The 115,343-nt window shown below is 56.0% G+C and carries 96 protein-coding genes and 2 pseudogenes (1 of these 98 running past the window's edge); 53 read left to right on the forward strand and 45 right to left on the reverse strand.

All coding sequences use genetic code 11. The features are described 5' to 3' along the window. Positions 1 to 136: 136 nt before the first annotated feature. A complete protein-coding gene (locus PMI28_RS13370; protein ID WP_007987427.1) occupies positions 137 to 355 on the forward strand; it encodes a DUF2970 domain-containing protein in 219 nt (72 codons plus the stop codon). Positions 356 to 361: 6 nt separating this feature from the next. Here PMI28_RS13370 and PMI28_RS13365 read toward each other — a convergent pair whose 3' ends face one another. After that, complete coding sequence (locus PMI28_RS13365) at positions 362 to 1,447, reverse strand: ABC transporter substrate-binding protein (RefSeq protein ID WP_007987428.1); 1,086 nt, start codon at positions 1,445 to 1,447, stop codon at positions 362 to 364. A 525-nt stretch (positions 1,448 to 1,972) separates the two neighbouring features. Between PMI28_RS13365 and PMI28_RS13360 the strand changes: the two genes are divergently transcribed. Together PMI28_RS13360 and PMI28_RS13355 are read left to right on the forward strand one after the other, a co-directional pair. After that, positions 1,973 to 3,631 carry a nitrite/sulfite reductase gene (locus PMI28_RS13360; protein ID WP_007987430.1) on the forward strand — a complete coding sequence of 553 codons (1,659 nt, stop codon included), beginning with the start codon at positions 1,973 to 1,975 and terminating at the stop codon, positions 3,629 to 3,631. Further along, complete coding sequence (locus PMI28_RS13355) at positions 3,615 to 4,109, forward strand: DUF934 domain-containing protein (RefSeq protein ID WP_007987432.1); 495 nt, start codon at positions 3,615 to 3,617, stop codon at positions 4,107 to 4,109. Before PMI28_RS13360 ends, PMI28_RS13355 begins: the two co-directional genes overlap by 17 nt. 52 nt (positions 4,110 to 4,161) lie before the next feature. Here the strand turns inward: PMI28_RS13355 and PMI28_RS13350 are convergent, their stop codons facing one another. Further along, positions 4,162 to 8,061 (reverse strand): dermonecrotic toxin domain-containing protein, encoded by a 3,900-nt coding sequence (locus PMI28_RS13350; RefSeq protein ID WP_007987434.1) that lies wholly within the window; start codon positions 8,059 to 8,061, stop codon positions 4,162 to 4,164. A gap of 326 nt (positions 8,062 to 8,387) precedes the next feature. Continuing rightward, a complete protein-coding gene (sohB, locus tag PMI28_RS13345; RefSeq protein ID WP_007987436.1) occupies positions 8,388 to 9,410 on the reverse strand; it encodes a protease SohB in 1,023 nt (340 codons plus the stop codon). A gap of 201 nt (positions 9,411 to 9,611) precedes the next feature. Here sohB and PMI28_RS13340 point away from each other — a divergent pair, with 201 nt between their 5' ends. The 5 genes from PMI28_RS13340 (at position 9,612) to PMI28_RS13320 (ending at position 14,159) form a co-directional block, all read left to right on the forward strand. Further along, positions 9,612 to 10,322: a histidine phosphatase family protein gene (locus tag PMI28_RS13340; protein ID WP_007987438.1), complete on the forward strand. Its 711-nt coding sequence runs from the start codon at positions 9,612 to 9,614 to the stop codon at positions 10,320 to 10,322. A gap of 64 nt (positions 10,323 to 10,386) precedes the next feature. Further along, the gene (locus tag PMI28_RS13335; protein WP_007987439.1) at positions 10,387 to 10,701 is read left to right on the forward strand and encodes an SCP2 sterol-binding domain-containing protein; all 315 of its coding nucleotides are present in this window, start codon (positions 10,387 to 10,389) and stop codon (positions 10,699 to 10,701) included. Positions 10,702 to 10,967: 266 nt separating this feature from the next. Continuing rightward, the gene (locus tag PMI28_RS13330; protein ID WP_007987440.1) at positions 10,968 to 11,831 is read left to right on the forward strand and encodes a LysR family transcriptional regulator; all 864 of its coding nucleotides are present in this window, start codon (positions 10,968 to 10,970) and stop codon (positions 11,829 to 11,831) included. Between the two features lie 106 nt (positions 11,832 to 11,937). Next, complete coding sequence (locus PMI28_RS13325) at positions 11,938 to 13,083, forward strand: sterol desaturase/SRPBCC family protein (protein WP_007987441.1); 1,146 nt, start codon at positions 11,938 to 11,940, stop codon at positions 13,081 to 13,083. After that, complete coding sequence (locus tag PMI28_RS13320) at positions 13,080 to 14,159, forward strand: SMP-30/gluconolactonase/LRE family protein (protein WP_007987442.1); 1,080 nt, start codon at positions 13,080 to 13,082, stop codon at positions 14,157 to 14,159. Before PMI28_RS13325 ends, PMI28_RS13320 begins: the two co-directional genes overlap by 4 nt. 220 nt (positions 14,160 to 14,379) lie before the next feature. Here the strand turns inward: PMI28_RS13320 and PMI28_RS13315 are convergent, their stop codons facing one another. The 3 genes from PMI28_RS13315 to PMI28_RS13305 form a co-directional block, all read right to left on the reverse strand. Further along, the gene (locus PMI28_RS13315; RefSeq protein ID WP_007987443.1) at positions 14,380 to 14,613 is read right to left on the reverse strand and encodes a DUF465 domain-containing protein; all 234 of its coding nucleotides are present in this window, start codon (positions 14,611 to 14,613) and stop codon (positions 14,380 to 14,382) included. Between the two features lie 173 nt (positions 14,614 to 14,786). Beyond that, positions 14,787 to 16,898 (reverse strand): hybrid sensor histidine kinase/response regulator, encoded by a 2,112-nt coding sequence (locus PMI28_RS13310; RefSeq protein WP_007987444.1) that lies wholly within the window; start codon positions 16,896 to 16,898, stop codon positions 14,787 to 14,789. Between the two features lie 250 nt (positions 16,899 to 17,148). After that, the gene (locus PMI28_RS13305; protein ID WP_007987445.1) at positions 17,149 to 17,838 is read right to left on the reverse strand and encodes a GntR family transcriptional regulator; all 690 of its coding nucleotides are present in this window, start codon (positions 17,836 to 17,838) and stop codon (positions 17,149 to 17,151) included. A gap of 140 nt (positions 17,839 to 17,978) precedes the next feature. On the opposite strand from PMI28_RS13305, the gene PMI28_RS13300 reads away from it, so the two are divergent. The 7 genes from PMI28_RS13300 (at position 17,979) to PMI28_RS13270 (ending at position 25,330) form a co-directional block, all read left to right on the forward strand. Next, positions 17,979 to 19,064 carry an ABC transporter ATP-binding protein gene (locus PMI28_RS13300; protein ID WP_007987446.1) on the forward strand — a complete coding sequence of 362 codons (1,086 nt, stop codon included), beginning with the start codon at positions 17,979 to 17,981 and terminating at the stop codon, positions 19,062 to 19,064. A 1-nt stretch (position 19,065) separates the two neighbouring features. Next, positions 19,066 to 19,983, forward strand: coding sequence for an ABC transporter permease (locus tag PMI28_RS13295; protein WP_007987447.1), 918 nt, complete (start codon positions 19,066 to 19,068; stop codon positions 19,981 to 19,983). Beyond that, positions 19,980 to 20,768, forward strand: a complete 789-nt coding sequence (locus PMI28_RS13290; RefSeq protein WP_007987448.1) for an ABC transporter permease — start codon at positions 19,980 to 19,982, stop codon at positions 20,766 to 20,768. The genes PMI28_RS13295 and PMI28_RS13290 overlap by 4 nt, the downstream gene beginning before the upstream one ends. A gap of 16 nt (positions 20,769 to 20,784) precedes the next feature. Then, a complete protein-coding gene (locus PMI28_RS13285; RefSeq protein ID WP_007987450.1) occupies positions 20,785 to 21,837 on the forward strand; it encodes an extracellular solute-binding protein in 1,053 nt (350 codons plus the stop codon). A 137-nt stretch (positions 21,838 to 21,974) separates the two neighbouring features. Beyond that, a complete protein-coding gene (locus tag PMI28_RS13280) occupies positions 21,975 to 23,171 on the forward strand; it encodes an amidohydrolase family protein (protein ID WP_007987452.1) in 1,197 nt (398 codons plus the stop codon). After that, positions 23,168 to 24,655: an amidohydrolase family protein gene (locus PMI28_RS13275; protein WP_007987453.1), complete on the forward strand. Its 1,488-nt coding sequence runs from the start codon at positions 23,168 to 23,170 to the stop codon at positions 24,653 to 24,655. Before PMI28_RS13280 ends, PMI28_RS13275 begins: the two co-directional genes overlap by 4 nt. A 12-nt stretch (positions 24,656 to 24,667) precedes the next feature. Next, positions 24,668 to 25,330 carry a flavin reductase family protein gene (locus tag PMI28_RS13270; RefSeq protein WP_007987455.1) on the forward strand — a complete coding sequence of 221 codons (663 nt, stop codon included), beginning with the start codon at positions 24,668 to 24,670 and terminating at the stop codon, positions 25,328 to 25,330. Between the two features lie 172 nt (positions 25,331 to 25,502). Here the strand turns inward: PMI28_RS13270 and PMI28_RS13265 are convergent, their stop codons facing one another. From PMI28_RS13265 to PMI28_RS13195, 15 genes are all read right to left on the reverse strand, one after another. After that, the gene (locus PMI28_RS13265; RefSeq protein WP_202949526.1) at positions 25,503 to 28,601 is read right to left on the reverse strand and encodes an error-prone DNA polymerase; all 3,099 of its coding nucleotides are present in this window, start codon (positions 28,599 to 28,601) and stop codon (positions 25,503 to 25,505) included. Next, a complete protein-coding gene (locus PMI28_RS13260; RefSeq protein WP_007987458.1) occupies positions 28,577 to 29,992 on the reverse strand; it encodes a Y-family DNA polymerase in 1,416 nt (471 codons plus the stop codon). The genes PMI28_RS13265 and PMI28_RS13260 overlap by 25 nt, the downstream gene beginning before the upstream one ends. 7 nt (positions 29,993 to 29,999) lie before the next feature. After that, positions 30,000 to 30,617: a translesion DNA synthesis-associated protein ImuA gene (gene imuA, locus PMI28_RS13255; RefSeq protein WP_007987461.1), complete on the reverse strand. Its 618-nt coding sequence runs from the start codon at positions 30,615 to 30,617 to the stop codon at positions 30,000 to 30,002. Then, positions 30,617 to 31,234 carry a transcriptional repressor LexA gene (gene lexA, locus PMI28_RS13250; RefSeq protein ID WP_007987463.1) on the reverse strand — a complete coding sequence of 206 codons (618 nt, stop codon included), beginning with the start codon at positions 31,232 to 31,234 and terminating at the stop codon, positions 30,617 to 30,619. The genes imuA and lexA overlap by 1 nt, the downstream gene beginning before the upstream one ends. Positions 31,235 to 31,393: 159 nt before the next feature. Next, positions 31,394 to 31,672: a DUF971 domain-containing protein gene (locus PMI28_RS13245; RefSeq protein WP_007987464.1), complete on the reverse strand. Its 279-nt coding sequence runs from the start codon at positions 31,670 to 31,672 to the stop codon at positions 31,394 to 31,396. Further along, positions 31,669 to 32,631: a HEAT repeat domain-containing protein gene (locus PMI28_RS13240; protein ID WP_007987465.1), complete on the reverse strand. Its 963-nt coding sequence runs from the start codon at positions 32,629 to 32,631 to the stop codon at positions 31,669 to 31,671. The genes PMI28_RS13245 and PMI28_RS13240 overlap by 4 nt, the downstream gene beginning before the upstream one ends. Next, positions 32,628 to 33,476: an ABC transporter ATP-binding protein gene (locus tag PMI28_RS13235; protein WP_007987466.1), complete on the reverse strand. Its 849-nt coding sequence runs from the start codon at positions 33,474 to 33,476 to the stop codon at positions 32,628 to 32,630. Before PMI28_RS13235 ends, PMI28_RS13240 begins: the two co-directional genes overlap by 4 nt. After that, a complete protein-coding gene (locus PMI28_RS13230) occupies positions 33,476 to 34,258 on the reverse strand; it encodes an ABC transporter permease (protein WP_007987467.1) in 783 nt (260 codons plus the stop codon). The genes PMI28_RS13235 and PMI28_RS13230 overlap by 1 nt, the downstream gene beginning before the upstream one ends. A gap of 138 nt (positions 34,259 to 34,396) precedes the next feature. Beyond that, entirely contained in the window at positions 34,397 to 35,803 is a 1,407-nt protein-coding gene (locus tag PMI28_RS13225) for an ABC transporter substrate-binding protein (RefSeq protein ID WP_007987468.1), read from the reverse strand. A gap of 225 nt (positions 35,804 to 36,028) precedes the next feature. Further along, positions 36,029 to 36,274, reverse strand: a complete 246-nt coding sequence (locus tag PMI28_RS13220; protein WP_003180418.1) for a 4Fe-4S dicluster domain-containing protein — start codon at positions 36,272 to 36,274, stop codon at positions 36,029 to 36,031. 26 nt (positions 36,275 to 36,300) lie between these two features. Continuing rightward, entirely contained in the window at positions 36,301 to 38,031 is a 1,731-nt protein-coding gene (locus PMI28_RS13215) for a fumarate reductase/succinate dehydrogenase flavoprotein subunit (protein WP_007973338.1), read from the reverse strand. After that, positions 38,028 to 38,780, reverse strand: coding sequence for a GntR family transcriptional regulator (locus tag PMI28_RS13210; RefSeq protein WP_007987469.1), 753 nt, complete (start codon positions 38,778 to 38,780; stop codon positions 38,028 to 38,030). The genes PMI28_RS13215 and PMI28_RS13210 overlap by 4 nt, the downstream gene beginning before the upstream one ends. 220 nt (positions 38,781 to 39,000) lie before the next feature. Beyond that, positions 39,001 to 39,969 carry a Gfo/Idh/MocA family protein gene (locus PMI28_RS13205; RefSeq protein ID WP_007987470.1) on the reverse strand — a complete coding sequence of 323 codons (969 nt, stop codon included), beginning with the start codon at positions 39,967 to 39,969 and terminating at the stop codon, positions 39,001 to 39,003. 16 nt (positions 39,970 to 39,985) lie between these two features. Then, on the reverse strand, positions 39,986 to 40,873 hold the full coding sequence (locus PMI28_RS13200; protein WP_007987471.1) for a Dyp-type peroxidase: 888 nt from the start codon (positions 40,871 to 40,873) through the stop codon (positions 39,986 to 39,988). 251 nt (positions 40,874 to 41,124) lie between these two features. Then, the gene (locus tag PMI28_RS13195; RefSeq protein WP_007987472.1) at positions 41,125 to 42,165 is read right to left on the reverse strand and encodes an AraC family transcriptional regulator; all 1,041 of its coding nucleotides are present in this window, start codon (positions 42,163 to 42,165) and stop codon (positions 41,125 to 41,127) included. A gap of 238 nt (positions 42,166 to 42,403) precedes the next feature. Here PMI28_RS13195 and PMI28_RS13190 point away from each other — a divergent pair, with 238 nt between their 5' ends. After that, on the forward strand, positions 42,404 to 43,318 hold the full coding sequence (locus PMI28_RS13190; RefSeq protein ID WP_443200725.1) for a SphA family protein: 915 nt from the start codon (positions 42,404 to 42,406) through the stop codon (positions 43,316 to 43,318). A 105-nt stretch (positions 43,319 to 43,423) separates the two neighbouring features. Here PMI28_RS13190 and PMI28_RS13185 read toward each other — a convergent pair whose 3' ends face one another. The 3 genes from PMI28_RS13185 to PMI28_RS13175 all read right to left on the reverse strand — a co-directional run bounded on the left by PMI28_RS13185 (position 43,424) and on the right by PMI28_RS13175 (position 46,510). Next, positions 43,424 to 44,632 carry a DSD1 family PLP-dependent enzyme gene (locus PMI28_RS13185; protein WP_162130413.1) on the reverse strand — a complete coding sequence of 403 codons (1,209 nt, stop codon included), beginning with the start codon at positions 44,630 to 44,632 and terminating at the stop codon, positions 43,424 to 43,426. 74 nt (positions 44,633 to 44,706) lie between these two features. Then, positions 44,707 to 46,101, reverse strand: coding sequence for a D-arabinono-1,4-lactone oxidase (locus PMI28_RS13180; protein ID WP_007987475.1), 1,395 nt, complete (start codon positions 46,099 to 46,101; stop codon positions 44,707 to 44,709). Positions 46,102 to 46,120: 19 nt separating this feature from the next. Beyond that, positions 46,121 to 46,510 (reverse strand): c-type cytochrome, encoded by a 390-nt coding sequence (locus PMI28_RS13175; protein WP_007987476.1) that lies wholly within the window; start codon positions 46,508 to 46,510, stop codon positions 46,121 to 46,123. Positions 46,511 to 46,776: 266 nt separating this feature from the next. On the opposite strand from PMI28_RS13175, the gene PMI28_RS13170 reads away from it, so the two are divergent. Then, positions 46,777 to 48,402: an NADP-dependent glyceraldehyde-3-phosphate dehydrogenase gene (locus PMI28_RS13170; RefSeq protein ID WP_007987477.1), complete on the forward strand. Its 1,626-nt coding sequence runs from the start codon at positions 46,777 to 46,779 to the stop codon at positions 48,400 to 48,402. A gap of 44 nt (positions 48,403 to 48,446) precedes the next feature. Then, positions 48,447 to 49,487 (forward strand): FUSC family protein, encoded by a 1,041-nt coding sequence (locus PMI28_RS13165; RefSeq protein ID WP_007987478.1) that lies wholly within the window; start codon positions 48,447 to 48,449, stop codon positions 49,485 to 49,487. 15 nt (positions 49,488 to 49,502) lie between these two features. On the opposite strand, the gene PMI28_RS13160 is transcribed toward PMI28_RS13165, so the two are convergent. Next, positions 49,503 to 50,396, reverse strand: a complete 894-nt coding sequence (locus PMI28_RS13160) for a DMT family transporter (RefSeq protein ID WP_007987479.1) — start codon at positions 50,394 to 50,396, stop codon at positions 49,503 to 49,505. Positions 50,397 to 50,532: 136 nt separating this feature from the next. Between PMI28_RS13160 and PMI28_RS13155 the strand changes: the two genes are divergently transcribed. The 12 genes from PMI28_RS13155 to PMI28_RS13105 all read left to right on the forward strand — a co-directional run bounded on the left by PMI28_RS13155 (position 50,533) and on the right by PMI28_RS13105 (position 67,932). Further along, positions 50,533 to 50,970, forward strand: coding sequence for an Lrp/AsnC family transcriptional regulator (locus PMI28_RS13155; protein ID WP_007987480.1), 438 nt, complete (start codon positions 50,533 to 50,535; stop codon positions 50,968 to 50,970). A gap of 56 nt (positions 50,971 to 51,026) precedes the next feature. Further along, positions 51,027 to 51,356 (forward strand): YceK/YidQ family lipoprotein, encoded by a 330-nt coding sequence (locus tag PMI28_RS13150; RefSeq protein WP_007987481.1) that lies wholly within the window; start codon positions 51,027 to 51,029, stop codon positions 51,354 to 51,356. Between the two features lie 497 nt (positions 51,357 to 51,853). After that, the gene (locus PMI28_RS13145) at positions 51,854 to 53,971 is read left to right on the forward strand and encodes a hypothetical protein (protein WP_157395763.1); all 2,118 of its coding nucleotides are present in this window, start codon (positions 51,854 to 51,856) and stop codon (positions 53,969 to 53,971) included. Between the two features lies 1 nt (position 53,972). Next, positions 53,973 to 56,024, forward strand: coding sequence for a tyrosine-type recombinase/integrase (locus tag PMI28_RS13140; protein WP_007987483.1), 2,052 nt, complete (start codon positions 53,973 to 53,975; stop codon positions 56,022 to 56,024). Further along, complete coding sequence (locus PMI28_RS13135) at positions 56,024 to 57,049, forward strand: hypothetical protein (protein WP_007987484.1); 1,026 nt, start codon at positions 56,024 to 56,026, stop codon at positions 57,047 to 57,049. Before PMI28_RS13140 ends, PMI28_RS13135 begins: the two co-directional genes overlap by 1 nt. A gap of 2 nt (positions 57,050 to 57,051) precedes the next feature. After that, on the forward strand, positions 57,052 to 58,335 hold the full coding sequence (locus PMI28_RS13130) for a site-specific integrase (RefSeq protein ID WP_007987486.1): 1,284 nt from the start codon (positions 57,052 to 57,054) through the stop codon (positions 58,333 to 58,335). A 634-nt stretch (positions 58,336 to 58,969) separates the two neighbouring features. Further along, positions 58,970 to 59,329 carry an IS66 family insertion sequence element accessory protein TnpB gene (gene tnpB, locus PMI28_RS13125; RefSeq protein ID WP_007247730.1) on the forward strand — a complete coding sequence of 120 codons (360 nt, stop codon included), beginning with the start codon at positions 58,970 to 58,972 and terminating at the stop codon, positions 59,327 to 59,329. An 18-nt stretch (positions 59,330 to 59,347) separates the two neighbouring features. Next, the gene (tnpC, locus tag PMI28_RS13120) at positions 59,348 to 60,880 is read left to right on the forward strand and encodes an IS66 family transposase (RefSeq protein WP_033063369.1); all 1,533 of its coding nucleotides are present in this window, start codon (positions 59,348 to 59,350) and stop codon (positions 60,878 to 60,880) included. A gap of 32 nt (positions 60,881 to 60,912) precedes the next feature. Further along, positions 60,913 to 61,932 (forward strand): restriction endonuclease-related protein, encoded by a 1,020-nt coding sequence (locus PMI28_RS13115; protein ID WP_007987494.1) that lies wholly within the window; start codon positions 60,913 to 60,915, stop codon positions 61,930 to 61,932. Continuing rightward, positions 61,925 to 65,035: a hypothetical protein gene (locus tag PMI28_RS13110; protein ID WP_007987495.1), complete on the forward strand. Its 3,111-nt coding sequence runs from the start codon at positions 61,925 to 61,927 to the stop codon at positions 65,033 to 65,035. The genes PMI28_RS13115 and PMI28_RS13110 overlap by 8 nt, the downstream gene beginning before the upstream one ends. Continuing rightward, on the forward strand, positions 65,035 to 67,368 hold the full coding sequence (locus PMI28_RS30670; protein WP_007987497.1) for an RNaseH domain-containing protein: 2,334 nt from the start codon (positions 65,035 to 65,037) through the stop codon (positions 67,366 to 67,368). The genes PMI28_RS13110 and PMI28_RS30670 overlap by 1 nt, the downstream gene beginning before the upstream one ends. 234 nt (positions 67,369 to 67,602) lie before the next feature. Continuing rightward, positions 67,603 to 67,932, forward strand: a complete 330-nt coding sequence (locus tag PMI28_RS13105; protein WP_007987499.1) for a 3'-5' exonuclease — start codon at positions 67,603 to 67,605, stop codon at positions 67,930 to 67,932. 67 nt (positions 67,933 to 67,999) lie between these two features. Here PMI28_RS13105 and PMI28_RS0128585 read toward each other — a convergent pair whose 3' ends face one another. Next, a complete protein-coding gene (locus PMI28_RS0128585; RefSeq protein ID WP_238540692.1) occupies positions 68,000 to 68,512 on the reverse strand; it encodes an antitoxin Xre-like helix-turn-helix domain-containing protein in 513 nt (170 codons plus the stop codon). On the opposite strand from PMI28_RS0128585, the gene PMI28_RS13100 reads away from it, so the two are divergent. The 4 genes from PMI28_RS13100 to PMI28_RS13085 all read left to right on the forward strand — a co-directional run bounded on the left by PMI28_RS13100 (position 68,513) and on the right by PMI28_RS13085 (position 75,018). Continuing rightward, a complete protein-coding gene (locus PMI28_RS13100; RefSeq protein ID WP_007987501.1) occupies positions 68,513 to 69,436 on the forward strand; it encodes a hypothetical protein in 924 nt (307 codons plus the stop codon). It abuts the gene before it with no gap. A 168-nt stretch (positions 69,437 to 69,604) separates the two neighbouring features. Then, a complete protein-coding gene (locus tag PMI28_RS13095) occupies positions 69,605 to 70,222 on the forward strand; it encodes a 3'-5' exonuclease (RefSeq protein WP_007987502.1) in 618 nt (205 codons plus the stop codon). A gap of 627 nt (positions 70,223 to 70,849) precedes the next feature. Then, positions 70,850 to 73,147 carry an AAA family ATPase gene (locus PMI28_RS13090; protein WP_007987505.1) on the forward strand — a complete coding sequence of 766 codons (2,298 nt, stop codon included), beginning with the start codon at positions 70,850 to 70,852 and terminating at the stop codon, positions 73,145 to 73,147. Continuing rightward, positions 73,144 to 75,018, forward strand: coding sequence for a UvrD-helicase domain-containing protein (locus PMI28_RS13085; RefSeq protein ID WP_007987506.1), 1,875 nt, complete (start codon positions 73,144 to 73,146; stop codon positions 75,016 to 75,018). Before PMI28_RS13090 ends, PMI28_RS13085 begins: the two co-directional genes overlap by 4 nt. Positions 75,019 to 75,376: 358 nt before the next feature. On the opposite strand, the gene PMI28_RS13080 is transcribed toward PMI28_RS13085, so the two are convergent. From PMI28_RS13080 to PMI28_RS13060, 5 genes are all read right to left on the reverse strand, one after another. Beyond that, a complete protein-coding gene (locus tag PMI28_RS13080) occupies positions 75,377 to 76,312 on the reverse strand; it encodes a hypothetical protein (protein ID WP_007987508.1) in 936 nt (311 codons plus the stop codon). A gap of 532 nt (positions 76,313 to 76,844) precedes the next feature. After that, the gene (locus PMI28_RS13075) at positions 76,845 to 78,740 is read right to left on the reverse strand and encodes a caspase family protein (RefSeq protein ID WP_007987510.1); all 1,896 of its coding nucleotides are present in this window, start codon (positions 78,738 to 78,740) and stop codon (positions 76,845 to 76,847) included. Further along, on the reverse strand, positions 78,740 to 79,360 hold the full coding sequence (locus PMI28_RS13070; RefSeq protein ID WP_007987511.1) for a hypothetical protein: 621 nt from the start codon (positions 79,358 to 79,360) through the stop codon (positions 78,740 to 78,742). The genes PMI28_RS13075 and PMI28_RS13070 overlap by 1 nt, the downstream gene beginning before the upstream one ends. 287 nt (positions 79,361 to 79,647) lie before the next feature. Beyond that, complete coding sequence (locus tag PMI28_RS13065) at positions 79,648 to 80,751, reverse strand: HNH endonuclease (protein WP_007987513.1); 1,104 nt, start codon at positions 80,749 to 80,751, stop codon at positions 79,648 to 79,650. Between the two features lie 176 nt (positions 80,752 to 80,927). Further along, positions 80,928 to 82,085 carry a PDDEXK-like family protein gene (locus tag PMI28_RS13060; RefSeq protein ID WP_007987515.1) on the reverse strand — a complete coding sequence of 386 codons (1,158 nt, stop codon included), beginning with the start codon at positions 82,083 to 82,085 and terminating at the stop codon, positions 80,928 to 80,930. Between the two features lie 169 nt (positions 82,086 to 82,254). Here PMI28_RS13060 and PMI28_RS13055 point away from each other — a divergent pair, with 169 nt between their 5' ends. Next, positions 82,255 to 82,476, forward strand: coding sequence for a hypothetical protein (locus PMI28_RS13055; RefSeq protein ID WP_007987517.1), 222 nt, complete (start codon positions 82,255 to 82,257; stop codon positions 82,474 to 82,476). A gap of 2 nt (positions 82,477 to 82,478) precedes the next feature. Continuing rightward, on the forward strand, positions 82,479 to 82,883 hold the full coding sequence (locus tag PMI28_RS0128590) for a hypothetical protein (RefSeq protein WP_033063370.1): 405 nt from the start codon (positions 82,479 to 82,481) through the stop codon (positions 82,881 to 82,883). A gap of 18 nt (positions 82,884 to 82,901) precedes the next feature. On the opposite strand, the gene PMI28_RS0128595 is transcribed toward PMI28_RS0128590, so the two are convergent. Both PMI28_RS0128595 and PMI28_RS13050 read right to left on the reverse strand, forming a co-directional pair. Beyond that, positions 82,902 to 83,351 (reverse strand): antitoxin Xre-like helix-turn-helix domain-containing protein, encoded by a 450-nt coding sequence (locus PMI28_RS0128595; protein ID WP_238540693.1) that lies wholly within the window; start codon positions 83,349 to 83,351, stop codon positions 82,902 to 82,904. 1,001 nt (positions 83,352 to 84,352) lie between these two features. Further along, on the reverse strand, positions 84,353 to 85,366 hold the full coding sequence (locus PMI28_RS13050; protein ID WP_007987519.1) for a DUF4760 domain-containing protein: 1,014 nt from the start codon (positions 85,364 to 85,366) through the stop codon (positions 84,353 to 84,355). A 1,065-nt stretch (positions 85,367 to 86,431) separates the two neighbouring features. On the opposite strand from PMI28_RS13050, the gene PMI28_RS13045 reads away from it, so the two are divergent. Then, on the forward strand, positions 86,432 to 87,328 hold the full coding sequence (locus tag PMI28_RS13045) for a hypothetical protein (protein WP_007987521.1): 897 nt from the start codon (positions 86,432 to 86,434) through the stop codon (positions 87,326 to 87,328). Between the two features lie 345 nt (positions 87,329 to 87,673). Here the strand turns inward: PMI28_RS13045 and PMI28_RS13040 are convergent, their stop codons facing one another. From PMI28_RS13040 to PMI28_RS13010, 8 genes and pseudogenes are all read right to left on the reverse strand, one after another. Beyond that, positions 87,674 to 88,171 (reverse strand): 3'-5' exoribonuclease, encoded by a 498-nt coding sequence (locus tag PMI28_RS13040; protein WP_007987523.1) that lies wholly within the window; start codon positions 88,169 to 88,171, stop codon positions 87,674 to 87,676. 164 nt (positions 88,172 to 88,335) lie between these two features. Next, positions 88,336 to 89,244, reverse strand: a complete 909-nt coding sequence (locus PMI28_RS13035; protein WP_007987524.1) for a DUF5677 domain-containing protein — start codon at positions 89,242 to 89,244, stop codon at positions 88,336 to 88,338. Between the two features lie 150 nt (positions 89,245 to 89,394). Then, positions 89,395 to 89,610, reverse strand: a pseudogene (locus PMI28_RS31580) (pentapeptide repeat-containing protein); the annotation flags it as partial. Between the two features lie 71 nt (positions 89,611 to 89,681). Beyond that, complete coding sequence (locus PMI28_RS13030; RefSeq protein WP_033063374.1) at positions 89,682 to 90,848, reverse strand: restriction endonuclease; 1,167 nt, start codon at positions 90,846 to 90,848, stop codon at positions 89,682 to 89,684. 144 nt (positions 90,849 to 90,992) lie between these two features. Then, the gene (locus tag PMI28_RS13025; RefSeq protein ID WP_007987528.1) at positions 90,993 to 91,547 is read right to left on the reverse strand and encodes a 3'-5' exonuclease; all 555 of its coding nucleotides are present in this window, start codon (positions 91,545 to 91,547) and stop codon (positions 90,993 to 90,995) included. A gap of 144 nt (positions 91,548 to 91,691) precedes the next feature. Beyond that, positions 91,692 to 92,588 (reverse strand): AAA family ATPase, encoded by an 897-nt coding sequence (locus tag PMI28_RS13020; protein ID WP_007987530.1) that lies wholly within the window; start codon positions 92,586 to 92,588, stop codon positions 91,692 to 91,694. Next, positions 92,585 to 93,076, reverse strand: coding sequence for an HORMA-1 domain-containing protein (locus PMI28_RS13015; protein ID WP_007987532.1), 492 nt, complete (start codon positions 93,074 to 93,076; stop codon positions 92,585 to 92,587). The genes PMI28_RS13020 and PMI28_RS13015 overlap by 4 nt, the downstream gene beginning before the upstream one ends. After that, positions 93,073 to 94,017 carry a CBASS oligonucleotide cyclase gene (locus tag PMI28_RS13010; protein ID WP_007987534.1) on the reverse strand — a complete coding sequence of 315 codons (945 nt, stop codon included), beginning with the start codon at positions 94,015 to 94,017 and terminating at the stop codon, positions 93,073 to 93,075. Before PMI28_RS13010 ends, PMI28_RS13015 begins: the two co-directional genes overlap by 4 nt. Positions 94,018 to 94,356: 339 nt before the next feature. Between PMI28_RS13010 and PMI28_RS13005 the strand changes: the two genes are divergently transcribed. The 3 genes from PMI28_RS13005 to PMI28_RS12995 all read left to right on the forward strand — a co-directional run bounded on the left by PMI28_RS13005 (position 94,357) and on the right by PMI28_RS12995 (position 97,358). Further along, positions 94,357 to 95,175 carry a helix-turn-helix transcriptional regulator gene (locus PMI28_RS13005; protein WP_157395764.1) on the forward strand — a complete coding sequence of 273 codons (819 nt, stop codon included), beginning with the start codon at positions 94,357 to 94,359 and terminating at the stop codon, positions 95,173 to 95,175. 51 nt (positions 95,176 to 95,226) lie between these two features. Beyond that, on the forward strand, positions 95,227 to 96,753 hold the full coding sequence (locus PMI28_RS13000; RefSeq protein ID WP_007987538.1) for a phosphorylase family protein: 1,527 nt from the start codon (positions 95,227 to 95,229) through the stop codon (positions 96,751 to 96,753). 143 nt (positions 96,754 to 96,896) lie between these two features. Further along, positions 96,897 to 97,358: a hypothetical protein gene (locus PMI28_RS12995; RefSeq protein WP_007987540.1), complete on the forward strand. Its 462-nt coding sequence runs from the start codon at positions 96,897 to 96,899 to the stop codon at positions 97,356 to 97,358. Between the two features lie 135 nt (positions 97,359 to 97,493). Here the strand turns inward: PMI28_RS12995 and PMI28_RS12990 are convergent, their stop codons facing one another. The 3 genes from PMI28_RS12990 to PMI28_RS30780 form a co-directional block, all read right to left on the reverse strand. Further along, positions 97,494 to 97,781 (reverse strand): hypothetical protein, encoded by a 288-nt coding sequence (locus PMI28_RS12990; RefSeq protein ID WP_007987542.1) that lies wholly within the window; start codon positions 97,779 to 97,781, stop codon positions 97,494 to 97,496. Positions 97,782 to 97,812: 31 nt separating this feature from the next. Next, positions 97,813 to 98,787 carry a DUF2971 domain-containing protein gene (locus PMI28_RS12985; RefSeq protein ID WP_007987544.1) on the reverse strand — a complete coding sequence of 325 codons (975 nt, stop codon included), beginning with the start codon at positions 98,785 to 98,787 and terminating at the stop codon, positions 97,813 to 97,815. A 61-nt stretch (positions 98,788 to 98,848) separates the two neighbouring features. Then, complete coding sequence (locus PMI28_RS30780; protein WP_007987545.1) at positions 98,849 to 99,049, reverse strand: hypothetical protein; 201 nt, start codon at positions 99,047 to 99,049, stop codon at positions 98,849 to 98,851. 238 nt (positions 99,050 to 99,287) lie between these two features. On the opposite strand from PMI28_RS30780, the gene PMI28_RS12975 reads away from it, so the two are divergent. From PMI28_RS12975 to PMI28_RS12925, 13 genes and pseudogenes are all read left to right on the forward strand, one after another. After that, positions 99,288 to 100,001, forward strand: a complete 714-nt coding sequence (locus tag PMI28_RS12975; RefSeq protein ID WP_007987547.1) for an NYN domain-containing protein — start codon at positions 99,288 to 99,290, stop codon at positions 99,999 to 100,001. A gap of 303 nt (positions 100,002 to 100,304) precedes the next feature. Further along, on the forward strand, positions 100,305 to 100,760 hold the full coding sequence (locus PMI28_RS12970; RefSeq protein WP_007987549.1) for a VOC family protein: 456 nt from the start codon (positions 100,305 to 100,307) through the stop codon (positions 100,758 to 100,760). Between the two features lie 67 nt (positions 100,761 to 100,827). Beyond that, positions 100,828 to 101,796: an endonuclease gene (locus PMI28_RS12965; RefSeq protein ID WP_033063376.1), complete on the forward strand. Its 969-nt coding sequence runs from the start codon at positions 100,828 to 100,830 to the stop codon at positions 101,794 to 101,796. A 191-nt stretch (positions 101,797 to 101,987) separates the two neighbouring features. Then, positions 101,988 to 102,269: a hypothetical protein gene (locus PMI28_RS12960; RefSeq protein WP_007987554.1), complete on the forward strand. Its 282-nt coding sequence runs from the start codon at positions 101,988 to 101,990 to the stop codon at positions 102,267 to 102,269. Between the two features lie 64 nt (positions 102,270 to 102,333). After that, positions 102,334 to 102,576 (forward strand): AbrB/MazE/SpoVT family DNA-binding domain-containing protein, encoded by a 243-nt coding sequence (locus PMI28_RS12955; protein ID WP_007987556.1) that lies wholly within the window; start codon positions 102,334 to 102,336, stop codon positions 102,574 to 102,576. A gap of 579 nt (positions 102,577 to 103,155) precedes the next feature. Then, positions 103,156 to 105,573: a tellurite resistance TerB family protein gene (locus PMI28_RS12950; protein WP_007987558.1), complete on the forward strand. Its 2,418-nt coding sequence runs from the start codon at positions 103,156 to 103,158 to the stop codon at positions 105,571 to 105,573. Continuing rightward, positions 105,570 to 106,865, forward strand: coding sequence for an ATP-binding protein (locus tag PMI28_RS12945; protein WP_007987560.1), 1,296 nt, complete (start codon positions 105,570 to 105,572; stop codon positions 106,863 to 106,865). Before PMI28_RS12950 ends, PMI28_RS12945 begins: the two co-directional genes overlap by 4 nt. Before the next feature lie 43 nt (positions 106,866 to 106,908). Further along, entirely contained in the window at positions 106,909 to 109,083 is a 2,175-nt protein-coding gene (locus PMI28_RS12940; RefSeq protein ID WP_033063388.1) for a DEAD/DEAH box helicase, read from the forward strand. A gap of 169 nt (positions 109,084 to 109,252) precedes the next feature. Then, positions 109,253 to 110,284, forward strand: a complete 1,032-nt coding sequence (locus tag PMI28_RS12935) for a DUF2971 domain-containing protein (protein WP_202949527.1) — start codon at positions 109,253 to 109,255, stop codon at positions 110,282 to 110,284. A 137-nt stretch (positions 110,285 to 110,421) separates the two neighbouring features. Then, positions 110,422 to 110,621 (forward strand): annotated as a pseudogene (locus tag PMI28_RS31115) (hypothetical protein). A 98-nt stretch (positions 110,622 to 110,719) separates the two neighbouring features. Next, positions 110,720 to 110,977, forward strand: coding sequence for a DUF7693 family protein (locus tag PMI28_RS0128605; RefSeq protein ID WP_007987568.1), 258 nt, complete (start codon positions 110,720 to 110,722; stop codon positions 110,975 to 110,977). Between the two features lie 271 nt (positions 110,978 to 111,248). Next, entirely contained in the window at positions 111,249 to 113,894 is a 2,646-nt protein-coding gene (locus PMI28_RS12930; protein ID WP_007987570.1) for an AAA family ATPase, read from the forward strand. A gap of 84 nt (positions 113,895 to 113,978) precedes the next feature. Continuing rightward, entirely contained in the window at positions 113,979 to 114,188 is a 210-nt protein-coding gene (locus PMI28_RS12925) for a hypothetical protein (protein WP_007987571.1), read from the forward strand. Positions 114,189 to 114,253: 65 nt separating this feature from the next. On the opposite strand, the gene PMI28_RS29105 is transcribed toward PMI28_RS12925, so the two are convergent. Continuing rightward, positions 114,254 to 115,343, reverse strand: partial view of a GGDEF domain-containing protein gene (locus PMI28_RS29105; RefSeq protein WP_050548693.1) — the 3' portion only. The gene runs 479 nt beyond the window's last position; the window shows 1,090 of its 1,569 coding nt (coding positions 480–1,569); the start codon falls outside the window, past its right edge — the gene reads right to left on this strand; it ends in the stop codon at positions 114,254 to 114,256.

The following is a 115,343-nucleotide window of genomic DNA, read 5'->3' on the forward strand; positions in this document are numbered from 1 at the left end:
CTCGCGAAGGCGGCGTGTCAGCAACAGACACTTTGACTGAACGGCCGCCTTCGCGAGCAAGCTCGCTCCCACATTTGTTTTGTGCATGCAGTGAATTGTCTATGCTTGCCTCACACACATTCCTGGCGAGGGATTTATGGACGATCCGGCCGACAACAAGCCGCCGACCTTCTGGCAAATGCTGCACAGCGTCGTGGCGGCGGCGTTCGGGGTGCAGAGCGGAAAGAACCGGGCCCGTGATTTCACGCACGGCAAGCCCAGTCATTTCGTGATTCTGGGGATCCTGTTCACAGCGGTGTTCGCCTTGACACTGTTCGGCATCGTCAAACTGGTGCTGTTTCTGGCCGGGGTTTGATGCGACTCAGTGCATCAGGGTTTGCAGGGTGAACGGGTAGCGCCAGGACGCAGGACGGCCCTTGGCCGAGAATTTGTGAAAGTCCACGCCGAAATCCTGCGCAGCGCCCATCTCCAGCAGTCGCCTGGCCTGTTCCCGATTGATCAGTTGCAACAACGGAACCTGTCGGTCACGGCCGCCGTACTGGCTGATGTCCACGCCTTCATCGTAGTCATGCAATTGCACCAGCGCCCAGCCCCCCAGAGTGAAGTGCCCGCCCAGCAAGACACTCAGGCGACGGTCCAGCAGTGCCTGTAACGCCGCGGGTGAATTGTTGATCGCGCCGAACAGCACGCCTTTGCCTGGCACACCTCCGGCTTCGACATAAGCCTGCATCACACCGAACGCCATCTCGTCATTGGCGGCCCAGACCAGCGACGTCTGCGGGTAGCGCTTGAGCAACAACCGGGCTTGCTCGTAGGCGCGTTGCCGGTTCCAGCCGCCGTACACCAACTGGCGCAAACGCACTTCGGGGTGCTCGGCCAAGGCACGTCGCAGGCCCTTCTCGCGATATTGCGCGGACGGGGTGATCTTCAAACCGGAAAAGGCCAGCAGTTCGATCGTCTGGCCGGGGGCCACCGGGCCGTGCTGTCGAATCAGCTCCTTGAGCATCAGGTAGCCGCCCTCCTCGTCATTGGGCACCAGGCTACCGAGCAAATCGGGATACTTGTCAGGCCGCGCGCCAATCAGTTTCATCTGATCCGCAGTCAGGGCGTTGTTGACCATGAACAGCTTCACACCGCTGCCTTTGGCCAGCCGCAGGATTTCCGGTGCGATGTATTGCTCGTTGACGAAGATCAGGTAGTCGGGGCGATGGGAGCCCTGAAGAGCTTCACGGGCCTGCTGGATGGTGTTTTCGGAGACGCGGTCGGAATACTGGATGCGCAGGTCCATCCCCAGGTCGGTCGCCGCGGCCTGCATAAACTGCGAGTAACTCACCCAAAAAGCTTCCGTGGGGGTTCCCGGGTTCAGGAACAGCACTGACGCCGCCTGGGCACAAGATCCCACGACCATGCCCAGCGTCAGCAATACGCCACACAAAAACTTCAACATTGGTCGTCCGAGCCCCCGGAAATTCCGCCGCGCATTATAGCCAGCGAACGTCCGTAAAACGGCGATTTTTCCGGCTTTTGTCAGACAATCGTCGGAACCGGGCCCGGACGGGGTCGTTTACTGATGGCTGACCCAGAAAACCGCCGTCCCCACGACCAGAATGATCAGGAACAAAATTGCCCATGCATCAACGGTGCTATCGCTTTTCCGTGCTTTGGTTGGGTTGCTCATTGCATCGCCTCTTGTCGGTTTTATCGGTGATTGCATAAAGACTCGAGCAGAGTAAAGACGACGATTGCCCGCACCACAAACAAGGGCTTTGCAACAACAACTCTCATTAGGCGATTTGGTTCTTTACATATACTCAAACATCACTTTTGCGCATAACCGCAAACTGGTATCTTGCCCCGGCTCCGTAGGGAGTGCGCGGCCGTGCGCGCAGAATTGCCGAGGTTTTATCGGACGCCAGCAAGCCAAAAAAACGCCGCTGTTTCCGACCGGCCCAAGCCTGAGAACAGGACTTTTATGTACGTATACGACGAATACGATCAGCGGATCATCGAGGACCGCGTCAAGCAGTTCCGTGATCAGACCCGACGCTATCTGGCAGGCGAGCTGAGCGAAGAAGAATTCCGCCCCCTGCGCCTGCAAAATGGTCTTTATATCCAGCGTTTTGCACCGATGTTGCGAGTCGCCGTGCCTTACGGCCAACTGACTTCGCGTCAGATACGAATGATGGCCAAAATTGCCCGCGACTACGACAAGGGCTACGCCCACATCAGTACCCGGCAGAACGTGCAGTTCAACTGGCCGGCCGTGGAAGACATTCCAGACATCCTGGCTGAACTGGCCACCGTGCAGATGCACGCGATCCAGACCAGCGGCAACTGCCTGCGCAACGTCACCACCGACCAGTTCGCCGGTGTCGCCTTCGATGAGCTGATCGACCCGCGCCCATGGTGCGAGATCGTCCGTCAGTGGACTACATTCCACCCGGAATTCGCCTACCTGCCGCGCAAGTTCAAGATCGCCGTCAACGGTTCGACCTCCGACCGCGCCGCCATCGAAGTCCACGACATCGGCCTTGAGCCGGTGCACAACGCCGCTGGCGAACTGGGCTTCCGTGTCCTGGTGGGTGGTGGCCTGGGCCGTACACCGGTGGTGGGGGCATTCATCAATGAATTCCTGCCGTGGCAAGACCTTTTGAGCTACCTCGACGCCATCCTGCGGGTCTACAACCGCTATGGCCGTCGCGACAACAAGTACAAGGCACGGATCAAGATCCTGGTGAAGGCGCTGACGCCTGAAGTCTTCGCGCAAAAAGTCGATGCGGAAATGGAGCACCTGCGCGGTGGCCAGACCACATTGACCGAAGCCGAAGTGCAGCGCGTCGCCAAGCATTTCGTCGACCCGGACTACAAGGCGCTGGAAAACCAGACCGCCGCCCTGGCCGAGCTCGACCAGCAGCACCCGGGCTTCGCCCGCTGGCGCGTGCGCAACACCCTGGCCCACAAGAAGCCGGGCTATGTGGCCGTGACCCTGTCCCTGAAGCCGACCGGCGTTGCACCGGGCGACATCACCGACAAGCAGCTCGACGCCGTGGCCGACCTGGCCGACCGCTACAGCTTCGGTCAACTGCGCACCTCCCACGAACAGAACATCATCCTGGCCGACGTCGAGCAGGACAAGCTGTTCGCCATGTGGGGCGAGCTGCGCGAGCAAGGCTTCGCCACGCCGAACATCGGCCTGCTGACCGACATCATCTGCTGCCCGGGTGGCGACTTCTGCTCCCTGGCCAACGCCAAGTCGATTCCGATCGCCGAATCGATCCAGCGTCGTTTCGACGACCTGGACTACCTGTTCGACATCGGTGAACTGGACCTGAACATCTCCGGTTGCATGAACGCCTGTGGTCACCACCACGTCGGCCACATCGGCATCCTCGGGGTGGACAAGAAGGGCGAAGAGTTCTATCAGGTTTCCCTCGGCGGCAGCGCCAGCCGTGACGCCAGCCTGGGCAAGATCCTCGGCCCGTCCTTTGCCCAGGAAGCCATGCCTGACGTGATCGAAAAGCTGATCGACGTGTACATCGAACAACGTACCGAAGACGAACGCTTCATCGACACCTATCAGCGTATTGGCATCGAACTCTTCAAGGAGCGTGTCTATGCAGCGAATAATTAAGAACAACGAGGTCGTCGACGAGACCTGGCACCTGCTGCCCAAGGATTTCAACATCGACGGGATCAGCAACTGCGACGACCTCATCGTCCCGCTGCAGCTGTGGCGCGAACACAGCCGTATGCTCCTGGCCCGCGACGGCGGCCTGGGCATCTGGCTGGACGCCGATGAAGAAGCCGAGGAAATCGGTGAAGACGTGGCGCAGTTCCAGGTCATCGCCCTGAACTTCCCGGCATTCACCGATGGCCGCAACTACTCCAACGCCCGCCTGCTGCGCGACCGTTACGGTTTCAAAGGCGAATTGCGGGCCATTGGCGACGTGCTGCGTGACCAGCTGTTCTACATGCATCGCTGCGGTTTCGATGCCTTTGCTGTACGCCCCGACAAAGACCCGTACGAAGCCCTTGAAGGCCTCAAGGACTTCTCGGTGACCTATCAGGCCGCTACCGACGAACCGCTGCCGCTGTTCCGTCGCCGCTGACCGTCACGCCTTGAACCCCGGCCCGGGGTTCAAGGCGTTTTTACCCTTGCCGCTAAAACAGTGGATGATCCGCCAGCGGAATCAGCCGCCCCGTGGCGACCCAGTCGCGGTACAGCCGGATTCGATCTTCCAGCACCACGAACAACCTGAACGGGTTGTCCGCATCGGCCATCCGCGTTTCGACACACTGCCGCAACCAGCCCCACAACTCCTCTGAAGCATCCGCTTCGTGCAGCAAGCGCCACACTCGCGCCTGTAGCGATAGATAGTCGACCCGGAAATCTGCCGTCAGGCTCAAACCATCCATGACCCTCAGCAACGTACTGCCCGATGGCTTGACGGCCAATCGTTGCCAGATCCGTTGCCGCGCCTCGCGCACGCTATTGTCGCCCTCCTCCAGCCAGGGCGTCGCACTGCCATAATCGGCACCCGGCTCACTCAGCCACAGATTGATACCGGTGCGTTCACGATGATCGACCAGGCGCGACAACGTCTCTTCATCCGTCAACGGATTACCCCACAGTTTCACCCGGTCCCGGGAGACCGCCTGATTCAGTATCGCGTGGGGAACCCGGGCGATCCGGTTGCCGCGCAAGTCGAGCGAGGTGAGGTACGGCTGATCGGCGATACCAATCGGGCAATGGCGAATTCCGGTGTTTCTCAGGTTCAACACGCGCAACTCATTCAAGCCCAATACAACGGGCGGGACGGTCAAAGGGTTGTCACTCAGGTCCAGCGTTTGCAAGCTCACCAGGTCACCAAACTGTGCAGCCGTGCTCTCCTGAAGCTGCAGATAGGTGGAACCCAGCTTGAGCGTCGTGAGCCGGCTCATTTGACGGACCGGCGCCGGCAATACACCCACCAGCACATCGTCTGTGTTGAGCCGACGCAGGTCGACACGTTCCAGGTTCAGGGTGCGCAGATTCGGAAAGCTTTCCAGAAAGGCATCCAGGCTCTCGCGCTCGACCAAATGCATACCCTGCATCGATAGCTCGACAACTTCATTGAAGCGCACGTTCATCGTCGGCAACCGATGGAAGTCCTCGAAACCCAGATCAAGCCTGTAGCCGGAAAACCCCTCACCGGACAGCACTCTATTGATCTGGGGCGAGCATTTTTGCCAAATGCTCATCAGTTCGTCGCCCAGTTCCAATCGTGTTTCACGCTCGTAATCGATCACGCTTTGCAGCAGTTCGACATTGTGCGCCGCCACCTGCTGAGGACTCATACCCACGGCGGCTTCATCGCCTACCGCCAGAAAGTCCACGTCCATGTCATCGGCATCCAGCACGGCCTGGTCGACCCAGCGGCGCAAGTCGGCATGCAGTTGCCGCATCTGGAGAGTCAGGCGATCCACCAGCGCTTGAGCCCCGGCACCCGCCATCTGGAGTAACTCGTCCGCCTGAGCATCGGTGAAGTCCGGGTACACATCCTTGACCTGCAAACGCATGATTTCGTGGGTCAGCACAGCGGCCTGTGGCGTATTCGGAAAGCCGCCGCCGCGCAATCCCGAGGCCTCGAAGGGTAACCCCGAATCCATTCGACCCAAGCCGAGCATCAGCTCGGAGCGGGACAAGGCGTGCCTGCCAATGCGCAAGTGCAATTCACTGGCCACGTCCGGCATGCGCAGCGACATCGCCGTGCGCTCCTCCACGGACAACAGGTCGACCAGCGCGGTAAACAGATCCGAACCCTCGCCGTCGGTAGCGGCCACTGCAGAATACCGATAACGATCACCCACTTTGATCAAACGCCGACAATCCGCTGAATCGAGCGGACCGCAACGGTCCAGGACCCGGCCACTGATTGATCCGTCGAGTACTTCGATACGCAAGCCTTTCGGCCAATCGGGCAGGCGTTGCAGGGAATGAAACGCCAGGGCATCGGTTTCAGGATGGACAACCGAGCGCAAGTACAGGCCTTCATAAGCCCGGTTGAGTCGTACGTGTTGTTGATACTCCCGCGCCTTGCTGTCCAGGCGCTTGAACAGTTGCAGGGCCTCGTCAGCATCGAAGGGCCGATCGAGGTCGACTCCCGAACGGTCGAGGATTTGCTCCACGGCACTTTTCGGCAAACCGGGGTATTCACCCTGAAACAGGCGAATCCATTCCCGGTCCGAGTGCTGGAGCGCCTGATAGCGGGCGTTGAACAATCCGGCCCGCGCTTGCGAATCGGTGACGGCGTCGAGCTCCTGATCGAGCTTGAAACGGGTGATGGTGTCGGCGAGCAACGGTGTCGGCGGGCGTCCGGCCTGCATCAGGCGCAGCATATCGTCGTCGACCGTACTGACCTGCGCGATTTGCGCCAGCACCTCATCACTGAAGGAAGCAAGTGGCGCGCAAACGCCACGCATCAGCGCCACACGTGTCGACACGGGCGCCGGAGCCGATCCGGGTGTGGGCTCGGCCGGCGTTTCGCGAGGCGGTTCGCTCCCGGGTTCCCGGGGCTCGCGCAGCGTTCCGGCGATTTTTTCTTCCCCCTTGAGTGCCGCCACCGCCCCGGCCAGCGCAAGCGCATTGAGCAAGCCGAACACTGTGCGCGTCACGCCTTCGGAGCGCTGTTCGGGAGTTTTGCCGGTTATGGCCTGATCGAGGCCATAACCGGCGTCGATCAGGCCGGCCAGTACCAGCACACCTTCGCCTCCTGGAATGAACAACGCCAATGGACCCAACCGATTGATCCACTGCACAAGCGGTTCCACCACTGCGCTCAGGTTGTCGCGATTGACTTGGGCATCGTCGCGGATGGTTTTGACACTGGCCATGGAGGCTTGCTTCATCGTCAGCACCAGTTGCGCGAACGGGTCGGTGTCGGTCGGCGGACGCGCAAGGTCGATGTAGTCCTGCGGGTCCCAGAAACCGTCGTTGTTGAAGAGCCCGGCGTTCTTTTTCAACCAGTGTTCCTTCGGGTAAACCGCCATGCCCTCCAACGCCGTCAACACGCCCGCATGGAAAGTGCCGTCTTCACGATCATCCTCGGCAAAGTGCGCAACCAGCGCTTGCCGCGTGGCGTCCACCGCCCCTTGTGCCACGATCCATTGGCGCAGGTGCTGGAAGTCGGCGAATTCATGCAAGGGTGAGGAATTGCCCGGGATATTCAGCAAGACCCTGCCACTGTGACGGTGGCGGTAACACCAGATATCGTTTGAGGTGTAGCGATAGATCGTCAGCCGACCGACTTCGATCGGTGCGCTGACGCGGGTTGGCGCCTGCACCTGGCCGATGGTCAACGCATTCCAGGCCTGCTCCGCCGGCAACCCGGCGCCCTGCATTGCCAGGGCCAGGCCCTCCTGACTCAAACTGCCCTCTTGATGCTGCAGGCAGGCGCTCATGATAAAGGCGGCCTTGGTCGAGGTTCTCAGGTCGTAAGGCGCTGCATGGACGATTCGCTTATCGGAAGGCCAGGCGTGGTCAAGGTAAGCCTGATAGCGGTTTTGCAGATCCAGCTCCCATACCCACTGTTTGAAATCGGCCGGCCGGAGGGCGATTTGCGTGGAGGGGCCGTAGGTCTGCGGTGTTGTGCACCGGTAGATCCCCTCATAGTCCCGGTAATAATCCACGGCTTTGGCAGAAGGCTCATCGACGGGATCAACGATGCGTATCTCGGGACCGATGTCCGAAGGCGTGTACAAGCCGAACGCCGTCTCACCGAAACGGCCATCACCCACCGTCTGATAATTCGACAGCAATGCCTGCACCAGGGTGCGTGAATTGTTCACCTTTCCCTGGTGGATCGCGTCATGCGCGGCGCTTGCGTCAGTGTCGTAGTCCAGCGTCACCAACAGAGCCGTTTGCGGATCGATGGCCTGTCCCCATTTTTCCGTTATCAGTGCTGCGCCGAATTGCTCGGGGGATTGCGGCAACGCTGTCGCTACCGCCGTTTTCAGTTCATCACGCATGGGCGTGACGGGTGGATGTGGCGGTGCGTCGTGGCCGTGCGAATAGTCGCTCATGTGCATTCCGTTGCAGATATTGGAGGAATTGCAACATAGCGGGCGGTGGCTGGGCCGGCAGCAGGAAGGACTCGTCAGCGCGTCTGGGAAATTTCGCTGATGCGTGAAGGATGTAGCAGCTGCCGAGCCTGCGAGGCTGCGTTCGAGGACAAAGTCCTCGCAGGCTGGTGTACGCGGTTTGTCTGATACACCGAGCTGCACGGTTTTGCGACTGCTTCGCAGCCGAACGCAGCCTCGTAAACTCGACAACTGCTACAAAAGACCGTTTCAACTGCAAAAACCGCAGCTGGCGCTGCGGTTTTATTTTTTCGAAGGCAACAAAAGCGTTACCAGAAGCGTTGCTGGGTCAAGCGACTCCACCAGCTCAGCAGCACGCGATCGACCGAACCGCTGGCGGCCATGCCGATGCGCTCCGGCAGGCTTTTGCGTTCGGAGTAATGCAAGTGATAGAGATCGGACTGCCTGGCACGTTCGGCGAGGTATTCATCGCTGGTCTTGAGCTCGTCGACCAGTCGTTTGTCCAGCGCCGCGACGCCGAGCCAGATTTCGCCGGTGGCTACTTCATCGATGGCCAGTTGCGGGCGATAGCGCGACACGAAGTTCTTGAACAGTTGATGGGTGATGTCCAGGTCTTGCTGGAACTTCTCCCGGCCCTTCTCGGTGTTCTCGCCGAACACGGTCAGGGTGCGTTTGTATTCCCCGGCGGTCAGCACTTCGAAGTCGATGTCGTGCTTTTTCAGCAGGCGATTGACGTTGGGCAACTGCGCCACCACGCCAATCGAGCCAAGGATCGCGAACGGTGCACTGATGATCTTCTGGCCGATGCACGCCATCATGTAGCCGCCGCTGGCCGCGACCTTGTCGATGCACACGGTCAACGGCACGCCGGCCTCACGGATACGCGCCAGTTGCGAGGAAGCCAGACCGTAGCTGTGAACCATGCCACCGCCGCTTTCCAGGCGCAGGACCACTTCGTCCTTCGGTGTGGCGAGGCTCAGCAAGGCGGTGATTTCGTGGCGCAGGCTTTCGGTGGCCGAAGCCTTGATATCGCCGTTGAAATCCAGCACGAACACCCGGGGTTTGGCCTCGGGTTTTTTCTTCTGTTTCTTGTCGGTTTTAGCCTGGGTCTTGCGCAAGGCCTTGAGCTGGTCCTTATCGAGCAAGGTTTGCTCCAGGCGCTCGCGCAGCCCTTTGTAGAAATCATTGAGCTTGCTGACCTGCAACTGGCCGGCCGACTTGCGCCGCCCCTTGCTGCGCAAGGCCGCAAAACTGGCCAGGACCACCAGAATGGCGATCACCAGGGTCACGGTCTTGGCCAGAAAAATGGCGTACTCGGAAAAAAACTCCACAGGGACTCCTCAAACGATGCGCGGCTTGAACGCGCGCGGGATACCTCCAGCATACCCATGCGCCGACCTTGCGACCAGCCGTGAAACCTCTGGCAACAGGCCTGTAACGGGCATTTCAAACAAGCGTATGTTTTTTCATTGACAGCACACCGCCATCCTCATAACCTCGCCAAACCTTCAACGTACCGGGATGACGCGGACGTGGGCAGCATCTACTTGATTCGACATGGCCAGGCCTCCTTCGGTGCGGACGACTACGACGTTCTGTCGCCGACCGGTATTCGTCAGGCTGAAATCCTCGGCCGGCACCTGGCCGAACTGGGGATCAGCTTCGACCGCTGCCTGGCGGGCGACCTGCGCCGCCAGCAGCACACGGCCAACAGCGCGCTGGAACAATTCGCCGCGGTGGGCCTGCCGGTGCCGCTCCTGGAAACCGACTCCGCCTTCAACGAATTCGACGCCGATGCGGTCATCCGCGCACTGTTGCCGGCCATGTTGCCGGATGAACCCGAAGCCTTGAACATCTTACGCAACGCCGCGCAAAACCGTGGTGAGTTCCAGCGTATCTTCGCCCTGATCATCGAACGCTGGCTCGCCGGCACCTATGACACACCGGGCCTGGAAAGCTGGCTGGGGTTTGTCGAGCGGGTGCGGGCCGGTTTGCATCGCATCCTCGACCAGGCCGACAACACACAAAAAATCGCCGTGTTCACCTCCGGCGGCACCATCACCGCCCTGCTCCACCTGATTACGCAAATGCCTGCCAGGCAGGCCTTTGAATTGAACTGGCAAATCGTCAACACCTCGCTCAACCAGCTTAAGTTTCGTGGTCGCGAGGTGTCCCTGGCTTCCTTCAACGGTCATGCACACCTGCAACTGTTGAAGACCCCGGAGCTCATCACGTTTCGTTGAGTCCGGAATATTGTGACCCTGGCTGTAATCACCCAGCTCTTATTACCCAAGAAAGGATCGAACCATGACCTCCGTAGCTGATGCCGTACAAGCAATGAAAGCCAAGTTCAACCCAGCCGCTGCTGCCGGTCTGGACCTGGTCTTCGGTTTCCGCATCGACGACACCAAGAACTTCTCGCTGATCGTCAAGGACCAGACCTGCGAGCTGCAGGAAGGCGAAAACCCGGACGCCCAGGTGACCCTGGTGATGGACGGCGAAACCCTGGAAGGCATCGTCAGCGGCGAAACCGACGGCATGCAAGCGTTCATGGGCGGCAAACTGCGCGCTGAAGGCGACATGATGCTGGCCATGAAACTGTCCGAGCTGTTCCCGTCGTAAGCACCTGGCTCCCGGCCTTCGGGAGTGTGCCTGCCGCAAACGAATCCCGCCCTTAGTGGCGGGATTCGTCGTTTCAGGGCCCTGTGGCGAGGGGGCTTGTCGGATCGCCGCATCGCCCCGTTCGGCTGCGAAGCAGTCGCCCATTCGGAGTTTCTATTGGCTGGGCGAACGTCAAGGAGCGCTTCGCGCCCCAACGGGGGCAAGCCCCCTCGCCACAAGTTCGGTGGTGATCTTACAATGTCCGCACTTTCGACACCGGCCGCCCCATGGACATCGACCTCGCCCGCACCTTCCTCGAAATCGTCCGCCATGGCAGCCTGGCCGCGGCTGCCGAGAAGCTCCATGTCACCCAGACCGCCATCACCGCGCGGGTGCAAAAACTCGAGAGCCAGCTGGGCAGCACCCTGTTCGTGCGCAATCGTGCCGGCGCCCGCCTGACGCCCAACGGTGAAGCGTTCGTGGTGTACGCCAATCAGCTGGTGCAAACCTGGGAAGCCGCGCGACGGGATTTACCATTGCCCGAGGGCTATCGCGATGTGCTGCACATCGGTGGCGAAGTGAGCCTGTGCAACCCGCTGATGCTCGGCTGGGCCGGCGAAATCCGCAAGAACATCCCCAGCCACGCCTTGCGCATGGAAATCCGAGACGGCGAAAACCTGCTGCGCCAACTGGAATTGGGCGTTCTGGATGCGGCGCTGGTGTATCAACCCGAGTATTGGCCGCGTTTGCAGGTCGAGCAGATTCTCGAAGAAAAGCTGATTCTCGTGCGTCTGGCCGGCAAGCCCGATCCTTATGTGTACATTGATTGGGGCAGCGAATTCCGACGCCAGCACGACGCCGCCCTGCCGGAAAAGGCCAAGGCTGCGCTGAGTTTCAATCTCGGCCCACTGGGTTTGCAGTACCTTCTTGAAAATGGCGGCAGTGGCTACTTCCGCACCCGCGTCGTGCAGAGTTATCTGGAAAGCGGCGCCCTGGAACGGGTGCCCAAGGCGCCGGAATTCAGCTACCCGACCTATCTGGTCTACTCCCGCGATCGTGACTCGCCGACGCTGCAACGCGCCTTCGACCTGCTGCGCGAGGTTATCGACTCCGACGAAGACTGGTCGCAACGCTGGGATCCGCTGACCTGAGACCGGTTTGCACCGGATCATGGCTATTGTGTCCTCAAGGTTCGGCCCGTCATATCACCGGGATCGGCTAATCTGAAAGAAATAACAATAATGACAGGTGATTGCAGTGAGGCAGACCACCGAAGGATTCCGCCGCCGTTACCGCGCCGACATTCATCCGCTCTACAACCCTTGGCTGCACGGCGCTTTTGTCCTGTTGTTCGGGGTACTGGCGATCAGCGTTTTCTGGAGCAACGTGCATCAGGTGCGGCCAGCGCAATGGCTGGCGGTGCCCGTTACACTGTTGTTGTTCAACCTCGGCGTGTACATGGTGCACCGCCACCTGGGTCATCATAGAAAGAGCTTCGCCCGGCTGTTTTATGCCCGTCACGCGGGCGACCACCACAGCTTTTTCACTCCCGGCCACATGACCTACGACAGTGCTCGCGACTGGCGGGTGATTCTGTTTCCGGCATGGCTGATCGTGCTGCACACCCTCGCTGTCGCACTACCCCTCTGGTGGCTGCTCAAGCACATCGATACCAATGTCGCCGGATTGGTGGGTGGTGTTCTTGTCCTCGGTTACCTGGCCTATGAAGTGTTTCATGCCTGCGAACACCTGCCGCCGCACTACCCGATCACGCGATTGCCGTGGATCCGCCAGATGCGCCGGCTACACGAACTGCACCACCGCCGCGAACTGATGCAGGAGCGTAATTTCAACATCGTTTTCCCGCTGATGGACTACCTGTTCGGTACCCTTTATTGGGAGCCGGAACCTGTGCCGCTCAACCCGACGAGAATGCCCATGACCCGCATGCAGCATCAGATTGTCATTGCCGGACACCCGGTGGACGTACTGGCCTACGCCAGCACCGTGACCCTTTGGCCGCAATGGCATCCGTCGTCGCTGCGCATCGACGGGCCAAAAGGTCCGTTGCATGCCGGCGCACGTTTCGAGGAAGACATCCGCGCCGGCGGACGCGACGGACACTTGAGCTGGGAGGTGGCCGAATATCTGCCCGGAAGGCGCTGGAGCGCCCGGGCCCAGGGTGATCATGGCCTGTCGCTGGTGGTGACCTATGAATGCGATGCAATAGGCGAGGACACACGTTTCGTCCGCACCCTGGAGTATCAATTCAGCGGTCTGGCGATGCGGATCGCCAACCAGGTGTTGCTCAAGCGTCGCATCGATCACGAATCGGCGGCGTCGATGCAGGCGTTGCGCGACATGGCGCAAAAACACTTGGCGGCATCAGGAGTCAAAGCGTGAGCAGAATCTTCAAATTTCTGTTGCTGATCATCGTTGTCATCGGCGCCTTCCTGCTACTGATGCCGACCAAGGTGCGACCGGTGGCCTGGACGCCACAACCGGCGCCGTCGCTCACCAGCGGAATCTATGCCGACAATCAGCGGCTCAAAGACGTGGAGCGCGTCGGTGCCGCCGACATCGACGGGCCGGAAGCCTTGTTGCTGGAAAACGACATGCTCATCACCGGCCTGCACGACGGTCGCCTGATCCGCACGAGTCTGGACGGCAAGACCACCAAAGTCCTGGTCGATACCGGTGGCCGACCACTGGGTATGGCCCGGCATCCCAATGGTCTGCTGGTGATCGCCGATGCCGTCAAAGGCTTGCTGTCACTCGACGCCCAGGGGCGTCTGGTGGCCCTGACCACAGAGGCCGGCGGCGTTCCCTTCGGTTTTACCGACGATGTGGCCATCGACAAACCCGGTCACTACGCCTATTTCAGCGATGCTTCGAGCCGGTTCGGCTATGGTCACGACGGTGAGGCCGTGCTCGAACACGGCGGGGACGGTCGACTGCTGCGTTACGACTTCCAGACCGGCAAGACCTCGGTTGTGCTGGATAAGCTGGAGTTTGCCAACGGCGTAACCCTGGGACCGGACGATGCCTATGTACTGGTCAATGAAACCGGTGCCTACCGCATCAGCCGGTATTGGCTCAGCGGCCCGAAGGCCGGCACCCATGACCTGTTCATCGACAACCTGCCGGGGCTGCCGGACAACCTGTCGTTCAATGGTCACGACCGGTTCTGGGTGGCACTGTATGCCCCCCGGAGCGCCTTGCTCGACGGCACGGCGGCGCATCCGTTCGTGCGCAAGATGATCGTGCGGGCCATGACCGTCTTGCCCAAGCCCGTGGAAAAGCGCGGGTTTGCCCTGGGCCTGGACCTTGAGGGCAAAGTGATTGCCAACCTGCAGGATGGCAGCAGCGACAATTACTCACCCATCACCACGGTGCGCGAGTATGGGGACTGGTTGTACTTCGGTTCGCTGAAAGCGCAGAACATGGTGCGTTTGCCATTGAGCAAGGCGTTGCAATGAGCAGTGCACCTCTCTGAACTCACCGTAGCCCCCATGTGGGAGCGGGCTTGCTCGCGAAGAGGCCGGCACATTCAACAGAGATGTTGGCTGACCTGACGCCTTCGCGAGCAAGCCCGCTCCCACAGGGACAGCGTTCACTCGGAGCTCGAGTCGCCTCCCTCATCATCCGGCCAGTCATCAGCGGGATTGACCGTGGTGTGTTCGGGATGATGGGGCTGGGTCAGGATGACGAGCCAAGTTGCTTGACGATCTTGTCCTTGACCTCCAGGCGCTTCGCCTTGAGCTTCGTTACCGTGTCATCGCTGGATTTGGCCTCCTCCGCCTTCACCACTTCGGCATCCGCCTGGGAATACTTGTTAAGCAGTGAATCCAGTAACGGATCCTTGGTGCGTTTCTGCTGGATTTCTTCCTTTGAGCGTTTCAGATCCTGATAAAGGTCATGGGGCACCGGCATGGAACACCTCCGTTTGTTGATCGGCAGCGAAACGCGATCAATTGCGTTCACCAACTATCAGAATGGCCTCGGTTAGCCTGTTCTGTCGACCACCCGTCAGACCAGCGGTGTCCGTTCGTCGTCCTGCCGCAAATGCGCTAAATCCTTTGCCTGCGCCCGTGCCGCCAGCGGTTTCAGCCGTTAAGCACCATGCGCACCATCTGCTTGAGTGCTTCGGGATTGTAGGGTTTGCTCAGCAGGTGGGTGTCGGGGCTCAACTGGTGATTACGCGAGATGATGTCGCGGGTATGCCCCGAGGTGAACAGCACGGCCACCGGGGGCTCCTGCACTTTCGCCCAGGCCGCCAGGTCCGAACTCTTGATCAGGCCGGGCATGACCACGTCGGTGAATATCAGGTCCACCGCCACGCCTTGCAGCAACATTTGCATGGCGACGTCACCGTTGGTTGCCGTGAGGATCCGATAGCCTTCTTCGCGCAACAACTCCACCGCCGATACCCGCACGGCCTCATTGTCTTCGACCACCAGGATGCGCTCGTGCCCGCCCCGTTGCGGCACGTCAAGGTTCGGTGTTTCGCTGGGTGCCGAACGCGAGGTGCGCGGGAAATACAGCTGCACCCGGGTGCCCTGCCCAACGTCGCTGGCAATTTCGATATGACCGCCACTCTGTTTGACGAAACCAAACACCATGCTCAAGCCCAATCCGGTGCCCTGACCGTCGGCCTTGGTGGTGAAGAATGGCTCGAACGCCTGGGCCAGCACCTGTGGCGGCATGCCGACGCCGGTGTCCGCCACGGACACCCGCACATAGTCCCCGGCAGCAATGCCCTTGCCGGCGCAAAACTTGCGGTCGAGAACGATGTTGTCCGCGCAAAGATCAATGGTCCCCTCCCCCAGCATGGCGTCCCGGGCGTTGATCGCCAGATTGAGAATGGCATTTTCCAGTTGATTGCGATCGACAAACACATTCCACGAATCTTCAGGTGCTGCCATGTGCACTTGAAGGGTTTCACCCAAGGCACGCTGCAACAGTTCCGCCAGGCCATCGAAAATCTGCCGCAATGTGAAGACCCCAGGCGACAACGGTTGGCGACGTGCGAATGCCAGCAACTGCGAGGACAGCTTGGCACCGCGTTCGACGGCGGCAATCGACGCCGAGACCCGGCGCTGCACATTGGCGTTTCCCGGCTCATGACGCGCCAGCAGGTGCAGGTTGCCGGCAATCACTTGCAACAGGTTGTTGAAGTCATGGGCCACACCGCCGGTGAGGCCGCCGATGGCTTCAAGTTTCTGTGACTGACGCAGTTGCTCTTCCGCCGCCAACCGCGCCTCGACTTCATCGGCCACCCGCTGTTCCAGGTTGCGGGTGAACTTGAGCAGGGACTCTTCAGCGGTCTTGCGTTCGTGAATATCGATCAGCACGCCGGGGAAACGAAACGCCTCCCCTTGCTCATCGAATTCGCAGCAACCGCTGGCGAGCACCCAGAGATAACTGCCGTCGGGGCGCAGGATCCGGTATTCGACGTTGTAGGGCTCGCCAGTCTCGACCGACAGTGTGGCCCGTTCCTGGACCCAGTCGCGGTCGTCCGGATGGATCCTGCTGTCGGTGATTTCCCGTGACAGGTTGCCCAGGTCCTGCCCGGGTGGATAAGAGAACGTGCGAGCGAATCGCTCATCACCCGACAGCACGTTGGCTTTGATGTCCCAGACAAAAGAGCCAAGCAAGGCACCGGCATTCAGCGCCAGGCGCACCCGTTCGTTGTCGGCGCGGTAGGCGTCTTCGGCCGCCCGTCGCCGACGCTCGGAAATCACCCATTCGGTGGTTTCCACCACCATGGCCATGACCCCGGCCGGGCACCCGTCATCGTCGGCCACCGGACTGTAATAGAGGTCGAGCCAGACATCCTCGGGAACGCCGTCGCGCAGCAATACCAGGACTTTATTACGATAGGACAAGGTGCCGCCCGCCAGGCAGGTATCCACCACGTGGCGATTGAATTCGGCGATTTCCGGCCAACCCAGCTCCACGGTCGAGCCAAGCAGATACGGATGACGCCCACCGGCAAACTTTGAGTAGGCATCGTTATAGATCATGTACCCGGATTGGCCCCAGAGCATGACCATCGGCAGCGGGGACGCGAGCATCAACTGCACCGCGCTGCTCAGGCTCTTCGACCATGAGTCGAGTGGCCCAAGTTCGGTCAGGCTCCAGTCGAACGCACGAATGCGCCCGGCCATTTCGCCGTTCCACCCGGAACACCCGTGGCTATCCTCTAGAAACTGCATGGCTTGGCTCTATCCCGGTCATTTGCATCCGTTTGTTTCGAGCATCCTGCACACTATTCGGTTCATAGAGGTATAGCTGATTCTGAGGCTTCCTTGTCGAGCCTGGAATCTGTGGCCAATAGAGATCCCTGTGGGAGCGGGCTTGCTCGCGAAAGCGGTGTGTCATTCAACATATTCGCCTGCTGATACACCGCTTTCGCGAGCAAGCCCGCTCCCACAATTTGGTCCCCGGTAACCGAAAGACCGTGAACTACACCTCAATCAAGTGCTTGAGCGGGTTGTAGCTGCTTTTCAGGGTGGCCGCGACATCCAGAATCGCCTTCTCGATGCCATTCAAGTGCATGCAGGTCAGCTCGATGGCCGCGCTTTGGTTGCCCGCTTCGATGTACTCGATCAACCGCAGGTGTTCGTCGTCGCGGCAGGCTTCATGGCTGTCGTCATCCAGTGCAGCGGCATACAGCGACGCCCGGGAAATCAGCTTCTGGAACCAGTCGAGCAGCACCGGGTTGTTCAGGCTGCGGGCCAGTTTGATGTGGAACTCGCCGAGCAGGTGAATCAACCGTTCGTGATCACCGCTCTGATGCGCTTCATCTTCCAGCAGCAAATGATCGCGCAGGTCCTGGGTCACCGCTGTATCGCGCCGACGGCACAGTTCGCTGACGATACCGATCTCGATCAGGCGCCGGGTTTCGAACAACGAACGAATCTCTTCGTCGCTCGGTAACGACACCGAGGCGCCTTTATTGGGCTCGGTGGTGACCAGTCCGTCGGCCTCCAATTGCTTGAGCGCGGCCCGAACGGACGTGCGGCTGACATTGAAAAGCTCGGCCAAAGAGGCTTCGCCGAGCTTCATCCCGGGCCGCAACGAGCGTTTGCTGATCGCCTCGTAAACCCCTTGGTAGACGCGGTCGACCGTGGTTTCCAGTTTCTTTTCCGTCATTCATCAACTCCTTGCGCCCCGTGCAAACAACCCTGGCGAATGAACAGCCATTGAAAAAGGGGCTTGCACGGGCAGATTAATCCGGGTATTTCTAAATTGCATCCAGATTTTGCATACAATAATTAGAGGAATGCACCATTATGGGTCATCCAGTTGCAATTGAAGTGCGAAACGTCTCCAAACGATATTCCGACGATCCAGGCTTGGCTCCGGCTCTGGACAACGTCTCGGTAGATATCGCCGATAACGAGTTCTTCACCCTGCTCGGCCCCTCCGGCTGCGGCAAAACTACTTTGCTGCGCACCATCGCCGGCTTCGAGCATGTCAGTGACGGCGAGATCCGACTGGCAGGCGAGCCGGTCAACGATTTGCCGCCGTTCAAGCGTCGGGTCAACACGGTATTCCAGAGTTACGCGCTGTTTCCGCACATGAGTGTTGCGCAGAATATCGCCTTCGGCCTCGAGATGCAGGGTCTTGATCGCAAACTGATTCCGCAGCGCGTCGAGGAAATGCTCGCGCTGGTGCAAATGCAGCACCTGGCCCGGCGCAAACCGGCAGAGCTGTCCGGCGGCCAACAGCAACGCGTGGCTCTGGCCCGGGCCCTGGCGCCGAAACCCAAAGTGCTGTTACTGGACGAGCCGCTGTCGGCCCTGGACCTCAAGCTGCGGAAGGAAATGCAGGTCGAACTCAAGCGCGTGCAGAAAGAAGCCGGGATCACCTTCATTTTCGTCACCCACGATCAGGAAGAAGCGCTGACCCTGTCCGATCGCATTGCCGTGATGTCTGCCGGCAAGATCCTGCAAATCGGCACGCCCAATGAAATCTACGAACGGCCGCAACACCAGTTCGTCGCGCAATTCATCGGCGACATCAACTTCCTCCCCGGCCATCTCAAGCGCGGTCAGCAGAACGAAAACCTCTTCGTGCCCAACGGCATGCCGGTGGAAATCCCCTGCCAGGCCCAGGGCTTTGACGGCAGCAAGGTGCAACTGGCGTTCCGCCCCGAGCGTTCGCAACTGGTCGAGCCGACGCAGCCGCATCACCTGCGTGGCGTGATCGAAGCCGTGCTGTATGTCGGCACGGCCACGCTCTATCAATGCCGCTTGAACAACGACATCCAGGTCATGCTGCGCGAGAACAACGTAGGCCTGAACCACGGCCGGGTGGTGGGTGATCGGGTCGCGGTCAACCTGCCGCCCCACGCCTGCCTGTTGATGGAGGCCTGAGATGAGCGTCAGCAGCACTTCCCCAGCCCTCAACCGTGCGCTGCTGCTCAGCCCGGTGGTTCTGACCCTGCTGGCCCTGATCGCCATTCCGCTGGGCATCATGGGCTACATCAGCCTGTTGCCACGCAACGTCTACGGTGGCGTCGACTGGCAGGCCAACTGGCAATTGCAAAGTTACGTGCAACTGTTTTTCCAGGAAGGTTTCGACGGTGAACTGGAACTGAACTGGGTCTATGCCCAAGCGTTGTTGCGCTCAGTGTTCCAGGCCGGTGGCACCACGGTGTTGTGTTTCCTGTTCGGCTTTCCGGTGGCGTTGTGGATGTCGAGCCTGACACCCCGTCGGCGCAACCTGATGGTATTGCTGATCACCATTCCGTTCTGGACCAACCTGCTGATCCGCAACTATGCGTGGCTGATCATCCTGCGCGAACACGGCTGGGTCGCCCAGAGCCTCAACGCGCTGTTCCCGCAAGCCGGTGGCATCACCCTGCTCTACAACGACTTCGCGGTCAGCGTCGGCCTGGTCTACAGCTTCCTGCCATTCATGATCCTGCCGATCTACTCGACCCTGGAAAAACTCGACTGGCGCCTGGTGGAAGCCGCCTATGACCTGGGCGCCAACCGCTGGCACGCATTGCGCCGGATCATCCTGCCGCTGTCGATGCCGGGGGTGATTGCAGGTGCCTTGCTGGTGTTCGTGCCAAGCCTGGGTGCGTTCATTACTCCGGCGATCCTCGGCGGTGGCAAGACGTTGATGATCGGCAACCTGATCCAGCAGCAATTCGGCACCGCGCGCAATTGGCCGCTGGGCAGTTCGCTGTCGTTCCTGTTGCTGGGGATCATGTTGCTGTCCCTGGTGCTCTACGCCCTCTATAGCCGCAATGCCGCCAAGACCCTGCGTCGGGGAGCCCAAGTATGATTGCCCTGCACCTGAAAAAACTGCCCCTGACCCGTGAAGTCAGCCTGCTGATGCTGGCCTATCTGTATCTGCCGATTTTCGTGTTGATCGCCTACAGCTTCAACGCCAACCGCTCGGCGACGGTGTGGACCGAATTCTCGTTCGACTGGTACGGACGAATCCTCGCCAACCCGTCGATCCAGACCGCCGCGCTGAACTCGATCATCGTCGCCGGCATCGCCACGGTCTGCGCCACGGCGATTGCGTTGCTCGCAGCGCTGGCGACTTACCGGCCGTTCTACGGACAGAAAATGGTCGAGGGCGGGATCAACCTGCCGCTGATCCTGCCGGAGATCGTCACCGCCGTGGCCACCCTGCTGCTGTTCATGGCGCTGGGGATCAAGCTCGGTTTGCTGACGGTGATCGTTGCGCACATCGGCTTTTGCATTCCCTTTGCCTACCTGCCGATTCGTGCGCGGCTCAATGACCTGGACAAGAGCCTGCTGGAAGCGGCGAACGATCTGTACGCCAACCCGTGGCAGGTGTTTCGCCGGGTGACCTTGCCGTTGCTGTGGCCGGCGGTGCTGTCCGGTTCGGTGTTGGCGTTCGTGGTCAGCCTCGACGATTTCATCATGACCTTCTTTGTCGCCGGGCCGGGTTCAACGACCTTGCCGGTGTACATCTTCTCGGCAATCAAGGCCGGCGTGACGCCGGAGATCAACGCGATCTCGACCCTGATGCTGGTGATATCCATCGTGCTGGTGGTGCTGGCCTTCTGGCTGGGACAGCGCGGCAAAAACCAATGAACCTGGAGCGCGCTCTATGAAAAATAAAAACATGCGTTACGGCATTGCCGGTCTGGCCCTCAGTTGCTTCACCGTTTTTACCGCGCAGGCCGCCGAGCCCAAGGAACTGTTCTTCTACAACTGGACCGATTACTACCCGGTCGACCTGTTGGCCAAGTTCGAAAAGGAGACCGGCATCAAGGTCACCATGGATGGCTATGACAGCAATGAAACCCTGCTGGCCAAGTTGCAGGCCGGCGGCGCCGCATATGACGTGATCGTGCCGTCGCAATCGATCATGCGCACCCTGATCAACCAGAACCTGCTGCTGGAAATCGACGCCTCGACCCTGCCCAACTTCCAGTACGTCAAACCGGCGTTCCGCGACCCGAGCTTCGACCCCGGCCGCAAGTTCTCGGCACCGTACCTGTGGGGCACCACCGGGTTCTCCTATGACAGTGCCCGGGTGCCCGGCGGCAAACTGGACGACTCGTGGAAAGAGTTCTTCGAGCCGCGCAAGGAACTGCAAGGCCAACTCGCCGCCCTCGACACCTCCAGCAGCGTAATCAACGCCGCCAGCCACTACCTGAATGTCGACGAATGCAGCGAAAACCCGCAGGACGCCAAGCGCATTCTGGAGCTGCTGCAAAAGCAGAAACCGTTCCTGAAGATGTACAGCTCGGACAACACCGTCGACCGCATGGCCTCCGGTGAAGTGATCATGATGCAGAACTGGAACGGGTCTACAGCGCGGGCCACGTTGCAGAAAAGCACCATCAAATACGTGTATCCGAAGGAAGGCCTGGCGATGTTCCAGGACAACTTCGCCGTACCGAAAAGCGCGCCACACCCCGGCAACGCAAAAATCTTCATCGACTGGATGATGAAACCGGAAAACGCCGCCGCCGTGTCCAATGCCATCGCCTACGACAACGGCATCCAGAGCGACAAGCTGATCGACGCCAAATGGCGAGTGATGGACGCCATCAACATGCCCGACGAATTCGCCTCGCGCCTGCGTCCGGAAAAGGAATGCAGCAACAAGGCGCGTGAGCTGCAGGACCGGATCTGGGCCAAGCTCAAGGGCTGATCCAAAACCGAGTCGCGGCCTTCGCGAGCAAGTCGAATCGTCGCACCGCCGCTCCCACAATTGAAATGCATTCCCCTGTGGGAGCGGGCTTGCTCGCGAAGAGGCCGGCCCTGACAACATACAACTTGAGGTTTGCAATGAATCAACCCCGCTGGCTGCGCAACGTGCGCCCCTACGGCTCAATCGCCGAAGACCTGCTGATCGAAAACGGCCGGTTCAGCCAACGTCGTCCGGCCTCGAGCACCGAGCTGCTGACCACCGACATCGACGGCCAGAACCAACTGCTCACCCCCGCACTGGTGGAAAGCCACGTCCACCTGGACAAAACCCTCTGGGGTCAACCGTGGCGCCCCAACTGCGCCGGTCCGACCCTCAAAGACTACATCGCCAACGAACGGCGCATCCTGCGTGAAGTCACCACACCGATTGCGCAACGGGCCGGCGCCCTGCTGGAAAACTGCATCGCCCGTGGCTCGCTGACCATGCGTTGCCACGTCGACATCGACCCGGAGTTCGGCCTGCGTCATGTCGAGGCCATGCAACAACTGCGTGAAAACTACCGCGACCTGATTGACCTGCAACTGGTGGTGTTCCCGCAAACCGGCCTCATCAGCCGCCCCGGCACCGCCGAACTGATGCGCGAAGCCATGGCCCTGGGTGTGGAGAACGTCGGTGGCCTGGACCCGTGCGGTATCGACAATGACCCTATCGCACAACTCGACTTCGTCTTCAAACTGGCCAGCGAGTTCGACCGTGGTATCGACATTCACCTGCACGACAAGGGTGAGCTGGGTCTGTGGCAGATCGCCCTGATCGCCGACTACACCGAGCGCTTCGGCCGCGAAGGCCGGGTGATGATCAGCCACGCGTATTGCCTGGGGATGTTGCCGTGGAACCAGGTCTTACCTGTGGCCGAGCGCCTGGCGATGCTGGGTATTTCGCTGATGAGCTCGGCCCCGGCCGATTGCGCGGTGCCACCGTTCCTGGCCCTGCGCGAAACCGGTGTGAATCTGTGCCTGGGCTCGGACGGCATTCGTGATGCCTGGTCGCCCATGGGCAACGGCGACATGCTGGAACGAGCGATGCTGCTGGCGTTCCGATTCGATTTGAACAAGGACGAAGAACTGGCGGCGGCGTTCGAAGCGGCGACCGTCAATGGCGCCCAAGCGCTGGGTTGCGAAGCCAATCGCCTGGAGATCGGCCAAGCGGCAGACTTCTTGCTGATGCCGGTGCAAACACTGGGTGAAGCCGTGGTTTCGCGGCCGTTGCGTCAGGTCTATCGCGGCGGGCAGTTGATTGCTGCGGGCGGTCGCTTGCTGGACAGTCGTTTGTGAAGCGCATCGGCTTGCGAGCCAGTTGCGTGGTCGGCTTCGACGGCACCCGGCATGTGTTGTGGCGCGACGGCGAAGTGGTGTTCGAAGGCTCACGCATTGAGTTTGTCGGGCGCGGTTATCCAGGGCCGGTGGATCAATGGATTGATTACGGCAACGCGCTGATCGGTCCCGGCTTCATCGATCTGGATGCCCTTGGCGATCTCGATTCCACGGTACTGACCCTGGACAACGGCGACGAGCGCGACATGGGCCGGATGTGGTCGGCGGAATATCTGGCGCGCGGCTCTCAGGAAAGTTACAGCCCCGAAGAAGAAGTCTTCAAATACCGCTACGCCTTCAGCCAATTGATCCGCAATGGCATCACCACGGCCATGCCAATCACCTCGATGTACTACCGCGAGTGGGCCGAGACCTACGACGAATTTGCGGCGGTGGCCGGTGTGGCTGCCGAGTTGGGGCTGCGCACCTACCTCGGCCCCTGCTACATGAGCGGTATGAGTTACTGGCGCGCCGATGGAACCCTGGCGCACCACTGGGACGAAGCCAGGGGCATGGCCGGGCTCGATGCCGCTGAAAGGTTCTTTGAGGATTTCGACGGTTCTCACAATGGCCTGATTCGCGGCGCGCTGCTGCCCGATCGCATCCAGACCTGCACCCCGGCGCTGTTGCAACGCACCGCCGCGCTGAGCCGGGAACTGAACGCGCCGATGCGTTTGCACTGTTGTCAGGGCCTCGGTGAAGTGGCGATGGTCGAGCAACTGCGCGGCACCTCGCCGTTGGGCTGGTTGCAGCAGCTTGGGCTTTTGGTCCCGCGCAGCCTGCTGCCCCACGGCATTTACACCCACGGCGATGACGACCTGCAACGTGTGGTGGATGGCGGCGCGAGCCTCGTGCATTGCCCGGTGGTATTTGCCCGGGACGGCGAAGCGCTGAATTCGTTTGGGCGTTATCGGGCCAAAGGCATCAACTTCGCCCTGGGCACCGACACCTGGCCGGCGGACCTGCTGGACAACATGCGCCAGGGTTTGAACATCGCGCGACTGATGGAGGGTGGCAACGACCTGACCAGCACCCTGGACCTGTACAACGCTGCGACCCTCGGCGGCGCCAAGGCACTGGGCCGTGATGATCTCGGCCGCCTCGCACCGGGCTGCAAGGCCGATATCACCGTGTTCAACTTGCGCGGGATGCACCTGGGGCCGTTGTTCGATCCGCTGAAAAATCTTGTTCTGGCCGGTCGCGGTGATGACTGCATCGCCAGCTACATCGATGGTCGCTGCGTGATGCAGGACGGCCAGGTCCAAGGCGTCGACTACCCCGCCCTGCAACGCCAGGCCCAACGCCAATTCGAAAAACTGATGCGCAGCCACAGCGACCGGGCCTTTGGCCAACCGGACTGGAAAAGTCTGTTCCAGCCGGCCATCCCGTTCGCCGACGACTACAGCGCCCACGCGCCGCTGAGCGCGATTGATCCACTTCTTTAGAGAATTCTGCCCATGCAAAGCTTCGACTTCAGCACATTGAGCCCACGGGACAAATACAAGATTCTGATCGGCAGCGTGGTGCCACGGCCGATTGCCCTGGTCACTACCGTCGACGGCGAAGGCCGGGTCAACGCGGCGCCGTTCAGCTTTTTCAATGCGCTGTCGGCCGATCCGCCCATCCTCGCCCTGGGCGTGGAAAACTACGGCGACCAAAGCCCCAAGGACACCACCCGCAATATCCAGCTCAATCAGGAATTCACCGTGAACATCGTCAGCGATGCGCTGGTGGAGGCCATGAACGTCTGTGCCGTGCCCTTCGCCCCCGGCTTCGATGAGCTGACCGCCGCCGGCCTCACCGCCATCCCCGGCACCACGGTCAAATGCCCGCGCATCGGCGAAGCCCCGGTGGCGCTGGAGTGCCGGCGGATGATGGCGCTGTCCATCGGCCAATCCCGGGAGATTATCTTTGGTGAAGTGCTGATGGCCCATGTGCGTGACGAACTGATCGATCCGAAAACCCTGTACATCGATCAGTTGGGACTGGATGCGATCGGCCGCATGGGCGGTCATGGCTATGCACGGACGCGGGATTACTTCGATTTGCCGACGCGTTCGTTGCAGGCGTGGACGGATGCGCCGGGGGGTGGCGAGCGGTTTTGGCCTATTGCCAAGTAAAAGGAGCACCCCACACATCCTGTGGCGAGGGAGCTTGCTCCCGCTCGACTGCGCAGCAGTCGCAAAACCATTCATCGTAGTGTATCTGATCCATCGCGATGATCGCTTTGAGGGCTGCTCCGCAGCCCAGCGGGAGCAAGCTCCCTCGCCACAAAAGCTCTCTCGCCTTGGATCAATGGAAATCCCGGCTGCGCACAGTAATGCCATCGAGCAACGAACTCAGATCACTCAAGCGCCCGGCAATCAGATGCCGCACCTCGCCCTCCTTCTCCCAACGGCCATCGACCTTGAGCAACTGCGAGCCGACCAACACCTGGCGCTGCCGGTCGGCCAGGTCACGCCACACCACCACGTTGACGTTGCCGAACTCGTCCTCAAGGGTGACGAACGTCACGCCGCTGGCAGTGGCCGGGCGTTGCCGGCCGGTGACCAACCCGGCGATGCTGACCGGCCGACCGTGCTCGACGTCCAGCAACTCCTTCGAACTGCGGCAGCGCCGCGCCTTCAACTCATCGCGCAACAGGGCCAGCGGATGCGGCCCGAGGGTAGTGCCGACACTGGCGTAATCGGCTTGCAGGTCCTCGCCCACGGTGGGCTTGGGCAACGACACCGCGTCCTCCACCTGACTCGGCAGACCGGCAAACAACCCCAGCTGTTTTTGTACCCCGGCCACCTCCCAGCGTGCCCGATGCCGGTCACCCGCCAGGCCACGCAACGCGCCGGCATCGGCCAGTTGCTCCTGCGCGCGGGCATCGAGCCGTGCCCGTTCGCCGAGGTCGGCAATGTCGGCAAACGCCCCTTGCGAACGAGCCGCTTCGATGCGTCGGGCATCGTCCTCGCGAAAGCCCTTGATCATGCGTAGCCCCAAGCGAATCGCCGGTTGCGCAGCGCTGATCGGCTCCAGGCTGCAATCCCAATCACTGGCGCGTACGTCCACCGGGCGAACCTGCAAATGATGGCGCCGGACGTCCTGCAGGATCTGATCTGGGCTGTAGAAACCCATGGGCCAACTGTTGATCAGCGCACAGGCGAAGGCCGCCGGCTCGTGGCATTTCAACCAGCAACTGACGTACGTCAACAAGGCAAAACTGGCCGCGTGGGACTCGGGAAAGCCGTAGCTGCCAAAACCCTTGATCTGCTCGAAAATCTGCGCGGCGAACTCGGCGGTGTAGCCGTTTTTCTTCATCCCGGCGGCCAGCCGCTCCTTGTGCGGTTCGAGTCCGCCGTGGCGTTTCCACGCGGCCATGGAGCGGCGTAGCTGATCGGCCTCGCCGGGGCTGTAGTCGGCGGCGACGATGGCGATTTGCATGACCTGTTCCTGAAACAGCGGCACGCCGAGGGTGCGCTTGAGCACCACTTCCAGTTCCGGCGACGGATACGCCTCCGGTTCTTCCTTGTTCCGTCGCCGCAGGTACGGGTGCACCATGCCGCCCTGGATCGGCCCCGGCCGAACGATGGCGACCTCGATCACCAGATCGTAAAAGGTCTTGGGCCTGAGCCTCGGCAACATCGACATCTGCGCCCGGGACTCGATCTGGAACACGCCGATGGTGTCGGCCCGGCCGATCATTTCGTAGGTGGCCGCATCCTCGGGCGGGATGGTCGCCAGACTCAGGTCCAGGCTCCGGTGCCGGCGCAGCAGATCGAAACATCGGCGAATCGCGCTGAGCATGCCCAGTGCCAGGATATCGACCTTGAGCAGGCCCACTGCGTCGAGGTCATCCTTGTCCCACTGGATGATGGTGCGCTCAGCCATGGCGGCGTTTTCCACCGGTACCAGACTGTCCAGCGGCTGCTCGGAAATCACGAAACCGCCGGGGTGCTGGGACAAATGCCGGGGGAAGCCGATCAACTGCCCCGTCAGGCTCAGCACCCGGTGCAGCACCGGACTCTCGGGGTCGAAACCGCCCTCGCGCAGGCGTTCAACGGGCGGCGTTTCATCGCTCCAGTGACCGCAGCAATCGGCCAGGGCGTTGATCTGGTCCGGCGGCAAGCCCAAGGCCTTGGCCACATCCCGTACCGCACCGGCGGCGTGGTAAGTGCTGACCACCGCCGTCAGCGCGGCGCGGGCCCGGCCATAGCGCTGGAACACGTACTGCAAGACTTCTTCGCGGCGTTCGTGTTCGAAATCGACGTCGATGTCCGGCGGCTCGTTGCGCTCTTTGGACAGAAAGCGCTCGAACAGCAACGTGGTGCGATCCGGATCGATTTCGGTGATCCCCAGAGCAAAACACACGGCCGAGTTGGCGGCAGAACCACGACCCTGACAAAGAATCTGTTGCTGGCGGGCAAAGCGGACGATGTCGTGGACCGTCAGGAAATAACTTTCATAGCCCAGTTCCGCGATCAGTTGCAGCTCCTTGTCGATCTGCACCAGCACTTCGCGTTTCGGCCCTTTTGGCCAGCGCCACTCGATGCCTTCCTCGGTCAAATGACGCAGCCACGAGGTGGCCGAGTGCCCTTGCGGCACCAGTTCGCGGGGGTATTGGTAACGCAACTGACCGAGATCAAAGGTGCAACGCCGGGCGATGTTCAGCGTTTCGGCCAGCAACTCTGGTGGATAAAGCTCCCGCAACACGTCCAGGCTGCGCAGATGGCGTTCGCCGTTGGGATGCAGGCGCAACCCGGCATCGGCCACCGGCAGGTGATGACGGATCGCGGTCATGGTGTCCTGCAAGGCGCGCCGGCCGCGAGCGTGCATGTGCACATCGCCACTGGCCACGGCCGCAATGCGCAATTCCCTGGCCAGTGTCAGCAGATCGTTCAGGCGCCGGGCGTCGTCCTGACCACGATGCAACTGCACGGCCAGCCACAGGCGTTCGGCGAAGACCTGCTTGAGCCAGTGGCCCTGTGCAAAGGCATCGACAGCGTCCGGCACCCACAACGCCAACAACCCCGGCAACGGTTCGTCGAAATCTTCGCGCAGCAGCTGATACTGGCCTTTCTGCGTGCGGCGCCGGGCGCGGGTGATCAATCGGCACAGCGCCTGATAGCCCTCGAGGCTCTCCACCAGCAGCACCAGTTTCGGACCGTTCTCGATGCGTATTTCACTGCCGATAATCAGCGGCAACTCCACGGACTTTGCCGCTTGCCAGGCGCGAACGATGCCTGCCAGGGTGCATTCGTCAGTGATCGCCAGGGCTTGATAACCCTGTTTTTTCGCGCGCTGGAACAGCTCGATGGCACTGGAGGCACCGCGCTGGAAGCTGAAGTTCGACAGGCAGTGCAATTCGGCATATTCGCTGCTCATGCGAACCAGCCCTGCAACCACAACGGGCCGTCCTCGCCGACCGCCCGGTAGGCCCAGCCCTGTTGGCCGGCACGGGTTTCGATCAGGTAATAGTCACGGCGTACGTCGTCGCCGTCCCACCAGCCGGACTCGATACGCTCCGGCCCCATGAGGATGCGCGCCGAGCCCTGATGCACGGCCAACGGCTCGGTCAGCAGCCAGCCCGGCCGTTTCACCACGGCCGGCACCGCGCTAGATTGGCTGTCGGCACGGGCCTGCCACGCGCACTCGGGGCGGTGATCGGCCTGAAAGCGCAAGCCATGCACCGCGTCATCCCCCAGCCGTGCACGCAGGCGTTCGCGCAGTTGCTCCCAGGGCAAGGACTGCTGCGGGCGGTCGTCGAACAGTGCCTGATGCTGGGGCACGAAGGTCGGCAAATCTTCGGCGCGCAGGCGAAAGCCACGTACCGGTGCCTCGACCTGGACCTGCTCCAGCCGCCCCCGGGCCAGCTCGAAGAGCATCGCCGGATCGCGCTCGGCGCTGAGCAGGCCGACCTTGATGACCGTATCCGGCAACCCGGCGTGCTCCAGATGCAGGTCGAAACGCTGTACGCCGCTGTCGCGACCGCACAGGAACGCCGACAGGTCGCCCGTCAACCGGCGCAACGGAAACAGCAAGGCTTGATGGGACTGCACATCGAAATTGAGCTCGATGCGCACATCGAAGCGGTCCGGCGGCAGGTAGAACGCCAGCGCCAGCCGCCGCAAACCCGACAGGGCATCCAGGTGCCTGAGCACCTGGGCCTCGAAACGCCGGGCCAGGCTATGCCGGGGCAACGCCTGCACCTGGCTCAAGGTGCGCAGGCCCATGCGCGACAAGGTTGTGGCGACCGATGCTTGCAGGCCGATCCGGTCGACGGGCATTTGCCCCAGATGATGCTGCAAGGCTTGATCGTCCGGCACTACCAGACCGTCGTAGGCGTTGGCCAGCACCCGCGCCGCCACCGGGTTGGGCGCGGCCACGATACGGTGCCGAAAACCCAACTCGCCGAGTTCACGGCGCAGAAGCGCTTCGAATTGCGGCCAGGTGCCGAACAACCCGAGGCTGGATTCGATCTCGAAGACCACGGCCCGGGGGTAATGCACGCTGACCTGGGAACTGAAGCGATAGGCCCAGGCGGCGAGAAACTGCTGCCAGTGTTCGATTTCGGTGGCGTCGTATTCCGCCGTGACAAAGCCTTTGCTCAAGGCCTGCGCCGCACTCATGGACTGACCGGGACGCAAACCCAGCGCCCGCGCCGCACCGTTGACCGCCTGCAGCACCCGGCGCTGGGCCGGGCCGGTCAGCAACGCCAGGGGCTCATCGGGATCGGCGCGCTGACGCAGTACCGCGTCCAGCGCCAATTGCGGGAACAGAATGCAGACCCAGCGCATGGCAACCTCAATGCCCCACGGCGAAGGCAATCGGCGCCGAACGGGCCAGGCCGCCGCGGCACTTGAGCACGCGCAGTTGTGCCGGCCGGGCATCGATGGCGATGCGCAGGGCCGCCGGCGAAGGATTGATCGCTTCACCGATGGGGCGATAGGCGAAGGCCAGGGTCTGGCCGGTTTCCGCCGCCACCTGCAAGCGGCGCAAGGCGCGGTCGTCGGCCTTGTGCGGCCAGCACAGCACCGCGCCGCAACTGCCCGAACGCAGGCATTGCTCCGCGGCCCACAGCGCATCGCGCTCACTGGCCTGGATGATCGACAGCTGACGCAGATCCACCCCGGCGCTCTGCCACGCCTGGGGATACGGTACGTAAGGCGGCGCCACCAGCACGATGCGCTCGCCCGCCGACGACAGCCGTGCCAGCGTCGGCCACACCAGTTGCAACTCGCCCACGCCCTGCCCGGCCAACAGGATTTCCGTCAGCGCCGCCTCTGGCCAGCCACCGCTGGGCAATGCCGCGTCCAGTGCGGCATGCCCGGTGGGCTGCGGGCTGGCAGCCGGTGGCGCAGGCCGGCCCTTCCAGACCTGGCCGCCATTGAACAGCGTATCCAGCGCAACGACGGCACCCATCAGCCTTGCCTCACCAGGCCACAGAACACGCCTTCGATGGCCAGGTCCCGGTCGGCTTCGACGATGATTGGCTGGTAGGCCGGGTTGCGCGGCAGCAGGCGAACAACATCGCCAACCCGCTCGAAGCGCTTGATGGTGACTTCGCCGTCGAGCCGTGCCACGACGATCTGGCCGTTAAGCGCCTCGGGGTTGCGGTGCACGCCCACCAGATCACCGTCGAGAATGCCGTCCTCGATCATCGAATCGCCCCGGACCCGCAACATGTAGTCCGGTACCCGCGAGAAGATCGACGGATCGAGCAGCAAACGGCTGTGCACCTCGGCATCGGCACCGATCGGCGCACCGGCCGCCACCCGGCCAAGTACCGGGATGTCCAGCAACTCGGGACGCGGCGGCTGCCCGAGCAGGCGTATGCCCCGGGCCTGATGCGGGTTGACCTCGATAAACCCGGCTTCGGTCAGCGCCAGCACATGCTTGCGCGCCACGCTGCGGGAGGCGAAGCCAAACGCCTCGCTGATTTCAGCGAGGCTTGGAGGCTGACCGTGTTCGGCGATGCGATCGCGGATAAAGGTCAGGATGGCGGTACGGCGGGGAGTCAGAGTCGTCATGGAGTACATTTGTACTCTTTCGGCTTTTTCCTGGCAAGGACCGTCAGTCATCTGGTCGATAACCTGTGGGAGCGGGCTTGCTCGCGAAGGCGGTGGATCAGCCAATGAAGTATCGACAGACACACCGCTTTCGCGAGCAAGCCCGCTCCCACACTGGATTTCAGTGGCTCAAGGGGTGAGTTGCGCCAGATACGCCCACGGATAAATCCCCCGCTCATGGCCATCGCTGAAGACCAGTTGCAGGCCATAGCCCTGCGAGTGCAATTCGATCACACGAACCCGTGCATCAACCATCGGGGTCAACCCGCGCAAACGAAACGCCCGGCACTGCGAACACGGGCACTGGCGACGCAGTTCGGCGTGATCCAATACCTGTTCGCGGCCATCGGGCCAGTTCAGTCGCAACTGCTGTTTGCTGCGGGAATTGCCAATCGCCAGCGGGTTCATTGCAGTTGACTCAAGGCAATGCGCACGGCCTTGCGCACTTCCGGGTCGCCGTCGTCTTGCGCGGCCTGCAATGGCGCGACGGCGCTTCGATCGTTCAGCTCCCCCAAGGCCAAAGCGGCTTCCTTGCGCAGGTTGCTGATGCGGTGGCCGAGGGTGTCGATCAGCGCATCGAGCGCCGGTCCATAACGCAAGCGGCCGAGGCTGCGGGTAGCGCGCAGACGCACCTGCCAGTAATCGTCACCCAAGGCGTCGATCAGGGCCGGGCCGGCGTCGAGGTGGCCGACCTTGCCCAGGGTGGTGGCGGCTTCTTCGCGGACTTGCCAGGCATCGTCCCGCAATGCCTGTCGCAGGGCCGGCAGCACCTGCGCGTCAGACGCCAGGCCCAGCGCCCCGGTGGCGGCACGCCGCACGTCGGTGTCCGGGTCGGCGCTGGCCAACCGCGCCAGGGCCGGCAAGGCATCGAGTTGCTTGAGCCAGCCGAGCACGCCCACCGCCTCGCGACGCACGCTGGCGCTTTCATCGTCCAGCGCCCGGGCAGCCGCGTCGGCGGCATCGGGGCAACGCAGCTCGCGCAACGCCCTGAACGCGGCAATGCGTACGCCAATGTCGGCGTGCCCGGTCCACGGCAGAATGACCCGGCCCGCCGCTTCGCTCTTGAGCAGGCTGAGGCTTTGCGCAGCGGCCGCCTGCACCGCCGGGGATGGATCCGTCAGGGCCTGGCACAACGCTTCGACCACGGGCTCGTCCTCCCAGGCTTCCAGCAACCGCGCAGCTTCGGCGCGAACGTCTGCCATCGGGTCTTCGGCCAGTCGATTGATCAACCACTGCAGGCCGTCCGGTTCCTCAAGGTCAGCCAGCTCGATCAGTGCGATCCGGCGCACGCCGGGGTCGTCATCGGTCAGGCGCGGTTGCAAGGCAAGAATGTCGTCGTTATCGGTTACATCGAATAGTGAGGTCATAGGGCAAATCGCGGCAGTTTGTTTTCAGGGGGAAGTCCGAGCGGGTTCAGACGCGGCAGTTGCCGGCCGTCTTCGTGCCGCAGGAGTTCGAGGCAATGGCGCTTCAGATGCGAAAATTCAGGGCGGGTCACCAGCTCCGTGCTGCGCGGCCGGGGGAAGTCCAGGCGCAGGTCTTCGATGATTCGCCCGGGGCGCGAGCTCATGACCAGCAAGCGGTCGGCGAGGAACAGCGCTTCGTCGATGTCATGGGTGACAAACACCACGGTGGTGCGAATGCGCGTCCAGATATCCAGCAGCAGTTCCTGCATGTTCAAGCGAGTCAGGGCATCGAGGGCACCGAAGGGTTCGTCCATCAGCAACAGGCGCGGACGGTTGACCAGCACCCGGGCAATTTCCACCCGTTGCTGCATGCCGCCGGAGAGCTGATCGGGCCAACGCCCGGCAAAGCCTTCAAGGCCCACCAGCGCGAGGATTTCATCCGCCGCCTTGTGCCGTTCGACCTTGCCAACACCGCGCATTTTCAAGCCGAACGCCACGTTGTCGCGCACCGTGCGCCACGGAAACAGGGTGTGCTGCTGGAACACCATGCCGCGTTGTGGCGATGGCCCCGACACTGGCGCGCCATCCACGTTCAAGGTGCCGGTGCGCGGTTGCAGGTGGCCGGCCAGCGCGCCGAGCAAGGTGGACTTACCGCAACCGGACGGCCCGAGAATGCACACGAACTGCCCCGGTTCGATCTGGCAATCGAGGCCCTGCACCGCTTCGAAAGCCGCGTGGCCCTCGCCCAGGCTGATCGACAGCCCGCGAATATCGATACGCCCTTCCAGGTGTTGAAAAACGCTCATCAGGCTTTTCCTCGCGGTCGGTGCCAAGGCGTGAAGAGCCCGCCCAGGCGCTTGATCAACAGGCTGCTGCCCATGCCGAGCACGCCGATCAGCAACATGCCGACCACGATGTCGGCGTAGTTCTGGATGGTGTAGGACTCCCAGGTGTAATAGCCGATGCCGAATTGACCGGAGATCATTTCCGCCGTCACCAGGCAGAACCACGAGGTGCCCATGCCGATGGCCAGGCCGGTGATGATGCTCGGCGCCGCGCCCGGAAGAACGACCTCCAGCAGGATTGCCCGGCGCCCTGCCCCGAGGCTTTTCGCCGAGGCGATCAGCCGAGGGTCGACGCCTTCGACGCCGTGCACGGTGTTGAGCAGAATCGGGAACAGTGCGCCGGTGAAGGTGATGAACACCATCGACAATTCCGACGAGGGAAACATCAGAATCGCCAGGGGAATCCACGCCACCGCCGGGATCGGGCGCAGCACTTCCAGGGGTGGCAGCAATAGATCTTCGGCCCATTTCGAGCGGCCGATGGCCAGGCCCAGGGCCACGCCAATGATCAACGCCGCAAGGTAACCGGCGAACACCCGGCCGAGGCTGCTGCCCAGGTGCTGGGCAAGTTTGCCCGAGTCGCCAAGGCCTAGGGCGGCTTCAATGACCGCCATGGGTGTCGGGACGTTGGCGAAGGTCACCAGGCCAAGGTTCCAGTGGTGGCTGGCGGCGAGTTGCCAGAACAGCAGGCAGAGCAGCAGTGAAGCGGCTCTGGGAATCCAGCGCGCAAATGGTCGGTACACAATTCTTCCTCTCAACCCTGGACCCTTGTGGGAGCGGGCTTGCTCGCGAAAGCGGTCGGACATTCAACATTGATGTCGACTGACCCACCGCTTTCGCGAGCAAGCCCGCTCCCACATTTGATCGAGTCGTTCCAGGTGTTAGCGGGCGGCCACGGCCTGTGTGGTGGCATCGGCGAAGTCGAACACTTTGCCGCCCTGCGCCGTGGCGAACTGTTGGGCCTGGCCTTTGAGCAAGAACGCATTGAATTGCCCCTTGGCATCAGTGGCAAACCACGCCTGATCCGCCAGCAACTTGATCCCGCTGTCGCTGGCCTGGGCGTACACCGCGCGGATGCTCTTGCCTTCCTGTTTCAACGCTGTGAGCGCGGTAAATGCCGCTTGCGCCGAGGCGTATTGACGAACCTTCGGCTCGCCACGCACCCAGATTTCCGCCACGTGGCTGAAGTCGGTGATGGCTTTGCCGCTGGCGGCATCGACGGCCTTGAGCGGCGTCTGCTGGTAATTCCCAAGCTGCACGCTGTAGTCCAGGTTCGAGGCCTTGAAGGCGGCGCGGATGTACTGGTCGTCGATGAAGGTGTTGAGATCGAGACCGCGATCGGCCTTCTTCAACAACTTGAGGGTATCGATGGCGGTGCCCACGGCCTGACGGTATTCCGGTTTCCAGCTCAGGTCGCGGGTCTGCACGCCGAGGGGGCCGTGGAACAGGTAATTGACCTCGGCATCGACCCCGGTGACCTTGGCGATCAGCTCGCTGTATTTCTCCGGTTCAGCCGCCAGCAGTTGGTTGGCTTCGATACTCGCCCGCAGGTAAGCGACGACGATTTCCGGATATTTTTTCGCATAGGCCTGATCGACCAGCGCTCCGTGGAAGGTCGGCGCGTTGGCCTGGGAGCCGTCATAAATCTTGCGGGCGAAACCACGGCTCGGGAACAGTTCGGCGAAGGGTACGAAGTCAGCGTGAGCATCGATCTTGCCAGCCTGCAACGCGGAACCGGCGACTTCCGGCGGCTGGGCGATGATGTTCACGTCCTTGAGCGGGTCCCAGCCCTGGGCCGCGACGGCGCGCAGCAACAGGCCATGGGCAGTGGAGGCGAACGGTACGGAAATGGTCTTGCCTTTCAGCTCTGCCAGCGACTGCACGCCCGATGCGCTCGGCACCACGATGCCGTTGCCGCTGCCCTTGATGCTGCCCGACAGTACGCTGATGAACAGGCTGTGCTTGCCCGCCGTTTCGAATGCCACTCCGTTGAATGCACCGGGGAAATCGGCCATGGCGCCGAAGTCGAGTTTACCGGCCACCATCTCGTTGGTCAGCGGTGCGCCGCTGGTGAAGTTTTTCCACTGCACCTCGTATTGGGCGTCTTTGTAGGGGCCGTCGTGGGGCAGGTATTTGTCCAGCAGGCCGAGTTCGCGAATCAACAACCCGCCAGCAGCGCAGTTGATGGTGGTGTCCTGGGTGCCGATGGCAATGCGGATGGTTTCGGCCGAGGCCGACAGGGTGAATGAAGCCAGTACCAGACCGGCCAAAGCTGCACGCAACATCATGAGTGTTTCCCCTCGAATCATTTATAGGATGTTCGTCTCCGCCACGATCAGGGCGCGGTGGGAAACGAGGGGTGTTTTGAATCAGGCGTCCGGTGGTGGCCGGATGGCTTTAAATATTTCCCCTGTGCGAGCGGGCTTGCTCGCGAAGGCGGTCTGACATTCAACATTGATGTCGACTGACCCAACGCTTTCGCGAGCAAGCCCGCTCCCACATTTGATAGTGTTTCAGCGCAGCAAATACGGGATCTCGACTTTCACGGCGCCGGTCGGGCAGTCCTTTTCACAGGGCATGCAGTACCAGCATTCGTCGAACGCCATGTAGGCCTTTTGCGTGGCCGGGTTGATCGCCAGCAGGTCCATCGGGCAAACGTCGACGCACACCGTGCAGCCTTTGTGGGCGATGCATTTGTCTTCATCGACCGTGACCGGTGCGTTGGAGCGGAAGAAGATTTCCTGGGGTTGGTAAGCCATGTTCGGTCTCTCTTTTGTGGTCGGCATCAAGCCGCATCGGCACCGACCCGCAACCGGTCGTAGGCCTGCATCTCGTCGGCATCCAGCGGGATGATGTAAGGCTCGACGGCTTTCCTGAAACTGCTCATCAAACCGTTCTCGTCCTTCTTCAGGTGGCAATGGCAGAACCAGTCGCGGTCGTTGCGCTGCGGGTGATCGACGCGATGGTGGTACAGCCCCCAACGGCTTTCGGCGCGGAACAATGAAGCGCGGGCGGCCATTTCGGCGCAGTCGCGGATCATGCTGACTTCCATGGCGCGCATCAGTTCGTGGGCGTTGTGGGCCTTGATCTGGTCGAGATCGCGCTGGATGTCACTGAAGCGTTGCAGGCCAATCTGCATCTTCTTCGTTACTTTCGGCGGTTGCAGGTAGTCGTTGACGAAGCGCCGCAGCTTGTATTCGACCTGGGCCGGTGGCAGGCCGTGTTCGCGGTCCAGCGGTGCATAGACCCGCTGTTTTTCGCTTTCGATCTGCGCGGCATCCAGCGCGGAAAACTCGCGCCCGGCGACAAAATCCGCCGCGTTGTTGCCGGCGAACCAGCCGTAGGTGAACGCACCAAGCATGTAGTTGTGCGGCACCGCCGCCATGTCCCCCGCCGAATACAAGCCCTTGACCGAAGTTTCGGCCTTCTCGTTGACCCACACACCCGAGGCCGAATGCCCGCTGCAAAAGCCGATCTCGGAGATGTGCATCTCGACCATCTGCGTGCGGTAGTCGGTGCCACGATTGGCATGGAACTGGCCGCGACTCGGACGCTCGTTGCTGTGCAGGATCTCTTCGATGTTCTGGATGGTTTCCTCGGCCAGGTGATCGAGCTTGAGGAACACCGGACCATTGCCGCTTTCCAGCTCCTGGTGGAATTCCCACATCATCTGCCCGCTCCAGTAGTCGCACTCGATGAAGCGCTCGCCCTTGTTGTTGGCGGTGTAGCCGCCCAAGGGACCGGTGACGTAGGCGCAGGCCGGGCCGTTGTAATCCTTGATCAGCGGGTTGATCTGGAAGCATTCCAGGTTCGCCAGCTCGGCTCCGGCGTGGTAGGCCATCGAGTAGCCGTCGCCGGCATTGGTCGGGTTTTCGTAGGTGCCCATCAGGTAACCGGAGGACGGCAACCCCAGGCGCCCGGCGGCACCGCAGGCGAGGATCACCGCCTTGGCCTTGATCACATGGAAGTCCGCCGTGCGGCAATCGAAGCCCATCACGCCGTTGACCGCGCCCTCTTCATCCGTCAGCAAACGGGTGCACACCAGGCGATTGGTGATGCTCACCCGCGCGCGCTTCAGTTGCCGGTAGAGGACTTTCTTGATGTCGTGCCCTTCCGGCATCGGCAACACATAAGCGCCCATGTGGTGAACCTTTTTCACCGCGTAGTCACCGGTTTCGTCCTTCTCGAACTTCACGCCCCAACGATCCAGTTGCTCGATGGTTTCGAAGCTGTGGGTGGCATAGGCGTACACCGCGGCCTGGTTGACGATGCCGTCGTTGGCGATGGTGATTTCCTTGGTGTATTGCTCAGGTGTCGAGTGACCGGGAATGATCGCGTTGTTCAGGCCGTCCATGCCCATGCTGATCGCGCCACTGCGCTTGACGTTGGCCTTGTCGATCAACAACACCCGCAGGTCGCGGTTGCGTTCCTTGGCCTTGATCGCCGCCATGGGGCCGGCGGTGCCGCCGCCGATCACGACGATGTCGTATTCCTGCTCCAACGTGCTGCGCGTCATGCCTGATCCCCTTTGTGCCGGTCGATCCGCAGGCGGTACTGGAAAGCATCGCCACGGTAGTAAAGGTGCTCGAAGTCCAGCGGGCGACCGTCGACATCGTGGGTCAGGCGCTCGATACGCATGATCGGCGAACCGGGCTCGACGTTCAGCGCATGGGTCAGGTCGCTGTCGGCCAGTACCGCATCGATGGCCAGATCGGCGTGTCCCAGGGCCAGGCCGCAGTCGTTTTCCAGGATCAGGAAAATGTCGCGGGTGACCAGGTCGGCTTTTTCCAGGCGCTCACCAACGGCTTTGGGCAGGTAGGTGATTTCAAGGGAAATCGGCTCGCGATTGATCAGGCGCACCCGTTTGATCTGCGCCACGGTCTCGCCTACGGCGACCTGCAAACGCTCGGCCACCCGCTTGTCGGCGGCTATGAATTTGAAGCTGCGCAGACGGTTGATCACCTCGTAGCCGCGACCGGTCATGGACTCGGCCAAGCCTTGCAGGGTGCCGACGTTCTGGAAGGTTTTCGGCTTGGCGACGAAGGTGCCCTTGCCGTGGATCCTGAAAATCAGCCCTTCCTTTTGCAGGTCACCCAGGGCCTGGCGCACGGTGATGCGGCTGACTTTGAACAACGCGCCGAGTTCGCTCTCGGAGGGCATCTGGCTATCTTGCGGGTATTCACCGTCGAGGATGCGAGCACGCAGTACGTCTCGCAGTTGTGTGTGCAACGGGACGCTGCTCAGGGATAGAACGTTATCGGTCATGGCAGATCACTTGTTATAACGAGTTATGACGTGATCTTAGAGAGGTTATGACAAGCTTGAGAAATATCGAATGAGCATAAGGTTAGATGCGCGACGCAAGAACAAATGTGGGAGCGGGCTTGCTCGCGAAGGCGGTGTGTCAAACAACATTGGCGTCGACTGACACTCCCTCTTCGCGAGCAAGCCCGCTCCCACAAGGGGATATGTGTGGTCTGAAGGATCAGTGGCGCTTGAGGATCTGGTCCATCACCCAATCGGTCTTCAGCGCCTGTTCGGCCATGGCGGGATGCTGCGCCCCACCACGAATATGCGCATTCATGCCCATTACGTGGTGCCACTGAATGTGCGCGTGATGCTCGATGTTCAGGCTGAGGTGTTCATCGGCATGCAACTCGACCGGGTGTTCATCGAACACTGAAAAAGTGATCCGGCCTTTGCTGCCAATCACTTCGACACGGTCTTCGCGGCGGTCTGCAACGAAGTTCCAGCAACCCATCCCCAGTGCCCCGCTGGCAAACCGCCAAGTGGCGCTGACGGCATCTTCTGCCGCGTACAAACCGGCCTGCCGTGCGGTAAACCCGGCGACTTCGACGATATCGCCGAACAGATACTGAAACAGGTCCAGGCCATGGCTGGCCAGATCCGCAAAGTAACCACCGCCGGCAATCGCCGGGTCGGTGCGCCAGTTATCAGTGCCGTTCCGATCCGCTGCCGACGGAGCTTTGGTGAGCGTCCAGGTCAAGTGCCGGACCTCGCCGATCCGCCCCTCCTCCAGCCATTGCCGCACTTGCCGGAAGCGTGGCAGCGAACGTCGGTAATAGGACACGAACAGATGCAGCCCGGCATCGGCAAACACCTGCTGCATTTCACGGCTTTGCCCGGCATTCAGCGCCATCGGTTTTTCCACGCAGCAATGCTTGCCGGCGGCGGCCACCTGCAAGGCGTAAGCGTGATGACTGTCGGGCGGCGTGGCGATGTACACCGCGTCGACCTCGGGATCGTTGATCAGCGCTTGCGCATCGGTGTAGACCCGCGCGATGCCGTGGCGCGCGGCATAGTCGGTGACAGCGTCCAGGCGCCGCCCCATCACCGCCACCAACGCCGATCCAGGCGCCTTGTAGAAGGCCGGCCCGCTTTTGCGTTCAGCGACACTGCCACAACCGATCATGCCCCAGCGCACCACGTTCATAGGCTCTCCCTGATGCTCAGCCGATGCGCAATGCGCGCAGGTCCAGTCGACCGTCCTTGAGTGGCGGACACCAGTAGTAGCCACCGGTGACCGGACGGCTGATGCGGTACAAACCGTCGGTGATGCCGTCTTCCAGGCCACTCATGCGGCGCAGTTGGGCTTCGAAGGCGTCGAGGGAAAAACCAAAGGCCAGGAACATCAGGCCGGCACGGTCGCCTTCGATCCACGGCATCGAACGGCGCACCACGAACGCTTCAGGCGCAAAGCTTTCCTGGGCAGTACGTTTGACGTGGGCGGAAACCGGCGCATCGTCGATCTCTTCGTTGTCACTCAAGCGGCGGCCCATGATGTTGTCTTTTTCATCCGCCGACAGCCCATGGAAACCTTTCAAGTCATGCTGCCACTGCTGGATCGCGGCAAAGCTGCCACCCACCGTACCGTCGGCGCCCTCACCCACCAGGGCGGCGGTCACGGCGGCTGCGTCGTGGGGGTTCTCGGTGCCATCTTCGAAGCCGGTCAGGTCATGCCCGGTCTTATGGCGGAAGGTTTCGTTCATCTGCACCAGGCGCAACGCCGGGGCCAGTGCCGCTTCGATGGCGTTGCTGCGGTTGAGCAACTCACCACGGTCTTCACCGTGCAGCCAGCACCAGAGCGCGTGTTGGGTCGACGGATTGTCGACACCGACGCCAGTCAATGCCGGAAAAGTTCGCAGGCCATCGATCTGCCCATCCAGCGCCTTGACCAGGGGTTCGCCGAAGCCGACGACAGCCGATTTGCCGTCCACAAGTTGCATCAAGTTGTCGAGTGCGACCGGCAATGCTTCGACGGATTCGAGGGCGAAGAACATATGGCGGGCTTGAGGCGGAACGGGGGTGGCGAGAATGCCCGGCTGGTAATGGCTCATATGAACTCCTTGAAAAAGAGCATGGAGTTTAACCGGAGTACGAGGATTTGTGTGCCGTCGGAGGACAGGAACCTGTGGCAAAGGGGGGCTTCTGTGGCGAGGGGGCTTGCCCCCGTTGGGTTGCGAAGCAGCCCCAAAACCTGCCGACGCGGTATGACTGAAAATGTAGGGGAGCGCTGCGCGCTCCAACGGGGGCAAGCCCCCTCGCCACAGAAGCCCACTCACTACAGAAGCCGCTCACCACAGAAGGATCAGACTACGCCGGGGCTTTCGTTGCGGAACGCACTCGGGCTCATGCCGGTCCAGCGCTTGAATGCCCGGCGAAAGCTGCGCACGTCGCTGTAACCGACTACTTCGGTAATGCGTTCGATGGACATGTCCGGGTTGGCCAGCAGGCTCATGGTGCGAGCCTGGCGCACTTGTTCCAGCAGCGCTTCGAACGTCAGCGCGTGTTCGGTGAGGCGACGGCGCAAGGTGCGGCTGCTCATGTTCAGGTCACTGGCGATTTTCTCGATGTGACTGCCCTCGGTCAGGTCCCGGGCAATCGCCCGTTCCACCGCCTGGATCAAATCCATTTTCTGGTGCACCTGCGCCGCTTCCAGCTCGAGCAGTTTCACTGCCTGACGCAGGGCCAGGGAATGGTGATTGGGCAAGTGCACGTCCAGCCAATACGCATCGATCACCATGCGGTTTTGCAGGCCTCCAAAACGCACGTCCGGCCCCAGCAGACGCGAGTATTCGCCGAGATAGTCCGGCGCGGCATGCATGAACTCCACGGCCACCGGTTTGAAATCCGCCCCGACCAGCGCCCGGCCGTACACCAGCAGGCTGGCGAAAAACTCCTCGACCGCGAACAACTGCACGTCGGTGAACGGCAAGCGGCATTCAACGTCGACAAACACCCGATCACCCGCCTCCTCCACACTCGACACGACAATACCGCCGGAGGTGTGTTGATGGCGAATGCCCAGTTCAAAGGCATCGCGCAGGGTCTTGCACAGCGACAACACATGCCCCAGCAACCCCAGCGTACCGAGCACATTCTGCGCGCCGACCCACAGGCCCAGCCCCTGATTGGGCAAGACTTTGAGTGCGCGCTGAATCATGGCCACGGCCTGGCGATAAGAAATACGCTGCGCCGGGTCCTGGAGGTCTTCAACGCTAAAACCCAACCCTCGACACAGGCTTTCGGGGTTGATGCCTTTTTGCTCGACGACTTCGGCCAGGGTTTGCAGGAGAAACGGCGACACCAGCGCCAGTTCAAAGGTGGGATCGATCACTTTCATTTGCATGGGGCCATACATTCCGGGTCGAGCTGCATTCTTATTTTTGTTACCGGTTATGTCGAAAGAAGTTAGCACAGGGTTCAAACACTGTCCGCAGAAGTCCCCCTAAATGGCCGCCAATACCCTGCCTTGCAGGGCGCGGGCAGCTTATTTCTATGTGGCGGCCCGCGTATGGACGCCGGAAAGCCCGCTAACAATAATAATGAGTGCACCCATGATCCCGACCCGCACGACATTTCCCCTGATGGTCATCTGCCTCGCCAGCGTCTGCGCCCTGCAACCGGCATTGGCCACCGAGGCTGGCGTGGACAATATCGGCCCTGGCACCGACGGCTTTTTCATGTTGCCGCTGGAGCCCGACAGCCTTCCGGACAACATGGTTGCGTTCAACCTCTACTACAACCACTACAAATCCACGAAGCTGAACATCAGTTCGCTCGGCGGCAAGGTGCCGAACGTCGACATCGAATCCACGGCGGTCATTCCGCGCCTGGATTACCTCAGCCCGGTGCGCGTGTTTGGTGGACGGCTGGCGGGCTACATCGCGCAGCCCTGGCTCAAGCAGGAAGTCGCGGTGTTCGGCTTGCAGGACACCCGCGAAGGCATGGGCGACACCACTATTGCGCCGATCATTCTTTGGGACATGGGTAAAAACCTGACCCTCGGCGCCGCCATTGAAGTCACCGTGCCGACCGGCGAATACAGCGTTGATCGCCTGGCCAATACCAGCAACAACTTCTACACCTACAAACCGCTGTTCTCCTTCACCTGGCTGCCGACGGACAGAACCGAGGTGTCGATGAAGACCACGTACAGTTTCAACGGGAAAAACAAAGACACCGATTACAAGTCGGGGCAGATTTTCCACTTCGACTATTCGGCCAGTTTCAAAATCACTGACGACCTGATGCTCGGATTGAACGGCTACTACCTGAAGCAAACCACCGACGACAAACAATTCGGCCACACCGTGCAGTTCAATGGCCAGGACGTGAACGACGGGGTGCGCGGGCAGGTGTTTGCGATTGGCCCGGCGCTGCACTGGACCTTTCTCAAATACGCCAGCGCGGAGATTCGTTGGGCCAAGGAATTCGACGTGGAAAACCGGCCCGAAGGGGAAATGCTTTGGGCGAAGGTCAGCATTCCCTATGCGTTTTGACTGAGCTGACGCTTTCGCGAGCAAGCCCGCTCCCACAGGGTGCAGCGTTGTCCTTGTGGGAGCGGGCTTGCTCGCGAAGGCGATGTACCAAACACCCAACAAATATCAGGAATACACCGGCCAGGTATCAACAATCCTTCCCCCCCGAACCGCCAGCAAATCCCCAAACTGCAACAACACCGACTCTGTCTGGGCCGGGCGCAAGAACACCTGATCCTCAACCGTCAGCCCCACCGCCGCCGAACCATTGACCATTTCCTGGTTCGAGCTGCGGCCATACACCCCATTACTCTGCAACCCCGGTGGCGATTCGAACTCCGCCATCCAGTTACCGCCATAGATAAAAAACGTCTCGCGCTGATTGGTGTCCCACCAGGAAAACAGCCTGGACCGGTCATCCAGCGCCGGAATATTCACCACCCCGGTGCTTTTCAACACCGGCGTGGCGATATAAGCGGCTGGCACATGCTCCACCAGTGACGGCAAATCATAGTGAGTGGGCTTGAGCATCGCTGTCCCCACCGAAACTTCGCTGCTGAGCTGTTCGTGCTCATGCATGCGATAACTCGGGCTGCCGGCCGTATTGAGGGTCAGCCCTTCGTGCCACAAACCGGGGTATTGCTGACGCGTGAAATCGACGCAGCGGATGTAAATCACCATCACATTGGCGAACAGCTCTTCTGGCGAGCCCAGAACCCCCGGCACGCCCATGCCCACGAACGGGTCGTAGCCCATGAACCCGGCGAACTCCAGGTGCTGCGGGTGCTGGCTGATCAGCGCCAGCATCTGCCCGAGTACGCCAAGGTCGCTGACGCCACCGCGATGCAGCCCGACATCCAGTTCGATGTTCACCCGCACTCGCGTGCCCAGCCCCTGAGCCAGGGCGAGGTATTGCTGCAAACGTTCCGGCGTATCGAGCAACCATTGCAATTGCTTCGTCGGGTCAAAAGGCCCCCTGTGCGACTGATAAAACAACTCGGCCGAACGCACCGGCAGCGGCTTGCCCAACAGAATGTCGGCCTCGGGAAACTGTACGGCGTCATGATTGAGAAACGGCTGGTGAAACGACATCAAGCGTTGCGTGCCGGCGCGCTTTGCGATGTAGGCCAACAGCCCCGGTGCCGGCAATGATTTTTCCACCAGACGCAGGTATTTGCCGCTGCGCTTGACCGATTGCCGCACCACATCGATGTTGTGATCCAGCCGATCAAGATCGATCAGTACTACCGGTCGCATCGGACCGTGATCCTTGAGTTCGCGGTTCAGCGCGCGGAAATAATCGCTGTACGGCGCACCTCGGTCACCCGGCCGCAGCCACGCCCCGACACCCACCAACAAGGCGCCGATGCCGGCGGCTCCGAGCAAAAAATTGCGGCGATTGACGGCCATCAGCTCACCCCCAGAATGGATGACAAATGCGCATTGAGGAATTTTCCGTCGGGGTCGAGTGCCTGCCGCACCTGGATGAACTCCTGCCAGCGCGGGTACAGCGGCTGCAGGTTTTTCGCGTTCAGCGTGTGCAACTTGCCCCAGTGCGGCCGGCCGTTGTACTTCCAGAAAATCGGCTCGATGGCGGCGAAGAAATTGTGATGATCCATCTGGTAATGCTGGTGGACCGAGATCGAACAGCTGTCGCGGCCTTCGAACATGCTCAGTGGAATGTCGTCGGCCTTGACGTAACGGTATTCAATTGGAAACCAGGTGCGCAGGTCTTTGTCCTGGATCAGCTTGAGGATCTCGCGCAAACAGGCCGGGCCGTATTCGGCGGGCACGGAATATTCCATCTCGTTGAAGCGCACCGTGCGCACATTGGCGTAGATGTCGAACGAGTCGCCCACCCGGTCATCGAAACTGGCCAGGTGGCGCAGGTTATTGAGCATGGTGCGGCGCAGGTCCGGGAAGTCACTGGCGTACTTGTCGATCTTCTCGATCATCGAGACAAACTCATTGCCGCCCTCCTCATCCGCCGGGACCGGCGGTGTGGCCGGGTCGGTGGTTTCGTTCAGGGCAATCGAGAGGGCGTAGTCGGAGTGGGTCACCACGAGCATTTCCCAGTGCTGGTTTTCCCGGGTGTTTTTGTCCAGGTCCTCCAGCAACTCTTCAGTTTTGGCAATCCACTGGCGCTCCCTCAGGCGATACGCCGGACGGTTTTGCAGACGAATTTTCGTGGCTACCCCGAGTGCGCCTAGCGACACCCGCGCCGCGTTGAACACCTGCGGATGACGCGTACTGTCACAGTCCAATACCTCGCCAGTGGCGGTCACCCACTGCAAGCCGCAGACATGCGCCGAATAAGATTGAAAATTCTTGCCGGTACCGTGGGTCGAGGTCGAGATCGCGCCGGCAAGGGTCTGGTAATCGATATCGGCCATGTTTTGCAGGGCCTGGCCGATGTCTTTGAGCGGCGTGCCCATGCGTGACATCGGCGTGCCGGCGGCGAACTCCGCTTGCAGGGTTTCCGGATCGTGATCGAGCAAACCCGTGAAATAGCTCAGCGACAGCAAGGTGCCGTCGGTGGGCACCAGTGCGCTGAAGGAATGCGCCGAGCCCACCGGACGAACCTTGCCAGGGGCCTGGCGCAGCACTTGAGTCAACTCATCCAGGTTCTTTGGCGCCAGCCGTGCCGCCGGCAGGCAACTCTGGCCGCCCGACCAGTTGCGCCAGGGAATCAGCCGTGGCGCGCGCAGCAGCCCGGCCAGTGCCGGCGTTGAGCCGAGCGCGGTAAAGGCGCCAATGACACTCGCCCGTTGCAGCAACTGACGCCGTGTTAAATCCATCGTCATGAATCGCACCCTGCCGTTCTTATTGTTGGATTTTCTGGCCAGACATAAAGGCAATCAGCGCCAGGAACTGTTCCTGCGAACACTGCATGCACATGCCCATCGGCGGCATACCGTTGTAACCGTTGATCGCGTGATCGAGCAGCATGTCGGTCCCCTGCAACACCCGTGGTTCCCAGGCCTTCAGGTCGCCGGTCAGCGGCGCCCCGGCCGCCGGGTTGGCATGGCAAAGCTTGCAGCTGTTGTCGTAGACCTGCGCCAGCTCGGCGTCGGCGGGCCTCGCGGCGCCTGCTTCGCTGCGGGTCGGCGGGTTTTTCGACTCTTCGCCGCACCCCGCCAGCAACGCCACAAAGAGGCACCCCACCCCGGCCAAACAAAGGCTAGGCTTTTCAGTTAATCGGCTTGCCCGCATGGCTGTCCTCTCATTGGCTGCCCGGTCAGCCGGGTGCAGCTTTTTTGTTGTGATCAAGGAGAGGTCAACACTAAGGCACCCCGCGTGGACAGGTTGAGGGCATTGGGGGCCATCAAGGGGAGCTTCTGAGGCCATGACTGAAGGTGTCGATGAATCCGCTAACCATCACGCTGTGCGATAAAACGCTGAGATGAGTCATGACAAGGGTTGCTGAGGTCTGCTAAAACGATTCATCAGTGCATCACCCAATCCAGAGGGGTAGCGACATGACCACAGCCAATATTCTCGAAAATCTGTTCCCGAGCCACGCCGACATCCCGGAAAAGTACCGCCTTGATGGCCAGACCGAGCAGCGTGAGTACCTGGTCGATGGCGAACTGAGAACCTGGAACGGGCCACTGGCCCAGGTCCGCAGCCCGGTGTACCTGACTGGCCCGAATGGCGACGAGCAAGTGATCCTCGGCAGCACGCCGCTGCTGGATGCCGACACCGCACTGACCGCCCTCGACGCGGCTGTCCGCGCCTACGACCGCGGTCAGGGATTGTGGCCGACCATGCGCGTGGCCGAGCGGATCCAGCATGTCGAAACCTTCCTCGGGCGCATGCGCGAGCAGCGCGACGCCGTGGTCAAGTTGCTGATGTGGGAAATCGGCAAGAACCTCAAGGACTCGGAAAAGGAGTTCGACCGCACCTGCGACTACATCGTCGACACCATCAACGCGCTGAAAGAACTCGACCGCCGTTCCAGCCGTTTCGAGCTTGAACAGGACACCCTCGGCCAGATCCGTCGTGTGCCGATGGGCGTCGCCCTGTGCATGGGGCCTTACAACTATCCGTTGAACGAAACCTTCACCACTCTGATCCCGGCGCTGATCATGGGTAACACGGTGGTATTCAAGCCGGCCAAACTGGGCGTGCTGCTAATTCGCCCGCTGCTGGAAGCCTTCCGCGACAGTTTCCCGATCGGGGTGATCAACGTTATCTACGGCAGCGGCCGCGAGACGGTCAGTGCGCTGATGGCCAGCGGCAAGATCGACATCTTTGCCTTCATCGGCACCAACAAAGCCGCCAGTGACCTGAAAAAACTCCATCCAAAACCACACCGTTTGCGCGCGGCGCTGGGCCTGGATGCGAAAAACCCGGGCATCGTCCTGCCGGAAGTGGATCTGGACAACGCCGTCAGCGAAGCGGTCACCGGTTCGCTGTCTTTCAATGGCCAGCGCTGCACAGCGTTGAAAATCCTTTTTGTCCACGAAGACGTGGTCGAATCCTTCATCGAGAAATTCAATGCCAGACTGGCTACGCTCAAACCCGGCATGCCTTGGGACAGTGGCGTATCCCTGACGCCACTGCCGGAGTCGAGCAAGGTCGACTATCTGCACTCACTGGTGACGGACGCCGAGAGCAAAGGTGCCAAGGTGGTCAACCCCAACGGCGGTGAAGCCCGAGCGTCGTTTTTCTACCCGGCGGTGCTTTACCCGGTCACCCCGCAGATGCGCGTTTATCAGGAAGAACAATTCGGCCCCGTCGTCCCCATCGTGCCGTACCGTCATCTGGATACCGTGATCGACTACGTGCTGGAATCGGACTTCGGCCAGCAGTTGAGCATTTTCGGCACCAACCCGGTCGCCGTCGGCCGACTGGTGGACACGTTTGCCAATCAGGTCGGACGCATCAATCTCAATGCGCAATGCCAGCGTGGCCCCGACACTTATCCATTCAATGGTCGCAAGAACTCGGCCGAGGGCACCTTGTCGGTACATGATGCACTGCGTGTGTTTTCGATCCGCACCCTGGTCGCCACCAAATTCCAGGAGACCAACAAGGACCTGATCAGCGAAATCATCAGCGGCCGCAGTTCGAGCTTCCTGACCACTGACTACATCTTCTGAGGAGAGCCAGCCTGAGTACATCCAGAGCCCATCGGCTGCCACCGTTGCTGCGCCGACTGCTGCGTCCGTTGCTGGACCCGTATCGGCGCTATCGCCACGCCCGGGTGATTCACGCCGTACGCGTGTCGCTGGGATTACTGGCAACAATCCTGCTGACCACCGGCATCCATCTGCCCCACGGCGAGTGGGCGTCGGTGACCATGCTGGTGGTAATCGGCGGCTTGCAGCACCATGGCAACATCGGCAAGAAAGCTGCCGAACGCGCCATCGGCACCTTGATCGGGGCCGGTGTCGGCCTGGCGTTGGTGGCACAACAGGCCTGGCTCGGGATGCCCTGGCTGACCTATTTCGCGATGTCGGTGGTCTGCGGGTTTTTCTCGTATCACGCCATCGGCAAGGGCGGCTACACCGCACTGCTATCGGCAATTACCGTGTTCATCGTTGCCGGGCACGGCGACAACCCGGTCACCGATGGCTTGTGGCGAGGGGTGGACATCCTGATCGGCATTGCCCTGGCCCTGGCGTTTTCCTTCGCCCTGCCGCTGTACGCGGTTTACTCCTGGCGCTACAACCTGGCCGATGCGCTGCGTGATTGCGCGAAAATTTACGGGCGCATCATTGACGGCCAGCCCATCACGGCCGACGAACACCTCAAACTCATGACCCGCCTGAACGCGGTAATGGTGCAGCTGCGCTCACTGATGCCTTCGGTGTCCAAGGAAGTGAAAATTTCCATGACTGACCTGGATGCCATCCAGCGTAACCTGCGCATGTGCGTCAGCACCCTGGAAATCCTCGGCAATACCCGACCGGATGCCAATGACCCCGAGGCGATGACGCTCTTGCAAACGGCATTGAACGCTGAACACCGGCAGATTCGCGTGCAATTGATCGGCATGGCCCGGGCGTTGAAATCCGGCGCCTGCCAGCGGCTCAATCGCCCCATCAGTTTGCCGGCTGTCAGCCTCGACGCGCCGGTCTACAACACGCTGGACGGGTATCGTTTGTTGACTCAACAACTGGCCGCCAACATCGGCGAGATGCGCCAGCGGCTGGCCGGCAGCGCGCCACGCTGGAACATCTGATGCCTGCGTAGCGGCTTACGGCGTCACCGTACGCCGAAATTTCAGCGACCACCCTTGCTGCATGCCGGCAGCGGCCAGCAGGATTGCCGCGACCCCGATCCATTGCAGCGCCTCCAGGCGATGGCCGAAGGCAACCCAGTCGACGAAAATCGCCGCAATCGGGTAAATGAAGGACAGCGCGCCTGTCAGCGCAGTCGGCAGTTTTTGAATCGCGCCATACAGCAACACGTACATCACACCGGTGTGCACCATGCCCAGCGTCACCAGGCTGGCCCACGCACTCGGTGCCTGCGGCAGTGCCGAAAAATGCGCAAATGGCGCGAGCAACAACACGCCGGTGCTGACCTGGATCAACGCGATCAAATGCGGCGGGGTTCCAGTCAGGCGCTTGATGATCAGCGCCGCAATCGCATAGAGAAACGCCGCGCCCAACGCCAAGGCAATGCCCATCAGGTAATCGCTGCCGCTCTCGCCCTGGCTGCCATGGGCGCTGACAATGGCCAGCATCCCGAGAAACGAAACGCCCAGCCAGGCTAGCTTCTGGGTGGTGATTTTTTCGTTGAGGAACAGCGCCGCCAGCCCAACCAGCATGAACGGCTGGACGTTATAAACGGCGGTGCCGATGGCAATCGACGCCCGGGAATAAGACGCGAACAACAGCACCCAGTTGCCGACAATCGCCACACCACTCAGCACGGCGAGCAAGAACGTGGTCCGGGTCAAAATGCCGGGGCGCAGAAAGCCGAAAGCTGCGCAAATCAACAGCAAGGTGCCGGCACCGAACAGGCAGCGCCAGAACACCACATCCAGCACCGGTTGCCCGGACACCAGTACGAACCAGCCGATGGTGCCGGAGATCAGCATGGCGGCCGTCATTTCGAACGAACCGCGGCGTAGGGTTTTGTCCATCATCAGACTCCTGTATTTGTGGCCAAAGTATGCCAAGGCACCAAGGCGCCATTCCAGAGCAAAAAGCAGGCTAAACTCTAGATCTGCCTTTTTTATCAAGGCTGTTTTGAAAAAATGCCTAACAGAGGTTTTCGCCATGACCGATGACATCGACCAGGTGCTGATCACCGCCCTGATGGAAGACTCGCGACGTTCGCTCAAGGCCCTGGCGCAAATCAGTGGCCTGTCCTCCCCCAGCGTTGCCGAGCGTCTGCGCCGCCTGGAAGAGCGTGGCGTGCTCAAGGGCTACACCGTTGAAATCGACCCGAAATGCTTTGGCTATCAACTTCAGGCGATCGTGCGTATTCGCCCGTTGCCGGGGCAATTGCAGGAAGTGGAACGGCAAATCATGGCCATTCCCGAATTCACCGAGTGTGACAAGGTGACCGGCGACGACTGTTTCATTGCGCGCCTACATGTGCGCTCGATGGAACAACTGGACACCCTGCTCGACCGCCTCAACACCCACGCCGAAACCAATACGGCGATCGTCAAGAAGACCCCGGTCAAGCGCCGGTTGCCGCCCATGGCGTGAGTGATATTTGTTTCAGACTGAAGTAGATTGATGGTTTCCGGCGAAGGATTGACGGTATGAAAACTCAGGCAATGCTACTCGTGGCGATGCTGCTTGCGGGTTGTGGCACGATTCAAACGGTTGTGCGCAGCGACGAAGTGGCCGCAAAGGACCTGAAGGACCAAAAGAGTTATTGCGGCGCGGTACCGCGAATCTACAGCGGCGTGACCTACGATTTTTGCTACCTGAATGCGCCCCTCGAAGAGGGTCGGGATGCTCAGGTACATGGTCCCGCCCCCGCTTTAGTGCTGCTCGACGCGGTCGTGTCCGGGGCGATGGATACATTGCTGCTGCCCTACACCATCTACCGGCAACAAGCCGACGGCAGCATTGTCATTACAGAGTGATCCTGAACTCCAGATAATAAAAAACCCGCCTGAGCGGGTTTTTTACTCAATGCCGACGATTAATCATCGCGGCCCATGATGCCGAACAGCTGCAACAGGCTGACGAACAGGTTGTAGATTTAGTTCTCGTTGACAAATATGTCAACCTCTGTATCGTTAGATCTCAAACAGACTAAATGTAAACATCCAGTCCTTCATCGAGAAATCTAAGATCCTCATGTTCTCTGCGCCGAACCGAATAAAAAATCTAGTGATGCTCCTGGTAATTTTCCTTTTCGGCGCTAGCAATTTATTGGAAAGTATGCTGTTCGCATCTTCAGCAGTGGTCGCGTATTTTAAACCTAGAGATTGCAACAAACCGCTTAAGCAGACACCTCAAGTAATGATCAATTTCAATTCTATTACCTGAGGCATAACTTGTGACTGATTTAATATCGCCAATATTTAATACCACTAGCGTGCCTTCCATTAAAGGAATTATGGTCAAGTGCAACTACATGAATCATGAGCACTTCCAATACGACGGTGGTTATTCAGAGGATTTACACAGGATTTTTATCAGCTATTGCAGAGAAGTCTCATATTCTACTGCAAGCGGTCTAAGAAAATCCATGGAGGAGTTTCTCTCGTTCGTCGGACAATATAATGAACTAAACAAATCAGAACTAGCCTTCCAGGGAATGGAAGATTACGACATTGAAATCCACAACCAATTTCAAAACTATTTATACGCCAATTGCAAAAACGCAAACATTGCAACGACGCGCATGGTTTTGTTTAAAAGCGCCATCACTACATATAGCAAAAAATACAACCTACTTTCCAACTTAAGATTTACCACGCTTTCAAATTCCGAGTACGATAGTGCCAAACCTCTTTCGATGGAATGCGAAAGGAGTCTTGCAAACTGTTTAAATCAGCATATTGAAAAAATTTACAAAAAAATTGAATTAAGAATGCAAGTAGAGGCTTCAGAGCCTTATACCTATTCATCGATGCTAACTGAAACAAACCCACACACACGTGAAAATATATTTAAGTGGATAAACTTCAATTTATCAAAAAACGGTCGAATTCTTAATAAGGCCAATTTGGCGAAATTTTTAGCAAACTCTGCAGATAAAGATCTTAACAAACTCGCTACCCAGCCAGACTATTACAACAAGATAATGGACTTATATCACCAACAGTATACTCCTGCTGACCATATTGAACTTAGTCCTTTCGATGTAAAAAGTAAAATTGGGGGACTCACGAATTGGAAACCTGAACCAATCAGGGTGCTGAAAACATTCCTTACTCATGGCTTCCCTTTTGACATACCTCTGGAAACCATTGCAAAAAAATATACATCGGATTCATTAATCAGTATTGATGATTGCAATTGCGATATTATCAAAACCATTATTTTGAGAGTTACAAGATACAACGGTCGCTCGCCGATATTCTCCCAAGACGAATTACTAGAAATGTACTATCCCTCAGAATTGGATATGACTGTAATCGTTTTGAAAATCATGCTTGAGACTGGATGGAACAAGGAAACAGTTTTATCAATTACTCCTGACGCTGTAACCCATTTCCTATCGGGTGTATTTAATACAGACTCAAAAGTAATCCAAGGAGAGAAAAATAAATCTCAAGGAAAAGGTCTACCTTACAGCGCACCCCAAGCAATTTTTAGCCTAAGCGATAAAACCGATAGATATTCCGCGTACAATTTAATATTTTTGGCTGAGGCCCTTGTAAAGCCGCTACAAGATAAGCCCGTGGACAAGATTGGCGTTTTTTTTAACGAAGACGCAACCAAGTTATTTTTATGCATAAAAACCTCCAAAACATGGGCTATGCATGGCCGCCATACATCACTGTATAACGCCTACTACTTCCAAGAAGGTGTAAAACAGTTCCTAGCGGAATATGAAATACTTGAAAATGGAGAACGCTTTAAGTCAGCTGAAAATTTCACTGCTCGTTTAAGACCTACTTGGGCTGAGAAAGAATACGCTAAGAGTCCTTTAAGCTTCGTTGCTACGCAGATGGGTCACAAACAAGAAGACACCACGGATATATTTTATTGTAGCTCCGGGCCAGCAGTAAAAGACAGGGAGCAACGGCTGCGTGGAGCTCTAGAACAGACGATGAAAACACTGAGATCCTTGAAGTTCCGCGGACAGCTCCTTCCGCCAAAACCAGGACAAACAGATAAAAACTCTAAACACATAACCTTGTTCAGCATACCAGGTATGGAGCCACCATTATGGGGGTGTTCCGATCAGAAGGCTCCAGACTGGACTGGATTTGATACATACATAAAAAAAGGGAAAAAATGCGCCCACATTTCAAAATGTCTATTTTGTAGCAGAGTTATGATTTTCGAAGACTCTCTACCTTACTTAATGGATAGGGCTCATTACTTGCAGCAATACTTAGACGACAACTTATCAGCTAGTGGGATCTTCCAGCTCAGAAGCGAGCTTAAAATTATTGAATATATTATTGACAACTGGAATGACTCAAACGCAGTGGGTAAGGCAGTTGCTTTTTTTAACGCGAACAAAGGGCTATTGCCAAAGAGCCTTGAAATATTAAACACCCTGTTCCAGGATGACTAAGATGACAAGTCTCAACGACGCCCGCCAATCTGCGAACGATATCAATGATAACGATCTGATATCGGAATTTGATTACGATCTTGAAGAGTATGCAGATGAAATACTTGACGAACTGCTCAACAGTTCAGGATCAATACACAATCCAAAATCAAAGAAAAAAACCGAAGGACTAAAAGGCAAACTAAAACTTTTCCCAAATCTTGACTTCCCAGTTAGCAAACATTCAAATTACGGTGATGACCAGTGGGTTCTGGGCCAACCTAATAACTTTAAGAAACTAACTATTACGTTTAACAGATTGCTACCGGGAGAGAATGATCTTAAGCGTATGCTAGGCTATCATTTAATTCCAGACTTCTCTCCATACGGGGGATGTAGAAGCTACATTACAGCCGAGCACAGAGCTTCAACATTCAAGCTGTTGGACGATTACTGCTTTACACCTAATCACCTAGATGCAACCCCAAGCAGTATAAGTTTGATCACAGTACCGATGCTGAACATGGCGCTTGATGCGGCCAGAGACTCAGGCAAAATCTCGCATTACAGCAATCTTTATTATTTAATCCGTTTTTGGCTAAACCTGGGGAGAGATGGTTTCATTCCAGAGCCTTTCTGTATAGACATCCCTGCTAATAAAGTTGACACAAAGGAACGAGAGCGCGACGTATTCGATCATTTGAAGAGCTCCCTTGGAAGCTGGGAGTCTTATGATGAAGATGAGCTAGAGCGCCTCATTGAATACGCAATGTTTTGGATTGAAAAGGCATTACCAGAACTCACAAAACTTAAAGACTTTATAAAACAAAATAAAATCGAAAAACTATATGGATTTAAAGCTCAAGTTACCGACCGTGACATAGACATGGAGAAATCCACTACGATCACTGTTGACAACATTGAAATATTCAAACCTAAAATGCGTCAATACACAAATAAAGAAACTAACGCCAACCGATATATTTATTATTTTGCTTGGCCGTATATTAAAACGATCGACAAGGTCAGAAGCGCAATGTTTATTTTGATAGCGCTTTGCACTGGAGCGCGATCAAGGGAGTTATGCGGACTGTGTTTTTCAGACTTTTACTTTGCACGCGGAGAGTGGTGGGTTTCTTTAACGAGATTTAAAGTTACAAACGATCCTAATTACAAAGGCCAAAAACAGGAAATTCCTTTACCATCTTTTATTGGTGAAAATTTAATTTTACTAAAAGATTTGAAAAATCTTTACAAGCCAGATTCGGATTTATTATTTCGATCCATGCGTTCTTCTCGAGCCGACTCAAACCACCGAGTGCTTCTGCCTATCTTGACTCATCTTAAAAATGAAACAGGTATAGACAGTATACACGTGCACCGCTTTCGAAAGACAATCGCAGATATCATTATCAATCGCGGCGAAGCCAACATCGATATTCTTAGACATCTTTTTGGTCACAAAAGCTACACAATGACTCTCCGCTATATCGCGAGAAACCCTTATATTGTCCAAAGTGTGGCTTTAGCAATAGAGCAAAATTATAGTGATGATTTTGTTGATGTGCTGGACGCTGTCAAGAACGGACAACATTCGGGAGAACCCGCCACCAGGATCGCCAATGCTATAAACGCTAAACCTGAACACTTCAACGGAAGACAATTCAAAGTTACAGTGTTTCATTACATCAAGCATTTGCTTGAATCTGGTGAACCCATATTTATTAAACGTACTGCATTAGGTGTATTTTGCCTATCTGATGAAAAATATACTCCAACCTATCTTCCGCCATGCTTAGAAGGCAAAGTTCTTCACCCGGATGAGTCCCCTCTTCCAGACCCTCAGAACTGTAAAACATACTGTAAGCATGCCGTTGTTACAGAAAAAGCCCGCGAATCACTACATGAGGATGTAAAATTCTACACTTCACTGCTCGACAATATGACAGGACAAGAGAATAAGGTTTCGTTTCAAAAACTAAGCGCGCAGTTAAGAGCATGTCTAACTCACCTGGATAATTTAGGGCGTGCAAATATAACAATTACATCTGATTCAGAATTGGCAAAATTATAATGCACACTGAAACTACACGTGAAGCTTTGATTAGAATCATAACAGAACAACAAATCGATACAGGAAATGCTAAACTCAGAATTGGTGTCATTGCGAAGATGGCTGGCATCACTAGGCAGGCATTCCATCGATACTATGGTGATCTCAAACCGTACGTGCTAGGTGAAAAACCTATTTCCACGTTTTTTGATGATTCATCAGAAGGTATAAACTCTACTCATTTGTTGAATGCCCAGAAAAAAATTGGCGAACTTCAAAGTTCACTTTCTAAAGTAGAAGCCACGCACAAAAAGGAGTTGCAAGAATTCAAAGATAGCTGCGTAACCTCTCTCATGAAAAGTGACTTGGCTTTGCACGATGCTGACAATGTACGAAAACGACACGCACAACAAATCAGCCATAACGAAAAGCTTCGACAAGATCTTAGCACGCTAAAACTGGCGTTACTCCATGAACAATCGCGTGCGGCAACGGCTGAAGCCGAGTTAAACAACATTCAACTAAACGCCTCTAGAGCCCAACCGACAATTAGAAACTTAATTGTTATCGACGAGTTCGATTTATTTAACAAGAAAAACATCATCGAAGATGAATCTACATTTATTCAATTAAAGAATAAATGCGCCGAAAAGACAATCAACAAAATCAATACAATAGTCGATCAAAACACATCGATAGTTACATTATATATCGACAGATTCATATCACGATTCGAAAAATTTGCGGATCAATACAACCAGAACGATACCAGCGCTGCTATATTAGTTAGATTTCCGATTTTTGACCAATATTTGATTAAAAGCTATCTAGTCCAATTAGATATTCGCGCACGCGTCCAGATCATCCTTCCCGTCTGCGATGTAGAGAGTATTATTAAAACACAACGAGCTTTTTTTGTAAGAAACGTACCTCATTTTGAACTAAAAAATGCAGATGACTTCGGCCTTCAAGACATATCTCTAAAAAGATGTAGAACGATGGGTATAACCGCCGTCTTGTTTAATCAAATTTCGCAGGGAGATTAATCATGATAGACATAAACAGGCAGCCCATCTCCTACCTTGATGATGAGACGGGGATGAAGGTGTCGCACTACATTTTGACCGCTTACACTGATAAAAAAACAACTATACTAAGCCACCCTAATCTTTATCTGTACAGTAACACAAGGTCATCACTGAGAACGTCTGATCGGTACTCCCAGATAATTTCATCATTTTATAGATACTTGTCGACACAGATAAGATTTAGCGCATTTAATGTCGCCGAATACCATGCGCATGTTTCAAACAAGGATATTATTCGATGGCAAGTTTCAAGATTGGAGAAGCGCCTCCGAGATCAAAACTCGAGCCCATCTACAAAAACTATTATTGAAGATGCTCGCATTTTACTGCAGCTATTCAGCTGGCTCGAAGAACACGGCTATCCATCTGACGTAAAAATAAATGCAATCCAATCAATTATCAACTTTAAAAAGGAAAGACTTCTAAATTACATTGAAAGAAAGGCTAAAAAAACCCTTTCAAACAAAGGGATTAGAGTTTTAGACAAAGAAAGTCGACAGAAGAATATTGTCACGCTGATTTCCAAAGAAGAAATTCACGCACTGGTTAATAATTATCATGACCCTGTATATTCAGCAATATTGAAATTTGCACTTGGCACAGCTATGCGCCCAATGGAAATCTGTAAGTTCCCTCTCTACGGAGCGGGAGCAAATCAGCATATTGCGCCATTTACTGATATGAAAAAAGTATCGGGAACTGTTGACTACACTCTAATCGGAAAAGGAAATAAAACTCGCAAAATTAAGATTAACGTCAAAGACCTCCGTGATCTCCAAAACTCTTACACTGAGAAACTATACAAAGAAAGGACAAAAAAATATGCTGAACTCTATGGACACCCTTGCCCGTTATCAATCTTGTTTCTCAATGAAAAAGGTGTACCCATTACAGAAAAAATGATTTCTCAACGGACAAACTACGCAAAGAAAAAAGCCAAGTTGACCTTTCCTGGCTTTCGTGACTCTTCGGTATTTTACTCTACGCGAAAATGGTGGCCGACAAAATTCCTTATCAACTATCACAAAGGAGATATTTTAACTAAGTCTGCGGACTTTTTATATGCTGCGTGTGCGCAAGCGATAATGGATCAAATGGGACATGACGACATAAGCACAACCTATAAGCACTATATCGACATGGCTCGAGTGATGGTTCATTATCAAGGATGGGCTTATCAGGAGTTTGTCGAACCTGTACAGACGGTCGCGGAATTTATAGATTCATATCCAGGACATATATGATTGGACGGCCATTATGATTGCGGAGCTCGAAATGCATTATTCTATCGACTAATATTGCAAGTAATTTTATGAATTCATTTTTAATATTATTGCCGCAGATATACAAGAGCGCCTTAGAAGATAATAGAGACTCACGCTGTGAGTACGGTATTATTTTTAATTCAAATTTCCGATATGTAAACACTGGAATCTCGACTTTTCTCTCACAACCCTCGCTCAGGACTTTAAGTCTGGTAGGCGAAGGGATCACAGGATGCGGAAGCATCATCGGAGAGCTCGCACAGTTTGATATCGTTGGATCTTTAGTGTCCTTCATCGAGAACAAGACGTTTATCTCCATCTGAGGAATCTAAAACTTAGCCGGGCCGGTTGGCCGCCCCAGCGAATCCTCCTATACCCGCCAGGCAGATCTATCCGATACGCGTTAAGCGTCAGGCTATGCTGATATGACGCCTCGCTTGTAAACATTCACCGGGGCCAGTTTCACCACACCAATTGCCACCACGTCGGGGTAGATGGATGGAGAGAGAAGCCTACCGCAAAAGCTTAGTAACCGCTCCATGAACTACACATTCAAAGCTGCCAAGTGATCCCGGATGCTGTGCTCCCGATTTCGTTCAGGAGCCCGTCCGCCATGATGCGACCCGATGCAAAAGTCGAAAAAGTGTATCTGTACCCCAAACCTGTCGACTTCCGAAAATCCATCGACGGCCTGGCTGCGCTGGTCGAGTTGGACATTAAGGTCGCAGTTTTTGACCCCGTGCTTTTCGTCTTCCTCAACAAGCCCCGCAATCGAGTGAAGATTTTATATTGGGAGCGCAATGGCTTCTGCCTATGGCTCAAACGGCTGGAGTCCGAGCGATTCAAAACATCGCCCGATGTCACCGACGAGGCAATTGTCTTGACCGTCCAGGAACTCAACTGGATGCTCGACGGTTTTGACCTCTGGCGTAACCGTCCCCATCAGGTTTTGACGCCACGATTCGTGGCCTGATTCGGTATAATCCAGGGCATGATATCGATGCCCAAAGACCTTCCTGACGACCCCGCGCTGCTCAAGCAATTGCTAGAGCAGATGCTGATTGAGCGCGAGTCTAACAAGGGCCGCATCGTTCATCTTGAAGAAGAAAACGCGCTGCTGCGCCAGCGCCTGTTCGGACGTAAGTCCGAGCAGACAGCCGATCTGGCAACGCCTCAGCTAGCCCTTTTCAACGAGGCGGAAAGCATCGCCGAGCCTGTCGACGAAGACGTTGAAGAAGAGGTTGTCGCTCCGGCCAAGCCTCGCGGCAAACGCAAGCCGCTGCCTGCCGACCTGCCACGTATCGAAGTCATCCACGAACTTCCCGAGCATGAACTGACGTGTGCCTGCGGCTGCCGCAAACACGCCATTGGCGAGGAAGTCAGCGAGCAGCTTGAAATCGTGCCGATGCAGATCCGTGTGATCAAGCACGTTCGTAAAGTTTACGGTTGCCGCGACTGCGAGACGGCACCGGTCACTGCGGACAAGCCGGCTCAACTGATTGAAAAAAGCATGGCCAGCCCAAGTGTTCTGGCGATGCTGCTGACCACCAAGTACGTGGACGGTTTGCCGCTTCACCGCTTTGAAAAAGTACTAAGCCGCCATGGCATCGATATTCCACGTCAGACCCTGGCTCGCTGGGTTATCCAGTGCGGTGAGCACTTTCAGCCGCTGCTGAATTTAATGCGCGACAGCCTCTTGGCCAGTCGGGTCATCCACTGCGATGAAACACGCGTGCAGGTGTTGAAAGAGCCTGATCGGGAGCCAAGCAGTCAGTCCTGGATGTGGGTGCAAACCGGCGGCGCGCCAGACAAACCAGTGATCCTTTTTGACTACTCCACCAGCCGCTCGCAGGAGGTACCGACGCGCCTGCTCGATGGCTACTGCGGCTATCTCATGACCGATGATTACGCCGGTTACAACGCGCTCGGCGCGCAGGACGGAGTCGAGCGTTTAGGGTGCTGGGCCCATGCACGCCGTAAGTTTGTTGAAGCGCAAAAAGTGCAACCTAAAGGAAAGACAGGTCGTGCGGATATCGCGTTGAAGCTGATCAGCAAGCTATACGGCATCGAGATCGCCTACAAAGAGAGTAGCGATGAGGGTCGGAAAAAAGGACGTCAGGATTTAAGTCTCAAGGTGATAAGTGAGCTGAAGGCCTGGGTGGAGAAAACGCTCCCATACATGACCACGCAGAATGCACTTGGCAAGGCTGTTACCTACCTGGCAAACAACTGGAGCAAACTGGAACGGTACGTCGAGCAAGGCTACCTGCCCATCGACAACAACACCGCCGAGCGTGCGATCCGGCCCTTCGTCATCGGAAGGAAGAACTGGTTGTTCAGCGATACGCCCAAAGGCGCGACGGCGAGTGCTCAACTCTACAGCCTGGTCGAGACCGCCAAAGCCAACGGCCAAGAGCCTTATGCGTGGCTGCGCCACGCACTGGAGCGCCTGCCACAGGCATCCTCGGTCGAAGATTACGAAGCCCTGTTGCCGTGGAACTGCAAGCCTCGACCCCACAGCTAAACGCGCCGCCCACTTTTGACTAGGTGGGGTTTATGGAGCGCTTACAAAGCTTACTCTGGTTGCTGGCAAACATTGCCATGACTGGTTCGCGTGACCGTGCGCAGACGCTTGATCTCCTCTGCCAAGCATGCGCGGGTATTCACCGACTAGAGCCCACGCTCCCCGTCCTGACTGCTGATCGGCTCGAAGCAAGCCTTCAGGTACCCGTAGAAGAGTGGCTGCCCGATACCATTCGTGGTGAGTTAACGGGCGCCCTCCTTGTCTCGTCCGTAGTGCCCAGCCGCATCTGCAGGGAGATGCACCTGGAGTACGAGGCACGTGAGCAGATGGATCGCACTCAAGCTCTTATCCTTAGGATCAGAGATTTCTGCAAAGTGCTGCCGGATGGTCAGACGCTGTATAGAACTTTCCGACGTTTCCTGATCCAAAGCCCAACGACCCAGCGACGCCCTGCGAGACTTATCTTCCAGCCGCTGGATGTGTCTCTGGACGACATGTATAGAGCACCCAAAAGACATGAACTCCTAGGGACATACCTGTACTTGTGCCCCTGCTGCGGCTGGGCAATGAATGTCACCCAGCCCGAAGTAGCTTGCACATCGCAGTGGTGCGAGCAAGCTGGCAGTTTATTTGATCGTCAGCATGATCAAGTGGTGCGACGCAGTAACGGCGCCGTGCTTGCGGGCGTTGCTGCTGAAGACATCCTAGTGCTTCAGGATACATTCTGGAAATTCACCCTGCTGCCTGGGTTGCTGGAGCTCCAACTCGCGGAGGGCCTCCAGAATCTAGGCTTCACCCCCGTCCTATGGCCTGACTTTGATGAGTCAGACGTCAGGATCGAGCTCGACGGGGAGTATCTAGACTTGGATGCCAAGGTTTGGCGGTACCCCGACGTGCTCGCATCCCACCTGAGTGCGCTGCCTCGATCAAAGTTGCGATGGATTGTCATCCCGGATTATCAGGCTACCTCCTTGCCCTTCCTACGGGAGAAGACAGGACTGCAGATTCACACCTATTCCAGTTGCCTGAAGGAGCTGAAAAAACGTGCATGAGACTGCGGAGATAAGTTGCGTGCTCTTCCTGGCGCTCGCCGCAAAGTATGTGAGCGCGAGCCCTGTCATCGCTGATGCAGCTGCATTGGCGGCCGGCCAAGTGATCCACTGGGCCGGCTTGAAAGCACTGACTCGCAAGGAACTCACGACACTGGGGGTAGCCCTACGCTACATTCATCCGCAATTGACCGAGCCGCGAGAGTTTCTAAGTGCTGCCCAAAGCCTGCTGCTGCGGGACGGCGCCCTGTTTGAACTGACGACGGATGAACCGCTGATCCAGTTGAGCTATCGACATCAGTATCGACTCGTGAGCGTCGTAGAAATAGACGACCTCATTCAGGAATACCTGGCTCGCCTATGCGCTTTTACACAACCAGAGCGTAAGCGCATTCCTGCCAAAGGTGCGTTCACGTTGGGGGCAAAGGTCGAAGGCAACTACAAGCTGTTTGAGATCCTTGAGGAGGATCGAGCAGCGCTCCCGCCACAGGGGCAGACCATGCCTATCCCAAATGTGCCACCCCTTGCTCGCGCGAGCTGGAACATTCAGGCCCTGCACACGCTAGCTGAACAGCTGGATGCAGCGTCGTCGGTGCACAACAGTCACCTAAAAAGCTTACGCAACATCATCTGCAAAGAAGTCGACGTGCAAGCCGATGCTGGGAATTTCTATCGCGTCAACGCCCCTACAGGCTCGGGCAAAACAGTTTTAATGGTCATGATGGCCGTGGACGCTGCACGCCGAGGTGAGCAAGTGGCAATCGGCGTACCGGGCCTGCTTGAAGTTGAGGCAATGACCGCTGAGATCCGACGAAGTCTGGACATCGTGGCACCCACGCTCACCGTTGCCCCACTGCACGCTGAGAGTCGCATGGCGGAAATGGCAACAAGGCAATTTGGCGAGAACAATTTGGCGGATCCTTACCGATACGTCTGCTTGTTGAGCGCCTACGCATCTGACGGACAGCCTGTAGCTCGCGGTAGCGAGCCCTGCTTTCGTACGCGGCTGGTAGAAAACCAGGGGGCCGGCGCCGAGCGCTCCTCCAAAATAGATCACTGCCCATTTCTTTTTAAGTGCGGGAAAACGGCGATGCTGGCTGGCGCGCTGCAGGCCACCATTGTGGTGGTCAACCACGACGCTTTGCTGAGTGCATCGACGAACATCCCGTTGGAAGACGGCAATCGAATCCGAGGGCGTCGTAGCTACCAGGAGTTACTGCTGCGCACCCGATCAATTTTCCTGGTCGACGAGATCGATGGGCTACTGAGTCGTGCCATCCAAAGCTGCACTACTGAGCTGGAACTCGGATCAAAACTGCAGAGCACTGCCCTGGCCCGTCTGCATTCCGACGTCCGTCAGCGCTCCGAGGTTGCAGGCATCAAGAGCACAAAATTGAATAACATCAAGTGGGCGCTCACGTTCACAGCCCAGACACCTGATGAGATTCTGGATCTTCACGCGGAGAAACATTTTCAGTGGCCTCGTCATGGCATGAGGTGGCCGCAGTCTGAAGATTCCAGTCTTCAGGCCGCGCTTAAGGTGGACGGTGGCGAGTTGCGATCCCTTTACCAACTCAATGATCGGTCACTTCCACAACATCTCCATGCCTTGCAGGACAATTTGAGTCACTGGAGCATCAAGACCGGGCTGCAATCGCCAGAAGATGTGCTCCGACAACTCACCAATATACTGCACGCGTTGCTTACCGCTGACCGACTGAAAACGGGCACCATAATCACGGCGGAACTCAAGGGCGCGCTGGTTCTGCGTGGCGCCTTGACGCTCATACAGAGCCAAGTTCGTTTGCTTCACCGACACATTCAGGAGCTGATCTGGGCCGACATCCCATACGCTCGCGAGGTACAGAATGCGCTTGAAGGGCATCCACCCATTTCTCTCAATCGAAACGGCCCGTTGCAACAGCCTGTCTGCGGCTTTAAACATAAGATAGGGGAGCGTGGCGGATCGACACTCCATATCGAAACACTGAAGGGAGACCCGCATGCAACATTGCAGCTTCTTCCCAGCCTCACCTCTCTAGCATTCGCGGGCCATGAGCGGATCTTCATTGGGTTGTCCGCCACTGCGCATTTCTCTGGAGCCAGTCGCTACGACCTACCGGCCATAGATCTGATCGATGTTCCAGATGCTTCGGGCCAGATTACCTTCAGGGATTTGCCAACCACAACACGGGTTTCGGGAACCCAAATTCAGGCACGAAAGCAGCAAGTGCGCCAGCTCGCTAAAGAGCTCGCGCTGTGCCTACCTGGCATGCTCGCCGCGCTCCATGACAATGATCCGACTCGCGCGCGGATCATCCTCGTTACCAACAGTGACGCGGATGCCGAAGTATTGGCTATCGCGCTTCGAAACGCCCTTAATAACGACCCGCTAGTCAACGTGACCGGCATTATCCAGAACACCACTAGCGGACACGGAAATCTCGGCAAAGGCGTGCTTTGGCTTCGAGGAAAAGAGGCAGCAAACCGCCTCTCGGATTTTCCAGTCGCTCAGGCAATGCTCCATCATGATCTTCCGATGCTGCTCACCGGAGAGCATCGCGACGCATGCATACTAGTGAGCGCCCTGTCCCCAATCGCTCGGGGGCACAACATAGTGCATGAAAACGGGCGTTCGGCAGTCGGGAGCATCATTGTATGTGTGCGCCCTTTACCACCCTCTGATCACCCCGCCGACACCCATGCCCATATTTGCTACGAAAACTGCAAGAAACTGCAGTCGTATGCAACGCCTGGTGAGGCAATGGAGGCTTCGCGGGCGTTGGCCTACCATAACCTGAACGCAATTCGTAACGCCCTGCCAAGCTTCTCTCATCAGCCAGAGAATGTTCGGCACTACACCATAATGAACATCCTTGTGGACATTGCACAGTTGGCAGGTCGGGGGCGGCGCGGTGAAACTTCAATCACGTGCTTTTTTGCGGATGCAGCTTTTTTTGAAGGCACGAGCACTTGGGCCACCCTCCTCGACGCCAGTGTGTGCTTGATGAGGAAAGATGGTGAATGGGACGACTTTCGCAGGGAGCATGCCGGCATCGCTACAGCCATGGAAAATTACATCTTGTTATCACGCAAGGAGAGCTAATGAATACAGTACTACGCACCAATCTGTTTCGTTTCGATCCTGCCCAACTGGGACACGCCTATCAGGCAGTGCTCGATCGCTCCTTTTACGATGCCTGGTATGCACTCAAGGCGATCCTTCCAAATGCTGATAAAAACCTTCCAACGCGTGGGCTTGAGGAACTGCTTGCAGCGTTGTCCCATGGGCCGGTGAAAGTTCAAGCGCGCCCGAGCGCCGAGGGCCGAGTACCGGCGATTCTGCTTCTTAACCGGATCTCGACTGAAAGGTTGAATGAGGCTTTCGAGGTATGGGCATCGGAAGTGCTCAAGGAGCATCAGGTGCGTCTCCCGGATTTGGCGAAGCGTCTGGTTGTCCAGGATGTGATCGATCTCGATGCTGCCGCCCTTTTTACTGAAGATACGACATTGCCGAGCGCCTATATCGTCGTACCTTGGCTAGCAGGCCAACTGCTGGCCGCAAAGCCACTGCAGGCACAGGCGGATGTTCCGGTGAAACTGACGCCGGCGGCGGACTATCGCCATGATCGGGGTGGTATGACGTTGCTGACCTGGGAGAACCCGATTGTCGCGCCGAATCAATCCGCTATTGCCCACCATGTGCTAGATCTGAAGCTATCTTTGCTCCATGGACGACACAAGCCTTATCTAGACCTGCGAGTACACGTCAACCGGGTCATGCCAAGTTGGGTGGGACAGAAGAAGCACGCTTGGGTGAATACCGGCAGCAGCGTTGTTTGCTGCAAGGTCAGGACACTGCCCCCTGTGGACGGCAAGTTCGTGACGGAGTATGTGCATCCTACCAGTCGACTTTTAGGTTATCTCGGGGCGGAGCCCCTTCCTGCGATCATTGAGGGTGACATTCCAATAAGCAGCAAGATCAGGCCTATTCACGCCTCTACTCCTTCCTTTGCCGAAATTGGCGCCGGCGCCGGCCCTATCTTTTTTGACCAAGCAAGCTTTCACGTGGCTGAATGCATACCGGGTGCTGAGCCGATGCTCGCCGAGCAAACAATCAGGAGCTTCATTCGCCAGAAGACAGCGCCGGTCGAGCCGCTTTCCATCAAGGTGATGGTGCTTGCTGCCTCCTCTAATCTTTTGATGCGCCTTCACAATGCCGCAAAGGCGGTGGGCAAGGTCAGTGGTTTTTTCAAGAAGGCGCCAGCGCCGACGTTTGTGCTAGGAAGGCTATCGGTCGCAGATGCGAGTCATTGGCTCCTGAACCCTTGCAAAGATAATCAGGGGCTTGCGCAGTGGTTTGCAGAGCAGGTATTACCTGAAGTGCTGCGCAGTGGGGTCAAGGTTGTGATCGTGGAAACGACGCCTGATGTGGCTAAGAAGTCTGATTTTGATCCCAAACACAAGCTGCGCAGTCTGTTCGCCCTGCATGGCATCAGAACGCAGTTTATCTTCCACCCTCGCGCTGTTCCCAAACGTCGTTCAACGGGCAAACCTGACCAAGACCATCCCGCCACGAATGCGTTGATCGACACGATTCGGCTACACGGTCTAATTCCCTTGCCGTTGCCGCAGTGCAAGGCGGTGCCGCCGGACAGCGTCATTCTGTCTATATATCTGGAGCGCGTCTCCATCAAAGGGCCGGCAAATCTTCCGCTCATCACTCGGCTGCAGACAGGTTCACAACGCCCCGAGGTATTTTGGTTTAGCGATAGAACGAAAACGATCGGCCGGTGGTACCCCTACGAAGAAGCGATTGCGCACATTCACAGTACTCCGGAGCTCCTCAGCGACTCCGAGGTGACAAAGCTGGTCAGTCAGACATTCCTCTCGCCGACGCCGCTTCCCGGTCAACCGCTGATTGTCTGCCTCGACAAGAACCTGTCCTCGATTTACAGAGGGCTGCAGGACACCCTGGGCGGTGGGCTGCCGCCGGTACCAGAAGATGCTGCGATAGTCCGGGTGCGCTCAGATACGAACAGCGCGCTGATGACGGGCAACCATTCAGCTTCACCTCACCGCCCAGTTCATATTGGAAATCACGTCGGGCTCTACCGAGCGCAGGACGACGCCCGCGTCCATTACTTTGTGGCACCTTCCAAGGTATTCAACAAGGAGCGTTCACACCGTGATGCGAACCGCTACACAACTGAGTATGGGATGGATAAGCCATGGCATCAGCTCGGGGTCACTGAGCTGCTCGTTATGCAGGTGGGATGCTTCAAGGGTGAATCTGCGGTAGCTGAACAGATTGGGTTGCTGTGCCGGCACGCGCCTTTATGGGACTGGTATCTTCGGTTGCCGGGGCCGATGCATCTTGGCAAGAAAATTGGAGCTGACCATCCTCTCGTTGAGACGTTGCGCAGTTCAATAAGCTAAGGGGCATAACGATAGGGAAACGCCTGTCCTGGTCAATCACCCGTTGTGTCGCGGCGTACCTAAATTGCATCATGCAGATGCTTCATGATCATGGGAACGTCGATGATCCTCAATGATGCACAGTGCGGTGTGGCGGCTTGCTCTGCTCTCTCGTTTTTTGATCCTTTCCCAATGCCGCATCGGATCAATTGCTCGGTGTAACCTGAACGGACTCTAAGTAAGGTCTTCCCAGCCATGAGCATCCAAGACAAGCTTCTTCACCTCCAAGTAATCCAAAACCTTATTGCGCCATACCGCTACCTCTATTGCGTAGATCTCGAGGCAACCTGTGATGAAGTTGGTGAGTCGGAATCATCAAGGCCGCTTGCAGTCGTCCCAGCTCAGATGGAAACGATCGAAATTGGCTTGGTGGTGATCGATCTGGAAACGCTTGAGATCGTCAGTGAGTTCCAGCGTTTCGTTCGCCCTCTGATCACCCCTACCCTGACCGATTTCTGCAAAGAGCTCACATCCATTCAACAAACGGATGTAGACAGTTCAGGAACCTATGTGGAGGTTGGCTAGGAGAACCTGATGGGGTGTATTCGTGAGTCTCATTTGTCAGAGGATCAATTAGTCCGCCTGACGGATCTCACATAAGAACGCCCTTCTCCAGCTGGTAGATAATATCGAAGACAGCATTCGTCTCCACTATCGTCCCCAGCATGTCGAGTGGACACCTCGATCCGAGTCCTCGAACCGGTGAGCTCATCAATTTCGTTGCTGCGGCCTTATCGTTTTCGAGGAGGGAAAGGGCTTTCTCAAATACAGCTACCAATGCGACGAGGCGGTCGCTTTCTACTGCGTTGAACCGCCCTACTTTCGCTCTACGCGCCAACGTTGAGGGTGCTATGCAAATAGCCTTGGTGATAACCCCGGGCTGCATCTGCAAGAGGCTTGCTATCCGCTCGAGGTATTCGAAAGGCAGTCCTTCATGAACGAGGTCATGAAGCCTGGTGCCGCGTGATGGCAGACCATCGCTCTGCGATCGCCGTTGCTGTGTGGTCAACGTCATTAAAATTGGTTCTAACACCTTGAAAGCCAAAACCGTTGCCCCCAAGGTAGTTTCAGTACCTCTCCCCATCATTTTTTTGAACAGGCACACATGCTCACATCTGATATGCGCTTCAAACTAGGTTCGGTTGAAATTGACGGTACCGCCGCTAATTTCTACCAGTGGGCACTATCCAATCCCAAGTACCCATTGATCAGAGGTGTTCTGGTGGAGTACATGCTCAGTACCTACATCCGATCACACGGAAACAGGATCGCTAAGCCTGCGATCAACGAATTGACTCATGAGAAGGCAGACGGGCAAAGTTATAAAGACTCGCTGGACGATGATAACCAGTCCCAACGCCATGGTGATTTCACTGATTTGCAGCTGCATTGGGGCTTGCACTTTGAACTGAAAAGTACCGTCCGCGATGCCCGAAGCTATATTGCAAAAACAAGATTCTACGACCCTATCCATTATCACAGTTCATCTAGAAAAGAATTTGTCTGTCCTTTTTACATTTTTTTTGAGATGGCCCGACCGCCTGAGGTGATCGGCAACACCCTTGTTTTCGAAGAGCTGGCCGTTTACGTCATCAAAGGTGAAGACTTGGAACGGCTTGAGCACACAGCCAGAAAGGGTGTGAGCTACAAGACGATCTTCAATAGCGATCTTACTGTCCAGTGTCGCATTGAGGATCTGCCTCAAACGCTAGAGGAATTGGTGGTTGCACGCGTAAAGAGCGTACAAGAGAAGCTTACGCCGGGATGGAAGATTCCTCTTGGCCATGGAAACGTATTGTGGCCGCTGGCTCTCGAGGTTGACGGAAACGTTCAGGCTGGCTATTGGAACCGTCTAAACCACAGGCTCTTCGAAGACATGACCAAAAACGTTTGGAAGGATGGTATCAAGCCGTCTTGGCGGGACTGGGAGGCGGCAGGGTTCCATTACGCTGTACAGCCGTCAAAAAAGATTAAGCCGACAAAACTACGGAAAAGCTCGGTGAAAGGCGTCGCGCCGACAGTACCATAGGGTAAGCCCGAAGGAACGATAGCCAATGAAGCTTTAGCTCAGAAGCCCAAAAATTTGCCTAGCCTACGCCGGAACAGAAGCAGCACGCTCTCTTATAACTCCGTCAGAACGTGGCTGTATGTACGTGTCGATGTATCTTGAACAGATCAAAGTTAGGACATCCTTGCCATGAGCATTGAAGCAAAGCTGCTTCACCTTCAAGCCATTCAAAACCTGCTAGCGCCGCATCGCTACCTCTATTGTGTAGACCTTGAGGCAACCTGTGATGAGGTTGATGAGTCGGAATCACCAAGGCCGCTTGCAGTCGTCCCAACTCAGATGGAAACGATTGAAATTGGCCTAGTGGTAATCGATCTGGAATCGCTTGAGATCGTCGATGAATTCCAGCGCTTCGTTCGACCTCAGATCAACCCCACCCTTACCGATTTCTGCATAAAGCTGACATCCATTCAACAGCCCGACGTGGACGGTGCCCAAACCTATCAAGAGGTTGGCGACGAGCTACGAACATTTGCGGCGAGTTATCCAAACGCGGCTTGGGCATCTTGGGGTGACTATGACGCAAGACAGCTTGAGCGCGGTGCAGGCTTTGCTGCCTGTCCTTCCCTGCTCGAAGGCTTGCCACATTTCAATGCCAGGAAATGGCATGCAGGCTTGTATGACAATCGACCGAAATCACTTAAGCAAACGGTAGAGTCATTGGGCTTGGTTTGGCAGGGTACCTATCACCGAGGGATAGACGATGCTAGAAATGTTGCTTCCATCGTGAAAGAGATTCTTGGCTGATCGATGAGCCGGGCCTTAAGGCCCGAAGGTGCGATTGCCCTATACAGACTTGGTGCCGCAGCCCAACCATTGGCAAGCGATGACTCTAGCGAAGGCTGCTCTAAATATAACGTTCCCTTCTATCCGCCTACCAGCTCTGCAGGCCTGACGCGATTGACGCTTAGTAACTCAACATACGAAGCTACCGACAACAGTGGACTGAGCTGACTTGTCTGCTTCCAAACGCTGATAGAGCTCAGCGAGAAGCCTGGCATCAAACAGCGCGTGATGCGGAATCTAGGAAGAGTGACATAACCGAGGTCATCGCCTTCCCAGGTGCCGGAACAGCTGAATCAAGTTCGTAGGCTTGTTCGTTACGAGGCTCGGTCACTCATGATCCTACCAGCAAGCTGGCAGGAAACCCCAGTCCTAGTCCTGCGCGCCTGAGCAGATTCCCAGCTTTTCCTCGATATTGTTGAGGTAACCCCTCAGTGCAGCTTGGGCGTCTGCGAGACACAGGCTAGCGATCACTAGTTGGATTAACAGTATCCAGACAAGAGAAGCTTCGTGCCCCTTCTGCTATTAGTCAGCTACAGTTCCATGACTTAGGGTGGCTCACTGCCACCGCCTTATCTCAGGGAAGACTCAATGCGTATCCAGCACCTGGAGCTCGCGAATTTCCGCAAGCTCAAATCCGTCAGAATCGACTTGGCAGCCGAGACCACTCTCTTGGTCGGTGCCAACAACAGCGGCAAATCATCAGCAATGCTGGCTCTGCGCAAATTCCTGGTTAAGCCCACGACGTTCCGGCTGCAGGATCTGACCCTTTGCCATATCGCCAAGCTCGACGCGATCGGCCAGGAGTGGGAACAGGCCGATGACGGTTTCGTAATTCCGGAAAACAACGCTTGGGCAGAGTGGCTGCCAACGCTGGACGTATGGATACAAGCAGCCCAGGGTGAACTCCACCACATCCGCGACCTGATTCCGAATTTCTCCTGGTCAGGCGGCATGGTAGGCATGCGATTTCGGCTGGAGCCTGATGATCTTCCAACCCTCTACTCCGACTATCGAAAAGAGCGAGCACGGGTGGCTACGCTCTTGGAGGAAATTCAGAATCAGGCTGCGGATGGCCAGGTGCGTCCAGCCTTGCAATTATGGCCACAGAACCTGCATGACTACCTCAACCGGCGCTTGGTCAAGGCGTTCAAAGTGCGTTGGTACCGCCTCGATCCGGATAAACTTTCACCACCTAACGCAGAAACCAGGACTGCCAATCTTCAGCCGCTGACCGACACAGCAGTACCGTTGGAGCGGAATCCTCTGCTGAACCTGATCAGAGTTCACGAGATCAATGCGCAGCGCGGTTTCGGGGACAGCGCCGATGAGGGGCAAGACGAAAGCAAACCTGGAAGCGGCAGGAAGCTTTCTGAACAGTTGCGCACTTACTATCGTCGCCACCTTGATCCCGGCGATAGCCCGGACGTCCGCGACCTGGAGGCCCTTAGGGCAATTGAGGCGGCTCAAAGCGCCTTCGACAGTAGGCTTACGGTTAGCTTTGCGCCAGCACTCAGAGAAGTCGCTGGCCTCGGCTACCCGAACAACAGCGATCCGAGCATCAAAGTGGCAACTCGTCTCGCGCCAACAGATGGGTTAGATCATGAGGCCGCTGTACTGTTTGAGTTGGATTCTGTTGCGGGGGCGCCAGGTGAACCACGTCTGAGCCTCCCTGAGACATCCAATGGGCTGGGCTACCAAAACCTCATTTCCATGATTTTCCGGTTGATGGCGTTTCGTGATGACTGGCTGAGGAAGTCTCGCACCCCTGAGGAGCGCAGTGCGGTCAACGTTGAGCCAATCCATCTTGTTCTGGTCGAAGAGCCCGAGGCGCATCTGCACGTTCAGGTTCAGCAGGCCTTCATCAAGCATGCGTACCACGTGCTGTGCAACGACCCATTGCTTGAGGAGTTCCCGAACCTGAGAACCCAGCTGGTTGTCAGCTCCCATTCAAGCCATGTAGCGCATGAAATCGAGTACGAGCACCTGCGTTATTTTCGGCGACTCCCATCCGGGATGGCGAATATCCCCATCCCGGTTTCCACCGTCTCAAACCTCAGCACCGTGTTCGGCCAACGTGGGAAGACCAAGGAGTTCGTCACGCGTTACCTCCGAGCGCACCATGCGGATCTTTTCTTCGCTGACGCGGTAATCCTGGTCGAAGGGGCGGCGGAGCGAATGATCCTCCCCCATTTCCTGCGCCAGCATTTCAAGTTTCTCGACCAGTGCTACATCACTATCCTCGACATCGGAGGAAGTCATGCCCATCGCCTGAGGCCGCTAATTGACGCCCTCGGTATCGCCACCCTAGTAATCACAGACCTGGACGCGGGAAAAGCCAAGGCGGCCCAGCCCGTTGCCCGGGGAGCTGATCAAATTACGAACAACCCTACCGTCCGCCATTGGATGCGAGTGACGGGACTTGGTCACGATGTGGACACATTGTTAGACCTCCCTGCCGAGCAAAAGGTGGAGGAGATCGACGCGCTCTATTCGATCAGAATCGCCTACCAAACCCCTGTCAGCATCCGTCTTCCAAAATCCGGAGCACAAGCCGAGGCTTTGCCCAATACGTTTGAGGACAGCTTGGTATTGAGCAACGTCGAGCGTTTTACCGGTAAGCCACGTCGTGGGTTGATGCGTGCGTTCAGCGAGGCCATCCAGACCGCCGACACGGCTCAAGAATTGGGAGCAGCGTTGTTCGAGAAGCTGCGCACAGGCGACAAGGCAGAATTTGCGCTGGAGATCCTGGGCGATCCAGAATTCGGTCAACTCGTGGTGCCCAGCTACATCCACGAAGGTCTGACCTGGCTGCAATCGAAGCTTGAGCTCAAACGCAAAGACCTTCTGGTGGTTCCGCCCGCAATCGTCGAGGTGACAGAAGAATGAGTCCGGCAGCGCCTGAGCGCGACGACCATGTCCGTGATGCAGACGACGTGATCCGAGATTGCCTGGATCTGGATCGCCCCCAGAGTTTCTTCCTGTACGCCGGCGCCGGGTCAGGAAAAACCCATTCCTTGGTTTCCGCTGTCAGGGAGCTAAAATCGCGCGCGCAAAGGAGACTGACCTTCGAAGGGCGCCAGGTGGCGATCATCACCTACACCAACGCAGCATGTGAGGAGATTGCTCGCCGTCTGGAGCATGATCCCCTGGTAGTCGTTTCAACCATCCACGCATTTTCATGGCGAATGATCCAGGGATTCAATGACGACATCCGCGACTGGCTTCGCACCAGGCTCGCTGAAAGTATCGAGGATCTGAATGACAAACTCGCAAAAGCCCGGGATGCCAACAACAAAACTGCTCGCGCCAATCGTGCATCTCTTGAGAGCAAAACGCGCCGACTGGCTGCGTTGGATGACGTTGTAAGTTTCACCTACAGTCCGACCGGCGAAAACCGGGGGCGTCAAGCGCTAAATCACGCTGAGGTCATTCAGATGGCGGCTGCGTTTATCCAACGCCCGCCTTTGTTAGACGTGATGGCCGATCAGTACCCAGTACTTTTGATCGATGAAAGCCAGGATACCTATGGCCCTCTTATGGACGCGTTCCTGACCGCTCAATCGCTGATCCCACAACGGTTTTGCCTTGGTCTTTTGGGCGACACCATGCAGCGGATTTACAATGATGGGAAAGAGCACTTGGAGCAGGCAATACCCGCCGACTGGGCCATCCCCGAAAAGCCTGTAAACAGAAGATGCCCAACAAGGGTAGTCGAGCTTATCAACGTCATCCGCAGCGCCGCCGATGATCATCAACAGACTCCAAAGCCTGGTGCGATTCGAGGGGCGGTGCGCATGTTCTGTACTCGGCAAGCTGCAGGTGGCGGCTTCGAACTGGAGAGCCAGATCGCTCAACGCATGGCGCAAATTACGGGCGATGAACAGTGGGCAGCAGGATCGTCTGAGCGCAAGACACTGATCCTTGAGCACAAAATGGCCGGTAGGCGCCTCGGATTCGAGGGTATCTTCACCCCGCTTTACACAGTTGAGCACCTGCGCACTAGCTTGCTGGATGGCACGCTACCGATACTCAAGCTGTTCTTTGACGGTGTCATGCCGATCCTGGAAGCTGCCAACAACAGCGAGTTCGCGCTCATGGAAGCTGTACGGTTGAGATCACCTCTCCTCGACAGTGAATACATGAAAGCGGCCCCTGATCAACTGGCGCTGCTCCAGCAAGTAGGCGCCGGTTGCCGAACCTTGTGCGGGTTGGTCGCAGACAATGATCCCTCTTTGGCCGATGTTGTGTTGGCGCTAGCGGAAACTGGGCTGCTCGAAATACCCGATCGACTCCGAGCGGCCTTGGCACAGGGTGTGACAGACGAGGAGCCGCCCGAGACAGTTGATCGTGAAGCACTTGAAGTGCACGCCTATCGGGTGCTCCTGGGTCGCCCTTATTCGGAAATGACCGCATTTGCTGGGTATGCACAAGGGCTGTCACCCTTCGATACCCACCAAGGAGTCAAAGGCTTGGAGTTTCCAAGGGTAATGGTGATTCTCAACGATGAAGAGGCCGGAGGGTTCCTCTTCAGCTACGAAAAACTGTTGGGGGTTAAGGCTCCCTCGGAAAGTGATATCAAAAACCAGCGCGCAGGCAAGGATGACGCGCTGTCTCGAACTCGCCGTCTGCTGTACGTGACCTGCAGTCGGGCAGAGGAAAGCCTGGCGATTGTGGTTTACACAGCACAACCGGAAACCGCCAGAGAGCGGGTAGTCGACGCTGGTTGGCTCGCGGCAGACGAGGTGGAAATCATATGAAGGCTGAGTGCGCCAGTTGTAGTCGTCCGCCTGGCACTATCGTGAGCCAATGTACTGACAAGAGCAGGTTGGACTGCCACGCGGTGGCTCACCTCCGCTGGATTGATGCACTGGAACTCAAAATCAATGGCTGTTGCTTTCGACGACCATCTCAAAGATGTACTGACGCGGCTGCCGACACAGGAGCCAGCGAAATCGGGCAACTGCTGCCGCATCAGTGGATGCCAGCCTGACCTACGCAGGGGGAGTTGGGCGGACGCTTAACCTGGTTTCAGGTTGCCGCACTTCCCAGAGAACCCAGAAGCGCATGCCCTAGAGAGACTTGCGCTTTTTTGGGGATCATCTGGACAGGTGCCGTTTACTGGCCCTGCTGACCTAGCACCGCCCTACGGTAGACCTGAGCAAGGTATTGAGCATTGCTTCCGAATTGGCGTGCTATTCGCTGCCAGCCATTTAGATCGACAACGGTGAGAATCGAAGAGCCGTCCGTTGCCCAATTACCAACGATGTGAGCTTTCACAGACTCTACGAACTCCTTCAGTGCGAAATAGAATTCCTTCCCTGCGAGCAACGTAGCCTGGACTTCGGGGTAACCGGCACTGTGCAGCCAGTCAGTTAGCCCTAACCGCAAAGCGTCCTCTACCCGCTGGAGATCGATATACAAATCTTGAAATGGATCGAACGCGCGCTCAGGCATCCAACCCAAGCTAAAGTCATACGTCTCCAGCCAGGTTAGATCTGCCAAGGTGATGCGAGAAGGAACATAGCTCTGCAGCGCCTTTAGCGAGGTAATGTATTCATCCGCAGAGGGTGGCTGAACAATCGCCGCTAAATCAAAAGCATTCGGGAAGATGTTCCGGAGGACATTGCCAGGAACAGCGCTGAGATCACTCGCCTCGTAATCTGCCCAATGCTTGACATGGACTGGGAAGGTCGTGCCGTCGGGTCGCGTGTGACGATACACAGTGCCGCTGTTTTGTTGATCCTGGATGGTTGTGTGCCTGTTCGCTGTCGTGAACACCACGTAACACTTGATCTCGCCCTTGTAACCGTCGGTCTTTGCGACCTCAGTCAGCACGTTATCCCAAGTGAAGGAGGTCTCAACCATCTTGCACTGACCTACCAGAGGTAAGGGCGAATTAACGGGTACTAAGTCGACGCCAAACTGGCTTTGGCCCCGACTGCCGTAGGATCGATAGCTGACCGAATAACCGTGCTTGCTGGCAATTTCTTGCATAAAGTAACAACAGAGCTGTTCCCATTGCTCCCAGAACTGAGGCTTCAATCCATTCATAGCGACTCCGATTCCATATAGATAATGCTGCCGATGGCGGCAGCCAGATTCCCGCCAAGAAAGTCTGCCGTAGTGGCTCCCTGATGTCACCCCGATTATGGGAGGGTGAATACAAGACTGGCGATTTAACCGATGGCCCGTTCACCAGCTCATACACCTGCGTCATCGGGTGCGAAGGTGTGAGCTTCCGTGGGCCTATCTACGCCCATCCGATTCCCTCATAGCCACCTCACGGTTTTTTGTAGGTGAGTTCGACGGACGCATACTGCGTAGAAAGTTATTGCGACCAATGTCGGCGCTGAGGCGGTGCGCTGGCCGTGGTCACAGCTGTCCGGAAAGAACTCCAAAATCTAAAGGTGCGCAGGGGCTGGAAGGACGCAATTCCTTCGGCAGCGATCCAACCAGGGCGATTAACTGCCACCCTAGTCAACGTCTAACGGGGCATCGTGCTGCCAGAGCTGGGTGACTGAACAGACAGTTACTGTCAGCCCCGATTGACCTCAACGCCCAGAAGCCCTGGCTGCATTCGAAGTCATTGGTCGCTGAGCAAAAACCAGGGCACTCGATCCGGAAAGATCAGCGATGCGCAGATCGCACCGATCCGCGTTGCAGGATTTCGAAGCGACGTGTCATGACCCATTTGCGGCTTGCACGCCTCCTCCCACCGCTTCGCAACATCTGCCACCGTCCAAACCTTTTGGCCGATCTGGAACACATGGTTTATGCCGTTGCGAACGAAAGGCTGGCTGAACTCCAGGTAGCTTTGCGGAAGGAAGATCTTGAGGTGGGCGTGATCAAGACTCAACAGGGTGTAATCCAGTTCTTCCTCAAGGGAGTGCCGCCCACTGATGAGCAGGACGAGCGCCAGGGTTTCCGAGGGTGAGCTGCTCAAGCGCTTCAACTCGGCAGGGTCTTTGTCGGCGCGCGCCTTGAGATAACCGTACACATCCTCTGCCGAGAGCAATGGCCGGGCAAGTCGCCCATCGTGCTCAACCAGCGCGTTAATCAGTGTGCTGACGACCAATTCGCCAAGGCCATTGAGCTCATCAGTTTTGATGGCTGTAAGGAACGCTGCCCAGTACGGCGCTTCGTCTTCGCTCATGCCGGCACAGGTGCTTGCGTAATGCTCCAGCAGAAGACTGCTCAGGTGCTCCAGTGCTTCTCTCAGTGGAGCGTCACTGATGCCGAGCTCCCGAACCAGATGCACTGCTGCGCCGGCCCAACCCAAAATCCGGGAAATACGCTGCGGAAGATAGAACAGGTCGGGAATGCCATGACGGCACAACGAGCCGGGATTCTCTCGAAGCCCATTGACGATGTCCCAAAGCAGGTGCTCGACCTCCGCTACGATCTCGTGGGCAAGCCCCACGATACAGTCGCGCGAGGTACTGTTTTGGGATGACTGAAGGAGCAGAGCAACGCACGTCGCGCTCAGCTCTACCCGAGAGAAGCTATTGGCGTGACGCCCTGTGCTCTTTTCCAATGATTGCCAGATCCCGCCAATGAACGCACCGACTGAGTTGGGTGTGTCGGCCAAGCGATCCACGAACTTCGTGAGGACAGGGAAAAGCCGTTGCGGAGTGAGATCGTGCTCCGGGGCAAACATCAGCGTGTAGAGTTCGGCGGAATGACTGCTAATGGCTTGTCCGGCTGGTGATGCGGGTGAGATCCCAGTGATCCCCAGCAAAGAGGATGTTGGGTTGTCGGTAGCATGCGGATTGCCAAACAGCGGCATGTGACCGTACAGGTTGACGCCCCATACGGATGGCATTTGCCCTCCCTGGGTCTGCTCTGACACATACTGCGCAGCGGGTCGGCCTATGTCCAGCAGATCGAGCATACTGGCGCGCGAACCCGTGTCGATTTCTCCATCCAGCACTTTGAGCAGCGCGAGGGTTCCATACCCGCCATGACTGGTCTCGCCGGCGTACTGATCTGCCGCTGACGATACAAAAAATGAGACGCCGAATGTCTTGGCCTTCCCGATCACTTCGGGCTTCAGCAGGATGCCCAGGTTGGAAACCATCCCGCCCGCGTTGCAGGCATCAATGATGACGTTACAGTGAGCAGCTTTGAGCTCGTTGAAGTACTCGAACAATCGACTGATGGCAAACCCCGTGGTTGAAAGGCGATCAGCTCGGGTATCGCTCACGCAGAGGAAATAACTGTCATTGGCTTCTCCGCCATGACCTGCAAAGAAGAGTGTGAAACTCTCGATTTCATCGTACTTGTCTTGAATCTCAAGCAGCGTCGCATCCAGCTGATGCCTGGCCGGAGAGTGAAGCAGATAGGCGTCCGCTGGCTGGATACTGCTCAATGGCCCCGTGGAAAGCGCGGTACGGATAGAAAGCGCGTCACGCTCGGCTCCAGACAGCTTATTGAGCGATTGATAAGCGTCACAACCAATGCACAACAAAACCCTGGCCATCACTGCTCCCTGCTACGAAATTTGGATTTCCGCGCGGCTTCCTGCGCCAACGCCTGGGCGGTTTTGAGCTTCTTGACCTCCTCGACCCTGGCCAGCAGCGCTGGTTCTTGCAGCGAGGGATCAGAATGGAGGCGTTGGGCGAGGCTGGGGTGCATGCGAAATTCTGGAAGCGAAACTTGGCCATCCCGATCAACCGAGTATTCGACTTGCTCGATGGCTTTGAGCATCTGCTCGCCCAAGCTCCCCGAGGAGCCATCGATGACGTTACCGTGCTCTTCGCAAGTATCGGAGAGCATCTGGTAAAACGCTTTGGCAAAGCTGTCGGCCATGCTATTGGAAATCTCATTGACTGTGCGCTCAATGACGTCGAGCCGACCGTCCATGATGTCCTCAAAGCTCAACCTTGTTTCGTGCTCGATCGTCTGCATCTGGTCGACACGGTCAGGGTCGTAGCTGTGATGTGATTGCCACGATCCTCCGTGGCTGAAGCGTTGGACTTCATCGCCCCCACCGACTTGCCTCCGCGCTTGATTGAGCTTTTCCCCTGTAGCTTTCATGAATGCCTTCATGACGAGCTCTGCCTGCGCATCAAACGGGAAAGGATGGGCTTTATCCCTCATGTCTCACTCCTCTTTGATCAAGCTTGCCCCGTTCAGCCAGACAGTGTCGCGCCGCTGACAGAACCAGAAGGCCTCTGCCACAGAACCAGCGCGATGGCGGAACGCGCCGATGCCGCAAGCTCTTGCAACTGCTTCGGTACGAGCTGGCCATAGTATGGCATCTCTCGCTACAGCACCCGCCAACGTTCTGGTCTTGCGGCCTTCGCGATTACCGAAGTCCCCCTTGCGAGATCACTGATTCAGCAGCGAGCACTACCCATTTCTTCCTGCCAAGTGATAGCCCGCCGTCAACACCTATCCTGAAACACCTCATCCTGATGATATTTGAGGTAAGCAACGAGTTCTTTAGGAACGAACCGCAGTGGCTTGGGTAGGCCCAATGCCCTCCGATGTTTGGCATCGACACGCTTAGAGATTTGCATTTGGCCGGTCTTATCGAACGTAATAAGCCCTTTATCGAACAGCGCGTCGAGATTCGCCGAAAGGAGAAGACCATTGTTGCTATCGAGGCGCTGCTTAGGCGTTGAATCAACCCATGGGATTACATGAGAAGCACGAAGAACTTCTCTGCAGTCCAACCCCGTTACAGAACAGGCGTTGCCCCACACTCGCATCAGATCCTCTCGAAACTTACCCTGACCGCGCCGTGCGTTAATCCTGGTGAGAACCTCCGTGACCGGGTCGTTGCCGTCAAACATGTCCTCAGCGGCCAAGGGCTCAGTCGGAGCACACTGAATGGCATCACTGAGCCGCACCCACATCTCTTTGCGCTGCCTCGCTGGAATCGCATCCATGAGTCGACCGACTGTTGGGAGGTCAAGCTCGGTGTAGCTGCTGTACATTCCAAGCAACCGTTCCTTCCCGGTGATCCTCCGAGGATCGAGTGTCACCGGTTCGTCAAACCACCAGTAAAACTCTTCTGGACAGATCCAGTTCGGAATCCAATGCAGATCCTTTTCCCAGGTTTTAAGAAATTGACGCTGACTATTCCGATGCTGTTTTTGGACATTCTTGATTTCCCAGGCATCTTCCCAAAGGTCGTGCAGCGATAACTTTTGGACAATTTCCTCACGTTGCGGCCGATGCTGATCATGAGAGAGTGCGAAAGCATTCCCCGCAATACCCACTAACTGCTGGATTCCATCATGCGATGCGGTCAGGAATACGAAAGTTTGACCAGCATTTTCGTCGAGCGGAGCTGCGCCTAACCCTTCCGTATGAAAAACGCGAAAATGCTGTTTTCCGCGCGATAGGTGCATCCTTGGGGAGTTGTTCCACTCTTCATGGCCATAACCATTCTCCTTGGGATAACCACCGGAGCCAATGACTCCTGATGGTGCCAGGTACTGATTTGTATTCCAAAAAACAGGCTTCAGAATGAAAAGTGCCATCCGTTTCCTCGCTCTTGCGAAATCGGGCGTTTACCCGCTTGTGAGCACATTGGAAGACGCTTCGTCGCGTGTAACGTACTCACAGACGCAGGCGTCAGTTTTTGAAAAACATTGATAGATGTCAAAAGCGATCAGAAGAGAAAGGCGCCGACAACGGTTAACCTCCCCGACCGTTTTTAATTAGTGGTTTCTAGCGCCCCACTGATTTCAACGATGCAGTCATGCACACGGGTCAACACTTCATCGAGATGACTTTCCGTTGCCTTATCACCTTGATCCAGCACACAGCGATCCTCCTTGACCATATAGCGGGTCGAGGCAAAATACAGATCTGCCCAGTCCGGAACGGCATGCGCAGGCTGGGTGAATGAGGGAAGCCGATGAGTCAGCCCATCACGATCATGGCCACTGAAGAAAGGAAACACACCCAACCAGGTGTGCTTATAGATCTTGACCCACACACCATCAGGCCAACTGCGCAATCGTACATCCAGGTCATACTGCTGCTTGTCTGATTTGGCTGAAAATCTGGTCTCCATCTCGCTTGCACATTCCACAAACAAGCCGTCACTGACCAAACGCTCCTGCAGACAGCGAAATAGCTCAGTCATCTTGCGCGCCTTGCAATATTCGTAATGCTTCACAAGATATGTGTACGCTTCTTCGTTCTGTTGGAATACTTCCCAGCACAGGCGGTTCAGCTCGGAGTTACCTGACATTGTTTTTTCCACGTGAATGATGAACTGGTCGATAAAGTGGGCGGCAGCTGGAATGCTGGACGGGGATTGGCGCAGAAGCGCTGCTAGTTCGCCATAGGATTGGTAGTAAACCGGCACACTGGAACTTGAGTCGAGAGTGGGGGATTCCCTACCAGTCGGGGTGAGATAAACCAGAGCCCGAGACTCGTAGTTCGGGTAGAGCTCGCACAGCGCTTTTTGATAGCGCGCAACCTGGTTGTGCTGATCAGCAGCCCAAATCTTGTTTTCTATCGCAATGACGAGACGCAGGGTCGGAAAATCGAGCAAGACATCGATGTGTGCCAGTTCCCTGGCAATCTTGGCTTTGGCCCCTTTCGTGCCTTCCAGCACCTGCAGTGACAATGCCTGCCCCATGAATGGCATTTGCGAAAGAGAGGCAACAAAAGCATCCCTGAACCACGCGCCCAAACCATGAGCTTCGCGCTCATTCATAAGCGCAGCCAGAATGTTCGAATGAACCAGCTCTTTGGTACTCACACCCATCACTTTGAAAAGGTCGAAAGCCTTTGTATAGCGGCTTAAAGCGGCAAAATCAGAACTGGTGCGCAAGACTTCCAGTTGCTCAGAGGCGTCCATACCATGAATCCTTTTAAGCGATCGAGATGTTCGCTGTAGCTGAGGATGTTAGAGCAAGCAAGAGGCATAATGCCATCTCAAGAAAGATCCCAGAGCAGATAAAATCAAAATGACGCATCGAGAGCCCTGCATCATTTAAACCTTAACGCAGAAACGATGGAGCCCACACATGAGAAAGCCTCCTACGAAAATCTTCATCGAAGAATGGGATGGTGACGGCGCGATTCGAATACCCGATGAGGCGTTGCAGGGGCTGGAGCTTGATGTTGGCGACTCGCTATATTTAATAGAAGAATTTGTCGGCAATACGCGCTGCCTTGTCCTCTCAAAAACGCCTCAAATCGCGGATCGAATAGACGAACTCACTGGGGCCTTGAATAGTGGAAAATAATAATGATTGACACGAATCGTCTCTGGCAACGCGAACGCAAACGTCGCTACGCATTGTGGGATTTAGAAAAACTGCAGCCTGGATCTGATCGAGCGATTCAGTATCTTGCGATTCTTGATGAAATTGAGCGCCAAGATCTAGATGACCCTATTGGCGAAGCAGTCGCCATGTCGGTTGATGAGCTACGAGAAGATGTCCCAGAGACCGAGATCGAGGGAGCCAGCGGATCCCACTTCGTAGTCGTGCTTGACGAGCACATACCAGAACCTTGGAAGACCCGCTTCGAAGAAGCGAGTACTGGATCTACCCGTCTACGGCAGGGTAGCTATGCGAGAGATTGGCGTCGTTTTTTACGACTATGGGAGCGGGAGATGCAGCATCTCGCAGCACATAGAGAGATGCGTTAAGCCCTGGCCTAACGAATCTCACACTAGAACTCCTCTCACCAATCGACCGATAAGATCGAAGACAGCTTTTGTTTCCACCCTCGTCCTCAGCATGTCGATTGGACGCTTCGAGCCAAGCCCACGAACCGGCACACTCATCCATTCCGTCGCAGCGGCGACATCGTTTTCGAACAGGTAAAGGACTTCCTCAAAGACAGCTACCAATGCTACGAGGCGGTCGCTTTCTACGGCGTTGAACCGCCCTGTTTCCGCTCTACGCGCTAACGTCGAGGGTGCTATGCAAATCGCCTTGGCGATAACCACCCGCTGCGCCTGCAGAAGGCTCGCTATTCGTTCAAGGAATTCGAATGGCAGTCCTTCATGAACCAGGTCATGAAGCATGGTGCCGCGTGATGGGAGCCCCAGGGTCATCCAAACGCTCTGTGGGATCTGGGGCCCTGGTTGGTATTCCTTGATCGATGACAGCACTTTCACCTCCATCTGAAGAATCTAAAACTGAGCCAGGCCAGTTGGCCCGAACCAGCGACATATCTATTTCGCGCAATGTTGGATCTGTCAGCCTCAGGAAGACATGATATTGAAGGCAGCGTTGTCATCCTAGCTTAGGTGTCTTCGTGGCTCCCACGAACTGGTATGCACTACTTTGCTCCCTCAGCCTTTTCTATCTCGCGAGCATCCTCACGGCCAGATTTATGGTAACCAAAACATGGCACTGCTACTCCAGAAGGCGCGCCTACCTGCTTCAGTTTAAAATCGGAGCCAGTTATCTGTGTGTAGAAGTAAAGTATTTGCGAGCTCATCAATGCTTGAGCGAGCCCATTGGTGGTGTTCAACCAACATATAAATTTTGAAACGCTCATATCCATGTTTCAGAACAAACATGCGTCCAACAGAAGGAAGAATCAGGCCAGTAACAGCATCAGCATTTTTTGCGTCGCTGGCCCAAGACACACTACCGTGTACCGAGTTCGACCTTTACCGGGTTTCAGAATGGCGAAGCATGCGACCCGCTTAGCAAGTTCATTAATGCTGGCATTGCGGTGAACACGACCACCAAACTCCACACGCTACAGGTAAGCCTATCGCCATGGTTTACACACGATATTTTCCTGACTCTCTTTAGTGGCAAACGAGTCAACCCTGGACTAGAAGCAAGCAGAGACGATAGTTTTTAGGATATGGAAGATGGCTATGACTTGAATGCCCCACGACATATCACTTGAGCGCACTAAATATTTCTTGGCTGCAAGTCTCCTTATCCATTGGCCAGCGCGATCAAACTCGCCCCGTAAATTCGCAGCATCCTTTTCTATATCTAGAGCGTCAAAGCATAGTCAGAAACTAAAAAGAGCGGAAGTTAGGAATTCGCGTGATCGGGTAAAAATTTTTATTATTGAAGCGGGAGTATTGCGCCCGTTAAAAGAAACGAGCGCCTTCACTAATGGGTCTGCCATGAAGCTAAAAGCGCATCAAGGCTGCGGAATTCCTTGATCAACACTGTTAACATGGTGTGCAGTATCAATCGACGTGACATTAGTGGCTTGCGTTACTATCTCGGCACTGGCTTTGGTAGCTCTGTTAAGATCTCGTTCGCGGATCATCTCGTCTATGTTTTCTTGCGACGGAGTCAACTCGCCCAGATCCAAAGATTGATTACCATTTTTGTACTGAGTAGTCATCGATTGATTATCAGTCCATTTATCAACCAGATCTACCAAGCTGCAAAAAACCTTTTGCCCTTGAGTGCGCCTCATAAATTGAATCATATGAAATCCGCGCTTTTCGATACCAATAATTATGCCCTCGTAGCAATCCCGAATTAGCTTCTCGTCAAAATCACCGCTACTAACCCCAACCGCAATAAATTCATAAAAATTCATAACATAATTTAAATCTTTGGCAGCCTGGATCTGGCCATCAGCAAATTTTATATCTTTATAGCGGCTTTTAGTGGGGCTTAATGCATGCTCTATGACAGCAGGATTTATTAAGCACCCGATTGGAAACATATTAGAAAAATTATCGTTACGCTTAAAAAAATACTCGCTATAACGGTGATTCATAATTGTACTAACCGTGTGCGCCTTTCTTGCAGCCGCCGAATTAATTGTAGCCTGAACCCACCAACCTGCACCTAGGAGAGAAGAACTTACAAATAAAGCAAGTGAGGTTTGATAATCTGTGCCTTTTGGATCTTGCAATTTAAGAACCAAGTAGCAAGTCACCGTCACAACAAAGAACGATATCGAAATGTAGCGAATACCGGCTTTGGTTTCAGAGTATTTACTAGAGATTGCTCTGTACAGAGATGTAATGACCAGTGCTGACGCGAAAGAAAAGACACCAAAATAAAGCCACTCATTCAAACTTTGCCTGGCCAAAACCTCTAGGATCTGGTTAAAACTCCGCACAATAGCAATCATTGCGAAAATGCAGCACGCGGTAAAAAATACACCCTGAGAAAACGACAACCTTTTTAGCATTACTATCTTCCTTAAAAACTAAATAAGAAAAGGCCCCGTAGGGCCTTTTCTATTAGGGCTGGATTATTCCTGAGAACCGATGTTTGCGTAAGCCATGTTCAACTCCTCCATAGGTAAGATGCAATGTAACTTTAATGGATTGGAGTCAGATAGACCACGAATGATCAATTGATAATTTCTATCAATTTAATTAAGTTGATTGATCCACTCAACTGCCGAGTTCGAATCGCTGTCTAAACCCGAAATAACTTGCCAAGCATCGCTACGTATACCCGGCCACAAATGTGAACCCACCAGCCAAACCTCCAGTCTTAAGCATCCGAGACCATCATGCGGGTCAAAAATTGATCTGCCGAACAGTCTTCACTAATAAGCTATTTGACACCATAGCAGGGGGGTGAACGTCTGGTTCCGAAGAGGAATAATGCCGCTGTTTGGAGCGTTGAAGCAAAAACACCCTTCCCAGCGGGGTCGAAAGATGACGTTTCAATCATCTAGGCCTCGAGGTTGCATGGGGCAGAATGCCACCGAAGAAGAATAATGAGTGGTAGACATCGACGATTTTTTCGGAAAGCGGATAAGCTCAATCTTAAAACTATGGTGAAACTGATGCTGAAGCACCGCAACCAAGTATATTGAATCGCCTAGTCACCGACTAATTCGTGGATGTCCGCCTGACAGGCCTGCACAGCGATCAATCCTCAATCTGCAGTTTCGGTGATGGCGATAATTCGTTGAGCATGCGCTGAGACGGGCACGCTTTACTCCATGAACCACGCCGACGGCACCGGTACTGGCTAGCACTGAACAGCCACCGGCAGAATCCGCGACGTCGAGGAGGACTGAAAACTGCGTGTCAGCAGTGTCAAGGCGATCGCTAACGAGCCTGGTCTTTTTTGTGTTGGTCAAAGTCTCATGATGGGATTTGTCGCTGGGCAACGGGCGTTCGTCCTGCTCAGCCGATGGGACGCCCTCAGCTTCCCTAGTCACGTCCCGGCTGCGGTATTCACTCCCCAGCTGCAATCGCGGATTGCCTTTCAAACCATGTACGATAAGGTCGGCGTCATGAATGTCCAAAACCCGGCCCTCCCCGACTCGATTCCTCCGTCAATTCTGGCGAGCGCAGACTTGCTTGTAACGAAGACAGCTTACCTGGCCGGCATGGTCGCGCTTGAAACCGCAGCGTGCTTGAGCAGACTGTTGATGGACTCTGACCCCCATTACTCAAGGATCATCGACGGGTACCACACAGAGCCAGAATTTCTGAAGAATGCACTTAACTCAGCGAACCAGCAGTCCACGCTGGAGAAAGTACCTGAGCTTCGTCGACGTATCGTTGCGGCGCTAGCCCACCACTTACACCTTCTCCAAACTCAAGCGTTTCCCGAGGGTAAAGAGGCTGTTGCGAGGGTGATCATTTATCAGCATTTGGCTCAGCTCGGGTTGCATCCCCACCTGTGGTCACTTGCTCGCGGCTTGGCCCGGAGGAACGAGGAATATCACGCTTTGGCTCCGGCTCATCGCACGCGAGTGAGCGAGTCTACTAGTGGTGTCCAACCCTCAGGTAAATCCACCCTCAGCTTCATTGCATTCATGCTTGAGGTTTGTCACAGAGAAGTAGATTACATGACTGCTGCGCTGAATCGCGGCCGGCTACGGGAAGCTGTTATGCAAGTCTTCAGAACGCATTCGCGCTTAACAGAGGCAGAGATCAAACCGCAAACAGGGTCGGCATTTCTTGCGCTGCTGATCCAAGGCGCATTACCGCGTACCGAGTTCGAAACCTTTACCGGACTTCAGCCTAGCGAAGCATGCGATCAGCTAAACAAGGTGATTAATATTGGCCTTGTGGTGAGCTCGGCATCTAATCGTCATACGCTGCGGGTAGGCCTACCAGTCTGGTTTGCGCAGGATATTTTTCCTAATTTCTCTTTAGAGGAAAGCGAAATCAAGCCGGGTTAGAAGCCCGAAGAGCCGATAGTTTTTGGGCTGTTGATGCGGTCGATGTTTTGAATATCTCGTGATTTGTCTCTTGGTTTTTTGCGCACCTATCTCCGAGGTCGGGCCGTTGCAGCGGCGAAGGCTTGAATATTCCGCGATGACACCCATCAGCACGGGCTGACTGGAATATCGTGGCATTTGTCTCTTGGTTTAATGCGGGTTGATCTCCTGTCGAGCTGTGGCTGCTTTCGATTCGCGAATATTCCGTGATTTGTCTCTTGGTCTTCAGCGACAGCATTTGCAGCCATGGAGGCGTTGGCTGGCCGGAATATCACGTTTTTTGCTCTTCGCCATGAGCCATCGCAATCAATCTCTATCCTGCTTTGAAGCCGCTGTCAGGTGTTGGTAAAGCTCAGCGAGGAGCCGGGCATCGAGCAAAGCATGATGCGGAAGCTCGGGAAGTGTAATGTTACCGATGTCGTCGGCTTCAAAATGCCTGAACAAGTGGATCAGATTGGTAGGCCTGTTCGCCACATGGCTTGGCCATTTGTGATCGACATACGCGAGCTGACAGAAAAAGTCCCAATCCCAGTCTGGGGCATCCGAGCAGACTTCCAGTTGGCCTTCGATACAGCCGAGGAAAACCCTCAGTGCGGCTTGGGCTTCCACGAGTGACATCCCATAGAGGGATAGATTCAGCTGAGGCAGTACGTTCTGGATTACGAAGTCACTGCAGTCCGCAACCTGATAAGTGTCGGTCAGCTCCACATAAAACTCGTCGCCGGTCTCCGATACTAATGCCAATGAGATCAGCTTTGTATTCTGGTTGAGCTGCGTGAATTCACAATCCAAAAATAACCTCATCCTCACCTCCTCCAGGTGACTCCATCAATGCGCCAGAGTGCCGTGTATCCGCATAAGACCCTTCAGCGGTGGAAGCATCTGGGGAGGCCATCTTGCAACTTGAATATCCAAAGACGATGGATTCCGTATATTGATCTCGCTCATCATCGCCTCAAGCTACGATGTTAGGACGGTATGTTGCCAGTATCGCTACCGGTGAATGGCAGATCGGGACGACTTTCGAAATAAAAATCAGTCACTGACTCATGCTCGGAGATTACTCCGAGCATTTTTTCCGCATATACGGAGATCATTTCCTCGACATCTGGACGCTTGACGCGGGATGCGAGCAGGCCTGCTGCCTCGCAGAAAATTGCGACTGAGTTCGCTGCAAGGTAATAGGCGAACGAGATTTTCTCTGCCCTCGTTGCCGTATGAGCCGCATCCTTAGTCACCGCATCATCTTGTGCCAACTCTATGAGTGTTTGATTGAATACATCCTCTGAGAATCCGTGGATTGAATCAGAGGCAGGCGCGAATAGAATATGGTATAGGCGCTCCATTCCGACGGAAATGAAGCGATTTCTTGCATCCGGCCATCCGGGCACTTTTCTGCTACTGTCCAACTGCTTGAACATATGCTTCATCATCGCAACCTGCTCTACAAACGCCTCCGCTCGTTCCAAACCTTTAGGATCAGAATCGTTTTTGGCATATGTCACCCAATGATCAGCACGTTTCTTTGTCTGGCTCAGGTAATGAATCAATAGAGAGCGGCTGCGATTAGTCGTGACGTCGTTTACGATCAATATCAAGTTGATGGCGTTTTCTAACGAGCACCTGGCTAGCGCTTCCGCCGAGGAGTAGCAGCTAGCCTTTAGACAACTCAGGATGCCCACATTCAAGTCATTAATGTTTGAGCCTATGGCGTAGAGCGCGATTTTTGGGAGAAGCGTGTACTCTCCATCCTTATTAAAATCGAGCAAGCTCAGTGCCTTATAGGTTTGCTCTTGGCACTCTTCGAGCACAACCAGTTGCTTTTTATGGTCAATGTGCGCTTGGGTAAACTGCTGAAATGTCTTAAGAAAGTCCATAAAATCTCGAAATATCCGTATGCGTGTGCTCTACACGTATTGCTTAATGATCAGTCTAACTGGAAACAGTAAATCTACCTCGTAGATACCCACGACGCCCAGAGTTCAATCTGGGTGCGTGGGCGGGACATCAAGTACGGAGGTTACGATTCAAATCTCATCGTCTGGCAGCCATGGGATGACTCCCTTTGGGCCAACGTCCCAGTTGTGATAGAGGATTTCGCCGCTCACAAACGCTCCCGTGGCGCCGGTGAATATGCACTCATTGATATTCGCGTTGCGCAGATCAGCTCCATCGACTTTAGCCCCCAAAAAACATGCCCCACGAAGGTAGGCCCCACGAAGATCAACGCCTCTCAAATCTGCATAACTAAAGTCTCGTTTGAGCGTAGCGAGGACTCAACTGCGACCTCCTCTAAAGTCCCCGATGCCCGACATCAACTCTCTACTTCCTCAGCTTGGAAGACCTCGATGAGCTTCTGGTTGTAGTCATCCAGATAGCTCTGAAGCCCGTCCCGGTCGATCAGCCGGACGCCTGCTGTGCCGGCCAACTCTTTTGCAGACTTTGTATAGTAGGAGTTCGTGACTACCATAGCCTCGTCGCACCCGTAAAAAGCTTTAGCCGAAATGGCTTGCTGCACAGCCGCGTTGCCTACAGAGCCAGAGTAGTTCTTAGCCTGGATAACCATGTTTTTGCCGAACCGGGTAACGAAAAGATCTGCGCCTTGATCAGCCGTCTTCTTGGTCTCTTTGACGTCATAGCCAATAGTCTGGAAGATCTCAACAAGGAAGGCTTCGAATTGGAATCCGTCCATGGCATCCACCAGGTACATGGTGATGAACTGGTTCGGATTGAAATGCTCGAGCTGTGATCCCAGCCGCTCGACGAGAATGTCGAAATAAATCTCCTCGCATAGACTCAAGCCATTCCGAAAAGCCTGCAGCGGAAGGAGTGGTACGCCGGAAGTGGTGGCTGATTGGGGATTGAATTGAACATTGGGAAATGGAACGTCATTTTCCCAAAGGTAGTAGTAGAACAAGGCCAAGTCAGACCTGAATGTCGTCCCGGCCTCTTCAATCCAGGAACGTAAGGTGTCAGCAAGATCAGCTCGGATGTGGCGGGTCAACTCTCTCGAGAAGCCCAGGTAGGCAGAGTTGAAAGCCGTGGTCTGCAGCAACTTGTCCAAGAGAGATGGCAGCCCTTCGAGCTCGTCAAAGCCTTTGCGAATCAAGACCTCCCTGAACAGTTCCCTCTCACTGTACACACCATCCAATCGTGGCCCAGGCACACCCGCGTCATCGCTGCTGCCTGCACTTTCGCGGGTGGTGTGAATGAAGTTCGTGAAGTAAGGTTGCTTCAGCTCCGAGTATTTTCTCAACACATTGTTAAGGAGGTCGTTGAGCTGAGCTTGCTCTTTCTTCTTACCGAGAAAATCCTTAATCAGGCCTTTTGATCGGTACTGGAAATCTGGGTAGAACGAGGGATCCAGCGGGGTGAGATGTCGCAGAGTAAGCTCTGATGATGGTGAAACCTGAGAGCCCATGCACCATGGGCACGCAGTCTCAAAAGTAGTCCTGTTGCATCCATTGCATTGGTAAATCATCGTGCCCGCCCCTTCCCGAAGTCATCGCGCGTATCGTGCCAGCGACCATAGCGCAGTGCCACTAGCACGTCCACGGGCATGCCTCTCCGGCATACACACCACCAATCAGGAATACAGTTCTACCACTAACGGCCTGTTAGGGAGTCAGGGGCGATTCACTAGCTCTTCCCGAATCAGATTGAACAACTCCGCTTGGTACACGGCGTCGTCCAAGGCATCGTGATTGCCAGAACTTGCAGGATTCACAACTTTCTCAATCTCACTCGACCGAGTAGATCTCCAGGTGCGTTGAGCGGTGCCGAAGAACATAGACTTGATGTCTAGTGCCGCTATACCGAAAGGGTTCTCACCAAGAAATTGGTAGAAGTAGTAGTTCACAAAGCTCCAATCGAACGATGCGTTGAACCCTACGAAGACAACCGTCTGGCCGGCATCAGCGAGTGACTCAACCCATGCCTTGAACTGTGCCATCGCCTCACTAGGTTCGAGGCCCTCTTCGCACAGTTTCTCCAAGCACAACCCCGTGACCTCCAGAGCTGCTGGTACAAACTCATCCGAGATAGGCTTCAGGTAGCATGAAAACTGCTCTGCTGGATTTGAGGTTACACATGCGCCGATAGACAGCATGCTGTATTTACCAGGAATTGGGCCTGATGCCTCAATGTCTACAGAGACGAAAATTTCTTTATCGGCTTTCATAATTACTCCGGTTGAGCAGCTGCCTGGCAGGCAACCGCCGCGTCAGATGCTAGACATCGAAACGCTTGAAAAGATCGGAGACGAAGGGCGTTGGGAAAGATATAGCCCGCCCCTTCCCACCTAACCAAAAACAGACCTGACCGCTTACTTATCTTCCATGACCGGAGATGGCCGCATCGACAGAATCGAATCGGTCAGATCCTTGAAGCTCAGCGGTCGATTTGGGAAGGCTTTCGCCATCGCGCTTGGATACAGGCGAGTCCGGATATCAGAATAAGTCCAGGCTGGCTGGCCGTCGCGCTCACCAGTAACAGCTGCCAACTCAGTTAGTTGCTTATCCGTAAGGCCCAAGCCTGCCAAGTCCATGCTGAACAGCTCTTTTCGCTCAGCTACATCGGGACGGGTGAACTCTTCAACGATGGCTGCACGACGGCGAAGTGCTGCGTCCAAAACGGAAAGTCGGTTGGTGCACAAAATCACCACGATCCGGCCACCATACTTGCGCAGTTCATCTACGCCCTGGATCAAGGTGTTCACAGCCACCTTATCTTCGTGGTGACTCTGGCTCTGCGAGCGGGAGGATGCGATCGAATCGCCTTCATCAATGATGAGAATCGCCCGACGCTTTTTACCTGCTGCTTCGACAACTTCAGCGAAAGCCTGGGTCAAGAGGGTGCCCATCTCTCCGACCTTGCCGGAGCCACGAACACGGTTGCTCAGCTTGAACAGAACCGAATCTTCAGCGCGAGAATCACGGACAATGCGGTTGGCGATGCACTCCGCTGTCGCAGTTTTCCCGGTACCGACGTCGCCATGGAAGATCACCAGAGGATACTGGTCGGCTACCAGGTTGCAGATCGGCAGCACACTTTTATGGTGCACCTTGCTCCACTCGGACAACTGGCCCTGATTCAGCAGGAGCTGGAGCTGGTTTTGCACACGCTCATAGCGGCCCGCAAACCCGAGCAACACTCTCTCACGATCAGTCAGCTGGGTGTCCGGCAACTCAATCGCCGAGTCAAATACAGTGTTATTGCTCATCGGGCGTAATCCTTCCGTTCCATGCCGTAGCCGTTGCTGGAGTACTCACGCCCGCCGCTCTGAGTGAGCTGGGAGTGTGAGATATCTTCGTAGTTGGTCGTCCAGCCGCCTTTCATTTTTCCGGCCATTTTTTCCTGGGCTCTCGCGTCGTAGGCGTCGGTTGTAGACAGGACTATCCGCAGGCGTGGGCTAGGGAGCTTTGGCCAGAGCGCATTACCAGGCCGCTGATTAGCCAGAGACCCAGACTCGTTTACGTAGAACCGGGCTGCCTTATGCTCGATACCATGGCTCAGCAAAGTGAGATCGACATACTTGAGATACCCATGCCTGGCTAGAACCTCAATGTCGTGCCCCCACTCCCGCGCATCAGCTTCGGTGATAGCGCCGCTGCTCGAAGCGATCATCAAGAGGTCAGCAGTCACCCGCCGTGCAACCGCCTCAATGTCAGTGGTGGTGTAGGTGCTGGTTTGGGTGGCGGTAGAACTCATGCTGCGTCCTCCACCTTGAAGCCCTTACCGAACAACTCCTTCCACACTTCGAAGTCATCCTCGATCGAGGCGAAGTGCGCGGTTTCCCACGACTCCTCGGCAAGCTGAACGATTTCCTTGCGCTCATCCTCGGTGATGCGGCTCGCGACGTTGTTCGTGTCGCATACCGGATCAATGATCACTACAGTATCCTTGAACTGAGGCACCCAGCCGTTCTCAGGAAACTTGATGACCTCCTTGAGCCCGGACTGCACGATGTACAGCAGGAAGTCCCGGAAGCGCTTCTCCAGCGAGCCAGTCTTGCCATTCACTTCAAGCACGTGGGCCATGATCAGCTCAATGTGGAAGGACTTGAGTGGCACTTCCTTCCAGGTACGCCAGCGCTTAGCCAGGCGCACCAGGGTGCGGAAGTCCGGATCGTCATCCTTCCGAGCCTTCACGAAGTTCACCTGGCACGGTGCGCAGGTTTCAGTCTTCGAGCCGTCAATCCGGTCGAACTGCCAGCCGTAGCCTTCCTTGTTCGGGTTCTCGATGACCGGAACGATATCAACCTCAAGCCCGGTACCCACGAAGGTGACCTTCGCTGCCTTGCGCTGGATTTCGAAGTCTTCAACAGACTTGTTCGGGTACAGGCTGACCAGCGCGTCGTAGATTTTCTGGCTGAGGGTCGCGAAGGTCTCTTCATCCACCTTCTGGCCGCTGATGTAGAAAACCACGTCGACGTCGGCGGGGTTCTGAGCGTTGGGCCGCAGGATGGTGTGCTTGGCGAAAGAGCCTGCCTTCACCACCTTCTTGATGGTGATTTTGTCCTGCTTCTTCAGGCTATCCTTCAGCGCTGCGATCAGGCGGTCGACCTGTGCGTTGTAGGTCTCCCGCTTGTCCTTCGGCAGGCGCAGCACGTTACTGTCGTAATACTTGATCTGTGTGTTGGTGAGTGGCATGTGCCATCCCCTCCTAGAAATGTTGTGTTAGTCGCAACAGCCTCCCTACCAGCAGCTACACCACATGCCGACGGATGAGATGGCGCGGCGATTCGAGCACCAGAGCCCAAATCGCCCTTACGGCTTACTGCAGTTCAACCCTGCCCGTACCATTCGAAGATCCGGCCAGGAAAATTGCGAACCGCAGATTGCTAGCGTATGATTACTATACGCATAGTTTTTAGATGCAGTCTAGTTTTTATACGCTATCGAGGCTTGAACATGACAACCGAGTCCAAACCCATGGACGACTTACCCATCAAGGGACGGCAAGGAGCACGTTGGGGCCAAGAGCGTCGCTTGGAATTCATTGATTATCGATTGCGATGGGATGGGCAGATCAACCGAAGCAACCTCACTGACTTCTTCGGCATTTCGGTGCCGCAAGCCTCGTTGGACATAACCGAGTACGCGAAGCTTGCAGAAGGTAATCTGGAGTACGACACCCGAGCCAGGGTTTACCGGGCTACCGAGTCATTCAAAGCGGTATTCCAGTCGAGCTCAGTGGAGCGCTATCTGGAGGATTTGCTTCGCGTCGCTGTGCAGCGAGAGATCCCATACGGTAGCTTCCTGGGTTGGCAATCTCCGGTTGCTGGCGTCCCCAAGCTGGGTCGACGCCTCAACGCTGACGTCGTTGGAGAAATCCTGCGCGCTATCCGCGAGATGGGTTATGTCGAAGTCTTCTACCAGTCCCTGACCGACCCTGAGGGCGGCGAACGGAGGCTGTCCCCTCACGCCCTGGTGCATGACGGTAACCGCTGGCATGTCCGGGCTTACTGTCACAAACGCAAAGGATTCAGAGACTTCTCTCTGACACGTATCAAGCACTGCAAATACGCGGGGCAGGATCGAGAGCGTGCTTCGGAGGATCACGCTTGGAACACCATGGTGGACGTGGTTCTCATCCCACATCCCGACCTCACGCCAGCACAGCGCCAACTGATCGAGAGCGATTTCCTAATGGAAGGCGGTGAGATGCACATCGAATGCCGCCGAGCGCTTCTCATATACCTCATGTTCCAGCTCAACCTTAATGAAGATCAGGCTGGCCAGAGGCCCGAGGTCATCCAGCTTGCCCTCAAAAACAGGGATGAAATCCAGGCGCGGCTTAAGTCATAACACCTAAAAACCCAGCCAACACTCAACACCTCAGCTACCGGAATTGTCACGATGGCAAACCTTGAAAATGAATTCATTCTGATTGCAGGCAGCATCTCCAAAAAGACAGAGAAGGCCTCGATCGATCTCGCGCACGACTTCACTCGCGCGGTTACTAAAAGCGTCCTGGCCGCACAGGGTGGCTTGGTCGTCTACCTGGCAGGTCTACCTGCCAATGAGAGTGGTGACGCGCTGACGTTCGATTGGACGGTAGCCTACGAGGCTGAGAAATTGTTGGCCGCTTGCCCCCCAGCCCATCAGCTGAAGATCGTTACCTCTCAGCTGGCTATGCGGGAAAAAATGACTCCAGAGCAGCGAATGCTCATCCGCCGGCTCTCGGCTGAAAATTTCGCGGAGATCATCTACCTCGAAGACGATGTGATCACCGGCGGAAACATTGGTGATGAACAAGTGGAAGTTGCCACGGCGATGATTGCGCTGGGTGGTGGTAAAGGTGTTTCAGACCGAGCCCGCAAGATGCGCAGACGGAAGCTGCCCGTGCTGCCATTTGATTTGAACCTTGGTGGGTTAAGCGAGGACGGCCAAGGAGCGCTCGGCCTTCACACAAACTTCTTCAAGGAGCCCCTGGCGTTGTTTCCGTTCACCGGAGAGCAGGTGAAAGGACGCTTGTACAGCATGTCGCTGCAGGAGCCGCTCTACGGCCTGGACAAGTTGGCTGATCTTTCCGTTGGGCTTTTCCAGGCCGAGATTGAGGCCCGGGAGGCAGCACGTTCTCCAGACCTCCTGGTCATCACGGCCATCGCCATTGAGCTCGCTGCCGCGAAGAAGGTATTCGGTATTGGCGAGGATGTACCTGCACGTTACTCAAAAAATGGTATTCATTTCTGGCCTGTGACGATCCAGCGAGCGGATGGTCATCTTTCATGTGTAGTTGCCTCTCTAGGCAACCCTGGCAACGTCAATGCGAGCGCCATCACCACACTTCTGCTGTCAGAGCTGAACCCAAAAAAGGTTCTGATGATGGGGATCGCCGGCGGTCGTCGTAAAAAACTGAGTCTCGGCGAAGTCATTTTGTCCGAGCGCGTCGTGTACTACGAAGGGGCAGCAGCGCAAGCTGGTGGCACGCTTGCGCTACGGCCAGAGATGCAACGACCTGGGCTTTCTACCCAGCAAGATCTCAATGCTTATTTCGCGACAGCGTCTCTACCTGATCGCCTGCAAGAGCGTGCGGAGAAGCTGGGCTTCGCGATCCCGGCAGAGTCCACCGCTGGCGACGTTGCAGTAAGGCTGATGGTATCGCCTGCAACCATTGCCTCCGGCGAACTGCTCGTTCGAGACCCAGAAGTCTTCGCAGGCTTCCAAGGCATTCACGAAAAAGCACTGGTCGCTGAGATGGAAGCTTACGGGGTATTCGACGCCTGCGAAAAGCAGAACGTACCCGTATTGGTCGTCCGCGGAATCAGCGATTACGGCGACACAACCAAGGACAACACCTTCCACAAGGTGGCTTCCGAAGCGGCCGCCATTGTGACCCTCGACTACGCCATACATGGTTGGAGCCGAAAGGCCGATAACTGACCTGGATGCTGGCAGCCGAGTGAAGGCAGGAGTGAGCTTCAAGAAGACTCTCCTGACACGACCACCAGCCACCCTTTTACCTGATCTGAATCTGATCAGTGATACGCCCCTACCAGGGGCAATGCATATGCTAAGGAAGACCCATGAAGCGTCCAGATCCCATCGACATCTACTTTGACGAACCTACCAAGAATTTACTTTTCTCTTTGGTCGATCGCAAAGACCCTAACGACTTGGCGACTGGTAACGATGACACGTTCATGCACACCATTTCGGCTGTCTTTTTCCTGTTTGCGTCTCTTTTGGACGAACACACCCCAGATCTGTATCCAGCCGAATGGCAGTTGATCGCTGAAGCTCAACGCGAGATTCATGGAAAGCACCGTCTCCCCCTCACCTTCCCTGAGATGAAGTCGCAGCTGGTTGTCGGTGTTGAAGACATGGTTGGGCTGGATAACGAGATCTCGAGCGTTCTCTTGGCTAACAAGATCGCAGGCTTCACCTCCGCTCAGCTGTGTGCGATCGCTGCCCACGTGCAGCGGTACCACGTAGCTCGAAAGCGGGGCCAGGAATACAAATTTCCTGAGATCAAATTCAAAGGGTGACCTTTACCGGCCGCAGCAGCTCCTTCGAAGCACTGGGGCGCGCTGCCTTGACTCAAAAAATGAGGTTGGTTGATCGACTGTGGGACTGGGCTTTCCCAGACAACAGGTCGGAGGCTAGGCCTTAGTCCGCCATCGTCATTTTCGGTAGAAAATGAATGGCGGATAGGTGTATGCGTCTGCGTGTTCATTGTCCCGACCCTCACACAGCCATTCCCCCACAAACGACTGTGGGCCCGAGACGATAAGGGCATTCTCAGGATTTTTCACAGCTTCGCCCATCGGGCGCATTCCGCCCAGCATAAAGCCTACGAGGTTAGCCTCCGGCGTATTCTCCACAAGCAGCTTCCCTTCATCTGTCAGGTATCCCCGAAGAATGCCTAGTCCGGTGTTATGTACCACCAATGGCTCCCACTTCACGTCCATGCAAATCTCCTGATTTTTCGTGAGTTACTGTTTAAGAAAATACGCTGACCTTACGAAAGGAACACCAAGCGTCGAGGTGGGTAAGCTCGGAGATCATCCGGTACTCGTTAGGCGCAAGCGTGACCTTGTAGACCGGGATGTCGATTTCACTGCAGATCTTCAAAATCTCGAGTGCATCATGATCCGAGATCCTAGCCCCAAGATGGACGGCCTTCAGGGGCGCAGCGACACTGAAGCCTTTGACCTCTCTATCGTCGTCTGGAAACACTAAACGCCACTCTCGTTCGTACTGCCAGTCGACAGCCTTACACAGAGAGGCGGCAATGCCATAAAGCTCGTTGTAGTTTTTCTCCCTGCGTTGGGCCCTGAGAACATGCGTGATGTCGAACAGTTGATTTGAGTACGCGACGGGCCATAGCCTAAAGGTCGAAAAGTGATTTCGATGAAGGCCTGTGAAATCGTACTCCATGGCGAATCCGGTGTGGTCGAGGCCATAGTGGCTCCACATCAGCACCGAATCCACACGCTCGCTCAGACTGCAGATTTTGTAGCTGCTTTTAATCTGGTCAATGAGCCATGGGAGCTGCCCGGATTGGTGATTCGGCGCCAATACTCCGACTTCATGAAGCCAGTGCTTAACGTTCAGGGTGGGTGGCTCCTGAGCCGAAGCCAGTGCTACTGCAGCTGCGATGGGATCCTCGGATTCAAGCGTAGTGGCGATTTGATCTTCGCCAAAACCCAATTCGTCGAGTTTTTCCCAAGCGGCGAGCTTTCGGTAGTCAACCCAGAAAGCCGTGTCGTAGGGATCGTTGAATCCATTGGCTACGCTCAGATAGAGTGTTTCCTCCGCCAGATTCTTCAGCGCGAGCTTGCTGCAGGTTCTGATTTTGAACAGTCGATTGGGTGTATGCAGGTACTTGTCGTTGATTAGCTTCGGGATGTCCATGTCGCCGATAGTGGCCGAAGAAAAATTCTCAATCAGATCTCTTACCCAATCCCTATCCACACGAACTCCTTTATTTACGCGGCTTGCTGAGGCGCGAGACGTTATCACATCTGGGTTACGCTCACTTGTCCCACCAGCTCGCGCCGTTGGAGCTATAAAGCATCAGGGAAAACGTTGAAATACGTACATCCTTTAGCCCTTCACGAATTAGGTCATGAGGCCTGGTACCGCGTGACAGCAGCCCGAGGGTCATCCAGATGCTCTGTGGGATCTGCGGCCCTGGCTGGTATTCCTTGATCGATGACAGCACTTTCACCTCCATCTGAAAAACCTACAACTAAGCCGGGCCCCCTGGCCCGAACCAGCGACTTCTACATTTCTATCTGCGTAGCTCTATTAGACATAGAACAATGTGATTTCGATGGGTAGCGTAGACGTTTGTGTTCAGTAGACTTCAACCCCGAGGTATCCGACAAAGAGACGGCAGGATCGAGGTAGACGCCTCGGCGATTCTGCACCTAATATCTGGCAACACGCCATCATTCGAAAAGGAAATCGCCTTGGCCTTACCTGACTCTCTTCGTCTCGCCGTACTCATTGATGCTGATAACGCGAGCTCGTCCGTCGTCAAAGAGCTCCTGGAGGAAGTAGCAAAATACGGTACCGCTACGATCAAACGTGCTTACGGCGACTGGACAACTCAAAACTTGGTTGGCTGGAAGAACCATCTACACAAGCACGCCATCCAACCAATGCAGCAGTTCGCATACACCCAAGGAAAAAACTCCACCGACTCAGCCTTCATCATCGACGCCATGGATCTGCTGTATGCCGGCAACGTGGATGGGTTCTGCATCGTCTCAAGCGACAGTGATTTCACACGTCTGGCAACCCGGCTGCGGGAGGCAGGCAAGAAAGTCTACGGGCTCGGCGAACGCAAAACACCGGAGGCATTCATCGGCGCCTGCGACAAATTCATTTTCTTCGAAGTGTTAAAAAAACCTGCCCAAGATGAAGCACCGTTGGCCATGGATAACCTCCCTGACCTTAAAGAGATCCTCAGCCAAGCCATTGAAGAAAAGGCTCGAGATCACGGCTGGGCGCCACTGGGAGCAGTAGGTGGCTACATTTCCAAAAATCATACCTCTTTCGATGCCCGGAACTATGGCTTCGCCAAGCTGGGGGCGCTTGTACGTGCTCAGGACTACATCGAAATCAAAGAAATACCGGATGGGGAAATCACGCACATTCACGTTCGGCTGAATAATCAATAGCCTTAGCGCCTGGCTTGGGTAACCGCTAGAGCCGCCTGCCAGCAACGTCAGCCCGCTGTGGAGCTACATGTTGATTGCCTACGTGGTTGCAGAGTAGAAAAAACGAAGCCCCGGAGGTTCGCGGCTCCAGGGCTTCTATTTTCGCCTCCATCCCTTAATGGTTTGGCGAACGTGGCCAGGACATTACCAGCGTCTTTTAGATATTTCACTACGACTTTGGATAAACGTGTTCGATCAGCGAAGCATCGAGGAAAACGTTATGTCGTGTTTACCATGCACAACGTTTTAACAGGAGGACTGCAAATGGATCTGAAATTCAGTCACGTAGATGTACTGGTCAAGAATCTCGACGAAGCCTGTGCTTACTACACGCAGATACTTAACGCCAGGATCTCCAAAACGCTCGTCTGGGAGCGAGGAGGTCTGAATGTGCGCTACGCGATTGCGCTGATGGGCCAAGAGCGTTTCATGCTGGTACAGCCGTTGGCGGGGAACCTGAAAGAGCTATTGGATACGTCGGGTGAAGGGATGATTTACCGCCACTGCTACTCGACACCGGACATCGAGAAAGCCTATGACGAATTGATGGCCGCAGGTGTTCAGCCAGAAGACGAAAATGGAAAGCCATTGGCTCGTGCAAACCTTCAATCCCCGTCTGGGGCACGTATCATTTGGTTGCCCAAACGCTTCGGGCACTTCTCTATTGAGATACTGGAGGACAAGGCGTTGGAGGCATTTATCGAGGCTGCATTTTCCTAAGAAAATTGTGCAGTGGGCGTGGGCGTCGTGAGTACAATGCGCGCCCTTAATTGGCTAATGCTTTCCAATGAAAAAACTGCTTTCCGTAGTAGCGCTGCTAACATGCTCAGTAATCACCCCCGCCTTCTCAAGCCCTCCATCGACCTTTTCCGAAGCCAAGGTCATCGCCAAGCAAAAGATCTACCTCGACCAGGCGAACAGTGCCATGGGCGAGCTGTACTGCGGTTGCAAATGGACTTGGGTAGGTAAGTCGGGTGGTCGGATTGATGCTGAATCTTGCGGCTATCAAACCAGGAAACAACAGAGCCGCGCGGAACGGACTGAATGGGAACACATCGTTCCTGCCTGGACATTCGGTAACCAACGCCAATGCTGGCAGAACGGTGGTCGAGAGCATTGCGTGGATGATGATCCCGTATTCCGAGCGATGGAAGCCGATCTGTTCAACCTCTACCCATCTGTTGGGGAGGTGAATGGCGACCGTAGCAATTTCAACTACGGGATGGCCTCTGGGGTAGCGCCGCAGTATGGGCAGTGCAAGACGCGAGTCGATTTCGATCAACGCTCAGCGGAACCGCGTGACGAAGTCAAAGGGCTTGTCGCGAGAACAACCTTTTACATGTTCGACAGATACAAGCTGAGCATGTCTCGTCAGCAGCAACATCTACTGATGGCCTGGGACAAGCAGTACCCGGTTTCTCCTTGGGAGAAAGAGCGAGATCGACGCATTGCAGCAATCATGGGGCACTCCAATCCATTCGTAACTGGCGAGCGTCGATGGTCGCAAGGTTACAAAGCGGTTGGTGATGGGGTAGTTAGCGCTATTCCAGTTAATCCTCCGCGCATACCAGTCCAGCCAACACTAGCGAGCGCGAACGGGGCGGGCTCAATCATTGGTAACCGGAAGAGTCAGGTGTATCACCTCTCAATGAGGTGCCCTGGCTATGGCCAGGTGTCTGAAAAAAACCAGGTCTCCTTCACATCAGAATCTGAGGCTCAGGCGGCGGGATATCGAAAAGCAGGCAACTGTAAATAGTTGTTTCTCGTTGAAGCCCGGCCTTGCGAAACTGAGGCCGGCACCCAACATTGGACTGAGATATGCCACCGGTTTTTGCTTCTTTCATACTTGAAAAATCATTCACCGCAGACGGTTGCAGTTAAGGCTTGGACGCACCATCTTTCTCCATCAAATGAGCCAATCGCTGACTGCCAATTAGGAGTAAAAAATTGCTTACCCGTCTCGATAAAGACGCCCTCCGTGCGATGCTGGAATCGCAAGTCCAAGAAAAACTGCAGCACGACCCAGACGCGGTAACGACTTATGCAGCCAAGCCTGTACCAGAGCGTAAACCGTACACCAGCAAACCCACGGTTCAGGACAAGGCATTTCACAAAGAGCTCGAGCAGATGCGTGCAGATGCCGAAGCCGGAGTGATACATACGCATAAGCACGAGCCGCTGGACAAGGGTGCTCCTAGCCTTAGGCTTGATGATTATCCAGATCTATAAAACTTGCCGCCGTGAGGCCACAGTCATTGAACAGCTGCAGAATCAGAGTCTATGGAGACCACGCGTGAAAAAGCCACCTATGAAAATCACCATCGAAGAATGGGATGGTGACGGTGCTATACGAATTCCCGATGAGGCGCTGCAGGAGTTGGAGCTGGATGTTGGCGACTCGCTGTTCTTGATAGAGGAATTTTTCGGCAATACGCGCTGCCTAGTCCTTTCAAAAAAGCCTCAAATCGCGGATCGAATAGACGAGCTCACTAAAGCCTGGGATAGCGGACAGCTTGGTAACGCCGAGTTGAAATAAGGCGGCCGTACTGCGCTTCCTTGAAGCACACAAGGAGGGCCAATTGGGGAATGACTCGCTAAGTGCACAGCACGTGAAGACGTGATGCCGAGCCGGGCTTAAGCCCGAAGGAGCGACAGCCATCGACGCCTTATCTTCCCAGCAGTAAAAGCTCTGGCCTTGGCTTTATAGTCGATTATAGAGCGACTATAGAATCGCACCCTCAGCAAGCCTCCTCAGCACGAACCTCCACTTCTACCTGGTGTGGGCCTATCAGGTGAGCGAAGTAGAAGCTCGCTGATCCGTCAAACCTTTCGGCCCACGCTCAAGGCATTGATGGGGAGTGATGAGTAGTGTTGATGTCTTGCACTTCGGACTATTTTTTCGAGAGCTCAGAACTGCAGACGTGAGCGTTCTCAGTGGTTATGAGCTATAGCTCGATCAGTGCATATATGCGGCCAACATCATGGGCAATGTTCTTGGCGTCCATCTAGAAGGCATTTTTCCGATCAATAGCTCTGCAAGCCCCATGGCTCAAGCCATTTAATTGTCGGATACTGCCATTGCGCCAGCCCCCATCTTTCAAGGTTGAAATGACTCATGGCAAGGAAGAAGGCAAAAAACTCTAGCGGCACTGGCATCCTGATTATTATTGCACTGGCTTTTGGTGCACTCGCTTCGATCCCGAAGAACGCCTGGGTCGCTGTTGGCATCGTCGCGGGCATCGGCGCCATTATGTGGTTTTTTGCCACTCGCACTAAACGACAGCTTGAACAGCTGCAAAAGTCTGCTTCAGTGACAACGTACCTGCGGGAGCCGCGAAGCAAAGACGTAACCTTCTCCATGCATGAGGTTTCGTTGAGCAATATGTCTGAAGAAACCTCCGAATTTTATACCGTCCAACTCGGCTCCCCCCCTTCCCCTTCCTTTAAGATTCCAGACGCAAGCAGACAGAAATCGGATACCCGCTGGGTGCCTGCGGGCGAGTCAGTTACCGTGGCTGGCTTTTCAATTCCAGGTGGAATGCTCTATGTAGGAAGCGCGCTCGGTCGATACGATGCGCAAGAACCATCACTGCTCAATCCCAAACTACGGATAGCCAAGTCGTACGTTGATATCGAAGAGCGGCTGATGTCCTACTGGCCGAGCTTTCATTCCATTTCGCCTGAGGCTCGGCGCGGTTACCTGCAGTGGTTAGAAGGCGGACGTCGTGATCCGCTGGCAGACACCGGCTACGTTTTTCTATTTTTCTATGGCCTTGAGCGCCGTGCTCTCGTTGATGCAGGAAGCGATCCCCAGGTGCGGGCGGAGACTCATCTGATCGTCAAAGAAGTCCAACGATTGCTCAGTATCTATGGGGAGAATCGGTCGTTCAGGGGGTACGCGGAGGGCTTCCTGAATTACCTGAGCAACCAAACGCTCGATCCTAGCCTTTACCTTGGCCCACCTCCTGATGCCGTTGCTTACAGCTATGAAATGCCGCATCCACTGCGCATTGGTTTGGGGCAACACGCCGCAAACAAACGACCACTTGATGCCGCCTGGGCATTGGCATGGGCGTTAGCTGACCCCAATATCAGCAAGCGCACCCCGGTAACTCGATGCAAGGATGTCTTCGCTGCGCTGTTCAAGCTCAAGTACGCCAGTACACATCCTGCGGGTCTAATGCTCGCCCAAAACAAGACCAAGCTTAAAGCCAGCTATCGACCTGCCTCGGCAGTACTGATGGCCCCCTCGCTTAATGTGGGTGATCTTCCTGATGTCATGGCCACGTCGGGAACGCGCAAAAGTTTGCAGTCGTTAGTGGAGCTATGCACCACCGAGCTAGAACCCTACAGCCGTTATCTAGGCCGAAATCCTGAAAGCGCAGAAGCCCTTGAAGGCCTGTTGCAACTTCCAGTCACTCTTTGGCCTGCTACAGCCCGTACGGAGTTGGATGAGCTTCAAAGCAAAATCGGTGACGATCTGATTGTCATGAGCTTTGGAGAACTCGCCGGCCGATTCAAGAGTGCTGGAGCGTTATCCCGTGACAAGGTTCTGGCCCTTGCCCGTGCATTGGAATCACTTCATATCGGTATGGAGCCCGACGTACTCGCTGGGAGCAGGACTCCAAGAGCTGAAGATCGTATCGCGCTGTTCGTGACCCAACCTGAGGACGGATCATTGCGAGCGTCAGCGGCCTACAACGCGGCCTCAGTCACACTTGATCTGGCCAGTTCAGTCGCCTCTGCCGACGGCGATACATCCAATGAAGAGGTCACACTGCTTGCTCAGCACATCGACTCCTGGAGCCACCTGAGCGTTGCTCATCGCAAACGTCTCAAGGCGCACCTGCAAATCCAAATCCAGCAACCACCAGCGCTGGCAAGCTTGAAGAAAAAGCTCGATCCATTAACTGTCGAAGCCAAGCGCACGATTGCCAGCTTCCTGGCCCACTTGGCGCAAGCCGATGGGATCGTCAGCCCTGCTGAAGTGAAACTTCTTGAGCGTGTTTACAAGGCACTGCAACTGGATAGCCAGTTGCTGTACAGCGATCTTCACGGCGCCGCATCTGGGGCGAGTATTCCCCCCGTCAAATCTGCAACAAGCTCCACTCCATCCGAGCCAGGCACACAGTCAGCCACCGTTGCAAAACAGGGCTTCGTGCTCGATCACGAGCGCATTGCTGAGCTGCAACGTGAAACGGCTGAAGTCTCTGCCCTCCTCGCTAAGGTATTCACTGATGACCAGGTCGAGGAGCCGGAACAGGCCGTTGAGGCTGTGGAATCGGCGACCGAAACCAGTGCTGACGTTGCCGGCCTCGATCTGGAACATTCTGCATTCCTGCGCTTATTAATTTCGCGTACCGAATGGAGTCGATCCGAGCTCGAAGCCGCTGCCAGCGATATGGAGCTGATGCTCGATGGTGCCCTGGAACAAATCAACGACATGGCTTTTGAACGTTTCGACATGCCCGTCACCGAAGGTGATGATCCCATCGAGATCAACACAGACATTCTGGAAGAGTTAGCCCTATGAGCACTATCAGAGCCAAGGATCGCGACGCGGTCATCCAATCGTTGCGTGCTGGCGTTGTTCCTCGCGTCGGTCAACACTTGATTCAGGTCGGCCGGGTGGGAGAGCTTGATGCGCTGATCAAGGACGTCAATCGCCTGGTCGAAAGCGGATCGGCATTTCGAGTGGTGATTGGCGAATACGGTGCAGGCAAGACGTTCTTTCTGAACTTGGTTCGAGCCATCGCCATGGAGCGCAAACTCGTCACCATGCACGCTGACTTAAACCCGGATCGCAGGTTGCACGCCACCGGCGGCCAAGCACGCTCGCTGTACTCCGAGCTGGCCAAGAACATGTCGACACGCACCAAGCCCGACGGTGGGGCCATGCAAGGCATTGTTGAGAAATTTATCTCGCAGGCCAAAACCGAAGCCAAGGCAGCAGGCGCAGACAGTGAGACTGTCATCCGAGCACACCTGGCTGAGTTGACCGAAATGGTCAACGGCTACGATTTCGCTGAAGTAATCGCTGCGTATTGCCGAGGTTTCGAGGAAGGCAACGAACAACTTAAGGGTGATGCGATTCGTTGGTTGCGTGGCGAGTTCACCACCAAGACCGATGCCCGAGCAGCCTTGGGTGTGCGAACCATCATTGATGATGCCTCTGTCTACGATCAGCTCAAGCTGCTGTCGAGATTCGTCAGACTCGCAGGTTTTGGCGGTCTCATGATCTGCCTCGACGAGCTGGTCAACCTCTACAAGCTGGCCAATACGCAAGCACGCAATGCCAACTATGAGCAGATCCTGCGCATCCTTAATGACTCACTGCAGGGATCCTCTGAGGGGCTTGGATTTGTCCTGGGTGGCACTCCCGAGTTTTTGATGGACACTCGCCGAGGGCTGTTTAGCTACCCTGCCCTGCAATCGCGACTGGCCGAAAACTCGTTTGCCAAATCAGGACTGGTGGATCTTTCGGGGCCGGTCATACGCCTTACAAGCCTCACACCAGAAGACTTCTACGTGTTGCTTCAGAAGCTCCGTCACGTCTACGCAGGTGGCGATGCTGACAAATATTTACTGCCTGACGAAGCGCTTCCATTATTCATGGCGCACTGCAACCAGCGTCTGGGTGAAGCTTACTTCCGTACGCCGCGCACGACGATCACAGCCTTCATCAACCTGCTGGCTATTCTGGAGCAAAACCCTGGAGCAGATTGGCGCACCCTGCTTGGGGCTGTCGAGGTGGCGAAGGACTTGGGCGGTGACGAGGATACAAAAGTCGACGCGGACGATGAACTTGCCACCTTCACACTCTGAATCATCGGGCTTCGACCAGCTAGAATCCCGAATCCAGCGATGGATTTGGGCTGAAGGCTGGACGTCCTTGCGCGACGCCCAGGAAAGAGCTGTGCCGGTGCTGATGGATGCTGACCAGGATGTCATCATCGCGGCAGCAACAGCGGCAGGGAAAACTGAGGCAGCCTTCCTACCCATACTCACCAATTTACTCAACAGCAACGACCCGCCCGGTTCGGTGTTGTATATCAGCCCGCTCAAGGCCTTGATCAATGACCAATGGGACAGGTTAGGCCGCCTCTGTGAGCAGCTTGAAATTCCCGTAGTGGCTTGGCATGGGGACATTTCATCGAGCAAAAAGCATCGCTTCCTGAAGTCACCTGAAGGGGTGCTACTGATCACGCCTGAATCCCTTGAGGCACTGTTCGTCAATCGAGGCTCCAGCCTTGCGGGAGTGTTCCAGAACCTGCGCTATATCGTCGTGGATGAGTTGCATGCGTTCATTGGAAGCGAACGAGGCAAACAACTTCAGTCTCTGATGCACCGCGTAGAGATCGTTACCGGGCGTCGTCTCCCTAGGGTCGGGCTTTCAGCTACGCTCGGCGATATGACGTTAGCATCAGAGTTTCTGCGCTCAGGTGGTGTCGACGGGGTAACAGTGATTGAGTCTAAGAACTCAAACCAGACACTCCAGGTGCAAATTCGCGGGTATATCCAGCCGCCCTTGAGCGAGCTCAAAAAGATTCTCGTCCAGCCTTCTGATCAGGTAGACGATGAAGACGAGACGGAAAACAAAGCAAGCCCAGACTTCGCTATCGCAGATCATCTCTACAAGGTATTGCGTGGCAGCAATAATCTGATTTTCCCAAACAGCCGCCAGCAGGTTGAATGGTATGCAGACCAATTGCGTCGGCGCTGTGAGAATGATGGTTTGCCCAACGAGTTCTGGCCTCATCACGGCAGCCTTTCGAAAGATCTGCGGGAGCAAGCTGAGCATGCCCTCAAGGTGGGTAATGTAGCAGCATCGGCCATATGCACCACGACGCTTGAACTCGGAATAGACATCGGCAGTATCAAGACAGTGGTGCAAATTGGTGCTCCGCCATCAGTGGCGAGCTTGCGCCAGAGACTAGGCCGTTCGGGCCGACGTCCGGGGGAAAACGCGATCTTGCGCGTTTACTGCAAGGAGTCGCCACTCACAGATGGATCAAGCATATCGGATCAGCTGCGCCAGGGACTGGTTCAGACAATTGCCATGGTGCGCCTTTTGATTGGGGGATGGTTTGAACCTCCCCGGGCTCAGGGTATTCATGCCTCCACTCTCGTTCAGCAATGCCTCTCCATAATTGCTCAGTGTGGCGGTGCTTCTGCTGCTGATCTTTGGAGAAGTCTTATCACTGAAGGCGCGTTCCAAAACGTCGAAAAGCCAGACTTCGTCAAGCTGCTCAAGTCGCTAGGGGAGCATGAACTCATCGTTCAGGACAGCTCAGGATTGTTGCTACCAGGGACAGTTGGAGAGCGCCTGATCAACCACTATGAGTTCTACAGCGCATTCACCAGTGATGAGGAATTCCGCCTGGTGTGCGACGGAAAAGCACTTGGTTCAGTACCCGTCAGCCGGCCGCTGACCAAGGATCAACGCATTATCTTCGGAGGTCGAAGGTGGCAGGTTCGTGATGTTGATCTCCAAGCCAAGGTCATCATTGTTTCCGCCGCACGCGGTGGTGCCCCTCCTCAGTTCGATGGTCTGGGTGCGATGGTGCATGACAACGTGCGCCAAGTAATGCGAGCCGTCCTGGCAGACCCTGTCCCCTGCCCATTCATAGATCGCGATGCCCAAGCGTTGCTCGACGAGGCTCGCAAGACTTTTAACGCATTAGGCCTTGGTGAACGCTACGTCATTGAGTCCGGCGGTAAATGCTATCTAATCAGCTGGCTGGGTGATTACGCCAACGATGCACTGCGCCTGTTACTCAATCATGTAGGCCTTTCGTGTGACAACGCGGGCTTGGCGATTGAGGTTGACGCCAACATCCATCGGACGCTGGCTGCACTCAAGGATGTAGGTGACCTGGACGCAAGCGATCTCGATTCGATTCTCGCAGATGTAGAAAATATGCTGCGGGAGAAATGGGATTGGGCATTGCCGGAGTCATTATTGATGAAGTCGTTTGCTTCAATATCGTTGGATATCTCTACTGCAATCGGTTTTGCGCAGAATCTGACTTTGGCTGAGTAAATTGATAGGCCTTTAAGGTATGCATGTGTTACGTCGAGATGGGCCAAGCTCGAAGGAGTGAATGGAACAATCGACGCTAGGTGCACGGATGTCGGCAAGTCCTCATACCGAGGTATGACAAGCTCACTGAAGCTTGGAATAGCGAGAAATGAGGCAGCACCGAGGACAAATGAGGAAGGCTAGAAGGCACCTCTTTGAACCAGCCACGTCGGACTTAAATGCGAACACGCCAGGAGCGCTGAGAAAAATGGAAGCAAGGATGGAGATTCCCAAACGGCTATACAAGTACAGAGCATTCAGCGCGTTAACTATCGACTTACTGGTGTCGGACAAGGTCTATTTCGCCGATCCCGCGTCATTCAACGACCCACTTGATACTAAGCCATGCGTTCATCCAGACCTGCCAATCGACCAACTCGAACAAACGCTCCGAAAGATAATAGAGAACCGAATTGCCACCGAGATGACAGGCGCTGCTAGGTCGATAATGTATCGTGGCCCCAAAACTATGGATCACATTGAGCGACACAGCAGGCGTCAAGCCGAACGCATCATCGCTGACATAGCCTACAACGCGACCAATCCCGAATTCACAACTGCGCCTCCTGGCCCACAGCTCCAGCTCTTGGCGTACCGCCTACAGGATGAACTCCTTAAGGCATACGGCAGGGGTGTGCTTTCACTCGCGGAACGAAACTCCTGCCCTCTTATGTGGAGTCATTATGGCGACCAACACCATGGTCTTTGTGTCGGCTACGAGGTTCCTCTAGATGTACAAAAAAATCTTCATAAGGTTCAGTACGGTGGTAGTCGGCTCATCGAGGCAAGCAAGGTAGCAGCAATGCTCGATGCAGACGAAACAGCACGCCACGAGGTGGATGCTGCGGCATTGCTGCGCAAAGCATGGGATTGGAGGTATGAGAAGGAATGGCGACTAATAGGGCATCGTGGACTCGCAGACTCACCACTAGAACTCGCTGAAGTGACGTTTGGCACACGTTGTATGAACTCGGTAAAGCATTCGGTGATTAAGGCATTAGTAGGACGGGACAAACCGGTCAAGCTGTACGAGATGCGAGAGGTTCACGGAACTTTTAAACTAAAACGATTCCCGCTGAATGAGCAGGAGCTAACAGCCTCTTACCCTCACCGTGCTCGCTCTGCATCTGAATGCTTTGAGGAGATAGAGTTAAAACGGTAGTTGGGCGCCACGCGGAAGCGGTGCGTGAAGTGACGGCCCCAACACTCAACAGGTCGGCCAAGGCTCTACAGCATCGAAACCGTGCCCGACTGTTTCAGACCTTTTGCTACGCTGACCTCTTCCACGGAGGAACCACAATGTCGAACGCAGACCTACTCCCTTCCCTACTCTTCAAGATCAATCAGAACCAGCTAGCCCCCGAAGCCTGGATAATGGAGCTAACGTTCTGAGAGGATCAGCGGAGGTCGCCGGCAACGTGCGCGGTGCTTTGGACACAATTAGCAGGAACGAAGAGTTTATCAACATGACGTTAGCGGTGCTCATGACGCCTGAGTAAGTAGCTCTTGAGCTTGTAGACTAGCCGGGCCCATTGGCCCGAAGGATCGAACTCCCCGTTGACGCCACTTCATTCCGCAGCTTAGCCACGGGCAAGCGATGACTCGAACGCAGAATGATTTGAACACAACCTCTCCTCTCACCGCCCGCGACGTCTACCAGGTGCTAAAAGACGTTGCTCTTGGCACCCGCACCATGACGAGAGCCAGCAATCAGTCCTGGAACGAAATCTATAACGACCACATGCCTGTTGAGATCGATGGCTGGCGGCTCACGCTTTTCAATGATTGCGACAGCCTGGATTACTGCGAGGAGTGCTGGTCGCCTGACGGCCGTGTCGGGTCTCTTGAAACCTGACAGCGTTATGGCACTGATCCTGTCGACCTATTGGTGGCTGGGAACGTGAGCAGCTTGAGCGTCTGCTGAATGAGCTCTAAGCCTAAGCAAAAGAAGGCCTCATCGCGTTCGTTTCGGTGCGCAGTTTGCCACCAGTAAGCTCATGAGAAATCCAACCGCGCCTACATCAACTGATGCCTCAAGTGAGTGAAGCGGCCAACTGTTGACTATGCTTCATCCCGATTGTGGGGTCGGCCTAACGCCACGCTCCACCACGGATGGAGCAAAGCTTATGACTCTGGTTAATGACCTATTGGTGTGGTCTGCCGAACTTAAAGGTTGGCAAAGAGACGCCCTTAGGCGCCTATTCACCCAAGATGCGTTGAGTGCCGATGACCTTGCCAGCCTAGTTGTCATGGTTAAAGAAGCTCATGGAAATGGCTCCGCTTCCCCTGAACCGCCGACCCCACTCGCCCAAGCTCACGTCGCTGGAGCTGGTAGTGGTGCGACTGTCCAACTTCTAGGGCTCTCCAACCTGTCCAACATCAATGGCTTCCCGGCCGGGCGTAGAGTCGACCTGCAGCCCAACGGTTTGACCGTCTTGTTTGGCGAAAATGGTGTCGGTAAGTCGGGTTACGCAAGGCTTCTCAAGAACACCTGTCGAGCTCGGCGCCGCGACAATGTCCGCCCAAACGCGTTCGGTGTAGCGGGAGTACCTGCGGCGGATGTTTCATTTCTTGTCGACGGTAATCCTCAACAAGCCACATGGACTCAGGGTGAAGCGTCAAACTCAGACTTGAGCATGATCTCCGTGTATGACGCTGCTTGCGCTATGGACTACGTAGAAGAAGAAGGAACACCCGTCTTTTTACCGTACGGCTTGGGGCAAATGAATCGCCTAGTGGTCGCACAACGAGAGCTGCACCGTATCATCACCGCTGAGCGTGACGCAGTAGCCCTTAATGCTGGGCTGTTTGACCCCATACGGGGTGAGACAGTGGTGGGTGATCTCATCAAAGGACTGGGCGTAGGGACTGACGTGGATGTCATGAAAACGCTGGGCACATTGAGCGAAGAAGACGAAGTTCGTTTGCAGCAACTCACACAAGTCCTACAGGACATGAATCCGGAACCCAAGGCTCAAGCCTTGGACAGACAGTCTGAGCGGTTGGAGGTTGGCGCTCAGCACGCCGTATCGGCTTATGCGGTAGTGACTGATGATGCCTTTCAAACACTCAGGCGCCTTCATGTTGAAAACATAGCTGCCGAGGAGGCCTACCAGGCTGCACAGAAGAACCTACGTGAGGTGGATGAAGCAACACTTCCTGGAACAGGTAATGGTCTTTGGAAGTTACTTTTTGAAGCTGCCGAACGCTTTTCTACTACGGATGCATACCCAGGTCACTCGTTTCCACACACAGAGGACGGAGCGAAATGCGTTTTATGCCAGACAGTTTTGGCCCCTGATGCACAGCAGCGCATGCGAGACTTTTCAACCTTTGTCAACGAACATGCAGCCGCAAATGCAACCGCAGCTGCGAACACACTTCGTGCAGCGTTAGCTGTGTTGAACAACGCAAACTTTACGCCGTTCGACGCGCCCTCATTGGCCGAATTGAAGGCAGTTGCACCGGATGAGCATGCTCATTTGGTAGCAGTTTGCGATGCTTGGCAGTTACGCAGAACATGGCTGACAACAGCCGTCGAAACCAATGATTGGACTCCAGCGATTCCGGCCTTCCCTGACGGCGACCGACTGGAAATCTGGCTACGCTGGTTAATAGAAGCAAACAAAGTAGCTGCCCAAACACTGCGCCAAACGGATGATCCGGAGAATCGAGCGCGACTTCAGGAGGAGCTTAAGCAGCTCAAGGCTCGTCAGGCGTTCGCATTATTGCTGCCACAAGCGGAGCAATACGTTCGAGACAGCATCGTGCGGCAAAACCTCGATAAGTGCCTTTCCGCACTAAGCCCGACTGGTGTCTCTACAAAAATGACTAACCTCGCCAGGCAGTACGTCACTTCTGCTTTGGCCGAGGCCATGACTACCGAGTTGCAGCTTCTTGGCTACCGGCGTGACGTTCAACCTGAACTCACTGGGCGAACGAGCGCGGGGACAACCAAGGTCACATTGAAAATCAAAGGCTCAAACCTTGACGCTCACCATGTGCTCTCAGAGGGTGAACAGCGAGCAATTGCATTGGCACTGTTCTTAGCCGAAATCCGCTCATTGCCTCATCACTCCGCTGTCATTTTTGACGACCCGTCCACATCGTTGGATCATCGCTACCGCCGAAAAATGGCAGAACGACTCGCATCGCTGTCAATGGAGCGACAAGTCATTGTGCTTACCCATGACGCAGTATTTCTCACAGAGCTAAATACCGCTCAACGGAAAGCGGGAGTAGAGGCTAGCTACAAATCCGTTCGATGGGATAACGCGCCAGGCCAGATAGTCGAGGGTCTTACCTGGGAAACTATGAACTGCAAAATGCGTTTGGAAGATATCGCTAAGGTTGCGCAAGAAATACAAGCGACTATTGGTACGTATATGAACGACGACAGCGCACAGGTTGTGACGAGGGCATACGGCAAATTACGCGGCACCATTGAAAGGGCTGTCCGCGAAGAGTTCATGAACAACACAGTGCAGCCTTTCAGCGATGTCGTGTCTGTTGAGTCCTTTGGAGCAGTCATCGGACACACCCAAGCAGAGTGGGAAACACTAATCGATATTTACGACCGATCATGCGAGGCAATTGAAGCTCACGATACGCCCGCTGAGCGTCAACTACCCATCCCGCCCCCTGAACAACTACTACGTGATGTCCAGGTCGCTGTCGAGCTCATTGGCGATGCCGCGAAGAGAAGGAAGGTCTACGAAAGGGCAAGATCAGATCGCAATGCTGCTCGAAAAAAACCGTTTCAGGCAGCCTGACTTGTCCAAATAACTCTGCATGCTGCTTAGGCGGGACGTCATCGGCAGCACGCATCCTGTGAATTTACTCAAGGAGGAATCGCGATGCCAAACTCAGATCTGCTCCCTTCCCTGCTATTCAAGATCAACGAAAACCAGCAAGCCCTTGAGGCGGCGATCATGGAACTGACGCTCTGGGTCGAGCAACGTGGATCGGGTGAGGTTGGAGGCAATGTGCGCGGTGCGCTGGACACGATCAGAACAAATGAAGAGTTCATCAAGATGACGCTTGCGGTGCTCATGACACCTGAGTGAACAAAAACTGTCGGGAGCGACTTTTTCAACAGAATCGGTCAAAAGCGGATACGCGGAATCAACGTTCAGACACAGGTTTGAATGCGTATTGGGCACACATCACAATGAAGAGCCTGCTTACGACGAAGCTGCTTATTGGCGTACATCGCGGCATCGGCACCAGCGAGCAGCTCCCCCAGAGGCTTCAGCTCCTTTGGCGAACAACGAACAGCGCCGATGCTTAAACCGACAGGATAACGGCAGCGATCACTACCATTGAACTCATCGACCAGTGTTTGCACACGAGCAGAGAGAATATCCGCCGACTCCCTCACGTCGGCAGCCAGGACTACAAACTCGTCACCGCCGATCCTAGCGACAATGTCACTAGCTCTAAACGCTGCTTTAAGCACCTGAGCAGCAGCTATGATCGCCAAGTCGCCCGCCTCATGGCCGTGGACATCATTGAGTTTTTTCAGGCCGTCGAGATCAATAAAAAACAGCAGGCAGGATTGATCATTGCGGCGAGCTGAGCGCATTAGCTGGTCAGCCAAAAGAAAAAAACTACGGCGATTGTGCAAACCAGTCAGTTCATCCGTCAGTGACAGTCGGCGCACATCATCTTCGACCTTTTGTCGCTGCGACATTTCGTCCATTAGTTTGTTGTTCACCCCTTCGAGTGCACTGGTTCGTTCGGCCACCCGCAACTCAAGGAATGCATTCAAAGCAGCCAGTTCCGCTTGGACATTCCCTCTCGCCTTATCGATCTGATGGAGACGCCTCGCAGTTCTCAGGATTACCGCAACGAGCGTGGCGATGCTCAGCGTCGCCATCAACGCTAAGCTGAACCGGTTGTCGTAGTAGACCAGCTTTTCTCCGACTAGCAGGGCACCTCCGATGCTGAGAATTACTACCGGGATGCTAGCCAGCAAGCTTCTCGCTACCTCGCCTCCCGCTGTATCACTTATCAGCAACTCGACGAATCCCGAGCGCTCCTGGATAACCAGCAGTCCAGTATTGAACAGGATCAGCGCAATAGCCGTATGGATGGCCATCGAGCTATAGAGGCCCACCGAGTAGAGCGCACTGACGTTGAACAAATAACCAACAAGCGCCATCAAGCTTATAAATAGCGCTGATGACGCAAAAAATTGCGGCAGTAACGACCTGCCCTCA

Source organism: Pseudomonas sp. GM48 (assembly GCF_000282335.1).
In the GTDB taxonomy this organism is placed as follows: domain Bacteria; phylum Pseudomonadota; class Gammaproteobacteria; order Pseudomonadales; family Pseudomonadaceae; genus Aquipseudomonas.

Coding starts and splice junctions, on each gene's coding strand:
- PMI28_RS13000 (WP_007987538.1), top strand. CDS start 95,227: ATGGCAAACCTTGAAAATGAATTCATTCTGATTGCAGGCAGCATCTCC.
- PMI28_RS12995 (WP_007987540.1), top strand. CDS start 96,897: ATGAAGCGTCCAGATCCCATCGACATCTACTTTGACGAACCTACCAAG.
- PMI28_RS12965 (WP_033063376.1), top strand. CDS start 100,828: ATGAAAAAACTGCTTTCCGTAGTAGCGCTGCTAACATGCTCAGTAATC.
- PMI28_RS13010 (WP_007987534.1), bottom strand. CDS start 94,017: ATGCCACTCACCAACACACAGATCAAGTATTACGACAGTAACGTGCTG.
- PMI28_RS13130 (WP_007987486.1), top strand. CDS start 57,052: ATGATAGACATAAACAGGCAGCCCATCTCCTACCTTGATGATGAGACG.
- PMI28_RS13365 (WP_007987428.1), bottom strand. CDS start 1,447: ATGTTGAAGTTTTTGTGTGGCGTATTGCTGACGCTGGGCATGGTCGTG.
- PMI28_RS13190 (WP_443200725.1), top strand. CDS start 42,404: ATGGTCATCTGCCTCGCCAGCGTCTGCGCCCTGCAACCGGCATTGGCC.
- PMI28_RS13300 (WP_007987446.1), top strand. CDS start 17,979: ATGGGTCATCCAGTTGCAATTGAAGTGCGAAACGTCTCCAAACGATAT.
- PMI28_RS13060 (WP_007987515.1), bottom strand. CDS start 82,085: ATGGACGCCTCTGAGCAACTGGAAGTCTTGCGCACCAGTTCTGATTTT.
- PMI28_RS13090 (WP_007987505.1), top strand. CDS start 70,850: ATGCGTATCCAGCACCTGGAGCTCGCGAATTTCCGCAAGCTCAAATCC.
- PMI28_RS13305 (WP_007987445.1), bottom strand. CDS start 17,838: ATGACGGAAAAGAAACTGGAAACCACGGTCGACCGCGTCTACCAAGGG.
- PMI28_RS13050 (WP_007987519.1), bottom strand. CDS start 85,366: ATGCTAAAAAGGTTGTCGTTTTCTCAGGGTGTATTTTTTACCGCGTGC.
- PMI28_RS0128590 (WP_033063370.1), top strand. CDS start 82,479: ATGATTGACACGAATCGTCTCTGGCAACGCGAACGCAAACGTCGCTAC.
- PMI28_RS12935 (WP_202949527.1), top strand. CDS start 109,253: ATGAGGAAGGCTAGAAGGCACCTCTTTGAACCAGCCACGTCGGACTTA.
- PMI28_RS13105 (WP_007987499.1), top strand. CDS start 67,603: ATGAGCATCCAAGACAAGCTTCTTCACCTCCAAGTAATCCAAAACCTT.
- PMI28_RS13170 (WP_007987477.1), top strand. CDS start 46,777: ATGACCACAGCCAATATTCTCGAAAATCTGTTCCCGAGCCACGCCGAC.
- PMI28_RS13310 (WP_007987444.1), bottom strand. CDS start 16,898: ATGCAGTTTCTAGAGGATAGCCACGGGTGTTCCGGGTGGAACGGCGAA.
- PMI28_RS13070 (WP_007987511.1), bottom strand. CDS start 79,360: ATGAGGGATAAAGCCCATCCTTTCCCGTTTGATGCGCAGGCAGAGCTC.
- PMI28_RS13295 (WP_007987447.1), top strand. CDS start 19,066: ATGAGCGTCAGCAGCACTTCCCCAGCCCTCAACCGTGCGCTGCTGCTC.
- PMI28_RS13285 (WP_007987450.1), top strand. CDS start 20,785: ATGAAAAATAAAAACATGCGTTACGGCATTGCCGGTCTGGCCCTCAGT.
- PMI28_RS13055 (WP_007987517.1), top strand. CDS start 82,255: ATGAGAAAGCCTCCTACGAAAATCTTCATCGAAGAATGGGATGGTGAC.
- PMI28_RS13220 (WP_003180418.1), bottom strand. CDS start 36,274: ATGGCTTACCAACCCCAGGAAATCTTCTTCCGCTCCAACGCACCGGTC.
- PMI28_RS13100 (WP_007987501.1), top strand. CDS start 68,513: ATGCTCACATCTGATATGCGCTTCAAACTAGGTTCGGTTGAAATTGAC.
- PMI28_RS13370 (WP_007987427.1), top strand. CDS start 137: ATGGACGATCCGGCCGACAACAAGCCGCCGACCTTCTGGCAAATGCTG.
- PMI28_RS13025 (WP_007987528.1), bottom strand. CDS start 91,547: ATGAAAGCCGATAAAGAAATTTTCGTCTCTGTAGACATTGAGGCATCA.
- PMI28_RS13330 (WP_007987440.1), top strand. CDS start 10,968: ATGGACATCGACCTCGCCCGCACCTTCCTCGAAATCGTCCGCCATGGC.
- PMI28_RS13355 (WP_007987432.1), top strand. CDS start 3,615: ATGCAGCGAATAATTAAGAACAACGAGGTCGTCGACGAGACCTGGCAC.
- PMI28_RS13085 (WP_007987506.1), top strand. CDS start 73,144: ATGAGTCCGGCAGCGCCTGAGCGCGACGACCATGTCCGTGATGCAGAC.
- PMI28_RS13160 (WP_007987479.1), bottom strand. CDS start 50,396: ATGGACAAAACCCTACGCCGCGGTTCGTTCGAAATGACGGCCGCCATG.
- PMI28_RS12970 (WP_007987549.1), top strand. CDS start 100,305: ATGGATCTGAAATTCAGTCACGTAGATGTACTGGTCAAGAATCTCGAC.
- PMI28_RS13225 (WP_007987468.1), bottom strand. CDS start 35,803: ATGATGTTGCGTGCAGCTTTGGCCGGTCTGGTACTGGCTTCATTCACC.
- PMI28_RS13360 (WP_007987430.1), top strand. CDS start 1,973: ATGTACGTATACGACGAATACGATCAGCGGATCATCGAGGACCGCGTC.
- PMI28_RS13115 (WP_007987494.1), top strand. CDS start 60,913: ATGGAGCGCTTACAAAGCTTACTCTGGTTGCTGGCAAACATTGCCATG.
- PMI28_RS30780 (WP_007987545.1), bottom strand. CDS start 99,049: ATGGAGGTGAAAGTGCTGTCATCGATCAAGGAATACCAGCCAGGGCCG.
- imuA (WP_007987461.1), bottom strand. CDS start 30,617: ATGGGTGCCGTCGTTGCGCTGGATACGCTGTTCAATGGCGGCCAGGTC.
- PMI28_RS12950 (WP_007987558.1), top strand. CDS start 103,156: ATGGCAAGGAAGAAGGCAAAAAACTCTAGCGGCACTGGCATCCTGATT.
- PMI28_RS12925 (WP_007987571.1), top strand. CDS start 113,979: ATGCCAAACTCAGATCTGCTCCCTTCCCTGCTATTCAAGATCAACGAA.
- lexA (WP_007987463.1), bottom strand. CDS start 31,234: ATGTACTCCATGACGACTCTGACTCCCCGCCGTACCGCCATCCTGACC.
- tnpB (WP_007247730.1), top strand. CDS start 58,970: ATGATGCGACCCGATGCAAAAGTCGAAAAAGTGTATCTGTACCCCAAA.
- PMI28_RS12990 (WP_007987542.1), bottom strand. CDS start 97,781: ATGGACGTGAAGTGGGAGCCATTGGTGGTACATAACACCGGACTAGGC.
- PMI28_RS13205 (WP_007987470.1), bottom strand. CDS start 39,969: ATGAACGTGGTGCGCTGGGGCATGATCGGTTGTGGCAGTGTCGCTGAA.
- PMI28_RS13065 (WP_007987513.1), bottom strand. CDS start 80,751: ATGGCACTTTTCATTCTGAAGCCTGTTTTTTGGAATACAAATCAGTAC.
- PMI28_RS13140 (WP_007987483.1), top strand. CDS start 53,973: ATGACAAGTCTCAACGACGCCCGCCAATCTGCGAACGATATCAATGAT.
- PMI28_RS13240 (WP_007987465.1), bottom strand. CDS start 32,631: ATGACCTCACTATTCGATGTAACCGATAACGACGACATTCTTGCCTTG.
- PMI28_RS13180 (WP_007987475.1), bottom strand. CDS start 46,101: ATGACGATGGATTTAACACGGCGTCAGTTGCTGCAACGGGCGAGTGTC.
- PMI28_RS13020 (WP_007987530.1), bottom strand. CDS start 92,588: ATGAGCAATAACACTGTATTTGACTCGGCGATTGAGTTGCCGGACACC.
- PMI28_RS0128605 (WP_007987568.1), top strand. CDS start 110,720: ATGACTCGAACGCAGAATGATTTGAACACAACCTCTCCTCTCACCGCC.
- PMI28_RS13030 (WP_033063374.1), bottom strand. CDS start 90,848: ATGATTTACCAATGCAATGGATGCAACAGGACTACTTTTGAGACTGCG.
- PMI28_RS13270 (WP_007987455.1), top strand. CDS start 24,668: ATGCAAAGCTTCGACTTCAGCACATTGAGCCCACGGGACAAATACAAG.
- PMI28_RS13210 (WP_007987469.1), bottom strand. CDS start 38,780: ATGACCGATAACGTTCTATCCCTGAGCAGCGTCCCGTTGCACACACAA.
- PMI28_RS13155 (WP_007987480.1), top strand. CDS start 50,533: ATGACCGATGACATCGACCAGGTGCTGATCACCGCCCTGATGGAAGAC.
- PMI28_RS13335 (WP_007987439.1), top strand. CDS start 10,387: ATGACCTCCGTAGCTGATGCCGTACAAGCAATGAAAGCCAAGTTCAAC.
- PMI28_RS13235 (WP_007987466.1), bottom strand. CDS start 33,476: ATGAGCGTTTTTCAACACCTGGAAGGGCGTATCGATATTCGCGGGCTG.
- PMI28_RS13035 (WP_007987524.1), bottom strand. CDS start 89,244: ATGGACTTTCTTAAGACATTTCAGCAGTTTACCCAAGCGCACATTGAC.
- PMI28_RS12945 (WP_007987560.1), top strand. CDS start 105,570: ATGAGCACTATCAGAGCCAAGGATCGCGACGCGGTCATCCAATCGTTG.
- tnpC (WP_033063369.1), top strand. CDS start 59,348: ATGATATCGATGCCCAAAGACCTTCCTGACGACCCCGCGCTGCTCAAG.
- PMI28_RS13145 (WP_157395763.1), top strand. CDS start 51,854: ATGAATCATGAGCACTTCCAATACGACGGTGGTTATTCAGAGGATTTA.
- PMI28_RS13135 (WP_007987484.1), top strand. CDS start 56,024: ATGCACACTGAAACTACACGTGAAGCTTTGATTAGAATCATAACAGAA.
- PMI28_RS13040 (WP_007987523.1), bottom strand. CDS start 88,171: ATGAGGTTATTTTTGGATTGTGAATTCACGCAGCTCAACCAGAATACA.
- PMI28_RS13095 (WP_007987502.1), top strand. CDS start 69,605: ATGAGCATTGAAGCAAAGCTGCTTCACCTTCAAGCCATTCAAAACCTG.
- PMI28_RS13015 (WP_007987532.1), bottom strand. CDS start 93,076: ATGAGTTCTACCGCCACCCAAACCAGCACCTACACCACCACTGACATT.
- PMI28_RS13045 (WP_007987521.1), top strand. CDS start 86,432: ATGAATGTCCAAAACCCGGCCCTCCCCGACTCGATTCCTCCGTCAATT.
- PMI28_RS13350 (WP_007987434.1), bottom strand. CDS start 8,061: ATGAGCGACTATTCGCACGGCCACGACGCACCGCCACATCCACCCGTC.
- PMI28_RS30670 (WP_007987497.1), top strand. CDS start 65,035: ATGAATACAGTACTACGCACCAATCTGTTTCGTTTCGATCCTGCCCAA.
- PMI28_RS13075 (WP_007987510.1), bottom strand. CDS start 78,740: ATGGCCAGGGTTTTGTTGTGCATTGGTTGTGACGCTTATCAATCGCTC.
- PMI28_RS13195 (WP_007987472.1), bottom strand. CDS start 42,165: ATGCAAATGAAAGTGATCGATCCCACCTTTGAACTGGCGCTGGTGTCG.
- PMI28_RS12930 (WP_007987570.1), top strand. CDS start 111,249: ATGACTCTGGTTAATGACCTATTGGTGTGGTCTGCCGAACTTAAAGGT.
- PMI28_RS13280 (WP_007987452.1), top strand. CDS start 21,975: ATGAATCAACCCCGCTGGCTGCGCAACGTGCGCCCCTACGGCTCAATC.
- PMI28_RS13080 (WP_007987508.1), bottom strand. CDS start 76,312: ATGAATGGATTGAAGCCTCAGTTCTGGGAGCAATGGGAACAGCTCTGT.
- PMI28_RS13175 (WP_007987476.1), bottom strand. CDS start 46,510: ATGCGGGCAAGCCGATTAACTGAAAAGCCTAGCCTTTGTTTGGCCGGG.
- PMI28_RS13245 (WP_007987464.1), bottom strand. CDS start 31,672: ATGAACCCGCTGGCGATTGGCAATTCCCGCAGCAAACAGCAGTTGCGA.
- PMI28_RS13315 (WP_007987443.1), bottom strand. CDS start 14,613: ATGCCGGTGCCCCATGACCTTTATCAGGATCTGAAACGCTCAAAGGAA.
- PMI28_RS13290 (WP_007987448.1), top strand. CDS start 19,980: ATGATTGCCCTGCACCTGAAAAAACTGCCCCTGACCCGTGAAGTCAGC.
- PMI28_RS13150 (WP_007987481.1), top strand. CDS start 51,027: ATGAAAACTCAGGCAATGCTACTCGTGGCGATGCTGCTTGCGGGTTGT.
- PMI28_RS13200 (WP_007987471.1), bottom strand. CDS start 40,873: ATGAGCCATTACCAGCCGGGCATTCTCGCCACCCCCGTTCCGCCTCAA.
- PMI28_RS13215 (WP_007973338.1), bottom strand. CDS start 38,031: ATGACGCGCAGCACGTTGGAGCAGGAATACGACATCGTCGTGATCGGC.
- PMI28_RS13260 (WP_007987458.1), bottom strand. CDS start 29,992: ATGCGCTGGGTCTGCATTCTGTTCCCGCAATTGGCGCTGGACGCGGTA.